Here is a 115,343-nt window from a genome sequence, read left to right as displayed (position 1 = left end):
GGGTTCAGCTCAGTCCCTGCGGAAAGCGCCCCCTTGAAGCGAAGTGAACCGGTTGTAGAGCTTGAGACACTTTTGTCCCAGGCTCTTTTTTTATGGAAAGGAGTGACCATGGCTCATTGAATAGCAGCTGAACCTGCTGTATAATGAAGAACGCTAAAGAGGTGAGAAAATGTTACAATCTAAAACACGATGGAATATTCATCCCATTAATAATGAACATGTCCAAACATTACAAGAAGCTCTCGACATTCCAGCTGTTGTAGCTCAATTGCTTGTTCAGCGTGGAATTACGGATGTTGAAGAAGCAAAATCTTTTTTATATGTTGAAAGCCAGTCTTTTTATGATCCCTTTTTGCTATTGGGAATGAAAGAGGCTGTGGAACGAATTAAACGCGCTGTTAACGACCAGGAGCTTATCATGGTCTATGGTGATTATGATGCCGATGGTGTTACGAGTACTTCGGTTATGCTAAGCGTATTGCAGGAACTAGGGGCGAATGTTGAATTCTACATACCAAACCGTTTTACAGAGGGATACGGGCCGAATGAGGACGCATTTCGATTTGCAGCCGAGCAGGGAGTATCTTTGCTGATCACAGTAGATAATGGTATCTCAGGGATTAAGGAAGCGCAGGTTTTAAAAGAGCTTGGAGTTGATTTAATTATCACTGATCACCATGAACCGGGTCCGGAGCTTCCTGAAGCGCTTGCCATTATTCATCCTAATCATCCGAATGGAAACTATCCTTTTAAAGAACTGGCAGGGGTCGGAGTAGCATTTAAAGTGGCGCATGCCCTTCTGGAAAAACCGCCTGTTCATCTCCTTGACCTTGCTGCCATTGGAACGATTGCAGATTTAGTTGCGCTGCGGGATGAGAACAGGCTTCTGGTGAAAAAAGGTTTGCACGAGCTGCGCCAGACCCGTCGTAAAGGGATTCAGGTTCTATGCAAAATTGCAGGTGCTGCTTTGGCAGAGCTGAATGAAGAGTCCGTTGGTTTCGTTATTGGACCGAGATTAAACGCAGTTGGAAGATTAGCAGATGCTGACCCTGCCGTCGAACTGCTTATGACAGAAGAAATGGAAGAAGCAGAAGCACTCGCACAAGAGATTGATCTAATTAATAAAGAGCGTCAGACCATTGTCAGTGATATTACAAAAGAAGCAATTGAACAAGTTGAAAGTTTATATCCCCTAGAAGAAAATCGGGTGCTTGTGATTGCCAAAGAGGGCTGGAATCCAGGGGTTGTGGGTATTGTAGCTTCAAGATTAGTAGATCGCTATTATCGTCCTGTTATCATGCTGTGCCTGGATCCTGATGGAAAAAAAGCAAAAGGGTCAGCAAGAAGCATCGAAGGGTTTAATATGTTTGAGGAATTATCCCTTAATCGGGATATTCTCCCGCATTTTGGCGGGCACCCTATGGCAGCCGGGATGACACTGCCAATTGACCAAGTAGACGAACTGAGAGAACGACTTAACAACCAGGCGGAAAAACTCTCAGATGAAGACTTTATTCCAATTACAGCGATTGATACGGTTGCTTCCCTGGAAGAAATTGATTTACATTCAATTTCACAGGTTCAGCTGCTTGCACCGTTCGGAATGAAAAATCCAAAACCGAAAGTTCTGATTGAACAATCATCAGTGTCTTCGCTGAGGAAAATAGGAGCAAGCCACAATCATTTAAAACTTACGCTGCAAAAGGATCAGTCCACACTTGACGGTATTGCTTTTGGTCTGGGAGAAATCGCCGATCATATTTCACCGCTGGCCAAAGTGGATGTAATAGGTGAACTTTCAATTAATGAATGGAATAACAGCAGAAAGCCTCAGCTTTTTGTTCAGGACATTCAGGTCAATGAGTGGCAGCTGTTTGATGTAAGAGGTATTTCCCAGCCCCAGAGATGGCTTCCGACTCTGCCTGAAGAACGGCAGTTTATTGCATTTGATACAAAAACGAAAAAAGAGTTTCTTCAATATATAGACGAGAGTCATATAACGGTGATAGAAAACCGGGAACAAGCGGCAGAACACTCAATAGATCACAAGCAGATTATACTTCTTGACCTGCCGCAGGAAGAAGAACAAATTTTGTCTTTAATTCGCAACGGGATCCCGACGCGTATTTATGTCCATTTTTATCAGGAAGATCCTCAGTTTTTTACAGGTATGCCTAAAAGAGATCAATTTGCCTGGTATTATGCTTTTCTTAAAAAAAGGCAGTCCTTCGACCTTCATAAAAATGGAGATGCACTGGCGGGTCATAAAGGATGGACAAGAGAAACGATTAATTTTATGACAAAGGTGTTTTTTGAACTGGAATTTGTTACAATGAGTGATGGAATCATTACGGTGAACAATTCTGTTCAAAAACGTGATTTATCCCATTCGCCTGCCTACCAGTCAAAAGAAAGAATGGTTGGGCTGGAGCAGGAGTTGTTATATTCGTCTTTTCAACAGTTGAAAAACTGGTTTGAACAGCACTTAGACGGGGCGAAGAGACCTGAGGAGGAAGAAAAGGTATGGACTTAAAGCAGTATGTAACAATTGTGGAAAACTGGCCTAAAGAGGGTATCCGATTTAAAGATATTACAACTCTTATGGACAATGGAGATGCGTATCGTTATGCGACGGATCAAATTGTAGAATATGCAAATGATAAAGACATTGATATAGTAGTAGGCCCGGAAGCAAGAGGCTTTATAATTGGCTGTCCTGTTGCTTACGCTCTTGGGATAGGCTTTGCTCCTGTCCGTAAAGAAGGCAAGCTTCCGCGTGAAACAGTTAAAGTGGATTACGGACTTGAATACGGAAAAGATGTTTTGACGATTCACCGTGATGCAATCAAGCCCGGGCAGCGGGTTTTGATTACAGATGATCTTCTTGCTACTGGCGGAACCATTGAGGCAACCATCAAGCTCGTTGAAGAACTTGGCGGAGTTGTAGCAGGAATTGCTTTCTTAATTGAGCTTACTTACCTTGATGGGCGTGACAAATTAGAAGGATATGATATGCTTACACTAATGCAATACTAATAATTGATGAGAGTCCCACAATCGGGGCTCTTTTTATATACAGTTTGTGTCGAAATAAGCCGTTTTTACTCCATTCGTCATGAAAAAAAGTCATAATCGCTTTACAGACGAACAATTTTTTTTAATAATAGGTACAATACACAAAAAATTTATTTCAAACGATAAAGGTGATATAGCGTATGGCGAACGAACGAGTACTTACCGCGGATGAAGTGTTCGTGATTGCATCAACTTACATGAACAATAGTCAGGTGGATATAGTGAAAAAAGCATATGCCCTGGCAGCTGAAGCTCATAAGGAACAGTTTCGCAAATCCGGGGAGCCATATATCATTCATCCGATTCAGGTGGCGGGTATCCTGGCAAATTTACAAATGGATCCGTCTACTGTTGCTGCCGGTTTTTTACATGATGTAGTGGAGGATACAGATTACTCCTATAAAGATTTGGCCGAGCAGTTTAGTGAAGAAGTGGCGATGCTGGTTGATGGTGTGACCAAGCTTGGAAAAATAAAATACAAGTCAAAAGAAGAGCAGCAGGCAGAAAATCACCGAAAGATGTTCATTGCAATGGCGCAGGATATCCGGGTGATTTTAATAAAGCTGGCTGACCGTCTTCATAATATGAGAACGTTAAAGCATATGCCGGTCGAAAAGCAGATTCGCATTTCAAATGAAACACTTGAAATTTTTGCCCCTTTAGCGCACCGGCTTGGAATTTCAACGATTAAGTGGGAGCTTGAGGATACTTCTCTTCGCTATTTAAATCCGCAGCAATACTACCGAATCGTTAATCTAATGAAGAAAAAACGCAATGAGCGAGAAGAATATGTAGAAACGGTCATACGGGAAATTAAGGACCAGGTGACCGATGTTAATATTGATGCAGATATTTACGGACGCCCGAAGCATATTTATTCCATTTATAAAAAAATGGCCATGCAAAATAAGCAATTTAATGAAATCTATGATCTGCTTGCAGTCAGGGTGATTGTAAGCAGCATTAAGGACTGCTATGCAGTTCTCGGTATCATCCATACTTGCTGGAAGCCAATGCCTGGCAGATTTAAAGACTATATTGCCATGCCGAAGCCTAATATGTATCAATCTCTTCATACGACCGTCATCGGCCCTAAAGGAGATCCCCTTGAAGTACAAATCAGAACATCGGATATGCACCGCATTGCAGAGTTTGGGGTTGCGGCTCACTGGGCTTATAAAGAGGGAACGATTGTAAGTGAAGACAATAAGGCATCAGTTGAAAATAAATTGACATGGTTCCGCGAAATTCTTGAATTCCAGCAGGATTCTTCCGATGCAGAAGAATTTATGGATGCTCTTAAATTTGATCTTTTTTCTGATATGGTCTATGTGTTTACGCCAAAAGGAGATGTGATGGAACTGCCGGCCGGTTCTGTTCCAATTGATTTTGCTTACCGGGTCCATTCAGAAATCGGCAATAAGACCATTGGTGCAAAGGTGAACGGCAAGATGGTTCCGCTGGATGCCACATTGAAAACGGGAGACATCATTGAAATCATGACGTCGAAGCATTCATACGGACCAAGTCAGGACTGGCTGAAAATTGCTCAAACCTCCCAGGCAAAGCATAAAATTAAAGCATTCTTCAAAAAGCAGCGCAGAGACGAAAATATGGATAAGGGCCGGGATATTGTCGAACGGGAAATCCGGTCACTTGAATTTAATCCTAAAGAAGTCCTTACAGAAGAAAATATCAAAAGAGTTTCAGAGAAATTTAACTTTACAAATGTGGAAGATATGTATTCTGCTGTAGGATACGGCGGGATAACGGGTGTTCAGATTGCCAACCGTTTAACCGAAAAGCTCAGAAAGCTCCGTGATGAAGAAGATACCCTTGAAAAAGCAATGGCGGATATTAAGCCTCCTTCTCATCGAAAAAAACGCGAGGCTGGAGTAACGGTAAAAGGAATTGATAATCTGCTGGTACGTTTATCCAAATGCTGCAGCCCGGTGCCGGGTGATGATATTATTGGATTTATTACAAGGGGCAGGGGAGTTTCTGTTCACCGGACAGATTGCCCAAATATACAGGATGATTCAAATGCCCGGCTCATTCCAGTTGAATGGGAAGGCACACCGCAGGACAAAAAAGAATATAACGTTGATATTGAAATATCCGGCTATGACAGACGCGGCCTTTTAAATGAGGTCCTGCAGGCAGTCAATGAAACGAAAACAAATATTTCAGCTGTCAGCGGGCGTACTGACCGCAATAAAATAGCAACAATTAATATGTCTATTATGATTAAAAATGTAAACCATTTACAGCGGGTTGTTGAACGAATTAAGCAAATTTCAGATATTTACTCCGTTCAGCGGGTAGTGAACTAACGACCGGAGGGAGATGCACAGATTATGAGAGTCGTTCTTCAAAGAAGTAAACAGGCTTCGGTTTCTGTAGATGGAAATGTTACAGGCCGTATTGATAAAGGTCTCGTCCTTTTAGTAGGAATTACACATGATGACGGGGAAAAGGAAGCTGCCTATATGGCAGAAAAAATAGTGAATCTTCGAATTTTTGAAGATGAAAGCGGCAAAATGAATGAGTCCCTGCTTGATCTCCAAGGGCAGATTTTGTCCATTTCCCAGTTTACTCTATATGGAGAAACGAAGAAGGGAAGAAGACCCAATTTTATGGACGCTGCAAAGCCTGAGCAGGCTGAAAAAGTATATAATTTGTTCAATACTTTACTTGAGCAAAAAGGTGTAAATGTGGAAAAAGGCGTATTTGGGGCCATGATGGACGTATCTCTAGTGAACGATGGTCCAGTTACATTGATCGTGGAAACTCCATAAAACGTGAGTAAAAAGGAACCGCCGGCACTCCCAAGAGGGGGGCCGGCGGTTCCTTTTTTCATTCAAAATAATCTACAACACCATTATAGATACCTGTTGCTGCAATTTCTCTGAACTGATCATTATTTATGACCGCTTCTTCTGAAGGGTTGCTTAAATAGCCTAATTCAAGCAGAATGGCCGGAATGGAGTTTTCCCTCAGCACTAAGTAGTTGCCGAAATGAACCCCGCGGTCACGTAAATTTAATTGGTCCTGAAGACCAGCATGAACAGACTGGGCAAAAGGATGATCCATATCGCCATAATAATACGTTGTAAATCCCCGAATGCTCCTGTCATCTATTGCGTCATAATGAATGGATATAAATAAATCTGCGTCGTTTTGCTGAGATGAAGCAACCCGGGTGTGCAGATCGATGTATCTGTCATCCTGCCTGGTCATGATGACATTGGCACCGGTGCTTGAAAGTTTATGGTACAGGATTTCAGCGGTTCTGAGCGTCAGTGATTTTTCATACGACCCGCTTGCCCCAACTGCTCCGCTGTCCCGTCCCCCATGACCGGCATCAATGATGATCGTAGCTTCTTCTATAGAGGCTGCAGGGGGATCCGGCACATCTTCCTGTGTATCCTCTTCAACTACTTCTTCTGGTTTTTCTTCAGCCGTGTTTTCTGCTGAAGCTTCTTCTGATGAAACAATCCAATTGGCTATAAACCCTGCAGTGCCGTCATCGAGTTCTATTTCAAACCAGTCCTCGTTTTGAGATACAGCTTTAAATTGTTCACCTGAGTTGACTCGTGCAACAACCTCAGATTGAACAGACGGCATGCTTCGAACATTTGATCCGTTGTATAAAACCGTTAACGGACTTCCCTCTTCCGTGGAAGCATCCATGGAGGTGATTGTACCGCCGGGTTCTGTATACCAGCTGGCAATCCAGCCTTCTTCTCCGGAGGGCAAAGTAATTTTAAACCAGTCCCCGGATCGCTCTTCAATCATATAGGCTTCTCCATAGTTTACTGTTGATAAAGGCTTTCCTGCATGACTTGGTTCGTCTCTTACAGTTAATGCATCCACCATAATAGTGATGACCGCATCATCGTTGCCTGCATCTGAACTTAAGTCCTGCTGTTCAGCCTGTGCTGATGGTGTATTTGTCTGCACATAAGCAGAACTGACCCAGCCATTTAATCCATTGCCTTCAACATGGTACCACCCATATTGTTCTTCTATAATTTTGACGGTGTCTCCTTGATTCAACGACCCAATGACCGCTCCTGCAGATGAAAAATCATCTCGAACATTTAACCGGTCTACTGAAATGGTCGCTGTTGAGACGCTGTCTGCAGCTTCCTGCCCCGACGCATCCTCTTTCAAAGTGACTTGTGATAAATAGTCTGTATTCACCCAGCCGGTAATGCCATCCTGTGTAATGATCTCAGACCAGCCATTTTCCTGTGAAGCGATGTCCACCTCATCCCCGCTGTGGAGAGAATGTATGACTTCTTCATCTGTACCGGGTCCGCTGCGAACTCTTAATTGATCGGCGGTGACTGTACTACTTTGTGAAACCGCGGCTTCAGACTGAGCTGATTCCTGCTGTACCGTAAGCCACTCAGCGACCCAGCCTTCTTTACCACCGGAAAGTCTAAGTTTAAGCCACCCATACTCTTCGTCCAGAATTTCATATGTATCCCCATCATTTGCTGTTGCAATGGTAGCATAAGCAAGTCCTGGGCCTTCTCTCATATTCACATGATCCGAGGCAATTACAGCACTGTTGCTTGTTGCAAGAACCGTTTCAGCCGGGAGCGAAAAAGAAGAAATAAGCAGAACGCCGGCCAAAATGGAACCGATCAGTTTCATTCACAACACCTCTCAGGTTTGTCTTTCCTCTATCTTATACCGACGAAAGGTATCCGTCATTAGAAAATTCAAATAAAAAGTCTTTTCATTTAAGCTTGACAATCATGTGGCGGCTTATTATGATTGATTACATTATAAAAAACGTAAAACAACCAATGATGGGGAACAGTAAATAAGAATATGCATGAACAGAGAAAAACCGCCTAGGCTGCAAGCGGTTTTGCATGACGACTTATTGAATGAACACCCCGTAGGTTCAGTTCTGAAAAGGTCTCTTAGTAGGAATTGACGTATGCAGGCGTTAACTGCCTTGAGTGGAAGCTTTTTATGCTTCAATTAGGGTGGCACCACGGGAATAAAACTCCCGTCCCTTGTTTTAGGACAAGGGACGGGAGTTTTTTGTGTTCACATTTTCCGGTCTTTGTCGATCGTTAATTATGAATTGATAGTTGGAGGAGGAAGTTTCATGTCTATTCAAATTCCTAGAGGCACCCAGGATATTCTTCCTGGAACCGTTGAAAAATGGCAATACATTGAGAAAGTAGCTAAAGAACTTTGTGAACAGTATCAGTACAAAGAAATTCGCACGCCTCTGTTTGAGCATACAGAATTGTTTGAACGGGGTGTAGGGGATACAACAGACATTGTACAAAAGGAAATGTACACCTTTAAGGACCGGGGAGAAAGAAGCTTGACGCTTCGTCCGGAGGGAACAGCAGGAGTCGTTCGTTCATTTGTTCAGCACAAAATGTTCGGCCAGGTCAATCAGCCGGTCAAATTATTTTATACCGGTCCAATGTTCCGTTACGAACGCCCCCAGGCCGGCCGCTTCAGACAATTTGTTCAATTTGGTGTTGAAGCAATTGGAAGCGACGATCCAAGTATTGATGCAGAGGTGATCTCGCTTGCTATGGAACTGTATACACGTCTTGGGTTGAAAAAGCTGAAGCTCGTGATTAACAGTTTGGGTGACACTGAAAGCCGAATCGCCCACAAAGAAGCATTAATCAATCACTTTAAACCGAGAATCAACGAGTTTTGTCACGATTGTCAGATGCGTCTTGAAAAGAACCCTCTTCGGATATTGGATTGCAAAAAAGACAGGGATCACGAATTAATGGCGACAGCGCCTTCTCTTGCTGATTACCTGAATGCAGAATCCTCAGCTTACTTTAAAAAACTTCAGCACTATTTAACCTTAATGGGGATTGAATTTGAAGTAGATTCAAATCTTGTAAGGGGGCTGGATTACTACAACCACACTGCATTTGAAATTATGAGCAGTGCAGAGGGCTTTGGCGCCATTACTACACTATGCGGCGGAGGCAGATATAATGGTTTATCAGAAGACCTCGGAGGCCCGAGTGCACCAGGTATTGGATTTGCATTAAGCATCGAGCGTCTGCTGTCGGCTCTGGATGCAGAAAGCATCGAGCTTCCTGCTGAAGCTGTCCTGGACTGTTACTTTGTCACAATGGGTGAACAGGCAAAAGATAAAGCCGTTGAACTGACATATAAAGCAAGAAAGCATAATCTGAGTGCTGAGATGGATACATTAAATCGCAAAATGAAAGCACAACTTAAGAGTGCCGACCGTTTAAAGGCAAAATTTGTTGCGATCATTGGAGAAAATGAACTCAGTGAAGGAACGAGTGTCGTCAAGAATTTGGAGAGCGGCACGCAGGAAAACGTTACATTTGAAAAACTATTCGATTATTTAAAGCAGTCTTAAGGAGGAAAAACGATGTTTGGACGATCATTTTATTGCGGGGAAGTACCCGCCTCAGCAATTGGCGAAAAATTAATTTTAAAAGGATGGGTTCAAAAACGTCGTGACCTTGGAGGTCTGATTTTTATTGACCTGCGTGACAGAACGGGCATTATTCAAGTTGTATTTAACCCTGCTATTTCAGAAGAGGCCTTAAAAAAAGCGGAAGCAATCCGCAGCGAATATGTGCTAAGCATAGAAGGAACCATTCAGGCAAGAGAAGCAGGTACAATAAACACCAATATCGCTACAGGCACCATTGAAATTCATGCTTCAGAGGTGACTGTCATCAGTGAAGCGAAAACACCTCCTTTTGCCATTGAAGATAAAACAGAAGTAGCAGAAGATATTCGCTTAAAATACCGCTACCTGGACCTTCGCCGTCCTGTAATGACCGAAACCTTCAAAGTGCGTCACAGCATTACGAAGTCGATTCGCCGCTTTCTTGACGATGATCAGTTTATCGAAGTGGAAACGCCGGTATTGACGAAAAGTACACCTGAAGGCGCACGTGACTATCTGGTTCCAAGCAGAGTACATGAAGGAGAATTTTATGCTCTGCCTCAGTCGCCCCAATTGTTTAAGCAGCTGTTGATGGTCGGTGGATTTGATAAATATTATCAAATTGCCCGCTGTTTCAGAGACGAGGATCTGCGTGCTGACCGCCAGCCGGAATTTACGCAAATTGATATCGAAACAAGCTTTATGAGCCAGGAAGAAATTATGAAGATGAATGAACGCATGCTTTCAGCCATGATGAAGGATGTTAAAGGTCTGGACATTGCGCTTCCTTTACCACAAATCACCTACAGCGAAGCGATGGAGCGATACGGTTCTGATAAGCCAGACACGCGCTTTAAAATGGAACTAATTAATTTGTCCGAGTCAATGAAGACTTCAGGATTCAAGGTCTTCAGCAGTGCAGTTGAAAATGGTGGCCAGGTTAAGGCAATTAATGTAAAAGGTGCAGCAGACAACTTCTCAAGAAAAGATATAGATGCGTTGGGCGAATTCGTTTCCCGTTATGGAGCCAAAGGACTTGCCTGGCTTAAAACGTCCTCAGAAGGATTTGCCGGACCGATTGCTAAATTTTTTGGAGAAGATGAGCAAGCCCGTCTTGCGGCTGAAACAGATGCAGCAGAAGGCGATTTGCTCCTATTTGTAGCAGATAAAAAATCGGTGGTCGCTGATGCTTTAGGTGCGCTTCGCTTGAAACTTGGTAAAGAACTGGGCCTGATCGATCACACCTTATACAATTTCCTATGGGTAACAGACTGGCCGCTGCTGGAATATGCAGAAGATGAAGGCCGTTATTATGCTGCTCATCATCCTTTTACGATGCCTGTAAGGGAGGATCTTCCGCTTCTTGAAACGGATCCTGCAGCTGTAAGAGCACAGGCATATGATATTGTGTTGAACGGGTATGAATTAGGTGGAGGTTCCCTTCGGATTTTTGAGCGTGAAATTCAGGAAAAAATGTTTAAAGTTCTTGGGTTTTCAGAAGAAGAAGCTAAAGAGCAATTTGGGTTTTTGCTTGAAGCCTTTGAGTACGGTACACCGCCGCATGGGGGAATTGCACTCGGTCTTGACAGACTTGTAATGCTTCTGTCTGGAAGCACCAACTTGCGAGACACCATTGCATTTCCTAAAACAGCAAGTGCAAGCTGTGTATTAACAGACGCACCAGGAGAAGTAAGTGAAGCTCAGCTGGATGAATTAAAGATATCTTTGAATCTTCAGAATAATAAATAAATTACCGGCGCTAAAGATTGATCTTTAAGAAAAGGTATGCTATTATTTACAAACAAGGCAAGTCCTGATGTGTACGTTATCTGCTCAATTCGTTTTGACCGAACACTTCTATTATTGGGAGCCTGCGTTTTTCTGCACCGTGCATGCCTTTTGCGAGGACGCATTAAGCAGAAAACAGGGCACCCACCTGCTGAGAGCGGGTTCAAAACAATAGATCTTTAATGAGACGGCACGATTGGGATTTGCCAGCACTTACATACTTCTAAAACCGCCTGATCAACCAGGCGGTTTTTTTATGCTTTATTGAGGAGCGTTAAAGGCTCATTGATTTAACAAGGAAAATAAGCTATCCTTAGTTCCGTTATCCTAAACTGATTTGGAGTTGATTAACATGCTTCACCAATTTTCAAGAAACGAACTGGCGATCGGATCAGAAGGAATTGATCTTCTGAAAGGAAAAACAGTCGCAGTGCTCGGCATTGGCGGTGTAGGTTCATTTGCCGCTGAGGCGCTTGCGCGGAGCGGAGTCGGCCGCTTAATTCTCGTAGACAAAGATGATGTAGATATCACAAATGTTAACCGTCAAGTGATCGCACTGCTTTCTACTGTCGGACAGCCAAAAGCAGACTTGATGAAAACCAGAATCGAAGACATTAATCCTGATTGTGAAGTTATTTCACTGAAAATGTTCTATACAGAAGAAACGTATGAAGAGTTTTTCAGCCACGGCCTTGATTTTGTAGTGGATGCCTCTGATACGATTTCCTACAAAATTCATTTAATGAAAGAATGCCTGAAAAGAGAGATTCCGATCATATCAAGTATGGGGGCAGCAAATAAAATGGATCCAACCCGTTTTCAAATTGCCGACATTTCAAAAACCCATACAGATCCAATTGCAAAAGTAATCCGAAAGCAGCTGCGTAAAGAAGGGATTCCAAAAGGCATCCCCGTCGTTTTCTCGGATGAAAGTCCGATCATTATTCGTGAAGAAGTCAGAAAAACGGTCGGCAACGATGAAGCTGCAATAAGAAAGGCCAAAATGCCTCCGTCCTCTAATGCTTTTGTTCCCTCAGTAGCAGGATTGATCGCGGCAAGCTATGTAATAAATACATTGTTAAAAGACATCATGATTAAACGAGTTCAATAATCTGCAAACCAGTCCTTAATACAAAAGGGACTGGTTTTTTTCGTATACTATTTTCGATTAACAGGTGAAAATTGAAACAACTTTTCTACTGAATTTGTTATTTTAAGTGAAACTTTCTTCCAATTCACTCGTAAATTACATGACAACCTAAATTTAATGAGAAAAAAACAGGAGGGAAGGCATGACTAAAAAATCGATCGTAGAGTTGAAAAATGTCACGAAGGTAATCAAGGGGAAAACCATCATTGATAAAGTTTCGTTTGACGTTTACGGAGGAGAAGTGTTTGGTTTTCTCGGGCCTAACGGAGCAGGAAAAACAACCACCATCCGAATGATTGTAGGATTAATGAAATTAACAGATGGGGACGTCCTCATTGAAGGAAAAAGCATTAAAACTGATTTCGAAGGAGCCGTGCGGCATGTAGGAGCCATAGTAGAAAACCCCGAAATGTATAAATTTTTATCCGGCTATAAGAATTTAGTTCACTACGCACGGATGTACAAAGGAATTTCTAAAGAGAAAATTAATGAAGTAGTCAAACTGGTAGGACTTGAAAAAAGGATTCATGAAAAGGTGAAAACCTATTCACTTGGAATGCGCCAGCGGCTGGGGATCGCTCAAAGTCTTTTGCACGATCCAAAAGTGCTGATATTGGATGAGCCCACCAACGGACTAGACCCTGCAGGCATTCGTGAAATCCGCGATTACATAAGACGCTTAGCAAGAGAACGGAACATGGCCGTGATTGTGTCCAGTCATTTGCTTTCAGAAATGGAGATGATGTGTGACCGTATCGGCATCATTCAAAACGGCAAGCTGATTGATGTTCAGTCTATGGACGATTTTGTTTCTACTGAGGGCAAGCTGTTCAAACTTGAGGTAAAAGAGCCTCATGAGGTGAAAAAGAAAGTACTTACACATCATGCTGAATGGACGGTAGAGGTAGTAGAACAATCGCTGGTAATTGATATGACAAAAGATCAAATACCGGAGCTTATCCGTTTTTGTGTGGCAGAGAATATAGATGTGTACGGTATTTCTCCGGCAGCTAAAACACTGGAAGACAGGTTCCTTGAAGTAACGTCAGAGGGAGGACTGGTAAAGCATGGGTAATTTAATCCGCAATGAATGGATGAAAATTCTGCATCGCCCAGGTACATATGTGATGGCTGGACTGCTGATTTTAGCGGTCATCGCTTCAGCTGTTATTACACTCTTTATAAATTCCAACTTTAATTCGTCTAATGAAGACTGGCGGCAAGCTTTAGAAGCGGAAAATGAACAAATTCAAATGACGATAGAGTCTGGGGAAGAAGGCTTTTACACGCCAAGTCCAGAAGGAGCTCTAGCCTTAAACGAATATCGCTTAGAAAACGATATCGCACCTAACAACGCAGAGTCCATGTGGCAATACCTTGAAAATAACTCATTCATGATTTCATTAGTAGGGTTGTTTTCCATTATCGTAGCTTCCGGAATTGTTGCGGGTGAGTTTTCATGGGGAACAGTTAAGTTGTTAATGATTCGGCCAATCGCCCGCTGGAAAATTCTTTTATCTAAATTTCTCACGGTTGCGACTTTCGGTCTATCATTGATTGGGATCTTAACGGTACTGTCTCTGATCCTGGGGGCTATCTTCTTTGATTCCGGATCAGCCGTTCAATTAACCTACTCAGATGGAGAAGTAAGGGAAAGCAATATGATTTTCTATCTTATGAAAGTTTATCTGTATAACTCAATCGATGTCATTCTCCTTACCACAATGGCATTTATGATTTCAGCTGTTTTTCGCAGCAGCTCCCTAGCAATCGGAATCAGTTTGTTCCTTTACTTTGTCGGCGGAACTGCTACAGGCTTTATTGCGATGTATTACGACTGGGCTAAATACAGCCTGTTTGCCAATACGAACCTGACGATGTATGAAATGGGAGTGCCGCTTGTAGAAGGCATGACGATGACGTTTTCCATTATCATGATTTTGATTTACTTCACAATTTTTGTGGCACTAGCGTTTACGGTCTTTACTAAACGGGATATCGCCGCTTAGACACATCCTTTCTTTTGAAAAAATAAAAAGAGCATGAGACAATATGTCTCATGCTTTTTTTGATCGGTTCACTGCTCTTCAGGTGGACGCTTTCCGCAGGGACGGCGCTGAGCCTTTTCAGGGCCTTGCGCCGTAAAGTCTCAGCTTGCCGTCATCTCCTGCAGGAGTCGCCACCTTCCGCTCCCCCCACCTCTTACTACTTATAAATACACCCAAATTTTTAAAACTTTTTTTTTCTATCTCACCCTCTTTTAACTTGGCATACCCAGCGATATAGACTATTTCATTTTTTCATAAATTTGCTTCAATGCCTGTTCAAATTTACCCGTAGTTTTGGGCTGATAGTAAGCTGCGTTTTTTAACGAGTTAGGAAGATACTGCTGCTTGACCCATCCATTTGGATAACTGTGAGGATACAAATACTCCACGCCTCTTCCCATTTCTTTTGCTCCTTTGTAATGAGCATCTTTTAAATGGTCCGGCACTGAGCCGCTTTTTCCGGCCCGAATGTCTCCGAGAGCCGCATCAATCGCACTGATGGCAGAATTTGATTTTGGAGAAAGACAAAGCTCAATCACTGCATTAGCAAGGGGGATGCGCGCTTCAGGAAAGCCAAGTCTTTCAGCAGATTCAATTGCTGCAAGCGTTCTTGGGCCAGCCTGAGGACTCGCAAGCCCAATGTCTTCATAGGCAATAACCAAAAGTCTTCTGGCGATAGTCGGCAGATCTCCGGCTTCAATCAGCCTTCCCAGATAATGAAGGGATGCGTCCACGTCGCTGCCCCTGATTGATTTTTGAAATCCGCTCATAACATCATAATGGGCGTCCCCGTCTTTGTCGTGAGAAAAACTTTTTTTCTGTAGACACTCCTCTGCAATTTCTGCCGTTATTCTTATACTGTCATCCTCAGCTTGAGTTGATTTCACGGCAAGTTCGAGCGCGTTAAGAGAGCTTCTTACGTCTCCATTGCTTCCATGGGCTAATAGCTCCAATGCTTCATCCTCAAGGATCACCTTTTGTTTTCCAAGGCCCCGCTCTTCATCTTCCAATGCTCTTAAAATCGCTGTTTTCATATCGTCAGAAGATAATGGATGAAGCTCGAAAATTTGACACCGGCTTCGAATGGCGGGATTAATCGCATGATACGGATTGCTTGTCGTCGCGCCAATAAGGGTGATCATGCCGTTTTCAAGGTAGGGAAGAAGAAAATCCTGCTTGGTTTTATCAAGTCGATGAACTTCATCGAGAAGCAAAATAACTTTGCCAGACATTTTTGCTTCCTGCGCAACGATTTCCATATCCTTTTTATTATTTGTAACGGCATTCAACGTCCGGAAAGCATACTGCGTACTGCCTGCTATAGCTGATGCAATAGAGGTTTTGCCAATTCCGGGAGGGCCGTAAAGGATCATGGAGGATAATTGCATTGCTAATACCATTCTGCGAATAATTTTGCCTTCACCGACCAAATGGGTCTGTCCAATCATCTCATCTATCGTTCTTGGTCTCATACGAAAAGCCAGTGGTTTGATGCTCATATGATCACTCCATACTATTAGTCTCTCTTATTGCTAATCATAGTAGTAAAACAGTTGAAATGCCAACGATTGCAGTTCTATGCTATAATATCAAAAGTTAAACATCGAGGGGCAGAGGTGGATTTTGTAATGAAAATATCAACAAAAGGCCGTTATGGCCTGACCATTATGATCGAGCTTGCAAAACGCTATGGAGAGGGTCCTACCTCTTTAAAAGCAATCGCTAAAACGCATGACTTATCAGAGCATTATCTTGAACAACTAATCGCGCCTTTGCGGAATGCAGGTTATGTGAAAAGCATTCGCGGGGCTTATGGCGGATATATCGTAGCAAAAGAACCGAATGAAATAACGGCAGGAGACATTATACGGGTGCTTGAAGGGCCGATTTCCCCGGTAGAAGGAATTGAAAACGAAGCGCCTCCTCAGCGGGAATTATGGATGAGAATCCGGGATGCCGTAAAAGATGTTCTTGATCACACGACAATAGAAGATCTGGCAAACTACACGGATGAAGGCCAATCGGATGCTTACATGTTCTACATTTAAAACGGGAGGGAAATCACGTGATTCAAATTTATGCAGACCATGCAGCGACAACACCAATGCATCCTGAGGCTGTAAAAGTGATGACAGAAACGTTATCTGAGCATTACGGAAACGCCTCAAGCATTCATTCTGTCGGCCGCAGGTCCCGACACCTTCTGGATGAAGCACGAAGTCAATTAGCATCCAGTATTGGGGCGCATTTTAATGAAATTATCTTTACCAGCGGAGGTACAGAAGCAAATAATCTTGCAATCGTTGGAACAGCAAATGCCCTTAAGGACAAGGGCCGTCATATCATTACAACGAAAATTGAGCATCATGCTGTCCTTCATCCATGTGAAGCACTTGTTAATCAGGGATTTCAAGTCACATTTCTTGATGTGGATGAAGAAGGTCAGATTTCGATCAGTGAATTAAAAAAAGCTTTGCGAGAAGATACGATCCTTGTGACAGTTATGTTTGGTAATAACGAGGTAGGCGCCATTCAGCCCATCCGGGAAATAGGGGAGCTGCTGAAGGACCATCAGGCATCTTTTCATACGGATGCTGTACAAGCCTATGGACTTGAGGATTTAAATGTTCGAGATCTAAACGTTGACATGCTCTCCGTTTCGGCTCACAAAATTAACGGACCTAAAGGGGTCGGTTTTCTTTATGTGAAAAACGGTACATCTCTTTCTCCAGGACTTCTTGGAGGGGAGCAGGAACGGAAAAGAAGAGCAGGCACTGAAAATATACCAGCTCTTGCTTCTTTTGCCAAAGCGGTCGAAATTGCAAGTAAAGAAAGAGTAGAGAAAACAGCTCAATTAAAGTCAGTAAAAAATCATTTGCTGCAAAAGCTCAGAGAAAAAGAAGTTGCTTATGAAGTGAACGGATCTCTTGAGCGCTCGCTTCCCCATGTGATAAACTTAAGCATCGCAGAAACCGATGTAGAAGCAATGCTTGTAAATCTTGACCTGGCCGGTATTGCAGTATCCAGTGGTTCTGCATGTACTGCCGGATCTCTTGAGCCCTCTCATGTGCTTTCTGCCATGTACGGCAAAAATGATGAGCGCTTAAAAAATTCTGTCCGCTTCAGCTTTGGACTTGGAAGTACTGAAGAAGATGCTGACATAATAGCCGATCAGGTCGCTTTAATCGTAAATCGTTTTAAAAAATAACTATCAGCTGATGAAATAATAGATAAAGTGGTGAGGAAAATGAAGAAATCACCGAAAGATACCCGTGTAGTGGTAGGAATGTCAGGAGGAGTCGATTCTTCTGTCGCTGCTCTTTTGCTCAAAGAGCAGGGCTATGATGTGATCGGAATCTTCATGAAAAATTGGGATGACACAGATGATGCAGGTGTATGTACAGCAACAGAGGACTATAATGACGTTATTCGTGTATGCAACCAAATCGGCATCCCCTATTATGCGGTTAATTTCGAGAAACAGTATTGGGATAAAGTGTTCACGTATTTTCTTGAAGAGTACAAAGCAGGACGCACCCCAAATCCGGACGTCATGTGCAACAAGGAAATTAAATTTAATGCCTTTTTAGATCACGCTTTAAAGCTTGGTGCAGATTACCTGGCTACAGGCCATTACGCACAGGTTGAAGAGCGGGATGGAGAAGTTAAAATGCTCCGTGGTCTGGACGAAAATAAAGATCAAACGTACTTTTTAAACCAGCTTACCCAGCAGCAGCTGGCGAAGGTAATGTTCCCGATCGGCGGGATCAATAAAAAAGAAGTCCGCAGGATTGCCGAGGAAGCAGGACTTGCTACAGCTTCAAAAAAGGACAGCACGGGCATCTGTTTTATTGGAGAAAGAAATTTTAAAGAGTTTTTAGGTCAATACCTGCCTGCCCAGCCGGGGGATATGGTAACGATGGAAAGCAAGAAAGTCGGCTCGCATGATGGCTTAATGTATTATACGATTGGCCAGAGACACGGGCTTGGCATTGGCGGGTCCGGCGAGCCGTGGTTCGTGCTTGGAAAAGATTTAGAGAAAAACCAGCTTTTTGTGGGTCAGGGTTTTGATCACGAAGCGTTATACTCCCACTCTTTAATCGCAGCTGATCTCAGCTGGACATCAAGTAAAGAGCCGGAAGGAACTTTCCGTTGTACAGCAAAATTCCGTTACCGCCAGTCTGATCATGGAGTTACGGTTCATATTAAAGACGGGGGACTGGCAGAGGTGGTTTTTGACGAACCTTCAAGAGCTGTTACCCCGGGACAGGCAGTCGTTTTTTATAATGGTGATGAATGTCTTGGCGGAGGAACGATTGATAAAATTTATAAGGAACAAAAGCAGCTTGAATATGTAGGATGAGGACAGGAATGCTCGGGAACTTTTTCACTCTCGCTCTGATACGGAGAAGGAGAGTAAAGATTTTCCTGAAGCATTCTTTTTTCGTTTCGGTTCATATGAGTACCTATGTTATACTTTTTGCAGTATCCTGTTGCTAAAAACAGGCTTTAGCAAAGAGTTTTGTACGATTAAAGCTGGAAATTGAATCAACCACAGCAGGGAGATGAATCTTACATGAATTTAAATGAACTAGCCATAAAAAAATTGCAAGAAGGCGAATATCAGGAAGCCATAGAACTTTTAAATCAGGCGATTGAAGAGAAACCTGAAGATGAAACAGCTTATATAAATTTCGGCAATGTACTGGCGCAAATGAATGAAACGGAAAAAGCAGAACGCTTTTTTCAAAAAGCGATTATTTTAAACGAAGATGCAGGTCTGGCGTATTATTCTCTGGCAAATTTGTATTATAACGAAGAACGGTTTTCAGAGAGTGCCCGTCTCTATGAGAAAACACTTGAAAAAGGAGTAGAGGATTCCGACGTTTATTTTATGCTCGGAATGTCTCTTAAAAACGAGGAAAAAGTTAAGCTTTCGCTCCCTTATTTACAGCGTGCTGCAGAGCTTTCATCGGAGGATGCTGAGGCGCATTTCCAGTTTGGACTCGCACTCGCCCAGCTTGAACTTGGAGATGAAGCAATGAAGCAGCTACAGCATGCAGTAAAGCTTAATCCGCAGCATGCAGATGCTTTATACAATCTGGGAGTAGCGTATGCGGGCTTCAAGGAAGATGCAATAGAAGCCTTAAACTGTTTTGAGCAGGCGATAGCTGTTCAGCCGGATCATTATTTAGCTTTAAATGGCCGGGAAATTATGAGACAGGCTTTGGAGTCAAAAGGGTAAGAGCAGGGGGAACACCTGATGAGCAATGAGTCCATGGATTTATTTAATGAAGAAGAGCCGTATATCAAAGGCAGGCATATCGTGACCATATTTCATAATGAAGACAATATGTATTCTGTCGTACGCGTTCGAGTCGAAGAAACCAACACGTCAAATCAGGAAAAAGAAGCGGTTGTTACAGGTCATTTTCCTAAAATGCAGGAAGAGGACACCTATATTTTTCACGGTAAGTTTAAAGAACATCCCCGGTTTGGCCTGCAGTTTCTTGCGGATCGGTTTAAAAAGGATCTGCCTCAGACTAAACAGGGGATAGTCCATTATTTATCAAGCGATCTTTTCTCAGGCGTTGGAAAAAGAACAGCTGAAAAGATTGTGGATACACTGGGCGAAAAAGCCATTTCAAGAATTATGAATGATGAATCGGTGCTTCAGGAAGTCCCAAAGCTTTCTCAGGAAAAGGCAAAGCATATTTACGATGTCTTAATCGAGCACCAGGGTTTAGAGCGGATCATGGTTCACTTAAATGACTGGGGGTTTGGCCCTCAGCTGTCTATGAAGATTTATCAGCATTACCAGGAAGCTACTTTGGAAATTCTGCAAAAGAACCCCTATGAGCTTGTTTACCATATTGAGGGCGTAGGGTTTGGCAAGGCGGATGAACTGGGCAGACATTTAGGTTTATCCGGAAGCCATCCGGATCGAATAAAAGCAGCCTGTCTCTTTTGTCTTCAGCAGCTTTCAATGCAGGAAGGCCATGTTTATGCTCAATCAAAAGATCTGCTGATCAGAGTAAAGGAGCTCCTGCAGAAGCATCAGCCTGAACAAATAGAATACACGGATATTTCAAATCAGCTGATTGAATTGCATGAAGAAGGAAAGGTTATTGGGGAAGAGAAACGGATTTATCTACCTTCTCTTTATTTTTCTGAAAAAGGACTTGTTACCAATATAAACCGGCTTCTTTCTCATAAGGAATATGAAGATCAATTTCCGGAGTCTGAGTTTCTACTGGCGCTTGGCAGTCTGGAAGAACGGCTCGGGGTTTCGTATGCTGCTTCTCAAAAAGAAGCCATTCAAACCGCTCTGACTTCCTCCCTCATGATTTTAACAGGGGGGCCGGGGACGGGGAAAACGACCGTTATTAAGGGAATTGTTGAACTGTATTCAGAACTGCATGGCGTGTCTTTGGATGTGGATGCGTATGGGAGCGAAGAACCGTTTCCGATCGTTTTAGCTGCTCCTACCGGCCGCGCAGCTAAAAGAATGTCTGAATCAACCGGACTCAAGGCAATGACCATTCACCGGCTTTTAGGCTTTACAGGACAGGAAGATATGGAGGATGACGAAGAACGTCTGGTGCAGGGAAAGCTTCTTATTGTGGATGAGATGTCGATGGTGGATACTTGGCTAGCAAATCAGCTTTTACAGGCTGTTCCGGATACCATGCAGGTTATTATTGTAGGGGACCAGGATCAGCTGCCGTCTGTTGGCCCCGGCCAGGTTCTTCAGGACCTTATTCATTCAAAGCTTGTTCCTACTGTGCAATTGACTGATATATACAGGCAGGAAGAAGGGTCTTCCATAATAGAATTGGCTCATCAAATGAAAGAAGGAAAACTGCCGCAGGATTTAAGAAAGCAGCATGCTGATCGCTCATTCATTGCCTGCCACGCTTCTCAAATGGATGAGGTTGTGGGAAAAGTGGTGAAAAATGCCATTAAAAAGGGGTACACAGCTAAAGACATTCAGGTGCTTGCACCGATGTACAGAGGACCTGCCGGAATAGACAGGCTGAATAAAGTGCTCCAGGAATTAATGAACCCCAACCCTGACAAAACAAGAAAAGAACTGCAGTGGGGAGATATTGCATATCGAATCGGCGACAAAGTTCTTCAGCTTGTAAATCAGCCTGAAAGCCATGTCTTTAATGGAGACATGGGTGAAGTTATTTCTATTTTTTATGCGAAGGAAAATACTGAAAAGCAGGATATGGTGCTGGTTTCTTTTGATGGGGTGGAGGTCACGTACACCCGCCAGGATTTAAACCAGATCACCCATGCTTTTTGCTGCTCTATACATAAATCACAGGGCAGCGAGTTTCCTATTGTGATTCTGCCTGTGGTAAAAAGCTATTATCGTATGCTTCGAAGGAATTTGCTTTACACTGCCATTACGAGAAGCAAGAGATTTTTAATTATGTGCGGCGAAGAAGAAGCATTTCGTTTTGGAGTAGAGAGAAAAGATGACGCTGTCCGACTTACCACACTTCGCTCCAAACTGGCCGATGGAACACAAGATGCTCCTGCTGAAAAACCTCCGGGGCAAGGGATTGAAGAAGCGGATCCTATGGTCGGAATGCAAGGACTCTCCCCGTACGATTTTATGGAGGCTTAAGATTGCTTGGGGGAAAATGCAGATTAATTTACCAAATATTGAAAACAGTACAGAACTCAGCTTAATTAAGACAACTCAGCATAGGGAAAATGAATAAAAAAAACATATAAGGGCAACGATGGGGAGAAAAGATCCTAAAATTGGAGGCTTCTCATGAATTGTCCTTGCTGTAACCATCGTGACATTGGAAAAATTGGAACAAAGCATTATTATTGCAGACAATGCTGTATTGAATTTTTAGTTTATAGAGGCAAGCTTGTATTATATGAAATATCAGAAGATGGGTCGATTGAAAGTTTAAATGACCTATTTAATGAAGCGGAACTAATGAGCGAACAAAAATGGATTCACTTATAAAAAAGTGGCTGCCGCGCCTTATCCTGATCCTGTTCCTGCTGCTGTGCGGGTGGATTTTTTCATACTTATGGAAATACATACAACCGGTTTTTGCAGGAATCTGGCTTGCGGTCGTTCCGCTCTTATTAAGTATACTGTTTGCTTATCTTCTGCTTCCTCTAGTTCATTTTTTAATGCGTGCAAAATGCTCAAACAGACTTGCTGTATCGATCGTATTTGTTGTGCTGACTGCTGTTGCAGGAGCTTTATTTCAATGGTGGATACCAGCATTTGCAAGAGAATGGAATCACTTTCTCACTCATCTTCCGGATCTGCTTGACAAGGTATCTGACTGGAATCATGCGATAGCAGATTGGCTTTCATCCATGCCTCAGCCTGTCAGCATAAGAATACAGGATTTTATACATTCTATCCAGATGGCGATCGAACAGCGTGCAGAAGAACTGCTGGCAGGCATAAATCACTCATTAAAGTGGATAATAGCGCTTTCTCTTGTGCCATTTATGACATTTTATTTAGTAAAAGACCGTATAGTGATCAGAGATTATATTATGAACCATATACCTCAAGATAGAAAAAAGCAGGTAGTATCATTGGCAGCGGATCTTGATCAAAAGCTGGGTTCTTATATAAGGGGACAGCTGTGGCTTAGCGCAGCTGTGGCAGTGTTTTCTTTTGCAGTCTTGTATGCAATTAAGCTTCCGTATGCTCTTCCTTTAGGACTGCTGCTCGGGATATTTAATGTAATCCCTTACTTAGGGCCAATCATCGGCGCACTTCCCGCTTTGCTTGTAGCCAGCACCATATCGGGAAGTATGGTTATCTGGGTAATTGCTGCTGCATTTGGCATTCAAATGGTAGAAAGTCATCTTCTTGCTCCCTGGATTATGGGGAAAACCATTCATATTCATCCAGTCATGATCATGCTGCTGTTATTAATAGGCGGAGAACTCGGCGGCATGGCAGGCTTAATCGCTGTTGTGCCAGTGTATATGATTATTGGAATGATCATTCACTCGTTTAAGCAAAGAGAAAAAGAAGTACCGATTGACAAATGACGGCTTCCTTATCTATACTTTCTGTAGGAAAATAAGAGCAACTCGAAGATGGAACCAGTACATTACAACTTGTTGGATGGAAATTTCAGAGAAAATTCCCCCTGGCTGAAAGGGAATTTGCACGCATTGTAATGGAAAGCTAATCCGGAGTGCAGATAAACTCTGCCGTTCGCCGCGTTAAGGCGCTCAAAGTGATAAATGGTGCTGGATTTAGCAGTACGGTTTATAACCAGGGTGGTACCGCGAGTTTGCTCTCGTCCCTGCAGGGGATGAGGGCCTTTTTGTGTTTTCTGAAAATATATACATAGTTAAAAGGAGGAATTTAGATGCAAAAATGGTCAGGTGCAGAAATCAGACAAATGTTTTTGGATTTTTTTATGGAAAAGGGCCACGATATAGAGCCAAGCGCTTCTCTAGTCCCTCATGAAGATCCATCGTTGCTTTGGATTAACAGCGGAGTTGCAACACTGAAAAAATATTTTGATGGGAGGGTCATCCCTCAAAACCCGAGAATTGTAAACGCGCAAAAATCGATTCGTACCAATGATATTGAAAACGTAGGGAAAACAGCGCGGCATCACACATTCTTTGAAATGCTCGGGAATTTTTCAATCGGAGAATATTTTAAAGAAGAAGCAATTGAGTGGGCATGGGAATTTCTTACTTCATCAAAATGGATCGGGTTCGATGCAGAAAAGCTTTCTGTCACTGTTCACCCTGAAGATCATGAAGCCTATGATTTGTGGAAACAGAAAATAGGATTGCCGGAAGAAAGAATTATCCGCCTCGAAGGGAATTTCTGGGATATTGGAGAAGGACCAAGTGGACCGAATACGGAAATTTTCTTTGACAGGGGAGAAGCATTTGGAAATGATTTAAACGATCCAGAGTTGTACCCAGGTGGAGAAAATGACCGCTACCTTGAGATCTGGAATCTTGTTTTTTCACAATTTAACCATAACCCTGATCACACCTATACGCCGCTCCCGAAAAAAAATATTGATACGGGAATGGGACTTGAGCGGATGGCATGTGTAGTACAGGATGTGCCAACCAACTTCGAAACAGATTTGTTTATGCCAATCATCAAAGCAACCGAAAAAATTTCAGGACAGACTTATCAGCAGACAGAAGAAAAAGATGTCTCGTTTAAGGTAATTGCTGACCATGTCAGAACCGTATCCTTCGCTATTGGCGACGGCGCGCTCCCATCCAATGAGGGCAGAGGGTATGTGCTAAGAAGACTTCTTCGCCGCGCAGTCAGATACGCTAAACAAATAGGCATCGACCGTCCGTTCATGTATGAGCTGGTGCCGGTCGTAGGCGATATTATGATTGATTTTTATCCTGAAGTAAAAAAGAAAGAAGATTTTATTCAAAAAGTGATTAAAACGGAGGAAGAGCGATTTCATGAGACATTAAACGAGGGCCTCTCCATTCTCTCAGGTCTTATGAACAAAGCCAAGGAAGATGGATCCGGTGAAATCAGCGGCAAAGATGTTTTCAGACTTTATGATACGTTTGGATTCCCAGTAGAACTTACCGAAGAATATGCTGAGGAAAACGGTTTGCGGGTAGATTCAGACGGATTTGAAGAAGAAATGAATGCTCAGCGTTCAAGAGCCCGTGCAGCTCGCCAGGAAGGCGGCTCCATGCAGGTTCAGGGCGGCGTTCTCGGAGATATTAAAGTATCCAGCGAATTTGTCGGCTACCAGCGTCTGCTTCACGAATCCACTGTTGAGGTTATCATCAGCAGCCAGGAGATGACTGAATCAGCGAATGAAGGGGAGGAAGTTCAGCTGATTTTGGCAGAAACACCTTTCTATGCAGAAAGCGGAGGCCAGATTGGAGACAAAGGAACGATATCCAATGATCAGGTGCTGCTGCGAATAAAAGACGTAAAAAAAGCACCAAATGGACAGCATCTTCACACGGCTATTATTGAAAAAGGATCGCTTGCAAAAGGGGATCAGGTCCTGGCAGCAGTGGATCCAGCGTCAAGAACGGAAATCACTAAAAATCACACAGCAACTCATCTTCTTCATCAGGCATTAAAAGACGTGCTGGGTGATCATGTTAATCAGGCAGGGTCGCTCGTTCAGGAAGACCGGCTCCGATTTGATTTTTCTCATTTTGGACAAGTTCAGGCAGATGAGCTTAAACGAATTGAAGAAATTGTAAATGACAAAGTGTGGGGCAGCTTCTCTGTGGAAACCGCTGTAAAGTCCCTGGAAGAAGCAAAATCCATGGGTGCTATGGCGTTGTTTGGCGAAAAGTACGGCTCAGAGGTCCGTGTTGTCTCAATTGGTGATTACAGTCTCGAGCTTTGCGGCGGCTGCCATGTCAGCAATACTTCCTCCATCGGTCTATTCCGTATTGTTTCAGAGGGCGGCATAGGTGCAGGAACACGCCGTATTGAAGCGGTGACAGGCGAAGCAGCATACCGTCATATGAATGACCAGATTCAGGTGCTTCAGCAATCAGCTGCACTTGTGAAATCTAACCCTGTTGATCTGCCTGCAAGAATTTTAAGCATGCAAACGGAGCTTAAGGAGCTGCAAAGAGAAAATGATTCGCTTCATGCTAAAATGTCAAATATTGAAGCTAAAAGCATAATGGATCAGGTTATTTCTGTAGAAGGTATAACAGTGCTGGCTCAAAAAGTACAGGCTTCGGATGTAAATAGTTTGCGGACGATGGCGGATGATGTTAAAAATAAATTGGGCTCAGGAATTTTAGTACTGATTGCAGTTCAGGGTGAAAAAGTTCAAATTATTGCAGGCGTAACAAAAGATTTAATTGATCAGGGCTATCATGCCGGCAAGCTGGTTAAAGAAGTCGCTGCAATTTGTGAAGGCGGAGGAGGCGGCCGTCCTGATATGGCTCAGGCCGGCGGAAAGAACCCGTCGAAAGTGGATGAGGCTCTTCAATTCGTTCCTAAGTGGGTAAAATCCGTTTGATTCTCTTCTAAACTGGTGTACAATAAATACATGTTGAACAAAAGGAATAATTAGATATTCCGGAGTGAGGTGCTGAAGATGAGCTCATTTGATAAAACGATGCGATTTAATTTTGGGGATGATTCTGCAGACAAAGAAGTTCAGCGCGTGCTGATACAGGTCTTTGAAGCTCTCGAAGAAAAAGGATATAATCCCATCAACCAAATTGTAGGGTACCTTTTATCCGGCGACCCGGCTTACATTCCAAGACATCATGATGCACGAAACATTATCCGCAAGCTTGAAAGAGATGAAATTATTGAGGAGCTTGTGAAATTTTATTTACACCAGCACAAAGAGGAAAAATAATATGCGAATAATGGGACTCGATGTCGGCACAAAGACCGTGGGTGTAGCGATCAGTGATTCTTTTGGCTGGACCGCTCAGGGAATCGAAACCATAAAAATTGATGAGCGCGGCGGTCAGCTTGGTTTTAAGCGGATTAAGGAGCTTGTTGATGAGCATGAGGTTTCTTCTATAATCGTCGGCTTGCCAAAAAATATGAATAACACGATCGGTCCCCGTGGAGAAGCCTGCCAGCAGTTTGCAGAAAAACTGCATAAAAAGCTGCAGATTGAAGTAAAACTATGGGATGAACGATTAAGCACAATGGCAGCTGAAAGAGTACTGCTTGAAGCAGATGTCAGTCGTGCGAAAAGAAAAAAGGTCATTGATAAAATGGCTGCAGTGATGATACTACAAGGCTATTTAAACAGCCGGAAATGAAGAGGTGCTTATAATGGAACATGGAGAAAAACACATTACAGTAGTAGACGAACAAGGAAATGAAGTACTTTGTGAAGTACTGTTTACATTTGATTCAGATGAGTTTAAAAAGTCATATGTACTATACTTTCCGGTAGGAGAATCAGAAGAAGAAGAGATTGAAATTCACGCTTCTTCATTTGAACAGGACGACCAAAATGCAGAAGGCGAATTAAAGCCGATCGAAACAGAAGAAGAATGGGATATGATTGAAGAGATGCTTAATACATTTCTTGATGAAGAGGAAGAAGAGTAACACTTCCCTAACCTTTTAGACGAGATTGGGATAATACTAAAAACGTTTAAATCCAAGGTTGTAATCATAACTAGTAAGAGGTTAGCGGAAGGCGGCAATTCCAGCAGGGTACGAGGGCAAGTTGAGACTTTACAGGACAACGTACTGATAAAGCTCAAGCCCCGTTCCTGGAAAAAGCGTCCGGCTGAAGCGAAGAGAACCGGTCAACGAGGCTGAGACACTATTGTCCCAGCCTCGTTTTTTTTTATGCTCACAGGCAATTGTTGCCTGTGTATATTTTTGTTGTATAATAGACCTATTGAACAATATCAGCTTCTGTTTGTTGCTGTCTTATGTGGAGGGAAAGCGTTTGAATGACAATCGGTCAAAATACCAACAATGGATTCAAAACTTACAAGAACGGAAGAAGGAAGCCAGGCATGTGAGAAAAATTGTTTTTTTCTCAATGATCGTCGTGATTCTGCTTATTTTAGGCGCTGGCATTGGAGGCTATTCTTATATCTCCTCTGCTTTAGAACCCATGAATCCGGATAATAATACTCCGGTAACGGTTGAAATACCGATCGGATCATCAGTTGATACGATAACGGCAGCACTTGAAGAAAATAACATTGTAAAAGATGCCAGAGTGTATAAATACTATTTAAAATTTAATAATGAGTCTGAATTCCAGGCAGGTACTTATGAACTGACCCCTTCCATGACACTGTCAGAAATAACGGAAAGTCTCAAGACAGGAAAAGTTTATCATGAACCTCTTTTTTCCGTAACCGTGCCTGAAGGTCTCAGACTGGAGGAAATAGCATCAATTATAGAAGAAAATACGGATTATTCAGCAGATGAATTCATGGAAACAGCGACTGATTCCGAATTTATTGCTTCCCTTCAGGAGCAGTTCCCTGAATTAATTACGGATGAAGTGACTGCAGATTCTATCAGATATTCACTTGAAGGCTATCTTTATCCCGCTACTTATCCATTTTATGAAGACAATCCTGAATTAGAAGTCATCATTACACAAATGGTAGAGGGAACAAATGCTGCTTTTGCTCCTTATCTGGAATCGATTAATGATTTTTCTGCAGGTAATTTTACATCTGAAGGAGAAGACCCGAACGTCATGACGGTTCATAAAGCCCTGACTTTTGCTTCCCTGCTTGAAGAAGAAGCAACGGCTTCCACTGACAGGGAGATAATCGCGGGTATATTTTATAATCGTCTGGAAGACGGAATGCCGCTGCAGACAGATCCTACCGTTTTATATGCGCTCGGTGAGTGGAAAGATCAGGTTCTTTATGAGGATCTTGAAATAGATCACCCTTATAATACGTATCAGAATGCAGGACTTCCGCCAGGTCCGATTGCTGCACCGGGCATAGAATCCATTGAAGCAGCAATGAACCCTGAAAGTACAAATTATTACTATTTTCTGGCTGCTGCTGAAGATGGTGTGGTTTATTATTCAGAAACGCTTGAAGAGCATGAGGAAAAGGCGGAACAATATATTTACAGCGTAAATGAGGAAGAAGCTGACGAAACAGAAGAGTAGAAGTCTGCAGGAGGAAAGGTTATTCACTTTCCTCCTGTATTTGTGTTAAAATGGAACAAGTATTTTGAGGCGTACTTCAAATGTCGGCAAAAGTGGAAAGCATGCATAGGCTTTCTTCTTTTTATGTAGAGCGGCTGTTTTAAAAAGAACGCTTTTTTTTTGGGTATGGATGTATGTAAAGGCGGGGTTTAGTTGAATAAAAAAGTATATGAGTATATAGAAAAGTTCTACAAGGATCGCCCGGCATTTTTTACTAATATGGAAGAATACGCAGACGATCATGACGTGCCCATAATGGAACTGGACGGGATGGAAACCCTGCTTCAATGGCTCAGGTTTCAACAGCCGTTAAAAATTCTTGAAGTAGGTACAGCCATAGGCTATTCAGCTTTACGTATGGCGGATGCACTGCCGAATGTACACATCATTTCGATTGAGCGGGATAAAGAACGTCTGGATCAGGCAAATCAATTTATTAAGAAATTTGGTAAGGAACAGCAAATTACCACCTTGTACGGAGATGCACTGGAAATAAGAGAAGACGTTGCTTCATACGGACCATTTGATGCCATTTTTATAGATGCCGCAAAAAGCCAGTATGGACGTTTTTTTGAGCTATATACTCCGCTTCTAACTCAAAATGGAGCCGTTTATACAGATAATGTTTTGTTTAAAGGGTTGGTTGCAGAGGCTGAGCCTGAAGTAAGCAGAAATGTAAAACAGCTTCTTCGAAAAATTGACCGGTATAACCACTGGCTGATGGATAATAAAGATTTCGAAACAGTCATACTGCCTGTGGGCGACGGTCTGGCTATAAGTAAAAAGAGGTGAAAAAATGAAGAAACCGGAATTGCTTGTGACGCCTTTTTCAGTAAACCATCTGAAAGAGTTGTGCGAAGCTGGAGCGGACGCATTTGTAATCGGCGAGCAGCGATATGGACTGCGCCTCGCGGGTGAATTTTCAAGAGATGAATGCAGGCAGGGGATCTCCATTGCACACTCATATGGTAAAAAAGTGTATATAGCTGTCAACGCCATTTTTCATAATGATAAAGTGGATGAATTAAATGATTATTTAAGCTTCTGTCAAAAAGAGGGGGCAGACGCGGTTATATTTGGTGATCCCGCTGTCTTAATGGCAGCACGGGAATCCGCACCAAACCTTTCTCTGCACTGGAATACCGAAACAACGGCCACGAACTATTTCACCTGCAATTATTGGGGAGAAAAAGGGGCAAAGCGGGCAGTATTAGCCAGAGAGCTTTCTATGGATGCAATTGTTGAAATGAAAGAAAAATCAAAAGTTGAAATAGAAGTGCAGGTTCACGGGATGACCTGTATGTTTCAGTCCAAGCGGGCTTTGCTTGGCAATTACTTTCTTTATCAGGGCAAGTCTCTCGAAATTGAAAATCGTAAAGAAAGTAAAAATATGCTGCTTCATGATGTAGAACGAAGTAATAAGTATCCCATATTTGAAGATGAAAATGGCACACACATCATGAGCCCGAATGATATGTGCATCATTGATGAACTTTCTGAAATGATGGAAGCGGAAGTGGATTCATTTAAAATTGATGGTATTCTTCAAACGTCTGAATATGTAACATTGGTTACTTCGCTTTATCGAAAAGCCATCGATCTTTGTGCAGAAAATAATGAAATCTACGAAGAAAAAAAAGAGCAATGGCTTGAAGCAATTGAGCAAATTCAGCAGCCTCACCGTCCGCTTGACACGGGATTCTTCTTTAAAGAAACCGTTTATTAATATAGGAGGAAAAAAGATGGCGATCATGAAAAATGAAAAAATTTCAGCGATAAAGGATGGCAAACGCGTCATCGTAAAGAAACCTGAATTGCTTGCTCCTGCCGGAAATCTTGAAAAGCTTAAAATTGCTGTTCATTATGGTGCTGATGCTGTCTTTATAGGCGGGCAGGAATACGGCCTTCGTTCAAACGCTGGTAACTTTACGCTTGAAGAAATGACGGAAGGAGTCCAGTTTGCAAAACAGTACGGAGCAAAAATTTATGTAACAACCAATATTTTTGCCCATAATGAAAATGTAGACGGTTTGGAAGAGTATCTTCGCGGCATTGCTTCTGCTGGTGTAGCGGGTATTATTGTAGCCGATCCTTTAATTATTGAAACCTGCAAACGGGTCGCTCCAGGTGTGGAGGTTCATTTAAGCACTCAGCAATCCCTCTCAAACTGGAAAGCGGTTCAATTTTGGAAAGAAGAGGGCCTTCACCGGGTCGTTCTTGCAAGGGAAACAAGCGGCGATGAAATTCAGGAAATTAAAGAAAAAGTCGATATTGAGGTTGAAAGCTTTATTCACGGTGCGATGTGCATTGCTTACAGCGGCAGATGCGTATTGAGTAATCATATGACTGCCAGAGATTCTAATAGAGGCGGCTGCTGTCAATCCTGCCGTTGGGATTATGATCTATATGAAACGGAAGATGGACAGGAAAAAGCCCTTTATAACAACGATGATGCCTCGTTTGCAATGAGCCCGAAAGATCTTAAACTGATAGAATCCATTCCGAGAATGATTGAAATTGGAGTGGACAGTTTGAAAATTGAAGGCAGGATGAAATCTATTCACTATATTGCTACCGTAGCAAGTGTGTACCGTAAAGTGATTGATGCCTATTGTGAAGACCCGGAAAATTTCATAATTAAAAAAGAATGGCTGAATGAACTGGATAAATGTGCAAACCGTGAAACGGCTACAGCTTTCTTTGAAGGCGTACCAGGGCATGAAGAGCAGATGTTTGGTGAACACGGCAAGAAAACTAAATTTGACTTCGCCGGCTATGTCCTAGACTATAACGAAGAGTCTCAAACGGTTACGCTGCAGCAGAGAAACTATTTTAAACCAGGACAGGAAGTTGAATTTTTCGGACCGGATATGGAGAATTTTTCACAGAAAATCGATAAAATTTGGGATCTGAAGGGCAATGAACTTGAAGCAGCCCGTCACCCGCTGCAAATCATTCAATTTAAAGTTGAGCGACCTTTGCGTGCGCACAACATGATGCGAAAGGAGCTCGTTTAAGAACAATGAGAAATAAACCAGTTGTAATTGGTGTGGCCGGAGGATCTGGATCAGGTAAAACATCAGTAACTAAGTCAATATATGATTTCTTTCAAGGACATTCTATTGCGATGATTGAGCAGGATTACTATTATAAGGATCAAAGTGATATACCATATGAAGAACGTCTGGAAACAAATTATGATCATCCACTGGCATTTGATAACGACCTTTTAATTGAACATATTCAAACACTTCAGGAAAGGGAAGCGATTCAGAAGCCTGTGTACGACTACACGGTACACACAAGAGCCCACAGGACAATTCCAGTAGAGCCGAAAGATGTGATTATACTAGAAGGAATCCTTGTGCTGGAGGACGAAAGGCTTCGCAATCTGATGGATATAAAACTTTATGTTGATACAGACTCAGATCTACGTATCATCAGGAGGCTGCTGCGGGATATTAATGAAAGAGGCCGTACAATCGATTCTGTAGTTGACCAGTATATCAATGTTGTAAGACCTATGCACAATCAATTTATTGAACCAACGAAAAGATATGCTGATATTATCATACCGGAAGGCGGCCAAAATCATGTGGCCATCGATCTTATGGTAACGAAAATTCAAACGATTCTTGAACAAAAGTCAATTGTGTAATATGATAGCAAAGAATGTAAAGGGGATTCCACAATCATCCTCTTTTTTCACTTACTTCATAAAAGAGGTAATGAACACATAGCATGACAAAGAAGAAAAATTGGTTTTTATGCATTCAAAGGAGTGAAGGGTTTTGTCAAAAGAAAAAGTATTTCCTATGACCCAAGCTGGAAAAGAAAAGCTTGAACAGGAATTAGAGCAATTAAAGTCCGTAAAACGTAAAGAAGTAGTAGAGCGAATAAAAATCGCACGCAGCTTCGGGGACTTATCAGAGAACTCAGAATATGATTCAGCAAAAGAAGAGCAGGCATTCGTGGAAGGACGTATATCTACACTCGAAGCCATGATCCGCAATGCTAAAATTATTGAAGAAGACGGGTCAATGGATGGAGTGGTCACACTTGGCAAAACGGTTACCTTCGTTGAGATGCCAAACGGCGATGAAGAAGCGTATACCATTGTAGGAAGCGCAGAAGCGGACCCATTTGAAGGACGTATTTCAAACGACTCTCCAATTGCCAAGAGCCTTCTCGGCAAGGTTGTAGGAGATGAAGTGAAGGTTCAGACTCCAGGCGGAGATATGGACGTAAAAATTGTTTCAATTAAATAATTCCCCTTTCTTATACTCCGGATGAAGTACTTTACTTCTTCCGGAGTTTTTTTGAAACGTTTGACTTCACTAGTACGTCTAACTGGGTATACAGGTCTACTTTCCTGAATAGGGATCTATTTCACTTGCTTTTGTCATGTATAAGCATGATATGCTTGTCTAGATTCTTCTTTTTGGATAAACCATATACAGGAGTGATAAACAATGGCTAAGGGCAAAAATTCAAGATTACAATTTCAGGAGAAGAAGCGCAAAAGCAATCTTATCCTTAATTCTTCAATCGCAATCGTCGTGGGGTTGATTATTATAGTAGGTTCTTTTATATTCTTTAGCAGCGAGGATTCGAATCTTGCATCGGAAGAAGAAGAGCAGTCCATTGCAGAGCAGCATTTGCAGTCCGATCAATCGGATGAAGAACAAAGCGATTCTCAAGGTGAAAACCGTGATGAAGAAAATGAGGAAGACAGCTCATCTCAAAACGAAGATGGCGAACAATCGGATGAAGAAAGTGAAACAGCTTCAATAGAAGAAGCCGAAGAAAAGGCTGCGGAAGAAGAAAAAGCTGAGCAGGAAAAAGCAGAAGAAAAGGCTGAGCAAGAAGAAGCTAAGAAAGAAAAAAGAGAAGAAGAAGAGAAAGAAGAAAAACGTAAAGAAGAAGAACGAAAAGAAAAAGAAGAAGAGGCTGATTCAGATTCAGATGCAACTTCAACTGAGTCCAGTGATGATCCGCAGGTGGCAGAAGTCATAACAAACAAAAATTGGAAACCTATTGGAACTTCTCAGACAGGCGAACATGTTTCAGTCTATGAAGACGGAGTTGACTGGGATGAAAAAGTGGAAGCCATTTCGTATGCCACAGGAATTGGTGTCAATGATATGACCATCTGGCATATTGGCAACCATGAGGGGCACCCTCAAAAATCAGTAGGAACTGTTTCTGCTTCCGGCTCAGAAACTAAATACCGTGTTTACCTGGAATGGATCGATGGAAAAGGGTGGAAACCTGTGACAATGGAAAAGCTCGTTCCAGGAGCATGATAAAAAGCAGGGGAGTAAACCTACACTAGGCAGGGGATGTAGTAAAATTGTGCCTCCAGCCTTGCTAAAAGCGTACAATGAAAGCAAAGCAGACCGCTTAAAAAGCCTGAGACATAACATTGTCTCAGGCTCTGTTTTTGATTGCATGGTCTAAAAGCGTGGATAACCTCTATTTAGCTTTAAAATGCACGACGGCTGTATATATGATTCTCCCTTTGCCATCCAGCGCCACAGCGTGAGAAACAGAATGTACATGAAGCATAATGGCCTGATTCTGTTCAATTTTACCTTCGATTTTTCTTTCAAGCTCCTTCAAAACATACGCTTCAAAAAATTCTACTTTATCTTGAATAAGTTCGATTTGAAATGACATACACACTTTCCTCCCTGGAGCGATTCAATCTATTTATTTTATCACGTCCAGGGGACAATGGGTTTGAAAAATCGAGATTCCTATGGTAAAGTCAAGTCAGTTTTGATTATGATGTGAGATGAGGGAAAAAGATGAAAATCGGGATCATTGGTGCAATGGAAGAAGAGGTAGCTTTATTGCGTTCGAAAATACAGGAGCCTGAAACGGTTACCATTGCAAAAAGCGAATTTACCAGCGGAAAAATCAATAATACTGAAGTGGTACTGGTGAAAAGCGGAATTGGAAAAGTGAATGCTTCCATGACAACGACCATTTTACACGAACGGTATCAGCCTGACGTCATTATCAATACCGGTTCTGCCGGCGGTTTTGACCCTGCATTAAATGTTGGGGATATTGTCATCTCAACAGAAGTGCGCCATCATGATGTAGATGTTACTGCGTTTGGTTATGAGTATGGACAGGTTCCTAATCTTCCTGCTGCATTTAAAGCAAATCCATCACTTCAGGCACAAGCGGCAGAACATGCGGCATCGATAAACGGAATTCAAGTGGTAAAAGGATTAATCGCAACAGGCGATTCTTTTATGAATGATCCGGTAAAAGTCGAAGCACTTCGAAATAAGTTTTTTGATTTACAGGCTCTTGAAATGGAGGCAGCTTCCATTGCACAGGTAGCCTGCCAATATGAAACACCGTTTGTTATTATCCGTTCGCTTTCTGATATTGCCGGGAAAGAATCAGATCTATCGTTTGATCAATACCTGGAAAAAGCAGCCGTAAATTCTGCTAATCTCGTATTAGCAATAGTTGAGAACCTTTCACTTGAACATTTTCAAAAATAAATGATCAGGAATCATCAGTCAGCCGCTCTTCCTGAGAAAACTCGTGAAACAGTTTCATTAAGGCTCTTTTTTCAATTCTTGAAACGTAGCTTCTTGAAATGCCAAGTTCTTTGGCAATTTCACGCTGCGTTTTTTCTTCGAGTCCGTTTAACCCAAACCTTTGAGTAATGACATCTTTTTCTCTGGGATCTAAAGATTGAATAAACGTTCTCACTTTCTCCTGATTCATTTTATTGTGAATCAATTGATCCAGTTCATCATCTTCCCCTCGAAGGACATCTATAAGGCTTATGGCATTTCCGTCTTTATCTTCCCCGATCGGGTCATTCAAAGAAACATCTTTTTTTACTTTTTTTAACGATCTTAAAAACATAAGGATCTCATTTTCGATACATCTGGCAGCATACGTAGCCAGTTTTGTGCCTTTTTCAAAGGAATAGCTTTCAATCGCTTTTATGAGCCCGATTGTCCCGATTGAAATGAGATCTTCATTGGATTCTCCGGTGTTTTCAAATTTTTTCACGATATGGGCTACCAGACGGAGGTTATGCTCAATTAGTACTTTTCTTGCTTCATCATCGCCCTGCAGCGTTTTTTCGATCATTTGTTTTTCTTTTTCCTTAGAAAGAGGCTGTGGGAATGCATTTTGCTTAAAATAGCCCATGAGTGCGGTTCCGTCACCTATCGCCATTAGAAGTGCCAATAAGATACTGGACAAAATCTGACCCCCTTTCATGTCTTATAAAGACTATATGAAAGAAGGAGAAGAAACTTGCCAGTCCGAATGCAATCTGCAGTATGTCTTTTCCTATCGTGCACTTCTTATTCAAGTCCGTGACTTGCTTTTCTAAAATATTTTGCGGGTTTACACGAGAATATTAAAAAAAGCTTGGGACAAAAGTGTCCCAAGCTCTACGACCGGTTCTCTGCGCTTCAGGCGGACGCTTTCCGCATGGACGGGGGCTAGAGCCTTTCCAGGACGCTGCCCTGTAAAGTCTCAGCTTGCCGTCATCTCCTGCTGGAGTCGCCGCCTTCCGCTCCGCTCACTTCTTACTATTAATAATTACTGTCTCTTTTTTTATTTTTTTTGAGTTTTGTGCAAACCTCACTTACATTTTCTTAATTCGAAGAGGACTGACCATCAAAAGGGATAAAATAAAAATAATTGTGATAAGTGAAGCGGGACTGAGTAAAGGTGTCGCAAGAAAGCTTAATGCGAGAAGACACCCTGCTGCTGTGATTGGAAGCCCTTCAAAATACGGCGATGACTCTTTAGAATTGAATCTCGCCAGTCTGTACGCGCCGCATCCGATGTAAAAAACGGCTAGTACCATTCCGCTGACTCCATAATCGTATAAAAAAGAATGGTAAAGTAAGAGTGCTGGTGCTGCTCCAAACGACACAAGATCGCTCATCGAGTCAAGCTGTCGCCCCAATTCGGATTCAATTCCTAACCGTCTGGCTGCCATGCCGTCAAACCGGTCCATAAACGCAGCTATAAATATCAGAAGAGCTGCTAAAGAAAATTGACCGGAAGTGCTGTATAAAGCAGCGAATCCCCCCAGGACCAGATTAGAGAGAGTCAATGCATTTGCGGTCTGAGCTTTTGCTTTTTTAAAGGTGAAACCTATTACCTGCATTAATGACACGCGGGTCCTCCTCATAACCGTAATAATAGTAGTATTATTATTGTAACCTTTTTGTTAAGAATTGTTAAGACTATAATTAGTATGAAATGTGGAGGCAAAGGAGGTTGAGAAGGCTGATTTGCAGGAATTTTGTCCAAATAGCGAACAGAAAATATAAAATCTCTGAATTTTAATATCATATTTTCTTAAACATCAGAAAAAAGTTTACTTTATGAAATGCGAGGGACAGTGAGTGACAGGATTAGACATAAGCATTTTGTAGAGTTTCCACATTTCTGGAGAACCGTATTTGCCGACGTTTCAAGGGATAATCTTCTCTATATAATCTTCTCTTCTTTTCGTGGCAGATTCATGGTAAGATTCGACTGCACGCACTTCCAATCTATACTTGCTGCTCAACAATTCAAGTATAGTAGAATGGATGATGACGTGCATTTTGTGTGTTTGAATGTTATGAAAGAACAACTGACAGTTTTTGTGAAAAAAGAGTAGTCAATAAATGCTTGAAGCTTATGGGCGGGGAGTTATGCTGCCTGTAGTAAAGCCGGAACATGAGGTTTATTCACTAGTCCCAGACGAACAAATTCTTCGGAGAAAGCTTCTATATTCAGGAGAAAATAGTTATTGAGAAAAAAGCGGAAATACACGCGCGTAAAGTGTTCTCATGTGAAAAGAGGGCTGGGCTCGAATCGTCAATTTTTTTTTGTTAGAAGTGAAGGGAAATCAGGGCTTGAATAGTCTGGTTCTGCCAGAGTTGTTCTACAAAATATTTACCGTTAAATCAGGAAGCATCCGGCAGCAATGATTAAACAGGCGGGGGATCGCACGTTCCAATCAGCCCTGTGAGGGTTAAAGAGTTAATGTCATTGACCTTTTCTCAATTGCTTCCTGAATAAGTTTGATAAAGTCATCAGATAAATTAAGTCTTTTTGCTTCAGAAAGAGCTTCGATTAACAAATGCAATGGTAATTTATCCACAAGTATTACTCCTTTCAAATTAGCTGGTAATATTAGAGTAGCAGATCATTTTTGAAAGAACAAGCGTTCCTCTTATCCACAGCATACGGTGGATAAGCTGTGTAAAACATGTAGATATCTATGTTGTCTCCAATGGCTTCATAGGAATTTTAAGGAACAAGTTATCCACAATTTTTAAAACCGTCAGAATTTGTCGAACGATTCTTATCATTTCAACTAATTATGTGGGTTTTGATATCCTTATAAAGATACTGTATTATTAGTACTTAAAGCTAAAAGAGGTGAATCGAAATGATTAAATTATTTTTACCAAATGAATTTGTCGCAAGTGTGTTTGAAATTACTCCTCAAAAACTGAAAGAACAAGGTATAAAAGCAATCATTACAGATCTTGATAATACACTTGTCGAATGGGACAGAAAAAATGCGACACCAAAGCTTTTAGAATGGCTGGAGTCCATGCAGAAAAATGATATTCTCGTCACGATTGTTTCTAACAATAACCAGTTAAGAGTATCTGCATTTTCAGATCCAATCGGCGTTCCCTTTATTTATCATGCCAGAAAGCCAAGAGGCAAAGCTTTCAGACAGGCGATTAAGGATATGAATGTTAAGAAAGAAGAAACGGTTGTTATAGGGGATCAGCTTCTTACAGATGTGCTGGGCGGCAACAGAAATAAACTGTACACGATTTTAGTTGTACCCGTTGCGAAGACAGATGGTTTCTTCACCAGAATTAATAGAAGAGTTGAAAGAAGAATCCTGAAATTTTTTAAACGCAAGAATATGATTCAATGGGAGGACCCGAAGTGAGTGAATTAACGATTGACTGTATCGGCTGCGGCGTGGAGATACAAACAGAAAACAAAGAGGGCATAGGCTATGCTCCGCCTTCAAGTCTCGAAAAAGAACAGGTGATCTGCCAGCGCTGTTTCCGTTTAAAGCATTATAATGAAGTTCAGGATGTAGCTTTAACAGACGACGACTTTCTGAAAATATTAAACGGTCTCGGTCAGGTAGACGCACTTATCGTAAAAGTGGTAGATATTGTCGACTTTAACGGAAGCTTTTTACACGGACTCCATCGTTTTGTAGGGAAAAACCCGGTCCTGTTAATCGGAAATAAATCAGATATTCTTCCGCATTCGGCAAAACCGAATAAATTAATCAACTGGATGAAATATGAAGCAAAGCAGCATGGGTTAAAGCCGGTGGATGTATTGCTATGCAGTGCTGAAAAAGGCCACCATATAAAAGAGGCACTTGCCGCGATTGAACAGTACAGAAAAGGAAAAGATGTTTATATTGTTGGCTGCACCAATGTGGGCAAGTCTACATTTATAAACCGGATTATAAAGGAAGTTACAGGAGAAGAAGATGTTATTACGACTTCTCAATTTCCTGGGACGACTCTTGATATGATCGAAATTCCATTGGATGATGGACAGGCAATTATAGATACCCCGGGAATTATCAATAGAGATCAGATGGCTCATGTTATTAACAAGAAAGATCTTAAGCATGTTATGCCGCGAAAAGAAATGAAACCAAAAATCTTTCAATTAAATGAGGAGCAGACTCTTTTTGTAGGAGGACTGGCGAGGTTCGATTACCTCAGTGGAGGCAGAAAGTCGTTTACGTGCTATGTATCAAACGAACTGGAAATTCATCGAACAAAGCTGGAAAAAGCAGATGAACTCTATTCCAGGCATAGAGGAGAAATGCTCTCCCCGCCGCGTCCCGAAGATATTGAAAGCTTTCCGGAACTGGTGAGGCACGAATTCATGATTAAAGAAGAAAAAATGGACGTTGTTTTTTCTGGATTAGGCTGGATTACAATTAATGAAAAAGGGGCAAAAGTAGCTGCATACGCTCCTAAAGGAGTCAGCGTACTGGTTCGAAAATCACTTATTTAAAGTTAGGGGGAATAAAATGACGTCGCTGTATGGTGTGATCGGAAACCCGATCTCACATTCCAGATCACCACAAATGCATAATCGATGGTTTGCTGAGGCGGGCATCGATGGTCAATATTTCCCTTTTGATATCGAGCCGAGTCGTTTAGAAGAAGCAGTTAGAGGCATGAAAGCGCTGAATCTTGGGGGCTGGAATGTAACCATTCCTTTTAAAGAAGCCATTTTGCCGCTTCTTGACCAAGTTGATGATGATGCGATAAACATTGGCGCCGTCAATACGGTTCAGAACCGTAATGGCAAACTGATTGGCAGCAACACGGATGGCGCAGGTTTTGCAGCGTCCCTTTTAGAAAAAAGAACAGCAGAGGACATTAAACAATCCTCGATCCTGATTATTGGAGCCGGTGGAGCGGCAAAAGGGATCTATTATGCTCTCACCAAACTGAATCCGGCTAGTATTACAGTTTCTAATCGGACAGAAGAACGAGCTGTTTCTTTAATTCAGTCAATAAAAACCCCTGTAAAAGCTCAGGCTGTCTCAATTCAGGAGTGTGAGAAGTTACTTTCATCTTATGATATTGTGATTAATACGTCTTCAGTCGGCATGTTCCCACATACAGAAAGACTGCCTATTGAAATTTCGGGAATGAAAGATAATGCATTGGCGGCAGATATCATTTATAACCCGCTTGAAACAGCTTTTTTAAAGGAAGCAAGAAAACATAAGGCTGATACATTAAATGGTGTTGGGATGTTTGTTCAGCAGGGTGCCCTGGCGTTCAGTCAATGGACAGGTATAAAACCGGACACAGAAAAAGCGATCAGCAGGATAACAGAAGAATTAGGAGGAACATCATGTTAACTGGAAAACAAAAAAGATTTTTACGAGCAGAGGCGCACCATCTTTCCCCAATCTTTCAAGTTGGAAAAGGCGGCGTCAACGAAAATATGATTAAGCAAATAGGCGAAGCATTAGAAGCAAGAGAGCTGATTAAGGTAAGCATACTGCAAAATTGTGAGCAGGATAAAGACGAAGTCGCATCAGAGATTCATAAGGGAACAAAGGGTGAAATTGTTCAACAGATCGGCAATATTATTGTGGTCTACAAGGAATCCAAAGAAAATAAAAAATTGGAACTGCCAAAGGTGAAATAATGAAGCCGAAAAAAGTGGGACTGCTCGGAGGAACGTTTAACCCGCTGCATATCGGTCATATGATTATGGCAAATGAAGCCTATCATGAACTTGAACTGGATGAGGTCAGATTCATGCCAAGTGCTAAGCCTCCTCACAAACGCAGTGATCTGCAGGTGAAGGATACGCACAGAATCCGTATGATCGAGCTTGCTATTGAAAACATTGAGCATTTTAAATTGGAATTAATTGAATTCGAACGTTCAGGTTTATCCTATACGTATGATACAATAATACAGTTAAAGAAAGTAGAACCTGAAACTGAATTTACATTTTTGATTGGCGGGGATATGATCGACTACCTCCCCAAGTGGTACAGAATTGAAGATCTGCTTGATCTTGTCCGTTTTGCCGGTTTTATGCGCCCCGGTTATGCTGGAACTACAGACTATCCGGTGCTTATGCTTCAATCACCAATGATTGAACTTTCTTCTACACTGATCAGAAACAGGCTGAATCTTAATAAAGATGCTACTTTCTTACTTCCGCAAAAGGTTTATAACTATATAAACATGGAGGGATTATATGAATTGTAAAGAAGCGCTGGCTTATGTTAAAGAAATTCTGCCGGAAAGAAGATACGAACATACCCTGGGAGTCGTGGAAACAGCAAAATCTTTAGCTGAAAAACATGGAGAAGATGTTACTAAGGCAGAAATGGCTGCCATTTTGCATGATATTGCAAAACATCACAGCAGAGACGATATGAAGAAGATTATTGAGCAGGAAAATTTCGATTCGAGACTGCTGCTTTTTCATCATGAATTATGGCATGCGCCAGTTGGAGCTTACTTAGCTAAAGTAACGCTGAATATTGAATCGCAGGATGTATTAAATGCAATCCGCTATCATACGACCGGAAGAGCAAATATGAGTCTGCTTGAAAAAATCATCTATCTCGCTGATTATATTGAACCTGGAAGGAAATTCTCAGGGGTGGAAGAAGTGAGGGCACTCGCGCATGAAGATATGGAAAAAGCACTCAGAAAAGCAGTTAAACAATCCATCTTATTTTTATTACAAAAAAAACAGCGCATCTTTCCTGATACTTTAGAGTGTTACAACGACGTGATGTTACAAAAGGAGAAAGATAAATATGAACCAAACTGAACTATTAAAACTTGCTTATATAGCTGCTGATGACAAGCGGGCAGAAGATATTGTTGCATTAAACATGAAAGGGATCTCTCTTATTGCAGATTATTTCGTGATATGCCACGGTAATTCGGACAAGCAGGTTCAGGCAATTGCCAAAGAAGTAAAGGATCGCGCAGAGGAAGAAGGCTATGCGATCAAGCGGATGGAAGGCTATGACGAGGCAAGATGGGTGCTAGTGGATCTTGGTGATGTTGTGGTGCATGTTTTTCACAGAGAAGAGCGGGACTACTACAAACTTGAAAAGCTTTGGGGAGACGCTCCGTTAGAAGATCTGACGAGCAGCATAAACGGATGAGCTATGGCCGTTTTGCCCAAATCTACGATCAGTTAATGAGTGATATGCCCTATGATCAGTGGACGCGGTTCCTTTTGGAAAAGAAAGATCAGTTCAATATTCAAGGAAAACGATTGCTCGATGTGGGGTGTGGAACAGGGGAATGGACGCTTCAAATTGCTCAGCTTGGTTTTGAGGTTACCGGGATTGATCTTTCTGATTCCATGCTTGCTGTAGCTTCACATAAAGCACAGCAGTCCGGTGTTGAGATAGCACTTTATCAGCAGGATATGGCAGAAGCTGGAGGCTTTGAACCTTTTGATATAATTACGATTTTCTGCGATTCACTCAACTATCTTGAAACTGAAGAACAATTAAAAAAAACCATACAAAATATGACCAGCCTTTTAAATGATGGCGGTCTCCTGATTTTCGATGTTCATTCTCCCTATAAAATTCAGGAACTGTTTATTAATCAAACGTTTACGTACGACGACGGTGAAGTCGCTTATATTTGGAATTCTTTTGAAGGGGAACACCCTCTCAGTGTAGAACATGAATTATCTTTTTTTGTACTTGAAGATTCCAGCCAGGACAAGTATCTGCGCTTTGATGAATTTCATAAACAAAGGACTTATCCGGTTGACTACTATAAATCTTTGCTTGAAAATGCCGGCTTTAAGATTGAATCTGTAAATGCGGACTTTTCGACTTCACTCAGCCCTGCTGCTGCCAGTGAAAGGATATTTTTCACATGCAGAAAGCAGCGTTAAATTTGTCTTTCAATTCTTAAAGGGATTTTTCAGCTAGCTTACACAGCCATTTTTATTTAAAGAACCTGAAACATAAGTGTTTCAGGTTCTTTCGTCTGTTCAATGAGCTTCAATCGGACTCTTCTCAGCGACGGCCCAATGCAGGAGCTGGAGTCTTTGCATACATTACAATCACCTCATAGGGACGAAAAACACCTTATGCTCTAAAATTTTTAAAATTTATCCCTGACTAATATTATTTTATGCTGTTTTTTACAATTAATTATGAAATAATGGTCTTGCCCCTTTCTTTTTCTCCCTGCTACATTTCAGGGAGGTACTGTTAAATGCTCTGGCTTAAAAACAATATCCGCACGCTTCTTATCCTTATTCCAGTTTCACTTATTATCCTCATCTTAGTTAATCCTCTAAATCCTTCCTCAAACAATTCCGTACCCTCTCCACTACCTGCTAATGCCGATGCGCAGCCGTCTATGGTAAAAGACGAGACCGTACCAGCCGCAGAACCCTCATTAACCATAATCGTTGATGTTAAAGGTGCTGTTCATTCACCCGGCGTATATGAAGTGAAAGAAGGGGACAGGGTGACAGATGCATTAAAGCTTGCCGGCGGGGAAACCCGGGAAGCAGACATGAAGTTTGTTAATTTGTCTCAAAAGCTCCAGGATGAAATGGTTGTATACGTACCTGAAGCGGGAGAAGATGTCACTTCTGTTCCGGCTGCATCTGCTGCAGCAGTCACAGCAACGGGTGCAGGGGAGCAGCCGCAAAAAATTAATATAAACACAGCAGATGCTGCAGAACTGCAAACCATTACCGGAATCGGCCCTGCAAAAGCTGAAGCCATTCTCGCATACCGGGAAACAGAAGGAAACTTTGAATCCATAGAGGATATAAAAAACATTTCCGGCATCGGGGATAAAACATTTGATAAACTAAAAGAATCAATTGATGTAAAATAGGTATAAAAAATGTCATGGGAGATTAGAAAGGAGCATGTTAAATGGATCGAATATCGTGGGATCAATATTTTATGGCTCAAAGCCATTTGCTTGCACTCAGAAGCACGTGCACCAGGCTTGCAGTAGGTGCAACCATAGTCAGGCAGAAACGGATTATAGCGGGAGGTTATAACGGCTCAATTGCGGGAGGAACTCATTGTGCCGATGAGGGCTGTTATGTGATTGATGAGCACTGTGTAAGGACCATACATGCCGAAATGAATGCCCTGCTTCAATGTGCTAAATTCGGGGTTCCTACAGAAGGAGCTGAAATATATGTTACCCATTTTCCATGTCTGCAATGTTCTAAGGCCATTATCCAGTCAGGAATAAAGAAATTATATTACTCTGAAAATTACAAGAATCATCCATATGCGATTGAACTGTTTAATCAGGCAGATGTCGAAGTGAAGCAGGTAAAATTCAATGCTGAATCGCTTGAACCATTAGTTTCCCATACGGTTCCCGGATCGCAATAATGAAATGGACCATTCCGTGTGCGCTGATGGCTTTTCTGGGAGCTTCTCTAGCGCACTCTCCTCTTTTTGGAGCAATGCTCTTCCCCTTTTACATCCTCGCCTGGAAACGATATACGCCAGGACGCCTTCATCTTGCTGGATTTATAATTTGTGCTCTTCTATTTTTTTGTATCACCGCCGCCGAAATAAGGGGTCTCAAGACAACTTTAAGCGGTGAAGAAACTGACCTGCCGCTCCGTATCACAGAGCCGGTAATAGACAAAGGACAGACGGCAAGAGCACAGGCCATCACCTTGAACGGCGAACGACTGCAAATTAGCTTTATCCTTCCTTCCGAAATCACCCCTTCTGAACTTTCCGCACTTTCTCCAAGCTGGTGCACATGGAAAGGAACGTTAAAATCCCCTTCACCTGCAAGAAATCCCCATTTATTTAATTATCAAGCCTACTTAAAACAGCAAAATATTCACTGGACATTTCAAATTAAAGAGTTGAATCCTGCGGGACCATGCTATGAGGTCCTGCTGACGCCAAGAGAAAAAATCCGCTTTATGAGGCAAAGAGGCATCGAACATTTGCAAAAGATTTTCCCGCACGATTTGGCTCCTCTTGCAGAAGCGCTCATTTTTGGGTCAAGAGAAAATATGGATGAGGATTTGCTGGAAGCTTATCAGAAAATAGGAGTTATACATCTTTTGGCGATATCAGGCATGCATGTCGGCATGATGACAGCCATTATGTGGTGGTTATTGCTGCGTGCAGGGCTTACACGAGAAAAAGCAAGAGTCATTATTTTGATCGGTTTGCCGTTTTATGCACTTATAACAGGTGCTTCCCCACCAGTGATCAGAGCGGTCAGTATGGTTTTAATTGTCCTGCTGTTTTCTTTCTTTACTAGAAAAACGCCGCTGCTGCAAGCTTTGTCCGTCACATTTATTATTCAACTGGCCATTAATCCAATGAACCTGCTTCAGGTGGGATTTCAGTTAAGCTATGCCGTCAGTCTGACAATTCTTCTCAGTGCACCCCGGATTCTTGCAGCTGCTTCAAGTATGCTTTCCATCGTTAAAGTATCATTTGCAGCACAAATAGGCGCAATGCCAATTTTACTTTATCATTTTCATGAATTATCCATTGCTTCATTCATTGTAAATGTATTTTACATCCCCGTATTCACCGCCGTGTTATTGCCCATTCTCTTTTTTTTGTATTTGGTTTCTTTTGCAGTCCCTCAATTCGCATCCCTTGTGTTGCATTGGGCAGGGGAGGGTGTGGTTTTTCTGGATTTATTAACCCTTCATCTAGCTTCTCTGCCATTTGCTTCAATTGTTCTTGGGCAGCCTTCCCCGTATTTTATGTTTCTTTACATTTGCCTTACTCTTTTTTTCTTTTACAGAATAGAGATCAGTAATTCGGTCAAGCCTTTCATCTTTCTTATTCTGCTTTTAAGTATGGATTGGCTTTCAAGCCGTTTTAACCCAACAGGAACTGTTTTGTTTGTTGATGTTGGTCAGGGGGACAGTATATTGATCGATCTTCCTTGGGGACAGGGCACTTATTTAATTGATACGGGAGGAGCGGCACAGTTTGAAAATACAGATTTTTCTACAGGAAAAGACATTCTTTGGCCGGTTTTAAAAGGAAAAGGAATTACCTCGGTTGACACAATTATCCTTACACATGGAGACTGGGATCATATTGGAGGCACATCAGATTTGGCAGACTATATAGCAATTAATGAAGTGTGGATTACACCGGGCGCATATGAAAAAGATGAAGTGAAAGTATTGCTGGAAGATCTTCATAAACGGTCGATTGGAGTAGTAGAGAAAAAAGCCCATCAGTCATGGGAAAAAGGAGGAAATCAATTTGAAATTATCTATCCCGTCGATTCGGTCTATGAAGGCAACAACGATTCCCTTGTGCTATGGGCCTCGATTGGAGGATTAACCTGGTTTTTTGCAGGCGATCTGGAAACGCAGGGTGAATTAGACATCATCGACCTCTACTCTATACATGCAGATGTGTTAAAAGTGGGCCATCACGGAAGCAAAAGCTCAACAGCTGACGAATTTCTGGCGGAACTTGACCCTGAATTCGCAATTATTTCTGCAGGTGTAAATAATCGCTATAATCATCCGCACGATGAGGTCACTGAACGGCTGAAAGCCCGCCGTATAAAAGTGTTTGGCACCCACACTCACGGTGCAGTAGAATATCGATTCAGAGGAAAAAAGGGAACCTTTCAATGGGTTCTTCCATACGATGAAGAATAAAGACTATAACGATCCTGTATATTTTTTGCGCCTTTATTTTTAAAAAGGGACAATAAAAAAAGAGCCTGCAATAAGCCGGCCCTTTTTCACATAAAAATCAAGATCCTACAACTGAGATAATGGTTCCTACAGCGAATAGAACTGCAAAAAAGCCAAAAGATACAACGAACGCTACACCGGAGTCAATAAGATCGTTCCGTTTTGACTGGACATTATTTTCAAATTCGTTCATAAATACCCCTCCTATTTCTATTTTAGTATAGAGGATGCATAAAAAAAAATCCATACCCAGAAAAGTTTTTTCCTGTCCTGGTACCGTTTATCATAAATAGTTCATGTTTTTGAGGTGATAATAAGCTTAGGTGCTCCGCTTTAATCAGGATTTCCTAGGACCCTGAGGAAAGCGTTCAAATACCCGCTTACGCTGGTGGTCCAGCCTAAGCGGTTCCCTTTACATATGCTGCCTCTTGTCAAAAAGGCGAAAGTTTCTTACGATAGTAGCAGGCTGTTATGAAATGGAGCGTGCAGGATGATTGTAAAAGAATGGACCGCCATGAAGCAAAAAAGATTCGCTCCGGTTTATTTAGTATATGGAGATGAGCCTTTTTTAATAAAAGAAACGAAACAGGTACTGCTGAAACACTCCATTCTTGAAGAAGAAATGGATTTTAATTTTTCTTCCTATGATCTTGAGGACGGAGATACACTGAATCAGGCAATGGAAGACGCTGAAACATTTCCTTTTATGGGGGAAAGAAGGCTTGTTTTTATACATAACCCCTTGTTCTTAACTGCTGAAAAAAAGAAGGAAACAGCCGAGCACAATGTTGCTCCGCTTCAGTCCTATCTGAATTCTCCCGCCCCGTATACAATTTTAGTTTTTATTGCCCCCTACGATAAGTTGGACGAAAGGAAAAAAATCACCAAGCAGCTTAAAAAGGCTGCTACCGTCCTAGAAGCAAGAAAATTAAAAGAGGGCGATATTATTACCTGGGTCAAACAGCGGGCTGGCCAGGCAGGAGTGCAAATTGATGATCAGGCAGTAAGCAAGGTAATTGAGCTGGCGGGAACCAATTTATTTCTTCTTTCAGGTGAAATAGACAAACTCGCTTTATATGCGTATGAGTCAAGTCAAATTACGCTTGAAATGGTGGAAAAGCTGACGGCAAGATCGATTGAACAAAACGTATTCGAGCTTATTGATCGTGCGGTTCATAATAAAATTGACGAAGCACTCAGGCTTTATTGGGACTTATTGAAGCAAAAAGAAGAACCATTAAAAATTCTTGCCCTGCTGTCCGCACAATTCAGATTGATCTACCAGGTCAAATCATTGGGATCCAAAGGATATGGCCAGCAGCAGATTGCTTCACAGCTGAAAGTTCATCCCTTCAGAGTAAAGCTTGCCGCTAAGCATGCACAGGCATTTTCTGATGATCAGCTAACCGGGATTATGCTGTCACTTGCCCAATCAGATCTTGAAATGAAATCCTCAGGTCTAAACAAAGAAATGGTCATCGAGCTTTTTTTGACAAAAATTCAAACGCAGTAAAGTAACACAAAATAAAAAACCCTCATTTAAATTGAGGGTTTTTTGCTTGTAAAATTATGCGTTCGCTTTTTTCATTAGGCTCGCTTTTTTGCGGTCCGCGTTGTTTTTGTGGATCAAGCCTTTTTGTGCAGCTTTGTCCAGTTGTTTAACAGCGCTGGAAAGAAGTTCAGTTTTGTTCTCAGCGTTTTCGTTAGCAGCAGTTTCAAAACGTTTAACTGCTGTACGCATAGCTGATTTTTGCTGAATATTCTTTGCTTTACGTGCTTCACTTGTTTTCGTGCGCTTGATAGCAGATTTAATATTTGGCATTCATGTCACCTCCCAAATTGGATCGAGGTTCTATATGACTCGATTTAACAATTCAACACCCGCATTTGCGAGTACTAGTTCACTCGCTATGCGAATTACTAGTTTAGAACAATGTGTTACCTTTACATAAGAACAAGGGATATTTTATCAAATAGCAAGAAGAAATGCAATAGATGTAAAGAAAATTAGTCATGGGGGCAGCAAAAAGAGGAATAAAAAATAAATTGAAAATGCATGGATTGCTTTTACTCTGTGAATCCTATAAAAAAACGGAAGTAGGGATAACATGATTTCCATGCGTACAGATTTAGCGATAGAAGCCTTCGAAACCGCAGTTGAAGAACAGCTGGTTCAGGAGCCTTCAATTAAAGAAGGCATACAAATAACCGAAGACAAAATTGATCAGTTCACCGTCAGTAAAGTGATTATTGACAAGCATGCTGAAGAATTGCTTGGCAAAAAAGAAGGCCACTACTGGACACTTGAAGTTCCTCAGCTTAGAACCCAGGACGAAACACTTCAGCAGGCTGTGTCTGCTGCTTTTGAAAAAGTGATCCGCCAGTTTCTTCCGTTGTCGCAGATTTCTTCAGAAGCGCATATATTGATTGTTGGTCTTGGGAACTGGCAGGTGACCCCTGATTCACTCGGACCACTTGTGTGTGAGAATGTTTTTATTACAAATCATTTGTTTTTGCATGAACCTCACGCAGTTGAAAATGGCTTTCGAAAGGTATCCGCTATTGCACCTGGTGTAATGGGTTTAACCGGTATGGAAACGAGTGACATTATTCATGGAATTGTAGAAAAAATCAAACCGGAAGCGGTAATTGTTATTGATGCTTTAGCTGCCCGGGCAGTTGAGAGAATTCATGCCACGATTCAAATTTCTTCTACAGGTATTCAGCCAGGGGCGGGAGTAGGAAATAAGAGAAAAGAAATCAGTTTTCAAACACTTGGTATACCTGTAGTATCAATCGGAATTCCAACTGTAGTAGACGCCGTTACGATTACTCAGGATACCCTGAACTATTATCTGAAAACGCTTGGACAAAAAAGAAGACTGAAGGGAAATGCCTCAAATTCATTATCGGTTGGAGCTCTTCCCGGAACGAAAAAACTGACAGATGAGGACGAACCTTCAGAAGATGAAAAAAAATTCTATCTGGGGATGATGGGGGAATTGGAAGAAGAAGAAAAAAGACAGCTTCTCGAAGAAGTGCTGTCTCCACTTGGACATAACCTCATTGTTACACCTAAAGACACTGATCTGTTTATGGAACAGGCAGCAAATGTTATTGCCATGGCCATCAACAGCGCCCTTCATGAAAGTTTATCAAATGGCCATGGATCAACCTTTACGCATTAGAAGATAAAATTATAAATTTAAAGGGCTTTGGTACACTACAATACAAATTTAATCTGGAGTTTCTCACTCCAGGAGTTTAATTCCTTCATCGCATGGCATTATGGTATATAAAAATACATTGACATTTAAGCTTATGCGAAATTTAAAGGGTGCCACTAAAAGCTTAGTGGACCGGTCGAAGAGCCAGAGACTTTGTCTTAGGCTCTTTTCTTTATAAGCTCTCGTACCGTCCCTAATTCATCTTACAAAGCAGCTTTTCCCGGTTTCATAAAATTTTAAATTGACCTTAAATGTTGAGAATCTAAAAGATCGGTTCTTTCATTTCCCGACAGGCATAAAATTAAAAGAGTCTTTTATGCGAGGTGGGGAGAAACGATGAAAAAAACAAAAATGATCTTACTAGAACCCGTTTTATCTAAAACGGTCCATTCCATTGTCCGTACTACGTTGTTACTCTTGTCGCTGACGCTTACTGCAATCTCTATGCCTTATGTGCTGAATTGGTCTGATAATCATTCTAGCCAGTGGCAGGAAGGACTGCCGGAAAATTGGACAAAAGCGTTTGTTCAAATGGAAACCTCTTCTATAATAGAGGAAGGGCCAACAGAACTTGACATGTGGCTTAAAGATTTTTCTCTTGTGGTTTCTGATCCTTCAAGATGGCTAACCACAGAAGGAATGCTTATAAAAAATTCAACCGTTTCTGCTCAGTCGAGCCACGGTTCCAATTTCCCTGAGCCGTTTGAATCGGTTCCTCCTACGGATTGGTTTTTAAATGGCAAGGAAGAGGAGGCTCTTGAACCGGTGACAGAACTCCTGGAGAGTCCAGCAGCCTCTGTTATCGTTCCAAATAAAGTTCTTTTGTATTTCACACATTCAAGAGAGTCGTTTCTTCCCTATTTGCCGGATACAAAAGATCCTAACCTTGCTCACAACTCGAAGGTGAACATTACGCAAATGGGACCTTATTTAAAAACTGCCTTTGAAAAAAGAGGAGTAGGAACCGTTCTGGATCAAACTGATATTGTTGGAAATATAAAAAATAATGGGCTGGACTATTACGCCCATGCCTATGATGAATCCAGAAAAGTTGTGCAGACAGCAACTGCTTCGCTGCCCGGGTTAACTTATCTTATAGATGTGCATCGTGATTCTGCCCGTCATGATGTCACGGCACTTGAGCATGAAGGGAAAGTTTATGCGAGAGTCGCGTTTGTAGTGGGTGGAGAGCACGCAGAGAGTGATAAAAATTTAGCTTTGGCAAAAAAAGTTCATGCGAAAATGAACGAAATAATACCCGGAATTTCGAGGGATGTGTATTTAAAGGAAGGAGCAGGCACTAACGGCAAATTTAACCAGGACCTGTCTGCCAACTCCCTTTTACTTGAGCTTGGGGGTGTTGACAACACGTTCGAGGAAATGCAGCTCTCTGCAGATTTATTTGCTGAGGTTCTCTCAGGAATTGTTCTCGAAGCGGAAGCGGTCAGTCAGCCTTAGCTTTAACGAAAGCGTGCGTTGAAACGTTGCCATGAACCTGTTATACTGTATCCTAGCAGAATTGCGTCGAAAAAACAGGAGTGGACATGGAAATGAATCAAGAGCAACGATCAAACAGACAAAAGAACATCCGAAACTTTTCAATTATTGCCCATATAGATCATGGGAAATCAACTTTAGCAGACCGGATTTTAGAAAAAACAAAAGCCCTTACATCAAGAGAAATGAAGGCCCAGTTATTGGATTCAATGGACCTTGAACGTGAAAGGGGCATAACCATTAAGCTGAATGCTGTTCAGCTTAAGTATCAGGCAAAGGATGGACAGGAATATACATTCCATTTAATTGATACTCCGGGACATGTGGATTTTACCTATGAGGTTTCCCGGAGTCTTGCAGCATGCGAAGGAGCGATCCTCGTAGTGGATGCAGCCCAGGGAATAGAGGCTCAAACACTGGCCAACGTTTACCTGGCATTGGATAATGACCTGGAAATTCTGCCGGTTATAAATAAAATAGATCTTCCTGCAGCAGACCCTGAAAGAGTTCGCAAGGAAGTGGAAGATGTCATCGGTCTGGATGCGTCAGAGGCAGTCCTTGCTTCTGCCAAAGCAGGGATCGGCATCGAAGAAATTTTAGAACAGATTGTAGAAAAAGTGCCTGCTCCATCTGGAGATCCGGAAGCACCGCTAAAAGCACTGATATTCGACTCTTTATATGATCCTTACCGCGGAGTAGTTGCATACATAAGGATCGTTGAAGGAAAAGTTAAACCAGGTGACAAAATCCGCATGATGGCGACTGGAAAAGAATTTGAAGTCAACGATATCGGTGTGTTCACCCCAAAGGCTACTCCTCAGGAAGAACTGACGGTAGGCGATGTAGGCTATTTAACAGCAGCGATTAAAAATGTTGGAGATACACGGGTCGGTGATACAATCACTAGTGCAGTCAAACCTACTGCAGAGGCGCTTCCGGGCTACCGAAAGCTGAATCCGATGGTATATTGCGGTTTGTACCCAATCGACACTGCACGTTATGTAGATTTGCGCGAAGCACTTGAAAAGCTTGAATTAAATGACTCTGCTCTTCAATTTGAACCTGAAACCTCCCAGGCTCTGGGCTTTGGCTTTCGTTGCGGGTTTCTTGGTCTTCTTCACATGGAGATTATTCAGGAAAGAATTGAACGTGAGTTTAAAATTGATCTGATTACCACAGCTCCAAGCGTTATTTATGATGTTCATCTTGAAGATGGGACTCAGCTGATGGTGGATAATCCATCAATGATGCCTGAAGCCCAATCTGTTAACCATGTAGAAGAGCCTTATGTAAAAGCGACGATCATGGTTCCCAACGACTATGTTGGTGCAGTAATGGAGCTTTCTCAAGCAAAACGCGGAAATTTCATTGATATGCAGTATATGGACGATTCCCGCGTGAATGTCATTTATGAAATGCCGCTGGCTGAAATCGTGTATGACTTTTTCGATCAGCTGAAATCCGGTACAAAAGGCTACGCTTCTTTTGATTACGAGCTGATTGGCTATAAAGAATCTCAGCTTGTTAAAATGGATATCCTGTTAAATGCAGAAAAGGTCGATGCCCTAAGCTTCATCGTTCACAAAGATTTTGCATATGAACGGGGTAAAATAATCGTTGATAAATTAAAGGATTTAATTCCAAGACAGCAGTTTGAAGTTCCGATTCAAGCTGCGGTGGGTCAGAAAATTGTCGCGCGATCCACTATAAAAGCGATGAGAAAAAATGTACTTGCCAAGTGTTACGGCGGAGACATTTCCCGTAAACGAAAGCTTCTTGAAAAACAAAAAGCAGGTAAAAAACGAATGAAAATGGTAGGATCAGTTGAAGTGCCGCAGGAGGCATTTATGGCTGTTTTACAAATGGACGACTCAGAGAAATAAATGCAAGATAAATGAAACAAGCAAATGGGGAGAGTGCTTTGTAATGAAGCGATACTCATCCCCTTTTTGCATGAATAGAGGTGTAATCATGACAACAGCAGCTTATATTCATATCCCTTTTTGCCACCATATATGCCACTACTGTGATTTCAACAAGGTGTTTATGAAAAACCAGCCGGTGGATTTATACATTGAACGGCTTCTTGATGAAATGAGACTTCGTAAAGATGTGGACCAGCAGCCTCTTACAAGTATTTTTGTAGGCGGGGGGACTCCAACAGCGCTTGATCATATTCAGCTTGAACAGTTGTGCAAGGGAATTTCGGAAATTCTGCCTTTTAGTTCAACCATCGAATATACATTTGAAGCAAATCCTGGAGATCTATCGTTAGAAAAGATACAAGTGCTCCGGAAATATGGAGTAAACCGGTTAAGTTTTGGTGTACAATCTTATAATGATGAGTTGCTTCATAAGATCGGGCGCAATCATCGGGGCAAAGATGTGTACAGATCAATTACGGAAGCCCAGCAAGCCGGGTTTACAAATATCAGTATTGATTTAATATATGCACTGCCTACTCAAACACTTGATGATTTTGAAGAAACGCTTGATAAGGCGTTGGAGCTCGACCTTCCGCACTATTCAGGCTATTCATTAATTGTTGAACCTAAAACAGTCTTTTATAATCTCATGCGCAAAGGCAAGCTCCCTCTTCCTGGTGAAGAAACCGAAGCAGCCATGTATGAATTGCTTATGAAAAAAATGAGAGAAAAAGGATTGAATCAATACGAGATTTCCAACTTTTCTAAAGAGGGCTATGAAAGCCGGCACAATCTGGTCTATTGGAATAACGATGAATACTACGGATTTGGTGCGGGCGCCCACGGCTATGTTAATGGAACCAGGTACTCAAATATAGGTCCCGTATCAAAATATATGGAGGCGGTTAGCAGCAGAAGCCTTCCTACTTTAAATGAACAAAAAGTTCCCCTGCATGAAAAAATGGAAGAGGAAATGTTTCTGGGTTTGAGAAAAACAAACGGAGTATCAATCGCTAAATTTAGTGAAAGATATAATGAAGAGATACTGAATCGTTTTGACAAGGCAGTTGAGGATGCCCAAAATAAAGGTCTCCTGACAATTAAAAATGACCATTTAATGCTGACGCATAAGGGAAAGTTTTTAGGGAATGAAGTTTTTCAATCTTTTATAGGAATAATCGAAACGAACTAATTGACAGGTAAAGGCTGTTTTGATAAGTTAGTGTTAGATTTAGCACTCGTGTTAACAGAGTGCTAACAGGGGTGATGAACGATGCTAACGGATCGACAATTACTTATTTTGCAAGTGATCATTGATGACTTTATTCGTTCTGCTCAGCCTGTGGGCTCGAGAAGTCTATCGAAAAAGAATGAAATTCAATTCAGTTCGGCTACAGTTCGAAACGAGATGTCTGACTTGGAAGAAATGGGATTTATTGAAAAGACACATACTTCTTCAGGCAGAGTTCCTTCTGAGAAAGGATACCGTTTCTATGTTGACCATTTACTGTCGCCGCAAGCGCTGCAGCAGCAGGATATTTCGCAAATTCATTCGATTTTTGCGGAAAGAATATTTGAAATGGAAAATATTGTACAGCGGTCAGCAAAAATCCTATCCGAACTTACGAATTATACATCAATCGTATTAGGCCCCAACCAGCAGGAAAACAGGGTTAAGCAAATTCAAGTGGTTCCACTGTCTGAGGGCACTGCCATCGCAATCATTGTGACAGATACAGGCCATGTGGAAAGCCGTCGCTTTTCATTTCCAAAAGATTTGAAAGCGGAAGATATTGAGCAAATGGTGCGCCTGTTAAATGACCGTCTTGCCGGTACTCCTTTGATGGAGCTTCATGATCGTCTTTACAAAGAAATGGCCATCTTGCTTAAGCGTCACATTGCTAATTATGATTTAATGCTTCAGGCATTTGCGGAAATTATGAATGTTCCGGTTCATGACAAATTATTTTTCGGCGGCAAAATGAACATGATGAATCAGCCTGAATTCAGCGACATTGAAAAACTCAGACTGCTCATGGATATGATTGAACGAGAAGATAATTTATATAATTTAATCCGTCCGGCCGAGGGAATTGGCATACAAGTGAAGATAGGAAAAGAAAATGAAAATGCAGCAATGGAAAACTGCTCGTTAATCACGGCTACTTTTCCCATTGCGAGTGGTCAAAAAGGTTCTCTTGCTATATTAGGACCTACAAGAATGGAATATTCCAGAGTGATCAGCCTGCTGAATATGCTCAGTGGTGACTTATCAAAAGCTCTGTCCAATCTTTACGGCAAATCGCAGGAAAGGTAAGATCCTCTTGTTAAAAGAGGATAGGATATGATATAACGTGAGCGGAGCGGAAGGCAGCACTCCTGCAGGATATAGCGATTGCTTGAGCCTTTACAGGGTAAGGACATGAAAAGGCTCAGCGCCATCCCTGTGGAAAGTGTCCATCTGAAGCGAAGTGAACGGGTCTGAAGTTTAAGACACTTCTGACCCAGACTCCTAAAATCCGACGTTTAAAGCTCAAAGATAAGGGAATAGGTTGTTTGGCTAAGAAACACGAGTCATTTCAAGGAGGTGAAACAAATGTCAGAGAACGAACAAATCAAAAATCGCGAACACGCCGAAGATCAAACCCACGAAACAGAAGAGACGATTGAAACAGAAGTGTCTTCTGAGGAAGTGGTTGAAAGCGGAAGTGAAGAAGTTGAAATAGACTTCCAAGCTAAGGCTGAAGAAGCCGAAAACCGTTATTTACGTTTGCGTGCTGATTTTGACAATTACCGCCGCCGTATTCAAAAAGAAGAAGAAGCCAAGGAAAAGTATCGTGCACAAAGTCTGATCACGAATATTTTACCTGCTTTGGATAATTTTGAACGGGCGCTTACAATAGATTCATCCGATGATTCAACCGGTTCCCTGCTTAAGGGGATGCAAATGGTACATTCAAGTTTGCTTCAAGCATTAAAAGAAGAAGGACTTGAAGTCATTGAAGCGGTTGGACAGCCGTTTGACCCAAATCTCCATCAGGCTGTAATGCAGGTATCTGAAGAAGGTGTTGAGTCAAACACTGTAGTGGAAGAATTCCAAAAAGGATACCGGCTAAAAGACCGGGTAATCCGTCCATCAATGGTAAAAGTAAACGAATAATTTCGTTACATACTGATTAGGAGGTAATTTACGTTATGAGTAAAATTATTGGAATCGATTTAGGAACAACAAACTCTTGTGTCTCTATTTTAGAAGGCGGAGAGCCAAAAGTAATTGCAAATCCTGAGGGTAACCGCACTTCACCTTCTGTTGTGGCGTTTAAAAACGGCGAAAAGCAGGTAGGGGAAGTAGCCAAGCGCCAGGCTATTACGAATCCAAATACGATTATGTCAATTAAAAGACATATGGGTACAAATCACAAAGTAGAAGTTGAAGGAAAAGAATATTCTCCACAGGAAATTTCTGCAATGATCCTGCAATACATGAAATCATATGCTGAAAGCTATCTTGGAGAAGAAGTAACAAAAGCGGTTATCACAGTTCCTGCTTACTTCAACGATGCAGAACGTCAAGCTACAAAGGATGCAGGTAAAATTGCAGGCCTTGAAGTGGAGCGTATTATCAACGAGCCGACTGCAGCAGCACTTGCTTACGGGCTTGATAAAATGGACCAGGACCAGACGATCCTTGTTTACGATCTTGGCGGCGGAACATTTGACGTATCCCTGCTTGAACTTGGAGATGGTGTATTTGAAGTCCGTTCAACAGCTGGTGACAACCGTCTTGGAGGAGATGACTTTGATCAGGTCATCATCGATCACTTAGTTGCAGAATTCAAGAAAGATAACGGCATTGATCTTTCTAAAGATAAAATGGCTCTTCAGCGTTTGAAGGATGCAGCTGAAAAAGCAAAAAAAGACCTTTCAGGTGTTACATCTACTCAAATCTCACTGCCATTTATCACTGCCGGAGAAGCAGGACCACTTCACCTGGAACTGAATTTAACACGCGCTAAATTTGATGAACTTTCATCAAAACTAGTAGAACGTACAATGGGACCTACGCGTCAGGCAATTAAAGATGCTGGATTGTCTTCTTCTGAGATCGACAAAGTCATTCTTGTGGGCGGTTCAACACGAATTCCTGCAGTTCAGGAAGCAATTCGCAAAGAAACAGGAAAAGAGCCTTCTCAAGGTGTAAATCCTGATGAAGTTGTAGCGATGGGTGCTGCAATTCAGGGCGGAGTTCTTACAGGAGATGTAAAAGACGTTGTTCTTCTGGATGTAACCCCACTTTCTCTTGGAATTGAAACAATGGGCGGCGTTTCAACGAAGCTGATTGAACGGAATACAACGATTCCGACTTCTAAATCTCAAACATTCTCAACAGCTGCCGATAATCAAAACGCTGTAGATATTCACGTATTGCAGGGTGAACGCCCTATGGCAGCAGACAACAAAACGCTTGGACGTTTCCAGCTTGGGGACATTCCGCCAGCACCACGCGGCGTACCTCAAATCGAAGTAACATTTGACATTGATAAAAATGGTATTGTTAACGTAAGTGCTAAAGATCTTGGCACAGGTAAAGAACAAACCATCACGATTAAATCGTCAACCGGGTTATCTGATGAAGAGATCGAGCGTATGGTACAAGAAGCTGAAGAAAATGCCGATGCTGATAAGGCTCGCAAAGAAGAAGCTGAGGTACGAAACGAAGCTGATCAACTGGTCTTCCAAACAGATAAAACGCTTGCTGACCTTGGTGACAATGTTGACGAGGATGAGAAGAAAAAAGCAGAAGCAGCTCGCGACGAGTTGAAAGAAGCGATTGAGAAAAACGAATACGAAGAAATTAAAACGAAAAAAGAGTCTCTTCAGGAAATTATCCAGGCACTAACAATGAAAATGTATGAAGAAGCTGCAAAAAAAGCTGAAGCGGAGCAACAGGCTGCAGGCGGAGAAGCAGGATCTAAAGATGACGATGTTGTAGATGCAGATTTTGAAGAAGTAGACGAAGATAAAAAATAATTTATAGCCAGTATAGGGAAAAGTCAAAGCCGCAGTTTGCATGGCTTTGGCTTTTTTCTTGAAGCAAAAACCGAAGAATTGAAAAGGTGAATTATTAAAATATTCACACTTAAAGAGAAGCCATTGTACAGAAGAGCAGTGTAGTGATAAAATAACCTTCATGTAAAAGGACCCGGGAGTGTGCAGATGATGAGTAAACGAGATTTTTATGAAGTGCTTGGTGTTTCAGAAAGTGCTTCAAAAGAAGAAATTAAAAAAGCGTACAGACGCTTATCAAAAAAGTATCATCCGGACATTAATAAAGATGCAGATGCTGGTGATAAATTTAAAGAAATCAAAACAGCCTATGAAAACTTAAGTGATGATCAAAAGCGTGCTCACTATGATCAGTTTGGCCATACAGACCCTAATCAGGGCTTTGGCGGCGGTGGAGCAGGCTTTGAAGGCTTCGGTGGATTTGAGGACATTTTCAGTTCGTTTTTCGGCGGCGGTGGAAGACAGCGTGATCCAAATGCCCCAAGACAAGGGAATGATCTTCAGTATACAATGACGATTACTTTCAATGATGCAGTGTTTGGAAAAGAAACGGATATTGAAATCCCAAGGGAAGAAACCTGTGAGACATGTGATGGCAGCGGAGCAAAACCAGGCACAAAACCAGAAACATGCCAGCATTGTAAAGGAGCAGGTCAGCTTAACGTTGAACAGCAGACTCCGTTCGGAAGAATCGTGAATCGAAGAGTATGTCATTATTGTGAAGGTTCAGGAAAAATTGTTAAAGATAAATGTTCAACCTGCAGCGGCTCAGGTAAAGTGCAAAAACGCAAGAAAATACATGTTAAAATTCCTGCCGGCGTAGATGATGGCCAGCAAATGAGAGTAGGCGGACAGGGTGAACCGGGGATTAACGGTGGACCTGCAGGGGATTTATATGTGGTATTCAGAGTAAGAGCACATGAGATATTTGAACGTGAAGGCGACGATATTTACCTTGATATGCCCATTACATTTGCTCAAGCTGCATTAGGTGATGAACTTGAAGTCCCAACGATTCACGGCAAAGTGAAATGGAAACTGCCAGCAGGAACCCAGTCAGGCACAGCCTTCCGATTAAAAGGAAAAGGTGTAAAAAATGTACATGGATACGGTACAGGTGATCAGCATATACGCGTAAAAGTCATCACACCAAAAAAACTGACAGAAAAACAAAAGGATCTGCTGAGAGAATTTGCTGATATCAGTGGTGATGTTCCGGACGAACAGCATGATGGTTTTTTTGATAAAGTAAAGCGCGCATTCAAGGGTGAGTAAACTGGGAATGGAGTTGGTAGAATGAGATGGTCTGAAATAAGCATCCATACAACAAACGAAGCGATTGAGCCAATTTCGAATATTTTACATGAAGCTGGAGCCAGCGGAGTAGTGATTGAAGATCCGAGAGAACTTACAAAAGAACGAATGGACAGATTCGGTGAAATCTACCAGCTTGATCCCGAGGATTACCCCGACAAAGGCGTAGTTGTTAAAGCGTACGTATCCGTGAACAGTTTTCTGGCTGAAACGGTGGACGGTATTAAAACAGCAGTCAGCAATCTGGTTTCCTTTGATATTGACATTGGTGAAAATAAAGTGGAAATCAGTGAAGTAAACGAGGAAGAATGGGCTACTGCCTGGAAAAAATATTATAATCCGGTCAAGATCTCTTCCACTTTTACGATTGTCCCAACGTGGGAAGAGTATGAGCCGGTTTCAAGTGACGAATTAATTATAGAACTTGATCCGGGCATGGCTTTTGGCACCGGTACGCACCCTACGACGGTTATGTGTATCCAGGCGCTTGAACGGACAGTGAAAAAAGGCGACAGGGTTATTGATGTCGGCACAGGCTCCGGTGTCCTCTCAATTGCTTCAGCCCTTCTTGAAGCAGAACATATACGTGCACTGGATTTGGACGATGTAGCTGTTACTGCTGCAAGGCAGAATATTGAATTAAACAGTGTTTCCCACAAGGTGACTGTTACTCAGGGCAACCTGCTAAATGAACAAACTGAAGAAGCGGAAGTCATTGTGGCAAATATTTTAGCTGAAGTGATTCTCCTGTTTGCCGATGATGCTTTTAAACTTACAGCACCGGGTGGAACATTCATAACATCCGGTATTATCCAGGCTAAAAAACAGCTTGTAAAAGATAAACTTACCCAAGCAGGATTCATAATCGAGGAGGTCGTGACGATGGAGGACTGGGTAGCCATTATTGCTAAAAAACCATCTGAAATCGTGCGCGAAAACTGATTATGCAACGATATTTTGTCCAGGAGTTTCCCAATGAAGAAGGCCTGTTTACGATAAGTGGTGAGGATGCTCATCATATGGCCAATGTAATGAGAATGCAGGCGGACAGTGCATTTATTGCTGTATTTAAAAATAAAACGGCTGCTGCCTGCAGGATTGTCAAACTGGATAAATTGAAGGTGCTGTGTTGTGCAGAAAACTATTTAGAGCATTCACCGGAGCTGCCTGTCAATGTATCCATCGCTCACGGACTGCCAAAAGGCGATAAGTTTGAGCTGGTCATACAAAAGTCAACCGAACTTGGCGCCTATTCCTTGATTCCTTTTCTGGCAGCGCGTTCCATTGTAAAGTGGGATGAAAAAAAAGGCTCAAAAAAAGTAGATCGATGGAACAAAATTACGAAAGAGGCAGCTGAGCAGTCACATAGACTTCATTTGCCCCAGGTAGAAAAACCCCAACCCTTTAATGAATTGCTGAAAACTGCCGAGTCATTTGATTCAATCATTGTTGCTTACGAGGAACAGGCAAAGCAAGGGGATCTTTCTTCCTTTGCAAAAGCACTGGGTGCAGTTTCTCACGGACAGTCCATTTTAGTGGTAGTAGGTCCGGAAGGCGGGCTTTCTGAAAAGGAAGTGAACCAGCTTGAAGAAATTGGGGCTGTAAGCTGCGGGTTTGGACCGAGAATATTAAGAAGCGAGACGGCTCCGCTTTACGCGCTTGCGGCTATCTCGTATCAATTTGAGTTAATGAGGTGAAATAATGGCTACAGTTGCTTTTCATACACTAGGATGTAAAGTAAATCATTATGAAACAGAAGCCATCTGGCAGCTATTTAAATCCAATGGATATGATCGTGTGGAATATGATCATTCCTCGGATGTGTATGTAATTAATACATGTACTGTAACGAATACCGGCGATAAAAAGAGTCGTCAGGTGATTAGACGGGCCATCAGGAAAAACCCGGATGCGGTCATTTGTGTGACAGGTTGTTATGCACAGACCTCCCCTGCTGAAATTATGGCAATCCCAGGCGTAGATGTGGTAGTAGGTACGCAGGACCGTACGAAAATGCTCGAGTATATTGAGCAGTACAAAAATGAACGAAAGCCAATAAATGGTGTAACAAATATTATGAAAAACCGGGTTTACGAGGAGCTTGATGTTCCTGCTTTTACAGACCGGACGCGTGCTTCCCTGAAAATTCAGGAGGGCTGCAACAATTTCTGTACATTTTGCATTATCCCCTGGGCGCGGGGACTTATGCGGTCAAGAGATCCAAAAGAAGTTCTACACCAGGCTCAACAGCTAGTGGATGCAGGCTATAAAGAAATTGTTCTCACAGGCATTCACACAGGCGGGTACGGGGAAGACATGAAAGACTACAATCTTGCCATGCTGTTAACGGATCTTGAAAAGGAAGTTAAAGGGCTTAAAAGAATACGTATATCGTCGATTGAAGCAAGTCAGCTGACTGACGAAGTAATTGATGTGATTGATCGTTCCAATATGGTAGTCCGTCACCTTCATATTCCGCTTCAGTCCGGTTCCAACACAGTTTTAAAAAGAATGCGCCGAAAATATACAATGGAGTTTTTTGCAGAGAGACTGGAAAAGCTGAAAAAAGCGCTGCCGGGTCTGGCGGTTACTTCTGATGTCATTGTCGGTTTTCCTGGTGAAACGGAAGAAGAGTTTATGGAAACCTTTAATTTTATTAATGATCAGAAATTTTCAGAGCTGCATGTTTTTCCTTATTCCAAAAGAACAGGCACTCCTGCGGCGCGAATGGATGATCAGGTAGACGAAGAAGTAAAAAATGAGCGGGTTCACCGGTTGATTGAACTTTCAAATCAGCTTGCCAAAGAATATGCATCTCATTTTGAAAATGAAATCCTTGAAGTCATTCCGGAAGAACTATTTAAAGAAGCGTCAGAAGAAAATCTTTTTGTAGGATATACCGACAATTATCTGAAGGTTGTTTTTCCAGCAACGGAAGAGATGGTTGGCAAATTGGTTAAAGTTAAAATCAGTGAAGCAGGCTATCCTTACAATAAGGCTGAATTTGTACGTGTGATTGAGACAGATTCTCTGGTTATGAACTAGCTTGAAAATTGATTTGCTTTATAGGGAGGAGGCTCGAGCCTCCTCCCTGCAGTGCCGTTTCCTTGAAGTACGATGAATCGGTCAAAGAGCTTGAGACACATTTTCGTGTCCAGGCTCTTTTTTGTATTCAATCGATTCGTTCTGGCAATGTTTTCATTAATGGCTTATTCACATTTCAAATGGTATAATAGGTACGGACATCTAATCAAAGGAGACTGATTTTAATTATGAATATTGCAAAAATGATTGATCATACTTTGCTTAAACCGGAGGCAACGAAAGAACAGGTTACTGCACTTTGTGAAGAGGCAAGTGAATATGGATTTATGTCAGTTTGTGTAAATCCTTCATGGGTACGTTTATCAAGTGAAATTCTTCATAAAACAGATGTAAAAGTTTGTACAGTGATTGGTTTTCCACTAGGCGCTTCAGCAACAGAAACCAAAGCTTTTGAAACGAAGCAGGCAATAGAAGACGGAGCTTCTGAAGTTGACATGGTCATCAATATCGGTGCACTGAAAAGCGGCCAGTATGAAGCGGTACAGCAGGACATTCAAGCTGTGACAGCTGCTGCTAAAGGGAAAGCGCTGACTAAAGTAATTATAGAGACGTCTCTGCTTACAGACGAAGAAAAAGTTATCGCGTGTGAGCTTGCAGTCAAAGCTGGCGCCGATTTTGTTAAAACATCTACAGGGTTTTCAACAGGCGGCGCTACAATAGAAGACATTCAACTTATGAGAAAAACAGTGGGTCCTGATATTGGAGTCAAAGCTTCAGGCGGTGTGCGTTCAACGGAAGATGCCTCGAATATGGTCGAAGCCGGTGCAACACGGATCGGAGCAAGTTCAGGCGTTAAAATTCTCCAAGGATTAACGGCGGACAGCGATTACTAAAATTGTTACTGCTTCTGATATTTCTTAATTGGATTCCTTCGCTGTTTTGTATTAAATATGGTTGACCGAAACAACCCATTATATTATACTAGATAAGTACATGGGATATTGCCCGTGAATGCCAGTAAGTATCCCTATCTTACTGCATGCAATGAAGGATAGCTTTTGTTGTTCTCTTTGCTTGAACTTGTAAGTGTAGTGTGTTCGGAGGGAGGGAAAGAGAGATGTCAAGAACAGTTGTTCGCAAAAACGAATCGCTTGAAGATGCTCTTCGCCGCTTCAAAAAGACTACATCAAAGGCTGGTACTTTACAAGAGTTCAGAAAGCGTGAATTCTATGAAAAGCCAAGCGTGAAGCGTAAGAAAAAGTCTGAAGCAGCAAGAAAGCGTAAGTTCTAATTAAGAATAGAGGGTGCCGGTATTGAGTCTTCTTGAGCGTCTTAACAAGGACATGTTAACAGCGATGAAAAACAAAGAAAGAGATAATCTTTCCGTTATTCGTATGGTCAAAGCTTCTATGCAAAATGAGGGATATAAACTCGGACGGCAGGAACTGAGTGATGACGAAGCGTTAACTGTACTTTCTCGTGAATTAAAGCAGCGGAAAGACTCATACCAGGAGTTTAAAGCTGCAGGCCGAGAGGATCTCGCTGAAAAACTTGAATCCGAAATTGCATTAATTGAAACCTACATGCCGCAGCAGCTGACAGAAGAAGAGCTTGAGGCAGTCGTTCAGGAAACGATTACTGAAACAAACGCTTCTTCAAGAGCTGATATGGGCAAGGTTATGAGTGCCATTATGCCTAAAGTAAAAGGCAAGGCTGATGGAGGAAGAGTGAACGCTCTAGTCCTTAAACACTTATCATAAAAAAAGCTGATCACCTATTTGTGACATCAGTTTAACTAACAAGCCGTGATGGATAACCCATCACGGCTTGATTATTTTCCAGCTGTTGGTGCACAATGTAGGAGAGGCTTTTTTTATATTTTTTGAAACTTTTTATTGTCTCACTCGTATGTAAGATAAGCGACAGTATATTTAAGAAAGGAGGTTGAAAATGATTCGTAAAGGAACAGTCATTTTTCTTGCCGCTGCATTCTTTCTTTCACTATTTTTACCTTTTCAACCAGCTCAGGCAGCAGATGAGGTTGTGTACGTTGTCCCGCTGGAAAAAGAAGTGGAACGGGGGCTGGCCTCCTTTCTTGACCGTGCGATTACGGATGCTGAAGAAGCCGGTGCCGACGCTATTATATTTGACATAAATACACCAGGCGGAGCAGTCAATGCTGCTCAAGAAATTGCCAGAACGTTACGCGAGACAGAATTGAAGACGGTGGCATTTGTGAATGATGATGCCATTTCTGCAGGCGCTTTCATTGCGCTGTATGCCCAGGAAATCTACATGACTCCTGATGGAAAAATGGGGGCAGCAGCAGTCATTGATGCTGCAGGCAATATGGCAGATGAAAAAGCAAGAAGCTCATGGTTCTCTTCGATGACTAATGCAGCCCAATCAAAAGAAGGCCGGGATGTTCAAATTGCTCAGGCAATGGTGGATGAAACCATCGATCTGCCTGAATACAATGCTCCAGAAGGAAGACTGCTGACATTAACAGACGAGCAGGCGCTGGAGGCAGGCTATTCGAATGGAACTGTCAATGATCTTGAAGGCGTGCTTTCAAAAATTGGATTGGAAAATGCAGAGGTGCGCAGCATAGAGCCAAGTTTTCTGGAGAATGTGGCGCGCTTTATAACTAACCCGATTATTGTACCCATACTTCTTTCCATTGCAAGCATAGGATTAGTCGTTGAATTATATTCTCCTGGCTTCGGTGTAGCAGGTATAATGGGGTTGAGTGCCATGATGATGTTTTTCTTTGGCCACTTAGTAGCAGGTTTGGCAGGGTTTGAAGTGCTGATATTATTTTTAATTGGAATTGCATTAATCATTGCTGAATTTTTCGTCCCGGGCGGTATTCTGGGCATACTTGGATTAACTGCAATCGTTGCAAGTATCTTGCTATCCGGCGACAGCGTTGTGTATATGGGTATAGCCCTCTCCATTGCGTTGCTGGTGGCTGTAATCGGGATGGTGGTTATGGTGAAATTTCTCGGTAAAAATCTTCACGTATTAAAACGAATTATTTTAAGTGATTCAACGAATACCGAAAGCGGATATGTTTCCAATGTGAACAGACTTGAGCTTATTGGAAAAACAGGTGTAACAAGAACTCCACTTCGTCCTTCAGGGACGATTGTTATAGATGATGAACGTATCGACGCAGTGACCGAAGGCGGCTACATTGACAAAGAAAAGCAAGTCAAGGTAGTAAAAGTGGAAGGCTCGCGGATTGTTGTCCGGGAAGCAGAGTAAAAGGAGTGGATCAGTAAATGGGAACAGAAGCTATTATGTTGGTTGTCATTATCATTGCAGTTGTTATCGCGCTAAGCGTATTATTTACATTCGTGCCGGTAATGCTGTGGATTTCAGCCCTTGCGGCAGGAGTAAAGGTAAGCATCTTTACTTTAGTGGGGATGAGATTAAGACGGGTTATTCCGAATAGAGTCATTAATCCAATGATTAAAGCATCAAAAGCAGGTGTGGATGTCACGATTAATCAGCTTGAAAGCCATTACCTTGCGGGTGGTAACGTAGACCGGGTTGTAAACGCTCTGATCGCTGCTCAGCGTGCAAATATTGAGCTGGCGTTTGAACGTTGTGCTGCGATTGATCTTGCAGGCCGTGACGTGCTGCAGGCCGTACAGATGAGTGTAAATCCTAAAGTAATTGAAACGCCATTTATTGCCGGTGTGGCAATGGATGGAATTGAGGTAAAAGCCAAAGCCAGAATTACAGTTCGTGCAAACATTGAACGTCTGGTCGGGGGAGCTGGTGAAGACACTATTGTAGCCCGAGTTGGCGAGGGGATTGTCAGTACGATCGGTTCAAGCGATAATCACAAAAAAGTACTTGAGAATCCAGATTTGATTTCACAAACCGTTCTTGGAAAAGGTCTTGACTCGGGAACTGCGTTTGAAATTCTTTCGATTGATATTGCCGACGTTGACATCGGTAAAAATATCGGGGCAGAGCTTCAAACAGAGCAGGCAGAGGCTGATAAAAATATTGCTCAGGCAAAAGCAGAAGAACGCCGCGCGATGGCTGTTGCACAGGAACAGGAAATGCGAGCCCGCGTAGAAGAAATGAGAGCAAAAGTTGTGGAAGCAGAAGCAGAAGTTCCTTTAGCGATGGCTGAAGCACTGCGTGAAGGCAATATTGGTGTTATGGACTATATGAACATTAAAAATATTGATGCTGACACAGATATGCGTGACTCCATTGGCAAACTCTCAGGCGATAAAAAGGAAAAATAATCGAATGTCCGCATTATTCTGCTGACAAAAGATCCTATAGATCCTAAAAGGGAGGGTGCCTCCATGGAACTTATTATTATGGCAATTCTTGCTGGTATTGTCAGCTGGATCGGGAATCAAAAGAAAAAAGGAGAAGAGCAGCAAACGCAAACACAGCAGCGGCCTTCTTCTCAACAGCGTCAAAACCCGGCCGGACAGCAGACTGAATCACACCAAACTGCAGCTGAAGCGGAGCGTGAGCCCAGAAAAGACCGGGTTAAAAACGCCCGTGAAGCTTTTGATCGCAGGGCAAAAGATTTAGCTTCAGAATATCAGCGTCAAAGAAGTGATATCGAAGCAGCTAAACCTCAGCGAAATGAGAAAATTGAGACTCCTGCGGCTGATTTAACTGTCAGCATCGAACAGGCTCGACCCGGACGCGGCAGCAATCAAAAGAAGGCAGCTGCCACGGCTGCTGCACCAAAAGTTGAAGAACTGTCCATTAAAAATGGACTTAAAGAAAAAGATATTGTAAACGGTATTGTCCTGGCTGAAATTTTAGGACCGCCGAGAGCAAAAAATTCACATTCAAAGAGGCTGACTCGCTAAAATAGTTATGAGCCCCCTTTTCTTTTCATATAGATGAAAAGAGAGGGGGGCTTTTTTATGTCTAGGTGGCTGACACGTACGAAACATTGGATAGGCAGTACCCTTCAACTTCCTGATGATATACTGCTCGATCTGCCAAGAGTGACATGGATCGGTTCCTTTCTTCTGCATATTGAAAATCATAAAGGGTTATTGAAGGTAGAGCATCAGTGTATTGTTGTAAAAGTATTTGACGGACTTGTTGAAATCAATGGAGATTCTCTGCAAATACAATCTATGCTTCAAGATGAGATGACCATAAAAGGGAATGTGTCTGAAATTATTTATAACCGGCAGCAAGGTGGAGAAGGCGTATGAAACCAACATTACCTGGAACGATCGGTGTTACCGTAAAAGGAAAAGGATATCCAGTGGTGCTTCAAAGACTTCACCAGCAATCAGTTGTTCTTCATTCTATAACTTCATCTGGAGAAGAAGAAATTCATTTTTATATTTCCCTGCATGAGCTTTCTCATATCCGTAAAGCGGTCTTTAAAACAGGATGCAAGGTCAGCCTGAAAAAAGGAACGGGACTTGCTTATGAGCTTGAGAATGCATTTAAATTCCGTTCTTTTATTTTGTGGCTGTTGATTGCAATTGTGATTGTAATGGCAAGTACGAGATTTCTTTGGTCTGTTGAAATGCAGGGTGCCACTCCTGAAATAAGGCAGGAAGTCGAAATTGCTTTAAGAAAGCTGGGCTTTACACCTGGAACTTATAAACAGTCGCTCCCTCTGGAAAATCAACTATCACCCGTCCTGTACAAAGAGGTAGAACAACTTTCATGGATGGGGCTTGAGTGGCAGGGCACCAAGCTGATCGTTCATTTAAAAGAAAAAAAAGGAAGCACTCAAACTGAAAAATTTCCCCCTTCCCATATAGTTGCAGCAAAAAAAGGTACGATTCAATCGATGCAGATTGAGTCGGGACAAGCAGTTGAAAATGTAAATAGTGTAGTGAAAAAAGGACAGCTGATCGTATCAGGCCTTGTAGGAAGAGAAGAAGACAAGAAACCGGTTCCGTCCAAGGGAGTTGTCATGGCTGAAACATGGTATGAAGTAAATGTAACGGTTCCTGATAAGCTTGTAAGAGAAACGCTAACCGGTAATTATAAAAGAAAATGGTCGCTTCAATTGTTTAACTGGACAACCCCGCCTGTATCTTTTTCAAGAACCTCATTTGAGGAGGCAATTGAAGAAACAAAGATAGATGAAATCAAAGTAGCTGGTGTCCATCTCCCTGCCCAGAAAAAAACCATTCATATTTATGAAACGGAAAGGACGAATACAAAAGTTGACCGGGAGACTGCCAGAGAGGTAGCTCTGAAAGTGGCAAGAGAAGAAGTTTTATCGCTAATAGGAGGAAGTGGCAGTATTAAACAGGAAAAATTTTTGCATGAACAAATTGACAATGGTAAAGTAAAGTTAACCATCTATTTTCAAGCAATAGAGGACATAGCAAAAGTACAACCTTTTAGCGAGGAGACACGCGAATGACTGATGAACGTATCACGATCGATTTACCATTGGAAGACCCAAATGAAGCTGTTTCTTTGTTTGGCACATCCGATACACATTTAAAGACAATTGAAAATGAACTTGATGTTACTCTTCTTTCCCGTGGTGAAACCATACGAATAACCGGAGCGAAAGAGAAAACAGAACAAGCCCAGCAGGTGGTTAATCAATTATTGAGTGTGATCCGCAAAGGAATTCAAGTAAGTGAACGCGACGTGATTTATGCGACTCAAATGGCCTTAAGGGGTACAATAGAATATTTTGATGAAATTTATGATGAAGAAATCACTAAAAGTGTTAAAGGAAAATCCATTCGTGCAAAAACGATGGGGCAGCGGCAGTATGTAAAAGAAATTAAGAAAAACGATATGGTCTTCGGCATCGGACCAGCTGGTACAGGAAAAACGTATCTGGCTGTTGTTATGGCTGTAAATGCTTTAAAGAAAAATAATGTTCAGAGAATTATTCTCACAAGACCAGCGGTGGAAGCAGGTGAAAGTCTCGGTTTCCTTCCCGGAGATCTAAAAGAAAAAGTGGACCCGTACCTCAGACCTCTTTACGACGCGTTAAATGATGTATTGGGAGCGGACCATACTCAAAGGCTGATTGAAAGAGGAATAATTGAAATCGCACCTCTTGCTTATATGAGGGGGCGAACGCTGGATGATGCTTTTGTTATATTAGACGAAGCACAGAACACGACAAGAGCTCAAATGAAAATGTTTTTAACTCGACTTGGATTTGGTTCAAAAATGGTCATCACCGGTGACCAGAGTCAGGTGGATCTGCCAAAGGGTATGGAATCAGGCCTGGTAGCAGCACAAAAGATTTTAAAAAATGTTCAGGGCATATCTTTTAATTATCTTGAACAGGCCGATGTGGTCAGGCATCCACTTGTCGGAAAGATTATCGGAGCTTACGAGCAAAAAGAAGAGAAGTAAAAAGTCTGTCCTGCTTTTTTCCAAGCAGGACAGACTTTTCATTTTTATTGAAGATATTTCTGCTATACTTAATAAAGAATGGCATGATTTAGAAGTTTAAAAGGGTCCCTTAATTATACATAAAACGCTGTTAGAAGATTAAAACCGGGGAGCTTACTCGTTAAGAGGAGTGGGAAATATGGAATATTGGATCAGGAGAATACGCACTCTGCTAAGCTATCGATTGTTTAAGTGGCTTTTGCTTAGTATTGTAGCCTTGTTGACATTTGTTTTATTGTTCAGTCACGTCCGTATTGAAACGTACGATATCCGTTTATTTTCAGTTGCTGAGGAGACGATCCGATCACCGAAAACCATCGTTGATGTAAGACGTACAGAAATTGAACAGGAAAGGGCAGTTAACGAAATTTCAGAAGTTTACACATACCGGCCGGAAATACTTGATAACCGTACTTCTCTGATTTCCTCCATTTTTGATTTTGCAATGGAGTTTAATCCTTCAGGGGATGATGCTGAAGAACCTGAAAATACTGTTACGGTTACAAATGAAATGATGACAGACTTAAAGGAAGCGCTGTCTGAAGACGTATCCGAAAATGTAACAACGGCCATTGATGATTCAGTTTTTGAACAGCTCTTGTCCTCAAGTGACAGTGAACTGGAAAGGACTAAAGGCATTTTGGTATCTCAGCTTGAATCAACCATGTCGAATCCCATTACACAATCAGAAGTAAGCGGGACCAAAGATTCGCTTGAGGAGCGTCTTGCAGGACTGGCTATTCAAGATGATTTAAAAACAGCCTCCATTGAATTAGGCCGTTTTGCCGTAGTTGAAAACAATCTTTTTGATGAAGAGCAGACAGAAGCAAGGAAAGATCAGGCTAGGGAAGATGTGGAGCCGGTTCAAATACTGGAAGGGCAGGTAATCGTGCAGGAAGGGTATCTGATTGACAGAGATATTTACCGCCAGCTTGAAGCATTGGGGCTAACGACTAACGATGATACCATTGCTCCTTTTGCAGGCTTAATTCTGTTTTCGCTCCTGGTGTTTTTAGTTTTATACTTCCAGTTTTCCTCATGGAAGATTGAAGAAGAAAAAAAGCAAAACTATTTGACATTAGTCAGTATCATTTTTCTGCTGTCGCTTGGTTTAATGAAGGTGACAGAATTGGTCGGAGAACTGGATATTGCTCAAATTCAGTACCTATATCCCGCGGCTATGGCAGCGATGCTGATCAGGAGCATGATCAATACGAGGCTGGCTCTGGTCACCACTATACTGCTTGCAGCCTGTGGAAGCATAATTTTTAATGATAGCATTACCGGTTCAATCAATGTTGAAATTGCACTCTATTTTCTATTCAGCGGGCTTGCAGGGGTGTTATTTCTTTCTCATACAAAGCATCGTACGTATTTGCTTCGTGCAGGGATGTTTGTCGCCGTTGCCAATGTACTGGTGCTGCTGTCTATGGGTTTAATTGAAAACGCTCAGTACAGTTTGCTTGACTGGACACTTTACCTTATTTTTGCAACTGTGTCAGGAATACTGGCATCGATCCTGACCATTGGCCTGCTTCCATTATTTGAAGCTGGATTTGGCATCCTGTCGACGATGAAGCTGGTAGAGCTTTCAAATCCTAATCATCCGCTGCTGAAAAGAATTTTAACTGAGGCCCCAGGAACGTATCATCACAGTGTAATGGTAGCGAATCTTGCAGAGTCAGCCTGTGAAGCAATAGGAGCAAACGGCTTGCTTGCACGAGTAGGTTGTTACTATCATGATATTGGAAAAACTAAAAGGCCCCATTTCTTTATTGAGAACCAGATGAACATACAAAATCCTCATGACCGTTTGAGTCCTGAGGCCTCCAGAGATATCATTATTTCACATGCTTTGGATGGAGCTGAAATGCTTAGAAAGTGGAAGCTGCCAAAAGATTTTATAGACATAGCTGAGCAGCATCACGGCACGACGCTTTTAAAATATTTTTACTACAAGGCGAAAGAATCGGGTAATGAGGTTCGGGAAGAGGATTACCGCTACCCGGGACCAAAACCGCAAACGAGAGAGGCTGCCGTGATTTCTGTAGCTGATAGTGTTGAAGCTGCTGTGCGCTCGATGAAAGATCCTACTTCTGAAAAGATTAAAGGACTGGTACAATCGATCATCCAGGATCGTCTGCAGGACGGACAGTTTAACGAATGCGACCTGACTCTGAAAGAACTTGAAATCATTAAAACAGCTTTTTGTGAAACACTAAACGGGATCTTTCATTCAAGAATTGAATACCCTGAATTTGCAAAAAAACAGGAAAGGAAGAAGCAGGCATGACGTTGAATATTGATTTTTTTGATGAAACGGATTCTCTGGAAGAGAGAGATACTGCGTTAGTAGAAGATCTCCTTCTTTTTGCTTCTAAAAAAGAAGGAGTACAAAATGGTGAGTGTTCTGTTACTTTTGTCACCAATGATAAAATTCAGGAGATAAATAAAACTTACAGAGGAAAGGACAAACCTACTGATGTTATTTCCTTTGCAATGGAAGATGAAGCGGAAGGTGATCTGGCAGTAATTGGTGCAGATATTCCGCGAATGCTTGGAGATATCGTGATCTCTGTTCAAGTGGCAAAAGAACAGGCGGATGAATACGGGCATTCATTTTCACGTGAGCTGGGATTTTTGGCTTTACACGGTTTTTTGCATCTGCTCGGCTATGACCATATAAAAGAATCGGATGAAGCAGTTATGTTTGGCAGACAAAATGTTATTTTAGAGGAATTTGGCTTGGCGAGGTCTTAATATGAATCTTAAGCGGTTAGTATCCTCCTTTCGTTATGCCTGGGACGGAGTAAAAGATGTAGCAAAGCATGAGCAAAATTTCAAAATACATTTACTATCAGCTGGTGCAGTTGCTTTGGCTGGGTGGTACCTGCAGATTTCTGTCGTGGAATGGCTGTTTATTCTATTTGCTGTAACCGGTGTTTTAGCAATGGAATTAATGAACACTGCAGTTGAAAGAGCTGTGGATTTGATTACTTCAGATCCACACCCGCTCGCTAAAAAAGCAAAAGATGCTTCAGCAGCTGCAGTTTTTGTTTGTGCAGCTGGGGCAGGCGTTTCAGGTTCCATTATCTTTCTGCCGAAGATTTTCACCATTTTTTTTTAGTCCCTCTAATCGTTTCATAACTAAGAGCGCTTTTTTAGTTGAAAATATAGTACAATAAGAAATACTTCATGGGATCATTTGCATTCCACGCATGTAAGTGAAATGGAGAGAAAGTAGTTATCTTAAAGGAGAGCTGAAGAATGAACATAGAATTATTGGTGAATGAAGCAAAATCCGCCCGTGAAAAAGCGTATGTGCCATACTCGAAATTCAAGGTAGGAGCTGCGCTGCTTACTGAGGACGGAAAAATTCATCATGGATGCAACATTGAAAATGCCGCATACAGCATGTGCAATTGTGCAGAAAGAACAGCACTGTTTAAAGCGTATGCTGAAGGAGATCGTAAATTTAAAGCGATTGCGGTAGTAGCCGATACAAACCGGCCGGTTCCGCCTTGCGGTGCCTGCAGACAAGTTATTGCAGAATTATGCAGTCAGAATATGATGGTGTATTTAACAAATTTAAAAGGAGACGTTCAGGAACTGACGGTAGCAGAATTACTTCCTGGCGCTTTTTTACCGGAGGATTTAAATGGAGAAAGAAACTAAACACAAATCAGGATTTATATCCATTGTAGGACGCCCGAATGTTGGGAAATCTACATTTCTAAATCGAGTAATCGGGCAGAAGATTGCCATTATGAGTGATAAACCACAGACTACACGAAACAAGATACAAGGAGTTCTCACGACAAATGACAGCCAGATGATTTTTATAGATACTCCAGGTATACACAAACCCAAGCATAAGCTTGGTGACTTTATGATCAAAATGGCAACCAATACTTTTCGCGAAGTTGACCTGATTTTATTTATGGTGAATGTAGATGAAGGACTGGGCCGAGGTGACGAGTTCATCATGGATCTGTTAAAAGATGTAAAAACACCTGTCTTTCTTGTACTTAATAAAATAGATACCGTTCATCCCGATGAATTGCTGCCAATTATTGATCAGTACCGCTCCCGTCAAACCTTTCAGGAAGTGGTTCCCATCTCAGCTCTTGAAGGTCAGAATGTAGAAACGCTGCTTGAGCAAATTCAAGCGAATCTGCCGGAAGGACCGCAATATTATCCCGCAGACCAAATCACGGATCATCCCGAGCGATTTATCATTTCTGAATTAATTCGTGAAAAAGCTCTTCATTTAACTCGTGAAGAAGTTCCTCATTCCATTGCTGTTTCAATTGAAAAAATCAACAAGGAAGAAGGGAAAGAATTAATTAATGTAATGGCCACCATTATCGTTGAACGTGATTCTCAAAAGGGAATTGTCATCGGAAAACGGGGTGCGATGCTGAAGGAAATAGGACAGCGCGCACGGGAAGATATCGAAAATCTTCTTGGTTCAAAGGTTTATCTTGAACTTTGGGTGAAAGTTCAAAAAGACTGGAGAAATAAAGCCAGCAACTTAAGAGACTTTGGTTTTAAGGAAGATGATTATTAAAGCTGGATGCTGACTACAGGATTGGGAAATGTTACGAGCCATCAATCTATAGAATAAGTGGCAAACTAAAAACGTACTGACATTCATGGACAACATGAAAGGTGTGAAGCGTATGTTGGATTTTACGTGGGAAGTTTTTAGTCAAACCGGGAATGTAGAGCTTTATCTTTTGTTTAAAGAGATTGAAGGGCAAAATGATCGTCTGCCGGCAGAAGCCGCATCCCAGGTCGAATCAGAGTACTTATCCGGCACTCAGATCCAAATATAAAGTAATCATCGAACAGGAATAGCAGCAGGGAGGATTCTATATGCTCCAAAAATGTGAAGGTATTGTTGTTCGAACAAGTGATTATGGTGAATCTGATAAAATTGTGACCATTTATTCAAGAGAATTTGGCAAGTTCGCAGTGATGGCCAGAGGCGCAAAAAAAGCAAACAGCCGTCTTTCTTCTATTTCCCAGCTTTTCACTTATGCATATTTTTTATATCGCAAAGGAAATGGCATGGGAAGCCTGTCGCAAGGAGACCTTGTCGCTTCTCAAAGGGGAATAAAAGAAGATTTATTTAAATCGGCCTACGCTGCTTATATGGTGGAACTGCTGGATAAAGCAGTGGAAGACCGAAAGACAAATCCCTATTTATTTGAGCTGCTTGCGCAATCCTTATCTTTTCTTAATGAAGGATATGATGAAGAGGTAATTTGTTTAATTTTCGAAATGAAACTGCTGCCTGTTTTCGGTGTCCAGCCAGTGCTTGACAGATGTGCTCATTGCGGCGAAACGGAAGGTCATTTTTCCTTTTCCATAAGGGAAAATGGTTTGCTTTGTCATCGCTGCTGGTCTAATGATTCATATGCCTTGAAAATTACACCGCAAACAGTCCGTTTATTAAAGCTGTTTTATTTTCTTGACCTGAACCGTCTGGGATCCGTTTCTCTGCAGGACCAAACTAAGAAAGAACTTAGGCTTGTAATAAGAACTTATTATGATGAATACGTAGGCGTCTTTATAAAATCAAGATCATTTTTAGAGCAATTGGACCGAATGAAAACTGTTTTACATGGCGATAGCGAGGAAGAAGATAATAATAGCCAGACAAAATAAGTGATGAAATGAAAATAAATGAAGTAAAAACAGCCTGAGACATAATTTGTCTCAGGCTGTTTTAGTGGTACGCTGCACTTCACGAAGGCAATTATTGCGGGGGCTTGAAAAAGAGCCGATTTAGGCTTTTTTGAAGCACTCGCCTGCCTTTAAAATGCTGTAAATCAGTTAAAATTTAATTGCGTTTGCTAAATAGGCTTTAACTTCTGAGATCGGCATTCTGACCTGGTCCATTGTATCCCGATTTCTCACTGTTACTTGTTTGTCTTCTAGTGAATCAAAATCAAATGTAATGCAATATGGAGTGCCAATTTCGTCCTGACGGCGATATCGTTTGCCGATTGACTGAGACTCATCAAAATCCACCATAAAATCCTCAGCAAGTTCCTGCTGCACTTTGATTGCCTCAGAGCTTAGTTTTTTTGAAAGAGGCAATACAGCGGCTTTAAATGGCGCGAGAGCAGGATGAAAGCGGAGAACCGTCCGCTGATCATTGTTTTCAAGTTCTTCTGTTTCGTAGGCATCGCACAAAAAGGCAAGTGTCACCCTGTCAGCACCAAGAGAAGGTTCAATGCAATATGGAACATACCGCTCATTTGTCTGCTGGTCGAGGTATGTGAAATCTTCATTCGAATATTCCATGTGACGCTTTAAATCAAAGTCTGTCCGGTCAGCAATCCCCCATAATTCACCCCATCCAAACGGAAAGCGGTATTCGATATCGGTCGTTGCATTACTGTAATGAGACAGTTCATCTGAATCATGATCACGCAATCTCATGCTTTCTTCGTGCATGCCGAGGTTTAATAGCCAGTTTTTACAAAACTCCCGCCAGTATGCATGCCATTCAAGATCTTCACCAGGTTTACAGAAAAATTCGATTTCCATTTGTTCAAACTCACGGGTCCGGAAAGTGAAGTTTCCGGGAGTAATTTCATTTCGAAAGCTTTTACCAATTTGGCCGATGCCAAATGGCACACGCTTTCTCATGGTCCGTTGAACATTTTTAAAGTTGACAAAAATACCTTGAGCCGTTTCCGGGCGCAGAAAGATTTCATTGGTTGTTGCTTCTGTTACACCCTGGAAGGTTTTAAACATTAAATTAAATTGGCGGATCTCAGTGAAATCTTTACTCCCGCAATTTGGGCAGGATATGTCATGTTCTGTGATTAATTCCTCCATTTTTGAGAAAGGAAGTCCATCTACAATTAATTCCTCACCTTTTGCTTCAATCGCTTCTTCGATTAATTTATCAGCGCGGTGTCTGGCTTTGCAGCTTTTACAGTCGATCATAGGATCGTTAAAATTGCCAATATGACCGGAAGCTTCCCAGGTTTTTGGGTTCATTAGTATGGCGGCATCCAATCCTACATTGTAAGGAGATTCTTGTATAAACTTTTTCCACCAGGCTTTTTTAATATTATTTTTAAGCTCTACTCCAAGCGGCCCATAGTCCCATGTATTTGCAAGCCCTCCGTAAATTTCAGATCCCGGAAAAACAAATCCGCGATGTTTTGCTAATTGTACAATTTCGTCCATAGTAGACATTAACAGCACTCCTTTTATTTGATTTGCGAAAGTCCACATAAAAAATCCGTCCCTGGGCTAGTAAATAGCCCAGGGACGGATTTGACGTCCGCGGTTCCACCCTAGTTAATGCGATGTGCATTCACCTTCGTTTGATGCATTGCTCAGGATTGCCGCTTTCCCTGCTTTCCGGGCTCTCACCATCTCCGGTCGCTTCTTGTCAGCAGGTACTTATTGATCCTTCATCGCGCTAATATGTGTGTAATGTATATCTATCCTACCATGATTAATAACGATTCACAATATATTATATTCGCTCAAATCGAATCAGTTGCACTTCATTCTTATCCGTTTTAAAGTTGTAAAATAAATGCTTATTATATTATGGTGCAGTGATCGAAAAATAATCACTTATAGTATATAATATTAAGAATAAGTATGACTTAATGAACTGCTTTAAGGTGGTGACAATAATAGAACTTAATAAAAGACAGACAGAAATTCTGCAGATTGTTAAAGGAAACGGTCCGATAACAGGAGAACAAATAGCAGAAAGACTGCATTTAACCAGAGCAACTCTTCGTCCTGATTTAGCGATTTTAACAATGGCTGGGTTTCTGGATGCAAGACCCAGGGTAGGCTATTTTTATACTGGAAAATCAGGATCACAGCTGCTGACCGAAAATTTAAAAAAGCTGTATGTTAAAGATTATCAATCACTTCCGGTTGTCGTGCACGATAATCTATCGGTGTATGACGCTATATGCCATATGTTTTTAGAGGATGTCGGAACGTTATTCGTGGTCGATCAGCATGCATTGCTCGCAGGTGTACTTTCACGAAAAGATTTGCTTCGCGCAAGCATCGGCCAGCAGGATTTAACTAATTTGCCTGTAAATGTTATTATGACAAGGATGCCGAACGTGACATATTGTGAAAAAGACGACCTTTTGGTAAATGTGGCCACAAAGTTAATTGATAAGCAAATCGATTCTCTTCCGGTAGTCAGAAAAGTAGAGCAGGGATATGAAGTGTTTGGCAGGATTACAAAAACGAATATCACTAAAGCCTTTGTCAGTTTGTCAAAGGATGAGTCGTAGTCTATGGGTGGTGGAAAAATGAATGAAATTAATGTGTACGTGGTTTCTGATTCTGTAGGTGAAACAGCAGAGCTTGTCGCAAAGGCCTGTGTCAGTCAGTTCAGGCAATCAAGAAAATCAATAACAATAAAAAGATTTCCTTATGTAGAAGAAACCGCAAATGTGGATGAGGTCATTGCGCTTGCCAGGGATGATGAAGGCATTATCGTTTATACACTTGTTAGACCTGAGATACGCCATTATATTCAGGAGCAGATTCAGCTTTTTAATATAACCGCCCATGATGTAGTAGGGCCGATTATAACATCCCTTCAAACCGCAAGTGAAGAGATGCCTATTAACGAACCTGGAATGGTTCATGAACTCGATGAAGACTACTTTAAAAAAATCGAAGCGATTGAATTCGCAGTAAAGTACGACGACGGCAGGGACCCCAGGGGCATTTTAAAAGCGGATATTGTCCTTGTGGGAGTTTCAAGAACCTCCAAAACACCTTTGTCCCAATACCTTGCACATAAAAGACTGAAGGTGGCCAATGTTCCCTTAGTACCGGAAATTGAACCTCCTGCAGAGCTTTTTAAAGTCAATCCTTCCAAATGCTATGGATTGAAAATCCGCCCTGAGAAACTTAACTATATCAGGAAAGAAAGACTTATTGCATTGGGGTTAAATGATGACGCCACGTATGCCAAGATGGAAAGAATTCAGGAGGAAATGGATCATTTCGAAGCGATTGTAAAAAAAATTAATTGTCCTGTAATTGATGTGACAAATAAAGCAGTTGAAGAAACAGCTAATATTATCCTGAATGATATTTTTAATTAATGGGCTGTATGGTCTCAAGCTATTGAGGTCAATTGAAAAAAGACTTAATTGCCTAAGTTAAATGAGCAGAGCAGATACCGCCGCTTCAACAGGATTTCACAGCTTAAGCATCCGCCTGAAGCGCAGTGAATCGTTTAATGAGTCTGTGACATATATTGTCTCAGGCTTTTTCGTTTGGAGGGGACTGTTGAACCGGCTCCTCCGCATTTCATTCCTCTATATAAATACCTCCTCTGATTTAATTCAAAATAAAATGTTGGCGAAACTAAAGCAAATATACTATAATAAAAAATTGTGATAAAAATATTTTTTACTATTTATTTTTCTGAATAAAAGGAGTTCTATCTTTTATGTAGAATACCTTGTTCATGGAGATACAAAGAGATGATAGAATGGTTTTTATTGACGCCGATGCCTGCCCGAAAGAACTGAAAAAAATCATTGAAGAACAGGCACTTGCCTATGGTACAAGCTACCTTTTTGTAGCTTCTTTTCAGCACTTTAGCGCGGACGCAGATCAAAAAGTATGGACCTTCATTGATGAGGGAAAAGAAGCAGTGGATTTATATATTTTAAATCATGTTAAAAAAGGTGATCTGGTCATAACTCAGGACATTGGATTAGCTTCTTTAGTTCTTCCAAAGGGAGTTTATGCCTTATCAACCAGGGGAAAGCAGTATCAAGAAGACACAATTGATACAAGTTTGGCATTTCGCTATTTACATCAAATGGAACGCAAAAAAGGACGTTACGGGGGCGGTCCCAAAAAACTTTCAAGTGAAGATGTTAAAAATTTTTCAGACCGCCTCATAAATTATTTAGCGCGCCATGCAGGAAAAAATTGATTTATGGCGAAATGACTATTATCACACTAGACTAAATGGTGGTGTTTTTTGTGTCTGACAGAATTCCGGAAGAAATGGTCGAGGAGATACGAAAGAAAACGGATATTGTCGATGTGATCAGCGACTATGTACAGCTGAAGAAACAGGGGCGCAACTATTTTGGCCTATGTCCATTTCACGGCGAGAATTCACCCTCATTTTCTGTTTCTCCTGAAAAACAGATTTTTCACTGTTTCGGATGTGGTGCAGGAGGAAACGTCTACAGTTTTCTAATGGACCATGATGGTGTGTCATTTAAAGAAGCTGTGGCTGTAGCTGGATCTAAGATTGGTATGGACATCAGCTTGCAGCAGGATGAAACACCAAATGAAAAGGATGGTAATACAAAGCAGCTTTACAAGGACCAGCAAGATGCTCACGAGCTTCTCGCTAAATTTTATCACCATTTACTGATGAATACCGAAGAAGGTCAGCACGCATTAGAATACATGCTTCAACGAGGCTTCACAGAAGAGCAGCTTAAACAGTTTCGTATCGGCTGGGCTTTACCCAGCTGGGACTTTACTTCTGAACTGCTTAAAAAAAGAGGTTTTGACCTTTCTTCAATGGAGCAGGCAGGACTAATTATAAAGCGTGACAATGGATCTTACTTTGATCGATTCAGAGAGCGTATTATGTTTCCGGTAGAAAATGACCGTGGACAAATTGTAGCTTTTTCAGGAAGAATTATCAATTCTGATAAAAAAGATGAACCAAAATACTTGAATTCTCCGGAAACACCACTGTTTCAGAAAAATAAGATTTTGTTTAATTACCACAGGGCCAGAGGCGCCATCAGAAGAGAGCAGTCAGTTGTACTTTTTGAAGGATTTGCAGATGTAATTTCATCCAATGAATGGACCGCGAATGGTATCGCTACCATGGGTACTTCCCTTACAGTACAGCATATCGGACTGATCAAAAGACTGACTGGCCAGGTCATAATTTGCTATGATGGAGACAAAGCCGGGTACGAAGCAGCGTTTAAAGCAGCGAGGGAACTTGCCTCTTCAGGATTAAAAGTGAAAGTGGCACTGCTTCCAAACGGCATGGATCCGGATGATTATATTCAAAAAAAGGGCGGACAAGCTTTTAAACAGGAGATTATTGATTCAAGCGTTTCGGAAATGGCGTTTAAAATGCATTATTTTCGTTCAAAAAACAATTTATCTTCTGAAGACGGGCGTCTAACCTATATTAAGTCTGTTTTAAAGGAAATTGCTTCCTTGAAAGAGGCAATTGACAAAGAATTTTATATTAAGCAGCTGTCTGATGAATTTAATCTGTCGATTGAAGGCTTGTCGCAGCAAATGTTAAGCCTCATGCCGCAGGAGCAGACAGAAAAAGAGGTTCAACAGCCCAAGCCGTCCGGCGTCTTTCAGCGGAAATCAACACTTCTGCCTGCGTATCTTACAGCAGAAAGACATCTTATAGCTCATATGATGGCCAATGAAGATACAGCTTATACAGTTCAGAACCTTTTAAGCGGCAAAATGATGAATAAAGATGAGCATCAGGCGATCTTCACGTATCTGCTTGCTTATTACGAAAAAGGTCATCATTCTGATGCAGGAGCATTTGTTCATATGCTTCCTGACCGACATCTGCGGGCAATTGCCACAGAGATAAACATGATGGATGTTAACCCTGAAGTGGGAAGCGATGAATTGAATGATTATGTGGCAGAAGTGTTAAAATATCAAAAGTTGTTGAAGATAAAGGAAAAGCAAGTTGAAGAAAAAGAAGCAGAACGTAAAAATGATTTCAGAAAAGCTGCCGAAATCGGAATGGAAATTATTCAATTGCGGAAAGCTTTGAAAAGATAAAGTCGTGCAAGCTTGGAAGGAGGGGGACCAATGGCTGAAAAGTCAACACGTTCCAAACAATCAGAAACTGAAGTAATTACAATTGATGTCATAAAAGCCCAGCTGCTGGAAGCAGGTAAAAAAAATGGTGAAATTACCCTTGAGGATATCGCGGAGAAGTTAGCAAGTTTTGAACTTGACAGTGACCAGATGGATGAGTTTTATGAACAGCTGGGTGAACAGGGTGTAGAGGTTGTAAAAGAAGGCAACGAAGGTGACCCGAGTGTAACTGAACTGGGGAAAGAAGAAGAGGAAGAGTTTGACTTAAATGATTTAAGTGTTCCTCCCGGTGTTAAAATAAACGACCCGGTCCGTATGTATCTTAAAGAAATCGGCCGAGTGGATTTATTGTCAGCGCAGGAAGAGATTTCACTGGCAACCCGTATTGAACAAGGGGATGAAGAAGCCAAACGACGCCTGGCAGAAGCAAACCTAAGACTTGTTGTTAGTATTGCGAAACGATACGTCGGCCGTGGCATGCTCTTTTTGGATCTGATCCAGGAAGGCAATATGGGCCTGATTAAAGCCGTTGAAAAATTCGATCACAGTAAAGGGTTTAAATTCAGTACGTATGCTACCTGGTGGATCAGACAGGCGATCACACGTGCGATTGCAGACCAGGCCAGAACGATCCGGATTCCTGTTCACATGGTAGAAACGATTAATAAATTGATCCGTGTTCAGCGGCAGCTTTTGCAGGACCTAGGACGGGAGCCATCTCCAGAAGAAATTTCTGAAGAAATGGATCTCACACCTGAAAAAGTTAGAGAAATCCTTAAAATTGCCCAGGAGCCTGTATCACTTGAAACGCCAATAGGTGAAGAAGACGACTCCCATTTAGGGGACTTTATTGAAGATTCAGAAGCTCAATCTCCTTCTGAGCACGCTGCATATGAGCTCCTTAAAGAACAGCTGGAAGATGTACTGGATACATTAACAGACCGCGAGGAAAACGTACTCAGACTGCGATTTGGACTTGACGACGGCCGCACTCGCACTCTGGAGGAAGTTGGAAAGGTGTTTGGCGTAACACGCGAGCGTATTCGTCAAATCGAAGCAAAAGCGCTCAGAAAACTTCGTCATCCCAGCAGAAGCAAACGTCTTAAAGACTTTTTGGAATAGGCTAATCTGCCAATTCTCTTTGAAAAAAGAGGGTTGGCTTTTTTTATAAGATCTGACATAGGAGCGGTAATCATGAGAGAACAAAGAAAAGAAATCATCACAAATGAAATTTTGTACTGGAAAGCAAATAAGATGCTTCCTCCCCATTATTGTGATTATCTGCTCGCGTTGTACAATGAAGGGGAAGCGGTAAACGAGAACCCTCGCTCTTCAGAGCATCTTGCTGAACGGGCCTTTAATCGTTCTTCTTCAAATTTCTTTTCAATAATCATCATATGGCTGGCATTGATTTCTCTTGTTGTTTTCAATTTTACTGAGTTATCTATAATTTTGCAAACAGCGTTTTTATCGATTTTTGTCGTTTTTCTTCTCATTCAGGGATTGAAAAGGAAAACAAATAAGTGGGTAAGGCATATAGCTATTATTACGGCAGTTTTCATCCTTCTTCTTCAAAGCTTACAGACTTGGGAAAGTTATTTTTCAGACAACCTGCCCCTGCTGTTTTTTACTATTGGGATTCAATGTGTAGTCTGGATGGTTATGGGGTGGAAATATAAATTAAGCTATTTAAGTGCTGGAGGCTTTTTGGGAATGGCTGTACTAATGATTAGTATCTATCAATATAGTTAACTGTTTGAGATAAACTTGTAGAATAGGCTCATCTTCTCTTATAATAGAAATGAAAGCGGATACAACTAAGGGGGATGGATATGAATTTTGAACTTACTCAAGAACAGCAGATGATTCAGCGTACGATACGGGAATTTGCACAGGAAGTAGTAGCTCCCGGGGCACTGGAGCGGGACCGAACGAAGGCATTTCCAAAAGATGAGATGAAACAGCTTGGGGAACTGGGAATGATGGGGCTGCCGTTTTCAGAGGAGTACGGGGGTGCTGGAGCAGATACAACAAGCTTTGCAATCGTTACAGAAGAATTAAGCCGTGCTTGCGGATCAACAGGTATTACATATTCAGCTCATATCTCGCTGGGGGGAGCCCCTATCCATATGTTTGGCACCGACAAACAAAAAGAAGCCTATTTACCCCAGATTTGTTCTGGAGAATCACTTGGGGCATTTGGTTTAACAGAGCCTAATGCCGGATCAGACGCAGGAGGAACCCAGACGAGTGCTAAAGAAGACGGAACAGATTATATACTTAATGGAAATAAAAGCTATATTACAAATGCCAGCTGGGCAAAGTATCTCGCATTAACTGCCATTACCGGAACGAACAATGGACAAAAAGAAATCAGCGCCATTATTGTTCCAACGGATGCAGAAGGCTTTAAAGTAATTGATAATTATGAAAAAATGGGCTTGCATTCATCCAATACCACTGAACTTGTGTTAGAAGACGTTAAAGTTCCTCAGGAAAATCTTCTTGGAAAACGCGGTGAAGGTTTCAGACAGTTTTTAATAACATTGGATGGTGGAAGGATTGGAATTGCTGCTATGGCTGTAGGAATTGCACAGGCGGCATACGAGCGAGCGCTCAGTTACTCAAAAGAACGCCATCAATTTGGCCGTCCGATCTCGTCTTTTCAAGTAACACAATTTAAACTCGCTGATATGGCAATGAAAATCGAACTGGCAAGGACCATGACGTATAAAGCAGCGTGGCTTAAGGATCAGGGAAAGAAATTTACAAAAGAAGCTTCAATGGCGAAGCTGTATGCATCAGAAATTTGTATGGAGGTGTGTGACGAAGCTATACAAATTCATGGTGGCTACGGGTATATGAAAGAGTATCATGTAGAAAGATATTTAAGGGATGCAAAACTTCTTGAAATTGGAGAAGGAACATCTGAGGTCCAGAGAATGGTGATTTCAAGAGAAATCGGCTGTCAGTAAACGAGCTGGAAATAAACCCTTTTTTAAAAAAATGATTTTCTTTGTGTCTAAAATGCGACAAAAAGGGAAAAGTTGAGTATTGGGTCTTTCCGATTGTCGAATAGTAGAGTAAAATATGTAGTGTTCAAACTGCTTTCATATGAATGATTGCTACATAATTTTTTAAAAAAGGGAGGGTACTGTATGAATAAAAATCCTATTATACCATTTCTACTGATCATGGTACTTGGATTCGGCGTTGTGTTTTTTATGTCTATTCAAGGTCTGAATGAATCTGAAGAAGCAGCTGAAGAAGAAGGCGGCGGTGAAGAAGCAGGCGGGTCAGATTTTGATCCTGAAGCTCACTATCAATCCACCTGTATCGGCTGTCACGGTGAAAACTACGAAGGCGGAGCAGGTCCTGCTCTTGAAGGAGTCGGTGAGCGTCTGGAAGTAAGTGAAATTGCAGATATTATGCTGAACGGACAAGGTTCAATGCCTGGCGGCCAAGTGGATGAGGCAAATGCTGATGCTATGGCGGAATGGGTAGCTCAAATCGGTCTTGAAGAAGGCGGAGGAGAGGGCTCTGAAGAAGGCGGAGAAGAAGGCGCTGAAGAAGAAGGGTCTGAAGAAGAAGGATCTGAAGAAGAAGGCGGAGAAGAAGGTTCTGAGGAAGAAGGAGCTTAATCTCTCTTGACTTAAAAGATCTGATTTTCCAATTACGATTAAAGGGGCGGCCATAATAAATGGTGCGCCCTTTTATCTTTTTATACTGTGAAGAGGTGAAATAATGAATAGCAATCAGCTTTCTAAACGATTAACCGCAGTAGCATCTTTCGTCCCAAAAGGGTCTGTTACCGCAGACATTGGCTCTGATCATGCTTACCTGCCATGTTATTTAATACATAAAAAAATAGCGGTTTCCGCAATTGCAGGTGAAGTTGCTGAAGGTCCATTTCAGTCTGCCCTTAAACAAGTGGAGGACGATGGTCTAAAACAGGTAATCAATGTAAGAAAAGGAAGCGGTCTTTCTGTTTTAAACATTGGCGAAGTGGATGTCGTTACCATTGCAGGTATGGGCGGACCGCTAATTTCTCAAATACTGGAAGATGGAAAAAGTAAACTGCCCGGTGTACAGCGATTAATTCTTCAGCCCAATATTAGTGCTATTTCCATCAGGGACTGGCTGACCCGAAATCAATGGAAATTGATTGCCGAAGAAATTTTGGAGGAGGATGGCAAAGTATATGAGATTCTTGTGGCAGAACCATCGGAAAGGTTAATTGAGCTAACTTACGCAGACCGCCTCCTCGGCCCGTTTTTAGCAAAAGAAAATTCCGCTGTGTTTCAGCAAAAGTGGAATGAGGAATACAAGCAGTGGGAGCGGATCTTACGTCAGCTGACACAGGCGGAGCCATCCGAAATAATTGAAGCAAAGAAAGAAGAACTTAGAGAGAAAATGACGATTGTAAAGGAGGCATTGCGTTGAAAAAAGAAGCAAACGGATACCAGATAATTGAACTTTTTGAGCAGTTTTCACCTAAAAATCTTGCGATGGAAGGAGATCCTGGTGGTTTGCAGATCGGCAGACTGAATCAAAAGGTAAAAAAGGTGATGACAGCGCTTGATGTCCTGGAAGAAGTGGTGGACGAAGCAGTCAGAGAGGGTGTTAACCTGATTATCGCGCACCACCCAATCATTTACAGACCGCTTAAAACCATTCAAACTGATCTATCCTCAGGGCGGATCATCGCTAAGCTTATACAGCATGATATAGCGGTCTATGTGGCTCATACAAATCTGGATATAACAGATGGCGGTGTAAATGACTTGCTGGCTGAGCAGCTTAAGCTTTCAAATACTAAAGTTCTTGTCCCGACCACAGAAGATCGTTTGAAGAAAGTAGTTGTGTTTGCCCCGGAAAGCCACGCAGAACAAGTCAGGAAAGCAATGGCAGAGGCAGGAGCCGGTCAGGCGGGAGATTACTCTCACTGCAGTTTCACCTCTACTGGAACTGGACGCTTCATGCCGGCAGAAGGATCTGACCCCTTTATTGGATCAGTGAATGAACTGGAAGAAGTAAAAGAAACAAGAATTGAAACCATCCTGTTTGAATCAATAGAAAAAAAAGTTATACAGGCAATGCTGAAAGCCCACCCTTATGAAGAAGTGGCATATGATGTTTTTGAAGAATCAAGAAAAGGGCCTGAACGTGGGCTTGGCAGAGTTGGTACGCTGAATAAAAAGATGACGCTAAATGAGTTTACAGACTTTGTGAAAATCCAGTTTGATATCCCTGCCCTTAGATATGTAGGGGATCCTGCAACTTCTATTCAAAAGGTCGCTGTTCTTGGAGGAACCGGAAACAAATACATGAAAGCAGCAAAATTCAGCGGCGCCGATGTCTATGTTACGGGTGATGTGGATTATCATATTGCACATGATGCTGCCGCTCTGGGACTGTGTATTGTTGATCCTGGACATAATATAGAAAAAGTGATGAAAAATGGTACAGCAGAGGAAATGAAGAGACGATGTGAGGAAAAAGGATTCGATGTGGAATTTATCGCATCATCCATTCATACTGATCCTTTCTCTTTTAAATAAACAAATGAAATTGAAAAGGCTGCCAGATGGATAAGAAGTCCATCTGCCAGCCTGCTATATACTACTTTTTCATATCCTGCGTTTGTGCAGAATACGGCAATATTGTTATCGGTTTAGAAGGAGTCTTGATCCTAGGCAGTATCTTTGAAAGGGGCACTTTCTTTTCGTTCTGCCAGGTTGCTTTGTCATTTGGATCAAATTGATTAACGTAATTCATCACTTCTTTAACGATTGGGGTAGGTGTTGACGCACCTGCAGTAACCGCTACTGTTTGAGCACCCGTCAGCCATTCGGATTTTATCTCTGTGACATCAGCTACCCGGTAGGCTGGTGTACCTGCAATATCCTGTGAAACCTGTGCCAGCCGATTGGAGTTATTGCTCATAGGGTCGCCAACTACAATCAGAACATCTGCAGCCCCTGCCTGCTCAGCTACAGCTTCCTGTCTTACCTGTGTAGCCAGACAGATTTCTTTATGCTCCTCAGTCTGGGGGTACTTTTCCTTTACTTTTTCAATTACCTCAAGTACGTCCCATTGACTCATCGTCGTTTGATTCGTAACAATTATTTTTTCATTTGAAATGACGAGGGAGTCAACATCTGAAGGCGTTTCAATCAAATGGACAATGGATGGAGCCACGCCAACAGCACCTTCAGGCTCCGGGTGTCCTTTCTTGCCGATATAAACGACATCGTAGCCCTGCGATTCTTTTTCCCTGATCAAATCATGAGTCCTGGTCACATCGGGACAAGTTGCATCGATTGAAGTTAATCCTTTTTGTCTCGCGATCTCTCTTACTTCGGGAGAAACACCATGGGCAGTAAAAATAACGGTCCCTTTTTCTACTTTTTCCAGGATATCTTTCCTATTTTCACCGTCCAATGTAACGATGCCTTCTTCTTCAAATGCATCTGTAACATGCTTGTTATGCACGATCATTCCTAATATATAAATGGGTCTTGGCAGGGTTTTATCCATAGCGGCGTTTCTTGCGATCACCATAGCATCCACTACGCCGTAGCAGTAGCCTCGTGGTGTTATTTTAATTGTATTCATTAAAATCCTCCTACTTGAACGATCTGTATACGACCATTATAAAGGAGTTGCCCACTGCCTACAAATAATATTAGTCATTCTTACACATAGAGTTTGGGCACAGAGGTTTTCGGTTTTGCTGGCACCGGTTTATCCACGGCAGGCTCTAAAGATAGTTTCTCATCCTTTTCAATGAGCAGCAGACTGTCCTCTTTTTCAACGTCAGTTGAGAGATCTGTGTCATTTTCTTTATCTTCGCTATTGAGACTGCGATAGAGCTTCCACATAGCAGGAAAATTCCTAACAAGAGGTCCGTACTGCTGAATCATGGGAAGGGCCTGCTGCGCTGTTTGAATCATCTGCTGTGTACTGCCCACCCATTTTTGAATACTTGCCATCGAAAATGCACTTGTTGCTCCGCTGCCTGAACCAGATCCTCCAGACAGCAATGAAGCAATCCCCCTTGAAGAAGATTCTGGTGCATTTGAACCCGAATAAAAGGGGGTTATTGGGTTAGGAGAGGAGTTGCCTGCTCCCTGAAAAAGATTTCTCAGCCCCCCTTGGCTTTGCTGCTTTTGACGGCCGAAAGCTGAAAAAAGTCCTCTTTTTTGAGCAGGCTGCTGCCCTTGAGTAAAAGGAGATATTCCTCCGAAAGGAAAGCCGGATTGCCTGGAGTAATTTGAATTAAAAGGCTGATGCTGAGAGCGTAAACCAGCGGGCAGTTGAAACCCTGTATTTGAAATTTTTTGTCTCCGATTCATTATTTTCGCCTCGCTTTACATGGATGACTAATTCAGTATATGCAATTAGTAAGAAAGAGGAAGGGACGTCCATATATTCATTATCAAAAATCGTTTCTGGTGTTTTGGGATAAACTTGACTATAATAGAGTTTTGGACACATCCAAGATTCATTTGATCGAGGATAATGAAAAAGGAGTGATTGACAAATGTCACACGGTTTTACAAGATACGAATTTAACCCTTTTATAGATGATGCAATTAACGCTTTAGGTTTCCATGAACCAACACCTATTCAAGAGAAAATGATCCCTATGATTAAAAAGGGCCAAAGCGCAATTGGCCAATCACAGACTGGCACCGGAAAAACACATGCTTATCTGCTGCCCCTTCTTGATAAGATTGATCTTGAAAGAGAAGAAGTTCAGGTCGTTATTACTGCACCCACAAGAGAATTAGCTAAACAAATCCATCACGAAGCTGTAAAAATTACAGATCGCTTTAATCAATCGATTTCGAGCAAATGTTTTGTTGGTGGTACAGATAAACAACGCACCATCGATAAGCTTAAATCGCAGCCTCAGATAGTGGTAGGGACACCTGGAAGAATTAATGATCTTGTTAAGGAACAGGCTTTGTTTGTTCATACAGCTGGATCTATTGTCATTGATGAGGCAGATCTGATGCTTGAAATGGGATTTATCGAAGACGTAGACCAGATCGCGGCGAGAATGCCGGAAAATCTTCAAATACTTGTTTTCTCTGCGACGATCCCGGAGAAATTAAAACCTTTCCTGAAGAAATATATGGAAAACCCTCAATATGCCCATATTGAGCCGAAACAAATTCTTGCACAGAATATTGAATTTGTACTCGTTCCAAAAAAGAGTCGGAGTAAAATTGAAGTATTGCATGATGTGCTGCAATCGTTTAATCCATACTTGGCTATTGTGTTCACAAACACGAAAGCTAAGGCGGATGAAGTAGCAGATGCTTTACTTTCTAAAGGAATGAAGGTAGGAAGAGTCCACGGTGGACTGGCTGCCCGTGAACGGTCAAGAATGATGAAGCAGATCCGAGATCTTGAGTATCAATACATTATTGCGACTGATCTTGCAGCAAGAGGAATTGATATTCCAGGGGTCAGCCATGTGATTAATTTTGAACTGCCGACAGATCTGGACTTTTTTACACACCGCGTAGGGCGGACAGCTCGTGCAGGTCATTCTGGCGTTGCCGTTACACTGTATGAGCCGAGTGACGAGGATGCATTGAACCAGATTGAGAGAAAAGGAATCAGCTTCAAGCATCAGGAAGTGCGTAATGGCGAGTGGGTAGACCTGACGGAGCGTCATAAACGGACAAACCGTAAGAAAACAGAAAATGAAACAGATGCAAAAGCTAAATCACTTGTCAGAAAACCGAAAAAAGTAAAACCGGGATATAAAAAGAAAATGCAATTTAAGATGGACAAAATTAAAAAAAGAGAACGCCGCATTAAACGCCGCAACAACGATTAAATTATTTATCTGAAAGGAGATCGTCATGTTGAAAATCGGTTCCCACGTATCTATGGGCGGTAAAAAAATGCTGCTGGCTGCCAGCGAAGAAGCAGCATCTTACGGCTCTTCAACATTTATGATTTATACAGGCGCGCCTCAAAACACACGCCGGAAAGCCATTGAAGATCTAAATATTGAGGCAGGCGCAAAGCATATGAAAGAAAACGGCATCACTGATATTGTCGTTCACGCCCCTTACATTATTAATATCGGCAATACCTCAAAGCCTGAGACGTTTGAACTCGGAATCAACTTTCTTCGTTCTGAAACCGAGCGAACAGCCGCTCTGGGATCAAAACAAATTGTTCTCCATCCAGGTGCACATGTAGGAGCGGGGGAAGAAGCAGGCATTGCAAGAATTATTGAAGGCTTGAATGAAGTGATTACCAAAGACCAGGAAGTTCAGATTGCGCTTGAAACGATGGCGGGAAAAGGTTCTGAGTGCGGGAAGAGTTTTGAGGAAATTGCCAGAATCATTGATGGAGTAACTCATAATGAAAAGCTCTCCGTCTGTTTTGATACCTGCCATACCCATGATGCCGGCTACGATCTGGTTCATGATTTTGATGGAGTTTTAAATGAATTTGATAAAATGGTCGGTATTGACCGAATTAAGGTCGTCCATGTGAACGACAGTAAAAATGTCAGAGGCGCTGCCAAGGACCGCCATGAAAACATCGGCTTTGGGCATATCGGCTTTGACGCATTATCCTACATTGTTCATCATGAAGCCTTTAAAGATATTCCAAAGATCCTGGAAACTCCTTATGTCGGTGAAGATAAAAAAGATAAAAAACCTCCTTATAAATTCGAAATCAGCATGTTAAAAGAAAAAACGTTTAACCCTAAAGTACTCGAAGAAATTTTTAACCAATAAAAAATAAGCTGTGAGCTGAGACTCACAGCTTATTTTCATGCAGAAACGTTTGAACAATCGATTCCAACTTGCGTGAACGGGCAGTACCGAGTATCTCTTCGGTCCGTTTAAAAAGCATTGAGCGTTCTTTTTCATTGAAAAAATCAATTTTGTTCTGTTTTAAAAGACGTGCTAATATTTCACTTTCTCTATTTGTAAGTTTCAGATCAAAAGGAGCAGCATATCGTCTAAGCTCTTCAGCCGTGAGTTGATGCAGTTTTGTGTTTACAAATGTTTGCAGCCATTTCATATAATCGCCTCCTACCGTCACTGTATGCACAAGGCGCCTATAAGGTGAGAATAGAATCAAATCATTTACAAGCGGTGCGTTTTTGTGTATACTCAGTATTTGTAAATCGGAACGATTCTTGTTCGAAAGGGATGTTACTATGGAGTCATCCAATGTAATCGAGTTGAAAAATATACACTATCGCTATGATCGCGATCTGGTTCTGACAAATATTAATCTGGCTGTTCCTAAAGGTGCTTTTTTAGGAATTGTCGGACCCAATGGATCAGGGAAATCGACGATGCTAAAAATAATACTTGGTCTTCAAAAGCCAAGAAAAGGTTCTGTCGTGCTATTTGGACAGCAGCAATCTAAGTTTCGTGAGTGGGAAAGAATCGGCTACGTATCCCAAAAAGCGAATGCCTTTAATACAGGATTTCCTGCAACTGTTTATGAGGTGGTTGCAAGCGGGCTGACAAAAAAAGCGGGTTTATTCAGAATGATCGGGAACAAAAGAAGACCTCAAATTGAAAAAGCGATCCAGGCTGTCAGTATGGAGGAATTCATGGATCGCAATATTGGTGAATTATCCGGAGGACAGCAGCAAAGGGTGTTTATTGCACGTGCCATTGTAAGTGAACCCGATGTATTAATTCTGGATGAACCGACAGTTGGAGTAGATTCGAAAAATGTGCAGACATTTTATGATATGCTCGAGCGGCTGAATAAAGAGTTGTCTATTACATTAATGCTGGTTACACATGATATAGGCACGATTACAAACAAGGTTACGCACGTTGCCTGCTTGAACAATACGATGCATTTTCATGGAAGTACGGAGGATTTTGAACAGGTAAAAGACAATGAACTGTCACAGTTTTACGGACATGACGTTCAGCGTCTCCATCATGACCATGATCACTCCAATGAGGCACCGACCCTATGATTCAGGCGATATTTGAGTATGAGTTTTTACAGAATGCTTTTTTGACAGGTTTAATTATTGGTGTGATCGCCCCCTTGTTAGGCGCGTTTATTGTAGTAAGAAGACTGTCTTTGATCGCAGATGCCCTAAGTCATGTAACATTATCTGGCATTGCGGCAAGTTTATTTTTAAGTAAAACGTTTGTTGTTTTTAACGGTCTGAACCCGTTGTGGCTCGGAATGGGATTCTCTGTAGCAGGGTCTTTATTTATAGAGAGGCTCAGAACGGTTTATAAACATTACCAGGAGCTTGCCATACCGATCATTCTGTCCGGGGGAATTGGGATAGGTGTGATTTTTATTTCTCTGGCTGACGGATTTAATACGGACTTATTCAGCTATTTATTCGGAAGTGTCAGTGCAGTCAGCAGGAGTGATCTTTGGCTGATTCTTGCAATTGCTGTCACTGTAATTTCAGTCGTTATTTTATTATATAAAGAATTATTTTTGCTATCCTTTGATGAAGAGTACGGAAAAGCTTCCGGTTTATCCACCCGATTCCTTCATCTTGTCTTTATGATCATGGTGGCGCTTGTTATTGCGGCATCAATGAGGATTGTAGGCATTCTGCTTGTGTCCTCTTTAATGACACTTCCGGTAGCAGCTGCCATGAGGGTAGCCAGAGGCTTTAAGCAGACGATTTTCTTTTCCATAGCTTTTGGAGAAACAGCGGTTATCTTCGGGTTGTTCAGTGCTTTTTATCTTGATCTGGCGCCTGGTGGAACCATCGTTTTGTCCTCAATCCTGATTTTGTTGACAGCCATTGCTTTTAAAAAACTTCAGGCCATGAGAAAATAAGACAGGGGTGATCCACAAATGAATGTAACCTATGCAATGCAGCTTTTAAAAGATAAAGGTTATAAGCATACCGGCAAGCGGGAATTTATGCTTGAATATTTTGCTAAGCATGACAGATACATGACAGCTAGAGAAGTACTCGAAGCGATGAATCATGATTATAAAGGGTTGAGCTTTGACACGATCTACAGAAATCTTTCGCTGTTTGAAGAGCTCGGCATTTTGGAAGAAACAGAATTGTCCGGAGAGCGTCACTTTCGCTTTACATGCAAAAGCCACGAACATCATCATCACTTTATTTGCATGGACTGCGGAAAGACAAAGGAAATTCATACCTGTCCCATGATTGATTTAAGCGAAAATTTGAATGGTTATAATGTTTCGGGACATAAATTTGAAATTTATGGTACTTGTCCGGAATGTCAACAATAAAAAGAGCTTGGGACAAAAGTGTCTCAAGCTCTACGACCGGTTCACTTCGCTTCAGGCGGACGCTTTCCGCAGGGACGGCGCTGAGCCTTTTCAGGGCCTTGCCCTGTAAAGTCTCAGCTTGCCGTCACATCCTGGAGGAGTCGCCACCTTACGCTACGCTCACCTACTACTAATAATATATCCTCATTTTATAAACTTTTTTGAGTTTAGTCCCAGGCTTATTTATTTTTACGTTGTTTTAAGAAGCCAGTCGTTCACCCAGTTTTTTGCATCCAGCCAGTTATTTACCCGGATCACTCCCTGAGGTATAGGCTCCCGGTTATAAGGGGTATCAAACAGAATCACCGGAATATCGCATTCTTCATGAATCATGACCGCATTATCATGCTTGTCCTCAAAGAAAATATCCACGTTGAACTTCTGCGCAGTTTTTACTTTATCATGCGATCCAATCAACTCTATATGGTCGTATCGAATATTTTTTTCCAGAAACCAATTCATCGTTAAATCAATATGCTTATAACTTCTTGCGCTGATAAAAAATAATTCATGATCGTCCTTCCACTGCTCTAAAATTTCATCTGCATGCTGGACAACAGGAGACGAAGAATAAATGGCAGGCTCCGCTTTCAAAAACCATTTCGAAAAAGCATCCGGCGAAATATCAGGAAGCGCTTTGGTTAAATCATATTCTGTCAAATCATCCAGCGACAATGATTTGTCAAATGCTTCGTTAATATGCGGTATAAGGGAAGTAGGGCATGTTACAGTTCCGTCAATATCTATTCCAAATCGTTTAGTCATTCAACAAAACTCCTTTGCATTCATTCATTTATTGTAGCATAAATACTCCTGAAAAAATTCATCAATAGGAGAGACGACATTTGCTCATACTAAGACTGCCGAATGGGCAGGAATGGAGGTGACGTAAATGTATGAAGAAGAAAAAAATCAGACGGGTTTGGAAAAAGTTCATGAAAGAACTTCCTACAACCAGGAGATGGCCAGTGAACTGGCTCAAGTAAACGTTGGGCGAGAGCAGTCCTATGCGAATAACAATGAACCCTCTCGTGATGGAAAAATAGAAAATACAAACAAAGGAACATGGCTCGGGTTATCTTCCCTCATCGCTGGGATCATTGCTTTCTTTACCTCACCGGTGATATTTGGTTTAATTGCGATTGTCCTTGGTTTCATTGCACGAAAAGCGGGAAGCACCAAAGCGTCGGGCTGGGGTATTGGTCTTGGAACAGCAGCCGTGTTTTTCGGATTTTTAATTGCCCCTTTTTTCTAATAAAAATCGGACCGACAGCACACCGTCGAGTCCGATTGTTTAATCTATTCAAAATTCAGATGTAGGCTTTTTACGCATTTTAAGACAAAGCGGCAGCTTCAGCTTCTTCCCGCTGCTTTTTATAATGCTCTTCGGCCAATTTGTCAATTTCAATCTTTAATTCTTCAACCATCGTTTCTTCAGGTACTTTGCGAACCGTTTTTCCTTTCATGAAAAGGAGTCCCTCGCCGCGAGCACCAGCAATTCCTATATCTGCTTCCCGGGCTTCACCGGGTCCATTCACAGCGCAGCCTAGAACGGCAACTTTAATAGGGGCTTTTATAGTTGAAATATACTCTTCCACTTCATTCGCAATGGAAATTAAGTCGATTTCAATACGCCCGCATGTAGGACATGAAATGAGTGTGGCGGCATTTGACGCTAATCCAAAGGATTTAAGCAATTCGCGTGCTACTTTAACTTCTTCAACCGGGTCCGCACTGAGCGAGATCCGCAGTGTATTCCCGATACCTTTACTCAGTATAGCGCCAAGACCGGCAGCACTTTTAACTGTTCCTGCAAAGAGTGTACCTGATTCTGTGATGCCAAGGTGAAGTGGATAGTCAAATGCACGTGACGCTTTTTCATAGGCTTCTATTGCCAGATTGACGTCTGATGCTTTCATGGAAACTATAATATCATAAAAATCAAGATCTTCAAGAATTTTTATGTGATGCAGGGCGCTTTCCACCATGCCGTCTGCTGTTGGATAGCCATATTTCTCGACAATCTTCCGCTCCAGGCTTCCTGCGTTCACCCCAATCCGGATAGGGATGTTTTTAGCTTTGGCGGCCTTCACAACAGCTTCCACTTTTTCTCTTCTTCCTATATTGCCGGGATTAATCCGAATCTTGTCTGCTCCGCCTTCAATTGCTTTAAGGGCCAGCTTATAGTCAAAATGTATATCTACAACAAGAGGGATATTAATTTGTCTTTTAATATCAGCAATGGCATCTGCTGCACGTTCATCAGGACATGCGACTCTGACTACCTGGCAGCCTGCTTCTTCTAAACGATGTATTTCAGCTACTGTTGCTTCAACATCATGTGTTTTGGTTGTTGTCATACTTTGAATAAATAGTTCGTTGCTTCCGCCAATGGTCAGATCACCGACTTTGACTGGTCTTGTTTTTGAACGATGTATGATGTCACTCAAGTGTCATTCGCTCCCTTTTTGTATACTTGCTTTCCTATTGTAGCTGATTCTCTATTATTTTAACAGTCTTCAATTACGGATGACAAGAAATAGAGTGCAGACAGTTTCACTTTGCAATAGGAAGCAAATATTGTTCTCCAGCCACGATTTTATGTGGAGGCAATCCTCCGTTCAGCATTGTGAATTCCTGAGAGAGTGTGTCAATGTTAAAAGTCACCGGCAATATATCATGACGTTTCATCATACTGATAAGGGTATCCCCTGGCTTAGCCTCCGCCTCAATGCTTGTCATATCAATAGTTTCACTATCCAATTCATGAATAATTGTCCCTTGTGTAAAATCCGCATATCCAATATACATAATGAGCATGATCAACAAAGCGAAAATCATTTTTTTCATTTTATCACCCCATATCTTTCTACTGAAAGATATGGCTGAATGAATTTTATAGACCTTCTTTACAGCAAATTAATATTTATGCCATCAAAACTTTAAAAACTAATGAGAAAATAGACCCATATCATTTAGGGGGTTATTTGTATCATGAAGTTTAAACGAAACGGAAGAAAAGCAGCTGAACTTATTAAGAAAATTCCATTACCTAAAAGACGCGGCTTTTCTCTTAAAACCAGGCTCCTGGTCCCTTTGCTGGCAATTGTATTTACCTCTACGTCTATTATCGGTTATCAGAGCTATTCAGCATCTGTAGAGAGAACAACTGAGTTAGTCGAACAAAGACTGATGAGAGAAGTTACTTTATCTAATGAAATTATTCGCAATTCTATGCTTATGCATGTTGGAAATGAGGAGGCATTTATAAAGCAGGTTAATCAGGCAGCAGAGCAACAAAAAGCGAACCTCGGTCAGGACGAGTTATTTGCAGAAATTTTTCTCCTGCAGGAAGGGGAATCTTCCGGCTTGGGCCGAAAAGCTGCCAACTTTACGCTCTCTGCTGAGACAATACATGAAATTAAAGAAAAAAAGAAAGGAATTATTCACAAAAATGAAAATGGAAGGGATTATACATTTGCATTTTTTAATGTGCAGGAATTAAAAGGAGAGTATGTTATAGCAATTCCTCAGGAAAATTATCTGAGTCAGCAGCAGGAACTTGCAAAATCTATTCTTTTCCTGCTTCTGATTGCAATGATTATTACCTTTTTGCTGACCACCTGGATTGTTCACTCAATATCAAAGCCTATTCAGCTGCTTCAAAAAGATATGAAGGCAGTTAGAGAAGGATTTATCCAAAAGGATAGAGGTGAATTGAAAACATCAATACCAGAGATCATTTCTCTTAATGTAAGCTTTTCAGTTATGATGGATCATATTTCCCTGCTAATTAGTAATTTAAAAAGAACAAGCACGAATCTGTCATCAGTAGGAGGAGAACTAAAAAGCGCATCAGAAGAACTTGTGTTAAATAATGTTCCCATGAAGAAAAACGTCTCCCAGATGAAAAACGGGGCTGAATTAACATTTGAGCAATCAGGTTTAAGCCTGGATCATTTTAACCAGATGAATATCCATTTAACGAATATGATGAACCAAATGGAACAGTTGATTATTAATACGGAAAAAATGAAGAACTCGAGAAAAACTGGAGAACAGAGCATTGATCTTATAACAGGATCGATGACAGAATTCGTACAGAAACTGACTCCGTTTTCAGAAGTGATCCATGATATAGAACAGCAGTCCGAAGAAGTAAGTAAAGTTGTTGCGTTTATTAATGACATTGCTGAGAACACAAAGCTGCTGGCATTAAATGCTGCTATTGAAGCTGCAAGAGCAGGTGAAGCAGGATCAGGATTTGCTGTAGTAGCCAAAGAAGTAAGAACGCTTGCAGAAAAAGCAGCTGAGGCTACAGATTCTATTTCGGGTTCATTATTTAAAATGAAAAAAATGACTAGTCATGCTGTCGAACAATTCCATGAAATAGAAGAATTATCAATTTTAAAAGTCCGTGATGCTCATACGAAAAGAAAAGCATTTGATAAAATGATGGAGGAGATGAGCCTTGCTGAATCCGGACTGAATGAATTAAAAGAACATACTCAAACGGTTCAAAAAACAATGCCTGCAGTTAAAGAGGCAACAGAATCCGTTTCTGCAATTGCAAAATCGGCAAACTATAATGCAGAGCTGGTGGATGCTGAATTTGCCGCTCAGGAAACCAGAATGCTCGAAGCAGCAGAGCTGGGAAACCGGTTAGCTCAAATCTCTTCAGAACTTGATGAGTTAAGCAATTCTAATTTACTGCAGGAGGAAGGTCCTTCACGAGAGAATCCAAAGAAACGATTTAAATGGAACCGGCTAAAAAAAGCATCCTGAACGATACAGGATGCTTTCTTTTTTTTATGAGACGTTCTTTTTAACCGGTATTTCTTTAATGGAAAGGTAAATCATAATGGATGTTACTAACCAGTTAATTAAGCTGCCTGCCGGTATTGTGGAACCAATAAGTGAGAAAATGGTAAAAAACACAGTTGGCAAAGTGAGGCTATAAGCGGTAATGCGAAAGCTGTGGCGGTAGGATAATTTTCTCTCAAGAATTCTTGCGATAAACAAGCCTAATGCCGAAAATAGCAGAACTTTGATAAATAAGAAACCTGTAGAAATTACGTACATAACAAAAAAGATAAAAAAGTAAAGGATCCCCTTCGCTCCATCAAGAGACGATAGTAAATCCGTTAATCCATCTGTGCTGAAATTAATGCCCGTAAACATGGAATAAGGATACTGCTGAATTTGAGGACCGAAAGAAAAAACAGCTTCCTCCTGAAGAAGTGCTAACGTATTTGCTTCTCCAATTAAATCGTTCGCTTCAATCGTACCTGAGTCATCTACAATTACTGTTAAATCCGATCGAGTAACAGTAACTGGTTCTTCATTGGACGCATTAAGGCTGCCATCCTGAACCTCAAAAGAAGGAAGTTCATTTTGAAGTAATTGTTCCCCTTCATCAAATAACGTGCTGCCAAGCTGGGTTACTTGAATGATAACGGGAATTAAAGAAATAATAGCAAGGAAAAACAAAAAGAGAATCGTTTTGCCGATCCCCTGAAATCGAAATCTTGCAATATCCTTGGGAGAGTAAAGGCTTTTCCAGAATTGCTTAAACAAATTCATAACAGGATGTCCTCCTATATCTATTCTAAGTCCATTCTATATTTTAATCGTTCAACGCACGAATTCAAACATAAAAAGTTTGTGAACAATTTATAATTTTCAACTTTTTGTAACATAAATGTAATATTAGTCGGTCTTTATTAACCGATTGTAAATTTTATCGAAAAAGTGTTTACTTAAAGCATAAAAAGAATTAATAATTGTAGAGGGTTTTCAAGAAATTTGTCTAAATATGTTTAACAGGGGTTGAAATGATGGAAGTGAATTGGCAGGAAGTATTCTTTCAATTTATTGGAGGATTGGGTATCTTTCTCTTTGGTCTTAAATATATGGGAGATGGTTTGCAGAGATCTGCTGGGGACCGGCTAAGAGAAATTTTAGATCGATTTACGACAAATCCCTTTATGGGCGTACTTGCAGGTATTTTCGTAACAATCCTTCTGCAAACAAGTACTGGAACAACCGTTATTACGATTGGTCTTGTAAGTGCAGGATTTATGACCTTAAGACAAGCTATCGGTGTTATTATGGGTGCAAACATTGGTACAACCGTTACGGCTTTTATTATCGGAATTGATATTGGAGAATATGCACTGCCGATCGCGGCACTTGGTGCACTGCTCCTGTTTTTTATAAAAAATAATAAAGTAAATAATGCAGGCCAGGTTATTTTTGGTTTTGGTCTGCTATTTTACGGTCTTGAATTAATGAGCGGCGGGATGAAGCCGCTTCGTGAACTTCAAGCGTTTATTGATTTAACACAAAGTATGAGTGAAATACCGGTTCTTGGCGTTATAGTCGGTACGGTCTTTACAATGATTGTACAAAGTTCAAGTGCCACGATTGGCGTACTTCAAGGACTATATGCAGAGAATTTAATTTCTCTTGATGCAGCTATTCCGGTTCTTTTTGGGGATAATATCGGAACTACAATCACAGCAGTACTGGCTGCTATTGGAGCTTCTGTTGCTGCTAAGCGTGCAGCAGCAGTTCATGTACTTTTTAATATTATTGGTACAATTATCTTTATGCTCCTGCTGGCGCCTTTTACCTGGTTCATAACGTGGATCGATCAGTTCCTGCAATTGGAACCAGCGATGCAGATTGCATTTGCGCATGGTACCTTCAATGTAACCAATACAATAGTTCAATTTCCGTTTATCGCTTTACTGGCTGTTATAGTGACTAAGATTATTCCAGGAAAAGATGTTGTGGTTGAATTTAAACCAAAACACCTTGACCCTCACTTTATTGAACAGTCACCATCTATTGCGCTCGGTCAGGCAAAAGAAGAAGTACTGCGAATGGGATCATTTGCTGTACAAGGATTAAATGAATCGTTTGAATACCTGAAAACGAAGAACACGAAACATGCGGAGCTTGGCTACCAGATTGAGGACGCGATCAATAACTTAGATAATAAGATTACGGATTATCTGGTTCAGCTTTCAAGCGCTTCTTTATCTGCTGCTGAATCTGAAAGACATTCCAACTTAATGGACTCTGTTCGGGATATTGAACGAATAGGCGACCATTTTGAAAATATTATCGAATTAGTGGATTACCAGCAGTCTAATAAAGTTAAGATGACTGAAGAAGCCATGGAAGATTTAAGAGAAATGTTTACGCTGACCATTGACGCAGTATCAAGTTCCATTGAGGCACTCGATCAAAATGATCAGGCAATTGCACGAGATGTTGCTGAAAAAGAAGATCTTATTGATAAAATGGAACGCAAATTCAGAAAGAAACATATTTTACGACTGAATGAAGGTCAATGTTCAGGGCAGTCAGGAATTGTTTTTGTGGATATTGTTTCAAATCTTGAGAGAATCGGCGATCACGCTGTTAATATTGCTGAAGCTGTTTTAGGGCTAAGAAAATAAAAGTGTAGAGAGGGGAGCGGTTCAGCTCTTCTCTTTTTTTTATTCTTCGCTGAACTGAAGGCTACAGTAAGACAGTTAACATGCAGCTTTCAACTTGCTTCTGGTATATTAAATTGTAGAGAGGGGGAAACGCGTTGGAAATTATGTACTGGGTGTTGATTAGTCTGGTGTTCCTGATTGCGTTCATAGGATTAATTTATCCCATCATACCAAGTGTTATTTTTATCTTAGCAGGATTTCTTTTATATGGACTCTTTTTTTCGTTTGATCCGTTTAACTGGCTGTTTTGGACCATCCAGATTTTATTAGTCATTTTGCTTTTTGGTGCAGATTATGTTTCAAACTTATTTGGGGTTAAAAGATTTGGAGGTTCTTCTGCAGGTATTTGGGGAAGCACGATCGGTCTTTTAGTCGGTCCATTTGTTCTGCCACTGATCGGAATTATTGCTGGTCCATTTATAGGCGCTGTAGCCGGCGAATTGCTGGTGAATAGAACACCTTTTAAACAAGCAGTAAAAATTGGATTTGGATCTTTAATAGGATTCGTCACATCGGTTGTGACAAAAGGGGCTGTTCAATTATTTATGATCGTATATTTTTTATTTGCCGTCCTTTAATGATTAATCTTAGTTGTCTTGGGTAATTTAAAAGGGAAGGGCAAAAAGCAAAGCAAAAAAATTGAAGAATGATTCAGGATTTGATACGCTAAGTTCTGAAGTTAACGAATCATTTGATGATTCGACTAATTTACATAAGGAGGAATTTAATCATGGGTTATACATTACCAGAATTACCGTATTCGTATGATGCACTTGAACCACATTTCGACAAGGAAACCATGAATATTCACCACACGAAGCACCATAACACATATGTAACGAAATTAAACGATGCACTTGAAGGGCACAGTGACCTTCAGTCTAAAACAATTGACGAGCTGATGGCAGACTTGAACACCGTTCCGGACTCTGTACAAACAGCAGTTAGAAACAATGGCGGCGGACACGCCAACCACTCATTCTTCTGGAAGATTCTTTCTCCTAACGGTGGCGGAGAGCCTTCTGGGGAACTTGCAGCTGCAATTAACGAAAAGTTTGGCAGCTTTGAAAAATTTAAAGAAGAGTTCGCAGCAGCAGGAGCTGGACGCTTCGGATCTGGATGGGCTTGGCTAGTTGTAAATAATGGCCAGCTTGAAATTACAAGCACTCCTAATCAGGACTCTCCACTTACAGAAGGTAAAACACCTGTAGTAGGTCTTGATGTATGGGAGCACGCTTATTATTTGAAATATCAAAACAAGCGTCCTGACTACATTAACGCTTTCTGGAATGTAGTGGACTGGAACGCAGTTGAAAAACTATATGTAGCAGCAAGATAAAGAATAAAAAAACCCGCACATTTTTGTGCGGGTTTTTTGTCGTTTTAATGAAAAAAGTGCTAAACTGTAGAAGATGGTAAACAGATTCTATAAAATGAATATAATCAGGTTTATATATAGAAAGGAAGTATGCGGTTGAAAAAGGAAACAGCACGAACCAGAGAAAAAAAGCAAAAAAAGAATCACGTTTCATCACGGATGAACGTTCTTTTCTTTGCGGTTTTCTTAATGTTTTCCCTCTTGATTCTCCGGCTCGGCGTTCTGCAGATTGTTAATGGTGAAAATTACGTCAGGGAGCTTGAAAGAACGGAAGAGGTAGAAGTAAATACGAGTGTGCCACGGGGGAAAATCTTTGACCGGAATGGAAACATAGTAGTGGACAATCAGCCTGTGAATGCCATTACATACACAAAAAATCAGCAGACTTCTCAAGAAGAAATGACGATGGTGGCAAAAAGGCTAGCTGAACTAATCACCGTTGAGACAAAAAAGGTAACAACACGTGATAAACAGGATTATTGGGTGCGCGAAAACCCTGAGGCAGCAAAAGAAAAAATCACTGAAGAAGAACAAGTGTTGTTTGAGGGTGGCGAATTAAGTCAGGCTGAATATGATGAGTTGATAAGAGAGAGAATTACAGAAGATGAGCTGAATGCACTAACAGACTCAGAATTAGAAGTTCTGGCTATTTACCGCGAAATGCAGTCCGGATACAATCTTTCTCCTCAAATCATTAAAAATGAGGACGTAACAGATGAAGAGTTTGCTACTGTAAGTGAACATCTAAATACTCTGCCGGGCGTAAATACCACAGTGGATTGGAATCGTCAGTATGCATATGGCGATGTTTTCAGATCTGCTCTTGGAAGTGTGAAATCCATTCCTGAAGATAAGATAGATTACTATCTTGCAAGAGATTATACACGCAACGACAGAGTCGGAACGAGCTATTTGGAGCTTCAGTATGAAGATATTCTGCAGGGGCAGAAATCCAAGGTTAAAACGATAACCGACAAAGCCGGCAATGTCATTGACAGTCAGACAGTTCATGAAGGAGAACGTGGAAAAGATCTTGTGCTCTCAATAGATATGGAACTCCAAAAGGAAGTTGAAAAAATCGTAGGCGATTACGTTGAAAACCTCAAACGAGGAGGAGGCCGTCCAATTTTTGACCGTGCCTTTGTAGTGATGATGGAGCCTGATACGGGCGAAGTGCTTGCTATGGTCGGCCAGCAATTTGATGAAGAAGAAGACGAAATCATAGATTACAATATCGGCGCATTTACAAGTGCCTATGAAGCTGGTTCAAGTGTTAAGGGAGCTACGATCCTTTCTGGCTATCAGGATGAAGTGTCCTTTCCTTATAAAGGGTATGTGGATGAAGTTATCAATATAAAAGGATCTCCTCTGAAAGGCTCCTACTATGGCAATCGCGAGGCCTATCGTCAAATGACTGATTTGGAAGCGCTGGAAGTTTCTTCGAATGGATATATGTTCAAAGTGGCCATTGATATGGCTGGTGCCACGTATACTCCAAAGCAGCCTATTGATATTGGTAAATCATCGTTCACAAAATTCAGAAATTATTTTGGACAGTTTGGACTAGGTGTGGAAACTGGCATTGATATGCCTGGAGAAAATACCGGATTTCAAGCTAACAATGACTTTTTGCCAGGTAAGTACCTTGATTTGGCTATTGGACAGTTTGACACGTATACTGCGATGCAAATGGCTCAATACGTTTCTACTATTGCAAATGGCGGAAACCGTATTGCACCAAAAATTGTGAAACAAATCAGGGAGCCCAGCAAGGAAAATGATACACTAGGACCGCTGCTTCAGGAAATGAAACCGGACGTGCTGAATAAGCTCAATAATACACAGGAAGAAATCGATCACGTGAAGCGGGGCTTCTTCGCAAGTTTCAATGGAGCGAACGGTACAGGACAGGATTTAAAAGGAAACGGCTATGTCGCTGCAGGAAAAACCGGTACAGCAGAAGTTGTTTATTTTGGACCTAAGTATGTGGACAACTACCTGGGTGATCCTCCTTTAACTATCAACTCAACTCTAGTCGGCTATGCGCCTGCAGATAAACCGGAAGTTGCTTTTTCCGTTATGGTTCCTTGGCTGTACCCTAATGATGGAACAGAACGGCTGCGAGTAGACGCCAATGAAGATCTGGGAACCGCTATTCTCGAAAAATATTTTGAACTGAGAGAAAAACGGATGGAAGAAGGCGGAGCAGATGAAGCAGTTGAAATAGAACTTGCTGAAGAAGAAGCGAATGCCGGAAACTAATTATGTAAGAGTTCAAAAAGCCAGATCCTGTATGGGATCTGGCTTTTTGTAACCTTTTTTTCAGAAGATAAACCTAAAACTAATGTTAATTTACAAAAGCTTTACATTTGATTTATATCTACTTAATAGTCTCCTAGTATTGTATTACATGTAGGACAAACCAACCAACACTTTAGGAGGAATTACAGTATGAAAAGTTTTAAGTACTTGGCAATGACCACTATGCTGGGATCAGCAATATTCTTGGCTGCTTGCGGTGGAGAAGAAGATGAAGCGGCAAACGGTACAGACGGAGATGCTACTGACGCAGAAACTTCTGAAAATGAAGAATCTGCTTCTGATACTTCCGGTGAAGAGGGAGAACTTGAAGGTCAAGTACAAGGAGACGGATCCTCTACAGTAGCCCCGATCATGGAGGCAATTGTTGAAGAATATGCAGCAGCACAGCCTGGCGTTCAGGTTTCATCCGGAGTATCTGGAACTGGCGGAGGATTTGAAAAATTCATCGCTGGTGAAACTGCATTTTCAAATGCTTCTCGTCCAATTAAAGAAGAAGAAGCTTCTGCATTAGAAGAAGCAGGAATTGAGTATACAGAGGTAGAACTTGGATTTGACGGACTCTCTGTAGTTGTCAGCCAGGAAAACGACTGGGTAGATCACCTGACAGTTGAAGAATTAAAAGCTATGTGGGTAGAAGATGGTGAAGAAAAAACTTGGGCTGATATCCGTGAAGGATGGCCTGAAGAGCCAATCGAATACTACTCACCAGGTACAGACTCTGGAACGTATGACTATTGGAATGAAGTTATTTTAGAAGAGGACGACATTGTACGTTCAGCTACTCTTTCTGAGGATGATAACGTACTTGTACAAGGTGTACTAGGTTCTCCGAATGCAATTGGTTACTTTGGCTATGCGTACTATCTAGAAAATCAAGATACATTAAAAGTTGTTCCAATTGACAATGGTGAGGGACCTGTTGAACCAACGAATGAAACGATCGAATCTGGTGAATATGCACCATTATCACGTCCATTGTTTACTTATGTAAGCAACTCATCAATCAGTGAGAATCCTGCTGCCGCAGATTTTATCACTTTCGCAATTGAAAATGCTGGAGACCTTGCAGAAGCTGTAGGATATGTAAGAGCTCCACAAGAACTGTATGACGAAGATATGGAAACAATTGAATCTTTAAAATAAAATCAGGTTTGAGAAGAGGAGCGTGATATTCGCGCTTCTCATCTCATTGTGTCTTTTGGATATAGGAGGGTTTTCACATGTCGATGAAGGAATCAAATTCAACTTTGAATGTACAGGAATTGATTGCAAAAAATAGCAATCGGGGTCTCTTGTCATTTGTTGAAAAATTAATGCCCAAATTGTTATTAGCCATCGCCGTGGTTTCTGTCTTAACAACAGTAGGAATCCTGGCAACATTATTATTTGAAACCTATACTTTCTTTACCCGTGTGTCATTTTGGGAATTTATCACTGGGACCGAGTGGTATCCTTTTGCTAACTCGACTCCGACATATGGTATTCTCCCATTAATAGTAGGAACATTAAAAATTACGGGAATTGCTGTTTTAGTTGCAGTGCCAATCGGTATTGCCACTGCCATTTATTTGAGTGAATATGCGAGCTTTCGGGCAAGGAAAATTATCAAGCCGATTTTAGAAGTGCTTGCTGGTGTTCCAACCATCGTGTATGGCTTTTTCGCTTTAACATTCGTTACTCCGATTTTACGATCCATTTCCCCTGAGGTGAGCATTTTTAATGCGATTAGTCCTGGTATCGTAGTCGGAATTATGATCATTCCAATGATTGCCTCTCTTTCTGAAGATGCAATGAATTCAGTTCCTAATTCTATGAGGGACGGTGCGTATGCCCTCGGCTCCACAAAGCTTGAAGTAGCAATTAAGATTGTTCTTCCTGCAGCGATATCCGGTATCGTCGCTTCAACCGTTCTGGCAATTTCAAGAGCAATTGGCGAAACGATGATTGTAGCGGTGGCGGCAGGATCAACTCCAAGGTTTGATGGTGACCTCACAGGATCCATTCAGACTATGACCGCTTATATTGTTCAGGTATCTACAGGTGATGTAGGCTATGGGACAACTATTTACTACAGTATTTATGCTGTCGGATTTACGTTGTTCATTTTCACCCTCATCATGAATATGCTTGCACAATATATTTCCAAGCGCTTTAGAGAGGAGTATTAAGAATGAATTATATTGATCATGAATCCGTAGCGAATAAAACGAATAGCCGTTTATTAAAAAATAAAGTGTTAAAAGCTATATTTTTAGCAGCAACGATGTTTGGATTGATTGTACTGGCAATCCTGCTTTATCGCATTGTCACTCAAGGAAGTGAGTATCTCAGTCTCGAATTTTTCACTAGTTTCGCTTCTCGAATTCCGGAAAATTCAGGAATAAAGGCAGCTATTCTGGGATCGATTTATCTGATGCTTTTAGTAGCTCCAATTTCAATGTTTTTAGGTGTAGGAACGGCGGTTTACCTTGAAGAATACGCAAAGAAGAATAAATTTACAGATTTTATTCGGATCAATATATCCAATCTGGCTGGTGTTCCATCTGTAGTCTTTGGACTTCTTGGACTCACAATCTTTGCTCGTTTCTTTGGATTAGGTATATCCCTTATGGCAGCTGCTCTGACCATGAGCTTGTTGATTTTACCAATAATAATAGTGGCTTCCCAGGAAGCTGTACGATCAGTTCCCAAAGAACTTAGAGATGCATCATACGCGATGGGTGCTACAAAATGGCAAACAATTTTAAGAATAGTATTGCCAGCAGCGATTCCGGGGATATTAACAGGAAGCATTCTTGCTTTATCAAGAGCTATTGGCGAAACAGCACCGCTAGTAGTATTGGGAATCCCGACGATTTTAATGTTTACCCCAGATAGCATTATGAGTACGTTTACCGCATTGCCAATGCAAATCTTCGACTGGACGAAACGTCCACAGGTTGCATTCCATGATGTAGCGGCCGCGGGGATCATCGTATTGATGACGCTGCTTATCATTATGAATTCAATTGCTGTATTTATTCGTAATAAGTATCAGAAGAGATATTAATTATTAAAGAGGATGAAGGGAGCTTTTCCTATGACAACGACAGTGAAACCTAAAATTCAAGTTCCAGAAAAAGAAAAAGAATCTGCAAGCAGAGGTTCTGTTTACCAATCAAATCAACTTAACTTGTGGTATGACACTAATCATGCATTGAAAAATATTGATTTAGATATTAAAGAAAACGAAGTTACAGCTATTATCGGGCCTTCAGGATGTGGTAAATCCACATATATTAAAACACTCAACCGTATGACAGAAACGATTCCTTCCGTAAAAACATCAGGTGAAATCATTTATCGCGGCAAGAATATTCTCGAAAAAGGCTATAGGGTCGAGGAATTGCGGACCAAGGTTGGAATGGTCTTTCAAAAGCCTAACCCTTTTCCTAAGTCAATCTATGAGAATATTGCATATGGTCCGCGTATCCACGGAATAAAAAACAAAAAAATACTGGATCAAATTGTTGAAAAGAGCCTTCGAGGTGCAGCAATTTGGGATGAAGTAAAGGATCGTTTAAACGAAAATGCATACAGTCTTTCCGGCGGTCAGCAGCAAAGGATCTGTATCGCACGCTGTCTTGCAATTGAACCAGATGTAATTTTAATGGATGAGCCTACTTCAGCTCTCGATCCTATTTCAACTTTGAAGGTAGAAGAGCTTGTTCAAGAGCTTAAAAAAGAATACAGTATTATTATTGTTACTCATAATATGCAGCAAGCTGCCCGTATTTCAGATAAAACTGCATTCTTCTTAAATGGGGAAGTAATTGAATTTGATCAAACAGATAAAATCTTCTCCAACCCTTCTGATAAGCGGACGGAAGATTACATTTCTGGTCGTTTTGGATAATACAATCGGGTATTAAAAGAATTGGGGAGGAATTTAGATGTCTGTTAGAGAAAGATATGAAGCGGATCTTGAAGAATTGAACCGAAAGATCGTAGAATTGGGGACGTTTGCTCAAAAAGCATTGGACCGGTCATTAATAGCCCTTGAAAATCATGATATTGAAGATTCTCTGCTTATTATGGATGAAGATATTAAAGCAAACAGAATTGAAGAGGAGATTAATGACCAGGCTATTTTATTAATTGCAAAACAGCAGCCGGTAGCAACTGATTTAAGAAGAGTCATTGTAGCGATTAAAATTGCTGCTGACCTGGAAAGAATCGCTGACTTTGCAGTGAATATTGCTAAATCAACTATTCGAATCGGTGACGATCCTTTTGTTAAGCCGATTGAACATATCCATGAAATGCATCTTGAGACATCAAAAATGATTGCTCTTGTTCTCGAGGCCTTTATAGATGAGGATATCGTAAAAGCAAAGAAAATTGCCGACATGGATGATAAAGTCGATTCATTATATGGTCAGACGATTCAGGATCTGTTAAGCATTAGCGCCAACAAACCTGAAAAACTGTCTCAAATTACTCAGCTTTCATTTATTTGCAGGTATCTTGAAAGAGCAGCAGATCACGTAACGAATATATCAGAAAATATTTTTTACCTTGTTAAAGGTACGAGATATGAGCTGAATAAATAATAATAGCTTCATAATGAGTATTAACCCCTGACAGGCACCATTATCGTCAGGGGTTAACTTTTATTTATTGAGAATAATGCACCGCTCAATATGATCAAGTTTAAGACTTGTTTAACTGTGAACAACGAGGCTTAATTTTGTGTGATCAGTTACTGATAGGTGAGGCTTGGGTTCTATCGGCAAGGAAATATTTAGAATAAATCCTCCAAAAGGGAAGTAGACCTATCAAAGGTATTGGATTATTACTGAAAAGTTTAGAAATGAGGCAAAATATTTTAGCAAGAGTTGAGCGAAGCGAAACTGTTGATCAGGCTGGGACATAACTAAAAGAAGTATAAAAATGTTGCAGTATTTATTAATAGTATGAGGTGAGCGGAGCGGAAGGAGGCGACTCCAGCAGGATTTGACGGAGGCTTGAGGCTTCGCAGGGCAGGGCCCTAGAAGGCTCAAGCCTCCGTCCCTGCGGAAAGCGTCCGCCTGATGCGCAGGGAACCGGACAAGGAGCCTGAGACGCTATTGTCCCAGGCTCATATTAATAATATGAACTATACTATCTTGTAATTAAATCAGCAATTTCTTCTATTGAAAGAGACGAGTTGACATCATACTTACCGATTTGAATGTTTTCTGTTAATTCCTGATTGTTCAGGTACTCATCCAGTTTTGAAGCATCTTCGATAATATCAAATTCTTCAAGTTCCTGGCTAATCTCAGGAGAGGTCATCCCGGGCTCAATGGTTAAGATGAATCGTGTAGTGGCAGGTGGTGCATTGGATTCTCCAGAAGCTTCTTTTGATTTGCTAAGTTCAATCACTCTGTTTTCCCACTCTTTTATTTGAGCATTAAGAGAATCATGTTCCTCTTTAGTTAGCGTTACAGTATTTGCCGAATCTGCGTTGGAGGAAGCTGAAGTCTGCTGATCTTCATCAGCCAAGTATAGGCTCGCAGCAAACATGATAAAACCTCCTGTGAGCATTCCTGCAGCCAAAGCCCGTATGGTGCTTCGATCCATTTGTATTTCCTCACTTTCTTGATTGAATAATGGTTTGTACTTCTTCTTTTGGAAGAGAAGACAAGGTTACGATCTGATCAGTGGATACGCCTTGCTTATGTAAAGAAAGTACCTGATTGACAATGATTTCATTGATCGGTTTTTTTTGAACTGTTTTTGGAGATGACGGAGCTTTTTTTGATGGAACAAACTTTGTGTCGACCATCAGTTCCTCTTCAAGCACTTTAATTCTTTTTTTAAGCTGAGATATTTCCTGATAAAGGTTCATGGATAAATCTTCAAGTTCCTGTTCGTTTGATTTTGAACGGTCTTTCATAAAAAATGACAGTACAAGTAACAAAATGACAATACCCGCAACGATTAAAGCGGCTGTATGCATAGTTTCACCCCCATTAGAATACGTACAATATTGTAACATGAGGCTATTCATTCGTGTGATCAGTTTTAAAATATATATCATTATTTATCAACAATTAATTTTATGAATCGTGTTCTTCAGTATAGATTTTTTATTTCAATAGTGGTATTATTGAAAAGTCGTATGAAATCGAATAGCTAAAATAGCATTTGAATGTTTGGAGGGATAAGACATGCGTGTAAACATTACACTTGCTTGCACTGAGACTGGTGATCGTAATTACATCACTACGAAGAACAAGCGTAACAACCCAGATCGTATTGAACTTAAAAAATATAGTCCACGTTTGAAGAAAGTGACTCTTCACCGCGAGACTAAATAATGTTTTACAGCTGCCAGAAATGTTGTGTTCAACGTTTCTGGCATTTTTTAATTGTTTTGATGCATCTGGAAAAGGAGGAAGTTGATGAACAAGCATGAACTAAGAAAACAAATGAGTTTGATTTTGAAAAAAAATAGCGATGAATCCATACAAAGCCGTTCAAAAGGCATTCAAGAAAAACTTTATCAAACGAATGTGTGGAAACAATCAAAAAGCATTGGCATTACAATTTCTAGATTTCCTGAAGTCGATACCTATTCCATTATCAGACGTGCGTGGGAGGAAGGGAAAATGGTTTCTGTCCCAAAGTGTCAGCGTGTTGACAGAAGTATGAGTTTTTATAGAATTCAAAGCTTTACTGAAGTGGAACCTTCGTTTTTTGGACTGCTCGAACCGGTGAATTCACTTGAAAGCATCGCCTCGAGTCAAATCGATCTCATGATCGTACCTGGACTCGCTTATACTAAAAAAGGATATAGACTGGGTTACGGCGGCGGGTATTATGACCGGTATTTACAGAACTACAAAGGAGCAACCGTTTCTTTATGTTTTGATGAACAGCTAATTGAAAATGTACCGGTTGAACCGCATGATCAGCCTATTGAACTTGTCATCGGAGAGTCCTATGCTGCAGGGGAAGATCCCGGGTACAAGAATTGATCAGGAATTCTTTCTTTGCATCGCTTCCAGTCATTCGATATAGTTATAAGACCAATGGTTGCAGCGGAAAGAAGTGAGCTAATTGATTGAAAAAACATATAAAGAGTTTTGGCATGCAGCTTATTACTTGCTTATTGTTCAACAATACCGCCTCATCAGCCTTTCTCCGGACCACAATGAATTATGGTTTGAGAGTGGGGAAAGGAAAGACTCTGTAATAGTCAGGCTTTACTATTCCACCTCAATTCTTGCAACTAAAGAAAGTCTGGATGAATTTATTCAAGAAGATAAGTCTTCCTTGTTTGCTAAGTCAGAGGAGATAAGAAAACACGTAAAAAAACGAAAAATTACAATTGAAAACTGTTTATTTCTTCATTTCCCTGAGATTGAGAATGAAGAAAGGAATGCAGTAGAAAATATAGAGGAAACGAATGAACGGGTCACTGTTCGCACGACAACCGTAACTCTATTTACTGATAGTGTTTCGACATTTGATAATCGCCTGCAGTTTAAATCCAGCCCTGAAGAAGCTGATCTTGAGCAAGATATTATTGAACACGCTCACATGTACAAGAAAGCGGTTCAGGAGTATGTGGAAGAGCAGAAAAAAGAGGAGCAGGAGCTATTTAATGCCTCAAAGCCCTTTTGGAGCTATTTGTTTATAGCTGTTCATTTAATTGTCTTTTATCTATTGGAAAGAAACGGTGGAAGCACTAATACCCGGACGTTAATTGATTTTGGGGCTAAATATAACCCGCTGATTAACGAGGGGGAATGGTTTAGGCTCATCACACCGATGTTTCTTCATATTGGATTCCTGCATTTATTTATGAATACACTTGCTCTTTTTTACTTGGGACCGCTGATTGAAAGAATTTTTGGCGGGCGCCGCTTTCTTATAATATACATGACCGCCGGATTTACAGGTTCACTTATGAGCTATGTATTTTCCTTTACGATATCCGCAGGGGCAAGCGGAGCAATATTTGGGTGTTTTGGAGCGCTTCTTTACTTTGGACTGCGGCATACCAAGATTTTCTTCAGGACAATGGGAACGAACGTTTTAGTTGTTATCGGAATTAATCTTGCCTTTGGTTTCACCATTCCTGGTATAGATAATGCTGCTCACATAGGTGGATTAGCTGGAGGATTTCTCGCTGCCGGTTTTGTTGCACTTCCGAATGAAAAGAATTCAGCAAAAAAAGTTCTGTATTTTTTGACTGTCCTCATATGGGTTTCTCTTTCAGTTTATGCAGGGTTAAATGGATCATTTGTTCAAAAAGATCCAATGTCAGTTAATGCTCTTGCTCAGGAAAGTATAAAAAACGGAGAACTCGAGATGGCCTATAGTCATTTGTCCGCATTGGAGAAAAACGGAGAAGCTACACCCGAAACCTATTTCCTGCTGGCATTTATTCAATTACAAGAAGAGAACTATGAAGATGGGAGAGTCAATCTTGAAAAAGCAATAGATGACCGCGGCCATTTTCATGAGGCACACTACAATCTTGCACTGGTGTATTTGGAACTGGGTGACAGTGAAAAAGCATTAACTCATGCAGAGACAGCCTTATCCATTGAACCAGACCACGGACCCTATGAGGAGTTGGTTACTAGGTTAAAAGATGAACGCTGATCTCTTATAGCACCCTTTCGTGCATTGGTATTGAGGTTGTGGTTTTAATCGATTATACTTGTTGATGAGATCTTTGAACGGGGGACAGTTTTAAAATGGACCTGGCTACAATTTGGGATGTGCAGCAGCTATTAAAACGTTTTGGCATATTTGTTTACATAGGAGACCGTAAAACGAATTTAGAAATGATGGAAGTGGAAATAAAGGAGCTTTACCATTCCCAGCTCATTGACATTCAGGATTTCCAAAAAGCAGTCCTGCTTTTAAGAAATGAAATTCAACTTGAAAATAAATCTGGACGGACAGGTGATCGATAAAGATGGAAAAATTGATTATAGGTGTGGATATAGGCGGTACAACCGTAAAAATGGCATTAATACACGAAAGCGGAGAGATAATGGAAAAGTGGGTCATTTCCACCAATACTAAAAATAGA

Annotated in this window: 116 protein-coding genes, 1 other RNA gene and 1 other annotated feature (1 of these 118 only partly in view); of the genes, 99 read left to right on the top strand and 18 right to left on the bottom strand. The window is 41.4% G+C overall.

The features are described from left to right. Positions 1-169: 169 nt before the first annotated feature. The 4 genes from recJ (at position 170) to dtd (ending at position 5,873) form a co-directional block, all read left to right on the top strand. Positions 170-2,533, top strand: a complete 2,364-nt coding sequence (recJ, locus tag P6709_RS04100; RefSeq protein ID WP_278239605.1) for a single-stranded-DNA-specific exonuclease RecJ — start codon at positions 170-172, stop codon at positions 2,531-2,533. After that, a complete protein-coding gene (locus P6709_RS04095) occupies positions 2,524-3,036 on the top strand; it encodes an adenine phosphoribosyltransferase (RefSeq protein WP_278239604.1) in 513 nt (170 codons plus the stop codon). The genes recJ and P6709_RS04095 overlap by 10 nt, the downstream gene beginning before the upstream one ends. A gap of 179 nt (positions 3,037-3,215) precedes the next feature. Next, positions 3,216-5,408: a RelA/SpoT family protein gene (locus tag P6709_RS04090; RefSeq protein WP_278239603.1), complete on the top strand. Its 2,193-nt coding sequence runs from the start codon at positions 3,216-3,218 to the stop codon at positions 5,406-5,408. A 24-nt stretch (positions 5,409-5,432) separates the two neighbouring features. Beyond that, complete coding sequence (dtd, locus tag P6709_RS04085) at positions 5,433-5,873, top strand: D-aminoacyl-tRNA deacylase (RefSeq protein ID WP_278239602.1); 441 nt, start codon at positions 5,433-5,435, stop codon at positions 5,871-5,873. 58 nt (positions 5,874-5,931) lie between these two features. On the opposite strand, the gene P6709_RS04080 is transcribed toward dtd, so the two are convergent. Then, positions 5,932-7,740, bottom strand: a complete 1,809-nt coding sequence (locus P6709_RS04080) for an SH3 domain-containing protein (protein WP_278239601.1) — start codon at positions 7,738-7,740, stop codon at positions 5,932-5,934. A gap of 146 nt (positions 7,741-7,886) precedes the next feature. Continuing rightward, positions 7,887-8,115, top strand: a binding site (T-box leader). Positions 8,116-8,206: 91 nt separating this feature from the next. Between P6709_RS04080 and hisS the strand changes: the two genes are divergently transcribed. From hisS to P6709_RS04050, 6 genes are all read left to right on the top strand, one after another. Then, entirely contained in the window at positions 8,207-9,472 is a 1,266-nt protein-coding gene (gene hisS, locus P6709_RS04075; protein WP_278239600.1) for a histidine--tRNA ligase, read from the top strand. Positions 9,473-9,484: 12 nt separating this feature from the next. Then, positions 9,485-11,260 carry an aspartate--tRNA ligase gene (aspS, locus tag P6709_RS04070; protein WP_278239599.1) on the top strand — a complete coding sequence of 592 codons (1,776 nt, stop codon included), beginning with the start codon at positions 9,485-9,487 and terminating at the stop codon, positions 11,258-11,260. Between the two features lie 58 nt (positions 11,261-11,318). Further along, positions 11,319-11,506, top strand: a non-coding RNA gene (gene ssrS / locus P6709_RS04065) — 6S RNA. Between the two features lie 145 nt (positions 11,507-11,651). After that, positions 11,652-12,410, top strand: coding sequence for a tRNA threonylcarbamoyladenosine dehydratase (locus P6709_RS04060; RefSeq protein WP_278239598.1), 759 nt, complete (start codon positions 11,652-11,654; stop codon positions 12,408-12,410). A 181-nt stretch (positions 12,411-12,591) separates the two neighbouring features. Continuing rightward, on the top strand, positions 12,592-13,524 hold the full coding sequence (locus P6709_RS04055) for an ABC transporter ATP-binding protein (RefSeq protein ID WP_278239597.1): 933 nt from the start codon (positions 12,592-12,594) through the stop codon (positions 13,522-13,524). Next, on the top strand, positions 13,517-14,458 hold the full coding sequence (locus P6709_RS04050; RefSeq protein ID WP_278239596.1) for an ABC transporter permease: 942 nt from the start codon (positions 13,517-13,519) through the stop codon (positions 14,456-14,458). The genes P6709_RS04055 and P6709_RS04050 overlap by 8 nt, the downstream gene beginning before the upstream one ends. A gap of 278 nt (positions 14,459-14,736) precedes the next feature. Here the strand turns inward: P6709_RS04050 and P6709_RS04045 are convergent, their stop codons facing one another. After that, positions 14,737-15,996, bottom strand: coding sequence for a replication-associated recombination protein A (locus tag P6709_RS04045; RefSeq protein ID WP_278239595.1), 1,260 nt, complete (start codon positions 15,994-15,996; stop codon positions 14,737-14,739). A 129-nt stretch (positions 15,997-16,125) separates the two neighbouring features. Here P6709_RS04045 and cymR point away from each other — a divergent pair, with 129 nt between their 5' ends. The 18 genes from cymR (at position 16,126) to P6709_RS03955 (ending at position 34,466) form a co-directional block, all read left to right on the top strand. Beyond that, positions 16,126-16,545: a cysteine metabolism transcriptional regulator CymR gene (gene cymR / locus P6709_RS04040; RefSeq protein WP_278239594.1), complete on the top strand. Its 420-nt coding sequence runs from the start codon at positions 16,126-16,128 to the stop codon at positions 16,543-16,545. 17 nt (positions 16,546-16,562) lie between these two features. After that, entirely contained in the window at positions 16,563-17,705 is a 1,143-nt protein-coding gene (locus P6709_RS04035; protein ID WP_278239593.1) for a cysteine desulfurase family protein, read from the top strand. Between the two features lie 27 nt (positions 17,706-17,732). After that, positions 17,733-18,860 (top strand): tRNA 2-thiouridine(34) synthase MnmA, encoded by a 1,128-nt coding sequence (mnmA, locus tag P6709_RS04030; RefSeq protein WP_278239592.1) that lies wholly within the window; start codon positions 17,733-17,735, stop codon positions 18,858-18,860. Between the two features lie 213 nt (positions 18,861-19,073). After that, positions 19,074-19,742, top strand: coding sequence for a tetratricopeptide repeat protein (locus tag P6709_RS04025; protein ID WP_278239591.1), 669 nt, complete (start codon positions 19,074-19,076; stop codon positions 19,740-19,742). A gap of 18 nt (positions 19,743-19,760) precedes the next feature. Beyond that, complete coding sequence (gene recD2 / locus P6709_RS04020; protein ID WP_278239590.1) at positions 19,761-22,136, top strand: SF1B family DNA helicase RecD2; 2,376 nt, start codon at positions 19,761-19,763, stop codon at positions 22,134-22,136. 153 nt (positions 22,137-22,289) lie between these two features. Next, entirely contained in the window at positions 22,290-22,493 is a 204-nt protein-coding gene (locus P6709_RS04015; RefSeq protein ID WP_278239589.1) for a hypothetical protein, read from the top strand. Beyond that, positions 22,478-23,551, top strand: a complete 1,074-nt coding sequence (locus P6709_RS04010; RefSeq protein ID WP_278239588.1) for an AI-2E family transporter — start codon at positions 22,478-22,480, stop codon at positions 23,549-23,551. Before P6709_RS04015 ends, P6709_RS04010 begins: the two co-directional genes overlap by 16 nt. Positions 23,552-23,877: 326 nt before the next feature. Then, positions 23,878-26,511, top strand: coding sequence for an alanine--tRNA ligase (gene alaS, locus P6709_RS04005; protein ID WP_278239587.1), 2,634 nt, complete (start codon positions 23,878-23,880; stop codon positions 26,509-26,511). 78 nt (positions 26,512-26,589) lie between these two features. Next, positions 26,590-26,859: an IreB family regulatory phosphoprotein gene (locus P6709_RS04000; RefSeq protein ID WP_278239586.1), complete on the top strand. Its 270-nt coding sequence runs from the start codon at positions 26,590-26,592 to the stop codon at positions 26,857-26,859. Position 26,860: 1 nt separating this feature from the next. Then, positions 26,861-27,277 (top strand): Holliday junction resolvase RuvX, encoded by a 417-nt coding sequence (ruvX, locus tag P6709_RS03995; RefSeq protein WP_278239585.1) that lies wholly within the window; start codon positions 26,861-26,863, stop codon positions 27,275-27,277. Between the two features lie 13 nt (positions 27,278-27,290). Beyond that, on the top strand, positions 27,291-27,572 hold the full coding sequence (locus tag P6709_RS03990; RefSeq protein WP_278239584.1) for a DUF1292 domain-containing protein: 282 nt from the start codon (positions 27,291-27,293) through the stop codon (positions 27,570-27,572). A 421-nt stretch (positions 27,573-27,993) separates the two neighbouring features. Further along, positions 27,994-29,121, top strand: a complete 1,128-nt coding sequence (gene mltG / locus P6709_RS03985; RefSeq protein ID WP_278239583.1) for an endolytic transglycosylase MltG — start codon at positions 27,994-27,996, stop codon at positions 29,119-29,121. A 192-nt stretch (positions 29,122-29,313) separates the two neighbouring features. After that, positions 29,314-29,952: an O-methyltransferase gene (locus P6709_RS03980; protein ID WP_278239582.1), complete on the top strand. Its 639-nt coding sequence runs from the start codon at positions 29,314-29,316 to the stop codon at positions 29,950-29,952. Between the two features lie 4 nt (positions 29,953-29,956). Further along, positions 29,957-30,886 (top strand): peptidase U32 family protein, encoded by a 930-nt coding sequence (locus tag P6709_RS03975; RefSeq protein WP_278239581.1) that lies wholly within the window; start codon positions 29,957-29,959, stop codon positions 30,884-30,886. Positions 30,887-30,911: 25 nt separating this feature from the next. Beyond that, the gene (locus P6709_RS03970; RefSeq protein WP_442905300.1) at positions 30,912-32,177 is read left to right on the top strand and encodes a peptidase U32 family protein; all 1,266 of its coding nucleotides are present in this window, start codon (positions 30,912-30,914) and stop codon (positions 32,175-32,177) included. A 5-nt stretch (positions 32,178-32,182) separates the two neighbouring features. Continuing rightward, complete coding sequence (gene udk / locus P6709_RS03965) at positions 32,183-32,818, top strand: uridine kinase (RefSeq protein ID WP_278239579.1); 636 nt, start codon at positions 32,183-32,185, stop codon at positions 32,816-32,818. A gap of 133 nt (positions 32,819-32,951) precedes the next feature. Next, the gene (gene greA / locus P6709_RS03960; RefSeq protein ID WP_278239578.1) at positions 32,952-33,428 is read left to right on the top strand and encodes a transcription elongation factor GreA; all 477 of its coding nucleotides are present in this window, start codon (positions 32,952-32,954) and stop codon (positions 33,426-33,428) included. Positions 33,429-33,632: 204 nt separating this feature from the next. Continuing rightward, on the top strand, positions 33,633-34,466 hold the full coding sequence (locus tag P6709_RS03955) for a DUF1510 family protein (RefSeq protein WP_278239577.1): 834 nt from the start codon (positions 33,633-33,635) through the stop codon (positions 34,464-34,466). 169 nt (positions 34,467-34,635) lie between these two features. On the opposite strand, the gene P6709_RS03950 is transcribed toward P6709_RS03955, so the two are convergent. Next, on the bottom strand, positions 34,636-34,839 hold the full coding sequence (locus P6709_RS03950; protein ID WP_278239576.1) for a DUF2536 family protein: 204 nt from the start codon (positions 34,837-34,839) through the stop codon (positions 34,636-34,638). 131 nt (positions 34,840-34,970) lie between these two features. On the opposite strand from P6709_RS03950, the gene mtnN reads away from it, so the two are divergent. Next, positions 34,971-35,684 carry a 5'-methylthioadenosine/S-adenosylhomocysteine nucleosidase gene (gene mtnN, locus P6709_RS03945; protein WP_278239575.1) on the top strand — a complete coding sequence of 238 codons (714 nt, stop codon included), beginning with the start codon at positions 34,971-34,973 and terminating at the stop codon, positions 35,682-35,684. Positions 35,685-35,688: 4 nt separating this feature from the next. Here mtnN and sigK read toward each other — a convergent pair whose 3' ends face one another. The 3 genes from sigK to sda form a co-directional block, all read right to left on the bottom strand. After that, positions 35,689-36,402 (bottom strand): RNA polymerase sporulation sigma factor SigK, encoded by a 714-nt coding sequence (gene sigK, locus P6709_RS03940; protein ID WP_278239574.1) that lies wholly within the window; start codon positions 36,400-36,402, stop codon positions 35,689-35,691. Between the two features lie 391 nt (positions 36,403-36,793). Further along, positions 36,794-37,333, bottom strand: a complete 540-nt coding sequence (gene pssA / locus P6709_RS03935) for a CDP-diacylglycerol--serine O-phosphatidyltransferase (protein ID WP_278239573.1) — start codon at positions 37,331-37,333, stop codon at positions 36,794-36,796. Between the two features lie 849 nt (positions 37,334-38,182). Beyond that, positions 38,183-38,311 carry a sporulation histidine kinase inhibitor Sda gene (sda, locus tag P6709_RS03930; protein WP_278239572.1) on the bottom strand — a complete coding sequence of 43 codons (129 nt, stop codon included), beginning with the start codon at positions 38,309-38,311 and terminating at the stop codon, positions 38,183-38,185. Positions 38,312-38,602: 291 nt separating this feature from the next. On the opposite strand from sda, the gene P6709_RS03925 reads away from it, so the two are divergent. The 11 genes from P6709_RS03925 to P6709_RS03875 all read left to right on the top strand — a co-directional run bounded on the left by P6709_RS03925 (position 38,603) and on the right by P6709_RS03875 (position 47,382). Beyond that, positions 38,603-39,124, top strand: coding sequence for a YqeG family HAD IIIA-type phosphatase (locus P6709_RS03925; protein ID WP_278239571.1), 522 nt, complete (start codon positions 38,603-38,605; stop codon positions 39,122-39,124). Next, positions 39,106-40,227, top strand: coding sequence for a ribosome biogenesis GTPase YqeH (gene yqeH, locus P6709_RS03920; protein ID WP_442905290.1), 1,122 nt, complete (start codon positions 39,106-39,108; stop codon positions 40,225-40,227). The genes P6709_RS03925 and yqeH overlap by 19 nt, the downstream gene beginning before the upstream one ends. Positions 40,228-40,243: 16 nt before the next feature. Next, on the top strand, positions 40,244-41,089 hold the full coding sequence (gene aroE / locus P6709_RS03915) for a shikimate dehydrogenase (RefSeq protein ID WP_278239569.1): 846 nt from the start codon (positions 40,244-40,246) through the stop codon (positions 41,087-41,089). Beyond that, on the top strand, positions 41,083-41,382 hold the full coding sequence (yhbY, locus tag P6709_RS03910; protein WP_278239568.1) for a ribosome assembly RNA-binding protein YhbY: 300 nt from the start codon (positions 41,083-41,085) through the stop codon (positions 41,380-41,382). The genes aroE and yhbY overlap by 7 nt, the downstream gene beginning before the upstream one ends. After that, complete coding sequence (locus P6709_RS03905; protein WP_278239567.1) at positions 41,382-41,957, top strand: nicotinate-nucleotide adenylyltransferase; 576 nt, start codon at positions 41,382-41,384, stop codon at positions 41,955-41,957. Before yhbY ends, P6709_RS03905 begins: the two co-directional genes overlap by 1 nt. Beyond that, the gene (gene yqeK, locus P6709_RS03900; RefSeq protein ID WP_278239566.1) at positions 41,947-42,531 is read left to right on the top strand and encodes a bis(5'-nucleosyl)-tetraphosphatase (symmetrical) YqeK; all 585 of its coding nucleotides are present in this window, start codon (positions 41,947-41,949) and stop codon (positions 42,529-42,531) included. The genes P6709_RS03905 and yqeK overlap by 11 nt, the downstream gene beginning before the upstream one ends. Continuing rightward, on the top strand, positions 42,518-42,874 hold the full coding sequence (rsfS, locus tag P6709_RS03895) for a ribosome silencing factor (RefSeq protein ID WP_278239565.1): 357 nt from the start codon (positions 42,518-42,520) through the stop codon (positions 42,872-42,874). Before yqeK ends, rsfS begins: the two co-directional genes overlap by 14 nt. Beyond that, positions 42,871-43,626, top strand: coding sequence for a class I SAM-dependent DNA methyltransferase (locus tag P6709_RS03890; RefSeq protein ID WP_278239564.1), 756 nt, complete (start codon positions 42,871-42,873; stop codon positions 43,624-43,626). Before rsfS ends, P6709_RS03890 begins: the two co-directional genes overlap by 4 nt. Before the next feature lie 326 nt (positions 43,627-43,952). Continuing rightward, positions 43,953-44,588, top strand: a complete 636-nt coding sequence (locus P6709_RS03885) for a helix-hairpin-helix domain-containing protein (RefSeq protein WP_278239563.1) — start codon at positions 43,953-43,955, stop codon at positions 44,586-44,588. A gap of 41 nt (positions 44,589-44,629) precedes the next feature. Continuing rightward, the gene (locus P6709_RS03880) at positions 44,630-45,106 is read left to right on the top strand and encodes a ComE operon protein 2 (RefSeq protein ID WP_278239562.1); all 477 of its coding nucleotides are present in this window, start codon (positions 44,630-44,632) and stop codon (positions 45,104-45,106) included. Then, complete coding sequence (locus P6709_RS03875; protein ID WP_278239561.1) at positions 45,106-47,382, top strand: DNA internalization-related competence protein ComEC/Rec2; 2,277 nt, start codon at positions 45,106-45,108, stop codon at positions 47,380-47,382. The genes P6709_RS03880 and P6709_RS03875 overlap by 1 nt, the downstream gene beginning before the upstream one ends. 97 nt (positions 47,383-47,479) lie before the next feature. Here the strand turns inward: P6709_RS03875 and P6709_RS03870 are convergent, their stop codons facing one another. Continuing rightward, on the bottom strand, positions 47,480-47,614 hold the full coding sequence (locus P6709_RS03870; RefSeq protein ID WP_278239560.1) for a YqzM family protein: 135 nt from the start codon (positions 47,612-47,614) through the stop codon (positions 47,480-47,482). A 297-nt stretch (positions 47,615-47,911) separates the two neighbouring features. Between P6709_RS03870 and holA the strand changes: the two genes are divergently transcribed. Then, positions 47,912-48,934, top strand: coding sequence for a DNA polymerase III subunit delta (gene holA / locus P6709_RS03865; RefSeq protein ID WP_278239559.1), 1,023 nt, complete (start codon positions 47,912-47,914; stop codon positions 48,932-48,934). Between the two features lie 54 nt (positions 48,935-48,988). On the opposite strand, the gene rpsT is transcribed toward holA, so the two are convergent. Then, positions 48,989-49,243: a 30S ribosomal protein S20 gene (rpsT, locus tag P6709_RS03860; protein WP_278239558.1), complete on the bottom strand. Its 255-nt coding sequence runs from the start codon at positions 49,241-49,243 to the stop codon at positions 48,989-48,991. A gap of 286 nt (positions 49,244-49,529) precedes the next feature. Here rpsT and gpr point away from each other — a divergent pair, with 286 nt between their 5' ends. The 27 genes from gpr (at position 49,530) to recO (ending at position 76,561) form a co-directional block, all read left to right on the top strand. Then, positions 49,530-50,609 carry a GPR endopeptidase gene (gene gpr / locus P6709_RS03855; protein ID WP_278239557.1) on the top strand — a complete coding sequence of 360 codons (1,080 nt, stop codon included), beginning with the start codon at positions 49,530-49,532 and terminating at the stop codon, positions 50,607-50,609. A gap of 375 nt (positions 50,610-50,984) precedes the next feature. Beyond that, positions 50,985-52,106 carry a stage II sporulation protein P gene (gene spoIIP / locus P6709_RS03850; protein WP_278239556.1) on the top strand — a complete coding sequence of 374 codons (1,122 nt, stop codon included), beginning with the start codon at positions 50,985-50,987 and terminating at the stop codon, positions 52,104-52,106. Between the two features lie 92 nt (positions 52,107-52,198). Then, positions 52,199-54,028: a translation elongation factor 4 gene (gene lepA, locus P6709_RS03845; protein WP_278239555.1), complete on the top strand. Its 1,830-nt coding sequence runs from the start codon at positions 52,199-52,201 to the stop codon at positions 54,026-54,028. A gap of 88 nt (positions 54,029-54,116) precedes the next feature. Further along, positions 54,117-55,262, top strand: coding sequence for a radical SAM family heme chaperone HemW (gene hemW, locus P6709_RS03840; RefSeq protein ID WP_278239554.1), 1,146 nt, complete (start codon positions 54,117-54,119; stop codon positions 55,260-55,262). 81 nt (positions 55,263-55,343) lie between these two features. After that, positions 55,344-56,387: a heat-inducible transcriptional repressor HrcA gene (gene hrcA / locus P6709_RS03835; protein WP_278239553.1), complete on the top strand. Its 1,044-nt coding sequence runs from the start codon at positions 55,344-55,346 to the stop codon at positions 56,385-56,387. Between the two features lie 279 nt (positions 56,388-56,666). Further along, a complete protein-coding gene (gene grpE / locus P6709_RS03830; RefSeq protein ID WP_278239552.1) occupies positions 56,667-57,230 on the top strand; it encodes a nucleotide exchange factor GrpE in 564 nt (187 codons plus the stop codon). Between the two features lie 35 nt (positions 57,231-57,265). Then, a complete protein-coding gene (dnaK, locus tag P6709_RS03825) occupies positions 57,266-59,101 on the top strand; it encodes a molecular chaperone DnaK (protein ID WP_278239551.1) in 1,836 nt (611 codons plus the stop codon). Positions 59,102-59,290: 189 nt separating this feature from the next. Continuing rightward, positions 59,291-60,412, top strand: a complete 1,122-nt coding sequence (dnaJ, locus tag P6709_RS03820; RefSeq protein ID WP_278239550.1) for a molecular chaperone DnaJ — start codon at positions 59,291-59,293, stop codon at positions 60,410-60,412. A gap of 21 nt (positions 60,413-60,433) precedes the next feature. Continuing rightward, complete coding sequence (gene prmA / locus P6709_RS03815; RefSeq protein WP_278239549.1) at positions 60,434-61,393, top strand: 50S ribosomal protein L11 methyltransferase; 960 nt, start codon at positions 60,434-60,436, stop codon at positions 61,391-61,393. Positions 61,394-61,395: 2 nt separating this feature from the next. Next, entirely contained in the window at positions 61,396-62,148 is a 753-nt protein-coding gene (locus tag P6709_RS03810) for a 16S rRNA (uracil(1498)-N(3))-methyltransferase (RefSeq protein ID WP_278239548.1), read from the top strand. Between the two features lie 4 nt (positions 62,149-62,152). Then, the gene (gene mtaB, locus P6709_RS03805; protein ID WP_278239547.1) at positions 62,153-63,496 is read left to right on the top strand and encodes a tRNA (N(6)-L-threonylcarbamoyladenosine(37)-C(2))-methylthiotransferase MtaB; all 1,344 of its coding nucleotides are present in this window, start codon (positions 62,153-62,155) and stop codon (positions 63,494-63,496) included. A 227-nt stretch (positions 63,497-63,723) separates the two neighbouring features. Beyond that, on the top strand, positions 63,724-64,389 hold the full coding sequence (gene deoC / locus P6709_RS03800; RefSeq protein ID WP_278239546.1) for a deoxyribose-phosphate aldolase: 666 nt from the start codon (positions 63,724-63,726) through the stop codon (positions 64,387-64,389). 224 nt (positions 64,390-64,613) lie between these two features. Continuing rightward, positions 64,614-64,787, top strand: a complete 174-nt coding sequence (gene rpsU, locus P6709_RS03795; RefSeq protein ID WP_041059446.1) for a 30S ribosomal protein S21 — start codon at positions 64,614-64,616, stop codon at positions 64,785-64,787. A gap of 22 nt (positions 64,788-64,809) precedes the next feature. Next, a complete protein-coding gene (locus P6709_RS03790) occupies positions 64,810-65,256 on the top strand; it encodes a GatB/YqeY domain-containing protein (protein ID WP_278239545.1) in 447 nt (148 codons plus the stop codon). A 190-nt stretch (positions 65,257-65,446) separates the two neighbouring features. Next, positions 65,447-66,763, top strand: a complete 1,317-nt coding sequence (locus tag P6709_RS03785) for an NfeD family protein (protein WP_278239544.1) — start codon at positions 65,447-65,449, stop codon at positions 66,761-66,763. 17 nt (positions 66,764-66,780) lie between these two features. Beyond that, complete coding sequence (gene floA, locus P6709_RS03780; protein ID WP_041059438.1) at positions 66,781-67,764, top strand: flotillin-like protein FloA; 984 nt, start codon at positions 66,781-66,783, stop codon at positions 67,762-67,764. 63 nt (positions 67,765-67,827) lie between these two features. Then, positions 67,828-68,352 (top strand): hypothetical protein, encoded by a 525-nt coding sequence (locus P6709_RS03775; protein WP_278239543.1) that lies wholly within the window; start codon positions 67,828-67,830, stop codon positions 68,350-68,352. 57 nt (positions 68,353-68,409) lie between these two features. Next, entirely contained in the window at positions 68,410-68,709 is a 300-nt protein-coding gene (gene yqfC, locus P6709_RS03770; RefSeq protein WP_278239542.1) for a sporulation protein YqfC, read from the top strand. After that, complete coding sequence (locus tag P6709_RS03765) at positions 68,706-69,887, top strand: sporulation protein YqfD (protein ID WP_278239541.1); 1,182 nt, start codon at positions 68,706-68,708, stop codon at positions 69,885-69,887. The genes yqfC and P6709_RS03765 overlap by 4 nt, the downstream gene beginning before the upstream one ends. Further along, the gene (locus P6709_RS03760; RefSeq protein WP_278239540.1) at positions 69,884-70,849 is read left to right on the top strand and encodes a PhoH family protein; all 966 of its coding nucleotides are present in this window, start codon (positions 69,884-69,886) and stop codon (positions 70,847-70,849) included. The genes P6709_RS03765 and P6709_RS03760 overlap by 4 nt, the downstream gene beginning before the upstream one ends. 178 nt (positions 70,850-71,027) lie before the next feature. After that, the gene (locus P6709_RS03755) at positions 71,028-73,181 is read left to right on the top strand and encodes an HD family phosphohydrolase (protein ID WP_278239539.1); all 2,154 of its coding nucleotides are present in this window, start codon (positions 71,028-71,030) and stop codon (positions 73,179-73,181) included. Beyond that, positions 73,178-73,648: an rRNA maturation RNase YbeY gene (gene ybeY / locus P6709_RS03750; protein ID WP_278239538.1), complete on the top strand. Its 471-nt coding sequence runs from the start codon at positions 73,178-73,180 to the stop codon at positions 73,646-73,648. Before P6709_RS03755 ends, ybeY begins: the two co-directional genes overlap by 4 nt. Before the next feature lies 1 nt (position 73,649). Then, a complete protein-coding gene (locus P6709_RS03745; RefSeq protein WP_278239537.1) occupies positions 73,650-74,015 on the top strand; it encodes a diacylglycerol kinase in 366 nt (121 codons plus the stop codon). A gap of 140 nt (positions 74,016-74,155) precedes the next feature. Beyond that, a complete protein-coding gene (locus P6709_RS03740) occupies positions 74,156-74,563 on the top strand; it encodes a cytidine deaminase (RefSeq protein WP_278239536.1) in 408 nt (135 codons plus the stop codon). Beyond that, positions 74,547-75,458 (top strand): GTPase Era, encoded by a 912-nt coding sequence (gene era / locus P6709_RS03735; protein ID WP_278239535.1) that lies wholly within the window; start codon positions 74,547-74,549, stop codon positions 75,456-75,458. Before P6709_RS03740 ends, era begins: the two co-directional genes overlap by 17 nt. Positions 75,459-75,570: 112 nt before the next feature. Then, a complete protein-coding gene (locus P6709_RS03730) occupies positions 75,571-75,726 on the top strand; it encodes a YqzL family protein (RefSeq protein ID WP_278239534.1) in 156 nt (51 codons plus the stop codon). Positions 75,727-75,766: 40 nt separating this feature from the next. Further along, positions 75,767-76,561 carry a DNA repair protein RecO gene (gene recO, locus P6709_RS03725; RefSeq protein ID WP_278239533.1) on the top strand — a complete coding sequence of 265 codons (795 nt, stop codon included), beginning with the start codon at positions 75,767-75,769 and terminating at the stop codon, positions 76,559-76,561. 168 nt (positions 76,562-76,729) lie between these two features. Here recO and P6709_RS03720 read toward each other — a convergent pair whose 3' ends face one another. Next, the gene (locus tag P6709_RS03720) at positions 76,730-78,100 is read right to left on the bottom strand and encodes a glycine--tRNA ligase (protein ID WP_442905298.1); all 1,371 of its coding nucleotides are present in this window, start codon (positions 78,098-78,100) and stop codon (positions 76,730-76,732) included. A 434-nt stretch (positions 78,101-78,534) separates the two neighbouring features. Between P6709_RS03720 and P6709_RS03715 the strand changes: the two genes are divergently transcribed. From P6709_RS03715 to P6709_RS03670, 10 genes are all read left to right on the top strand, one after another. Continuing rightward, complete coding sequence (locus P6709_RS03715; RefSeq protein ID WP_278239531.1) at positions 78,535-79,188, top strand: helix-turn-helix transcriptional regulator; 654 nt, start codon at positions 78,535-78,537, stop codon at positions 79,186-79,188. 18 nt (positions 79,189-79,206) lie between these two features. Beyond that, positions 79,207-80,013 carry a pyruvate, water dikinase regulatory protein gene (locus P6709_RS03710; protein ID WP_278239530.1) on the top strand — a complete coding sequence of 269 codons (807 nt, stop codon included), beginning with the start codon at positions 79,207-79,209 and terminating at the stop codon, positions 80,011-80,013. 392 nt (positions 80,014-80,405) lie between these two features. After that, positions 80,406-80,858, top strand: coding sequence for a YaiI/YqxD family protein (locus P6709_RS03705; RefSeq protein ID WP_278239529.1), 453 nt, complete (start codon positions 80,406-80,408; stop codon positions 80,856-80,858). Positions 80,859-80,908: 50 nt separating this feature from the next. After that, on the top strand, positions 80,909-82,723 hold the full coding sequence (gene dnaG / locus P6709_RS03700; RefSeq protein ID WP_278239528.1) for a DNA primase: 1,815 nt from the start codon (positions 80,909-80,911) through the stop codon (positions 82,721-82,723). A 30-nt stretch (positions 82,724-82,753) separates the two neighbouring features. Further along, on the top strand, positions 82,754-83,884 hold the full coding sequence (gene rpoD / locus P6709_RS03695) for an RNA polymerase sigma factor RpoD (protein WP_278239527.1): 1,131 nt from the start codon (positions 82,754-82,756) through the stop codon (positions 83,882-83,884). A gap of 72 nt (positions 83,885-83,956) precedes the next feature. Next, entirely contained in the window at positions 83,957-84,514 is a 558-nt protein-coding gene (locus tag P6709_RS03690; RefSeq protein WP_278239526.1) for a hypothetical protein, read from the top strand. A gap of 80 nt (positions 84,515-84,594) precedes the next feature. Beyond that, a complete protein-coding gene (locus P6709_RS03685; RefSeq protein WP_278239525.1) occupies positions 84,595-85,737 on the top strand; it encodes an acyl-CoA dehydrogenase family protein in 1,143 nt (380 codons plus the stop codon). A gap of 183 nt (positions 85,738-85,920) precedes the next feature. Continuing rightward, entirely contained in the window at positions 85,921-86,403 is a 483-nt protein-coding gene (gene cccA / locus P6709_RS03680; protein ID WP_336618979.1) for a cytochrome c550, read from the top strand. Between the two features lie 103 nt (positions 86,404-86,506). Next, entirely contained in the window at positions 86,507-87,205 is a 699-nt protein-coding gene (locus P6709_RS03675) for a tRNA (adenine(22)-N(1))-methyltransferase (RefSeq protein ID WP_278239524.1), read from the top strand. Next, on the top strand, positions 87,202-88,323 hold the full coding sequence (locus P6709_RS03670) for a Nif3-like dinuclear metal center hexameric protein (RefSeq protein ID WP_278239523.1): 1,122 nt from the start codon (positions 87,202-87,204) through the stop codon (positions 88,321-88,323). Before P6709_RS03675 ends, P6709_RS03670 begins: the two co-directional genes overlap by 4 nt. Before the next feature lie 61 nt (positions 88,324-88,384). On the opposite strand, the gene P6709_RS03665 is transcribed toward P6709_RS03670, so the two are convergent. After that, positions 88,385-89,380 carry a 4-hydroxy-3-methylbut-2-enyl diphosphate reductase gene (locus tag P6709_RS03665; RefSeq protein WP_278239522.1) on the bottom strand — a complete coding sequence of 332 codons (996 nt, stop codon included), beginning with the start codon at positions 89,378-89,380 and terminating at the stop codon, positions 88,385-88,387. An 80-nt stretch (positions 89,381-89,460) separates the two neighbouring features. Then, a complete protein-coding gene (gene vrrA, locus P6709_RS03660) occupies positions 89,461-90,120 on the bottom strand; it encodes a VrrA/YqfQ family protein (RefSeq protein ID WP_278239521.1) in 660 nt (219 codons plus the stop codon). A gap of 188 nt (positions 90,121-90,308) precedes the next feature. Between vrrA and P6709_RS03655 the strand changes: the two genes are divergently transcribed. Further along, the gene (locus tag P6709_RS03655) at positions 90,309-91,619 is read left to right on the top strand and encodes a DEAD/DEAH box helicase (protein WP_278239520.1); all 1,311 of its coding nucleotides are present in this window, start codon (positions 90,309-90,311) and stop codon (positions 91,617-91,619) included. 25 nt (positions 91,620-91,644) lie between these two features. After that, on the top strand, positions 91,645-92,538 hold the full coding sequence (locus tag P6709_RS03650) for a deoxyribonuclease IV (protein ID WP_278239519.1): 894 nt from the start codon (positions 91,645-91,647) through the stop codon (positions 92,536-92,538). Between the two features lie 22 nt (positions 92,539-92,560). Here P6709_RS03650 and P6709_RS03645 read toward each other — a convergent pair whose 3' ends face one another. Further along, positions 92,561-92,827 carry a DUF2624 family protein gene (locus P6709_RS03645; RefSeq protein WP_278239518.1) on the bottom strand — a complete coding sequence of 89 codons (267 nt, stop codon included), beginning with the start codon at positions 92,825-92,827 and terminating at the stop codon, positions 92,561-92,563. A 139-nt stretch (positions 92,828-92,966) separates the two neighbouring features. On the opposite strand from P6709_RS03645, the gene P6709_RS03640 reads away from it, so the two are divergent. From P6709_RS03640 to P6709_RS03630, 3 genes are read left to right on the top strand one after another with little or no spacing between them, the layout of a single operon-like run. Next, a complete protein-coding gene (locus P6709_RS03640) occupies positions 92,967-93,752 on the top strand; it encodes a metal ABC transporter ATP-binding protein (protein WP_278239517.1) in 786 nt (261 codons plus the stop codon). Continuing rightward, positions 93,749-94,588: a metal ABC transporter permease gene (locus P6709_RS03635; protein ID WP_278239516.1), complete on the top strand. Its 840-nt coding sequence runs from the start codon at positions 93,749-93,751 to the stop codon at positions 94,586-94,588. Before P6709_RS03640 ends, P6709_RS03635 begins: the two co-directional genes overlap by 4 nt. A gap of 18 nt (positions 94,589-94,606) precedes the next feature. Next, positions 94,607-95,020 carry a Fur family transcriptional regulator gene (locus tag P6709_RS03630; RefSeq protein WP_278239515.1) on the top strand — a complete coding sequence of 138 codons (414 nt, stop codon included), beginning with the start codon at positions 94,607-94,609 and terminating at the stop codon, positions 95,018-95,020. A gap of 228 nt (positions 95,021-95,248) precedes the next feature. Here P6709_RS03630 and P6709_RS03625 read toward each other — a convergent pair whose 3' ends face one another. After that, positions 95,249-95,824: a hypothetical protein gene (locus P6709_RS03625; protein WP_278239514.1), complete on the bottom strand. Its 576-nt coding sequence runs from the start codon at positions 95,822-95,824 to the stop codon at positions 95,249-95,251. Positions 95,825-95,951: 127 nt separating this feature from the next. On the opposite strand from P6709_RS03625, the gene P6709_RS03620 reads away from it, so the two are divergent. Beyond that, on the top strand, positions 95,952-96,314 hold the full coding sequence (locus P6709_RS03620; protein WP_278239513.1) for a DUF4190 domain-containing protein: 363 nt from the start codon (positions 95,952-95,954) through the stop codon (positions 96,312-96,314). Positions 96,315-96,393: 79 nt separating this feature from the next. Here the strand turns inward: P6709_RS03620 and ispG are convergent, their stop codons facing one another. Both ispG and P6709_RS03610 read right to left on the bottom strand, forming a co-directional pair. Beyond that, entirely contained in the window at positions 96,394-97,509 is a 1,116-nt protein-coding gene (gene ispG, locus P6709_RS03615) for a flavodoxin-dependent (E)-4-hydroxy-3-methylbut-2-enyl-diphosphate synthase (RefSeq protein ID WP_442905289.1), read from the bottom strand. 106 nt (positions 97,510-97,615) lie between these two features. Further along, on the bottom strand, positions 97,616-97,909 hold the full coding sequence (locus P6709_RS03610; RefSeq protein WP_278239512.1) for a hypothetical protein: 294 nt from the start codon (positions 97,907-97,909) through the stop codon (positions 97,616-97,618). A 144-nt stretch (positions 97,910-98,053) separates the two neighbouring features. Here P6709_RS03610 and P6709_RS03605 point away from each other — a divergent pair, with 144 nt between their 5' ends. Beyond that, entirely contained in the window at positions 98,054-99,844 is a 1,791-nt protein-coding gene (locus P6709_RS03605) for a methyl-accepting chemotaxis protein (RefSeq protein WP_278239511.1), read from the top strand. Positions 99,845-99,868: 24 nt separating this feature from the next. Here P6709_RS03605 and P6709_RS03600 read toward each other — a convergent pair whose 3' ends face one another. Continuing rightward, positions 99,869-100,642: a DUF1189 domain-containing protein gene (locus P6709_RS03600; RefSeq protein ID WP_278239510.1), complete on the bottom strand. Its 774-nt coding sequence runs from the start codon at positions 100,640-100,642 to the stop codon at positions 99,869-99,871. 254 nt (positions 100,643-100,896) lie between these two features. On the opposite strand from P6709_RS03600, the gene P6709_RS03595 reads away from it, so the two are divergent. The 9 genes from P6709_RS03595 (at position 100,897) to phoU (ending at position 110,859) form a co-directional block, all read left to right on the top strand. Next, on the top strand, positions 100,897-102,528 hold the full coding sequence (locus P6709_RS03595) for a Na/Pi cotransporter family protein (RefSeq protein ID WP_278239509.1): 1,632 nt from the start codon (positions 100,897-100,899) through the stop codon (positions 102,526-102,528). Positions 102,529-102,662: 134 nt separating this feature from the next. Next, positions 102,663-103,145: a DUF456 domain-containing protein gene (locus P6709_RS03590; RefSeq protein WP_278239508.1), complete on the top strand. Its 483-nt coding sequence runs from the start codon at positions 102,663-102,665 to the stop codon at positions 103,143-103,145. Positions 103,146-103,297: 152 nt separating this feature from the next. Continuing rightward, complete coding sequence (locus P6709_RS03585) at positions 103,298-103,906, top strand: superoxide dismutase (RefSeq protein WP_278239507.1); 609 nt, start codon at positions 103,298-103,300, stop codon at positions 103,904-103,906. Positions 103,907-104,035: 129 nt separating this feature from the next. Further along, positions 104,036-106,207, top strand: a complete 2,172-nt coding sequence (locus P6709_RS03580; protein ID WP_442905288.1) for a peptidoglycan D,D-transpeptidase FtsI family protein — start codon at positions 104,036-104,038, stop codon at positions 106,205-106,207. A gap of 189 nt (positions 106,208-106,396) precedes the next feature. Further along, a complete protein-coding gene (locus P6709_RS03575; protein ID WP_278239505.1) occupies positions 106,397-107,410 on the top strand; it encodes a PstS family phosphate ABC transporter substrate-binding protein in 1,014 nt (337 codons plus the stop codon). 77 nt (positions 107,411-107,487) lie between these two features. Continuing rightward, the gene (pstC, locus tag P6709_RS03570) at positions 107,488-108,435 is read left to right on the top strand and encodes a phosphate ABC transporter permease subunit PstC (protein WP_278239504.1); all 948 of its coding nucleotides are present in this window, start codon (positions 107,488-107,490) and stop codon (positions 108,433-108,435) included. A gap of 2 nt (positions 108,436-108,437) precedes the next feature. Then, a complete protein-coding gene (gene pstA / locus P6709_RS03565; protein WP_278239503.1) occupies positions 108,438-109,316 on the top strand; it encodes a phosphate ABC transporter permease PstA in 879 nt (292 codons plus the stop codon). Positions 109,317-109,346: 30 nt separating this feature from the next. Next, a complete protein-coding gene (gene pstB, locus P6709_RS03560) occupies positions 109,347-110,162 on the top strand; it encodes a phosphate ABC transporter ATP-binding protein PstB (RefSeq protein WP_278239502.1) in 816 nt (271 codons plus the stop codon). Positions 110,163-110,199: 37 nt separating this feature from the next. Beyond that, positions 110,200-110,859 carry a phosphate signaling complex protein PhoU gene (phoU, locus tag P6709_RS03555; protein WP_278239501.1) on the top strand — a complete coding sequence of 220 codons (660 nt, stop codon included), beginning with the start codon at positions 110,200-110,202 and terminating at the stop codon, positions 110,857-110,859. A gap of 550 nt (positions 110,860-111,409) precedes the next feature. Here phoU and P6709_RS03550 read toward each other — a convergent pair. Together P6709_RS03550 and P6709_RS03545 are read right to left on the bottom strand one after the other, a co-directional pair. After that, on the bottom strand, positions 111,410-111,814 hold the full coding sequence (locus P6709_RS03550) for a hypothetical protein (protein ID WP_278239500.1): 405 nt from the start codon (positions 111,812-111,814) through the stop codon (positions 111,410-111,412). Between the two features lie 67 nt (positions 111,815-111,881). Continuing rightward, positions 111,882-112,250: a hypothetical protein gene (locus tag P6709_RS03545; protein WP_278239499.1), complete on the bottom strand. Its 369-nt coding sequence runs from the start codon at positions 112,248-112,250 to the stop codon at positions 111,882-111,884. A 211-nt stretch (positions 112,251-112,461) separates the two neighbouring features. Between P6709_RS03545 and rpmG the strand changes: the two genes are divergently transcribed. The 5 genes from rpmG to P6709_RS03520 form a co-directional block, all read left to right on the top strand. Continuing rightward, positions 112,462-112,611, top strand: coding sequence for a 50S ribosomal protein L33 (rpmG, locus tag P6709_RS03540; RefSeq protein WP_039809691.1), 150 nt, complete (start codon positions 112,462-112,464; stop codon positions 112,609-112,611). An 84-nt stretch (positions 112,612-112,695) separates the two neighbouring features. Next, complete coding sequence (locus P6709_RS03535; protein ID WP_278239498.1) at positions 112,696-113,271, top strand: 5-formyltetrahydrofolate cyclo-ligase; 576 nt, start codon at positions 112,696-112,698, stop codon at positions 113,269-113,271. An 82-nt stretch (positions 113,272-113,353) separates the two neighbouring features. Further along, a complete protein-coding gene (locus P6709_RS03530) occupies positions 113,354-114,907 on the top strand; it encodes a rhomboid family intramembrane serine protease (RefSeq protein ID WP_278239497.1) in 1,554 nt (517 codons plus the stop codon). A 101-nt stretch (positions 114,908-115,008) separates the two neighbouring features. Continuing rightward, positions 115,009-115,224 (top strand): YqgQ family protein, encoded by a 216-nt coding sequence (locus tag P6709_RS03525; RefSeq protein ID WP_278239795.1) that lies wholly within the window; start codon positions 115,009-115,011, stop codon positions 115,222-115,224. Positions 115,225-115,226: 2 nt separating this feature from the next. After that, positions 115,227-115,343, top strand: partial view of an ROK family glucokinase gene (locus tag P6709_RS03520; RefSeq protein ID WP_278239496.1) — the 5' portion only. It continues 849 nt past the right edge of the window; the window shows 117 of its 966 coding nt (coding positions 1-117); it begins with the start codon at positions 115,227-115,229; its stop codon lies off the right edge, out of view.

The organism is Jeotgalibacillus sp. ET6, assembly GCF_029667115.1.
Classification (GTDB): domain Bacteria; phylum Bacillota; class Bacilli; order Bacillales; family Jeotgalibacillaceae; genus Jeotgalibacillus.
The sequence above is the reverse complement of the archived record's forward strand: the minus strand, read 5'-3'. Positions and strand labels throughout refer to the sequence as shown.

What these genes read in the sequence shown, in the direction of transcription:
- recJ (WP_278239605.1), top strand. Translation starts at nt 170, where the DNA reads ATGTTACAATCTAAAACACGATGGAATATTCATCCCATTAATAATGAA.
- P6709_RS04095 (WP_278239604.1), top strand. Translation starts at nt 2,524, where the DNA reads ATGGACTTAAAGCAGTATGTAACAATTGTGGAAAACTGGCCTAAAGAG.
- P6709_RS04090 (WP_278239603.1), top strand. Translation starts at nt 3,216, where the DNA reads ATGGCGAACGAACGAGTACTTACCGCGGATGAAGTGTTCGTGATTGCA.
- dtd (WP_278239602.1), top strand. Translation starts at nt 5,433, where the DNA reads ATGAGAGTCGTTCTTCAAAGAAGTAAACAGGCTTCGGTTTCTGTAGAT.
- P6709_RS04080 (WP_278239601.1), bottom strand. Translation starts at nt 7,740, where the DNA reads ATGAAACTGATCGGTTCCATTTTGGCCGGCGTTCTGCTTATTTCTTCT.
- hisS (WP_278239600.1), top strand. Translation starts at nt 8,207, where the DNA reads ATGTCTATTCAAATTCCTAGAGGCACCCAGGATATTCTTCCTGGAACC.
- aspS (WP_278239599.1), top strand. Translation starts at nt 9,485, where the DNA reads ATGTTTGGACGATCATTTTATTGCGGGGAAGTACCCGCCTCAGCAATT.
- P6709_RS04060 (WP_278239598.1), top strand. Translation starts at nt 11,652, where the DNA reads ATGCTTCACCAATTTTCAAGAAACGAACTGGCGATCGGATCAGAAGGA.
- P6709_RS04055 (WP_278239597.1), top strand. Translation starts at nt 12,592, where the DNA reads ATGACTAAAAAATCGATCGTAGAGTTGAAAAATGTCACGAAGGTAATC.
- P6709_RS04050 (WP_278239596.1), top strand. Translation starts at nt 13,517, where the DNA reads ATGGGTAATTTAATCCGCAATGAATGGATGAAAATTCTGCATCGCCCA.
- P6709_RS04045 (WP_278239595.1), bottom strand. Translation starts at nt 15,996, where the DNA reads ATGAGCATCAAACCACTGGCTTTTCGTATGAGACCAAGAACGATAGAT.
- cymR (WP_278239594.1), top strand. Translation starts at nt 16,126, where the DNA reads ATGAAAATATCAACAAAAGGCCGTTATGGCCTGACCATTATGATCGAG.
- P6709_RS04025 (WP_278239591.1), top strand. Translation starts at nt 19,074, where the DNA reads ATGAATTTAAATGAACTAGCCATAAAAAAATTGCAAGAAGGCGAATAT.
- recD2 (WP_278239590.1), top strand. Translation starts at nt 19,761, where the DNA reads ATGAGCAATGAGTCCATGGATTTATTTAATGAAGAAGAGCCGTATATC.
- P6709_RS04015 (WP_278239589.1), top strand. Translation starts at nt 22,290, where the DNA reads ATGAATTGTCCTTGCTGTAACCATCGTGACATTGGAAAAATTGGAACA.
- P6709_RS04010 (WP_278239588.1), top strand. Translation starts at nt 22,478, where the DNA reads ATGGATTCACTTATAAAAAAGTGGCTGCCGCGCCTTATCCTGATCCTG.
- alaS (WP_278239587.1), top strand. Translation starts at nt 23,878, where the DNA reads ATGCAAAAATGGTCAGGTGCAGAAATCAGACAAATGTTTTTGGATTTT.
- P6709_RS04000 (WP_278239586.1), top strand. Translation starts at nt 26,590, where the DNA reads ATGAGCTCATTTGATAAAACGATGCGATTTAATTTTGGGGATGATTCT.
- ruvX (WP_278239585.1), top strand. Translation starts at nt 26,861, where the DNA reads ATGCGAATAATGGGACTCGATGTCGGCACAAAGACCGTGGGTGTAGCG.
- P6709_RS03990 (WP_278239584.1), top strand. Translation starts at nt 27,291, where the DNA reads ATGGAACATGGAGAAAAACACATTACAGTAGTAGACGAACAAGGAAAT.
- P6709_RS03975 (WP_278239581.1), top strand. Translation starts at nt 29,957, where the DNA reads ATGAAGAAACCGGAATTGCTTGTGACGCCTTTTTCAGTAAACCATCTG.
- P6709_RS03970 (WP_442905300.1), top strand. Translation starts at nt 30,912, where the DNA reads ATGAAAAATGAAAAAATTTCAGCGATAAAGGATGGCAAACGCGTCATC.
- udk (WP_278239579.1), top strand. Translation starts at nt 32,183, where the DNA reads ATGAGAAATAAACCAGTTGTAATTGGTGTGGCCGGAGGATCTGGATCA.
- P6709_RS03955 (WP_278239577.1), top strand. Translation starts at nt 33,633, where the DNA reads ATGGCTAAGGGCAAAAATTCAAGATTACAATTTCAGGAGAAGAAGCGC.
- P6709_RS03950 (WP_278239576.1), bottom strand. Translation starts at nt 34,839, where the DNA reads ATGTCATTTCAAATCGAACTTATTCAAGATAAAGTAGAATTTTTTGAA.
- mtnN (WP_278239575.1), top strand. Translation starts at nt 34,971, where the DNA reads ATGAAAATCGGGATCATTGGTGCAATGGAAGAAGAGGTAGCTTTATTG.
- P6709_RS03925 (WP_278239571.1), top strand. Translation starts at nt 38,603, where the DNA reads ATGATTAAATTATTTTTACCAAATGAATTTGTCGCAAGTGTGTTTGAA.
- yqeH (WP_442905290.1), top strand. Translation starts at nt 39,106, where the DNA reads ATGGGAGGACCCGAAGTGAGTGAATTAACGATTGACTGTATCGGCTGC.
- aroE (WP_278239569.1), top strand. Translation starts at nt 40,244, where the DNA reads ATGACGTCGCTGTATGGTGTGATCGGAAACCCGATCTCACATTCCAGA.
- yhbY (WP_278239568.1), top strand. Translation starts at nt 41,083, where the DNA reads ATGTTAACTGGAAAACAAAAAAGATTTTTACGAGCAGAGGCGCACCAT.
- P6709_RS03905 (WP_278239567.1), top strand. Translation starts at nt 41,382, where the DNA reads ATGAAGCCGAAAAAAGTGGGACTGCTCGGAGGAACGTTTAACCCGCTG.
- yqeK (WP_278239566.1), top strand. Translation starts at nt 41,947, where the DNA reads ATGAATTGTAAAGAAGCGCTGGCTTATGTTAAAGAAATTCTGCCGGAA.
- rsfS (WP_278239565.1), top strand. Translation starts at nt 42,518, where the DNA reads ATGAACCAAACTGAACTATTAAAACTTGCTTATATAGCTGCTGATGAC.
- P6709_RS03890 (WP_278239564.1), top strand. Translation starts at nt 42,871, where the DNA reads ATGAGCTATGGCCGTTTTGCCCAAATCTACGATCAGTTAATGAGTGAT.
- P6709_RS03885 (WP_278239563.1), top strand. Translation starts at nt 43,953, where the DNA reads ATGCTCTGGCTTAAAAACAATATCCGCACGCTTCTTATCCTTATTCCA.
- P6709_RS03880 (WP_278239562.1), top strand. Translation starts at nt 44,630, where the DNA reads ATGGATCGAATATCGTGGGATCAATATTTTATGGCTCAAAGCCATTTG.
- P6709_RS03875 (WP_278239561.1), top strand. Translation starts at nt 45,106, where the DNA reads ATGAAATGGACCATTCCGTGTGCGCTGATGGCTTTTCTGGGAGCTTCT.
- P6709_RS03870 (WP_278239560.1), bottom strand. Translation starts at nt 47,614, where the DNA reads ATGAACGAATTTGAAAATAATGTCCAGTCAAAACGGAACGATCTTATT.
- holA (WP_278239559.1), top strand. Translation starts at nt 47,912, where the DNA reads ATGATTGTAAAAGAATGGACCGCCATGAAGCAAAAAAGATTCGCTCCG.
- rpsT (WP_278239558.1), bottom strand. Translation starts at nt 49,243, where the DNA reads ATGCCAAATATTAAATCTGCTATCAAGCGCACGAAAACAAGTGAAGCA.
- gpr (WP_278239557.1), top strand. Translation starts at nt 49,530, where the DNA reads ATGATTTCCATGCGTACAGATTTAGCGATAGAAGCCTTCGAAACCGCA.
- spoIIP (WP_278239556.1), top strand. Translation starts at nt 50,985, where the DNA reads ATGAAAAAAACAAAAATGATCTTACTAGAACCCGTTTTATCTAAAACG.
- lepA (WP_278239555.1), top strand. Translation starts at nt 52,199, where the DNA reads ATGAATCAAGAGCAACGATCAAACAGACAAAAGAACATCCGAAACTTT.
- hemW (WP_278239554.1), top strand. Translation starts at nt 54,117, where the DNA reads ATGACAACAGCAGCTTATATTCATATCCCTTTTTGCCACCATATATGC.
- hrcA (WP_278239553.1), top strand. Translation starts at nt 55,344, where the DNA reads ATGCTAACGGATCGACAATTACTTATTTTGCAAGTGATCATTGATGAC.
- grpE (WP_278239552.1), top strand. Translation starts at nt 56,667, where the DNA reads ATGTCAGAGAACGAACAAATCAAAAATCGCGAACACGCCGAAGATCAA.
- dnaK (WP_278239551.1), top strand. Translation starts at nt 57,266, where the DNA reads ATGAGTAAAATTATTGGAATCGATTTAGGAACAACAAACTCTTGTGTC.
- dnaJ (WP_278239550.1), top strand. Translation starts at nt 59,291, where the DNA reads ATGAGTAAACGAGATTTTTATGAAGTGCTTGGTGTTTCAGAAAGTGCT.
- prmA (WP_278239549.1), top strand. Translation starts at nt 60,434, where the DNA reads ATGAGATGGTCTGAAATAAGCATCCATACAACAAACGAAGCGATTGAG.
- P6709_RS03810 (WP_278239548.1), top strand. Translation starts at nt 61,396, where the DNA reads ATGCAACGATATTTTGTCCAGGAGTTTCCCAATGAAGAAGGCCTGTTT.
- mtaB (WP_278239547.1), top strand. Translation starts at nt 62,153, where the DNA reads ATGGCTACAGTTGCTTTTCATACACTAGGATGTAAAGTAAATCATTAT.
- deoC (WP_278239546.1), top strand. Translation starts at nt 63,724, where the DNA reads ATGAATATTGCAAAAATGATTGATCATACTTTGCTTAAACCGGAGGCA.
- rpsU (WP_041059446.1), top strand. Translation starts at nt 64,614, where the DNA reads ATGTCAAGAACAGTTGTTCGCAAAAACGAATCGCTTGAAGATGCTCTT.
- P6709_RS03785 (WP_278239544.1), top strand. Translation starts at nt 65,447, where the DNA reads ATGATTCGTAAAGGAACAGTCATTTTTCTTGCCGCTGCATTCTTTCTT.
- floA (WP_041059438.1), top strand. Translation starts at nt 66,781, where the DNA reads ATGGGAACAGAAGCTATTATGTTGGTTGTCATTATCATTGCAGTTGTT.
- P6709_RS03775 (WP_278239543.1), top strand. Translation starts at nt 67,828, where the DNA reads ATGGAACTTATTATTATGGCAATTCTTGCTGGTATTGTCAGCTGGATC.
- yqfC (WP_278239542.1), top strand. Translation starts at nt 68,410, where the DNA reads ATGTCTAGGTGGCTGACACGTACGAAACATTGGATAGGCAGTACCCTT.
- P6709_RS03765 (WP_278239541.1), top strand. Translation starts at nt 68,706, where the DNA reads ATGAAACCAACATTACCTGGAACGATCGGTGTTACCGTAAAAGGAAAA.
- P6709_RS03760 (WP_278239540.1), top strand. Translation starts at nt 69,884, where the DNA reads ATGACTGATGAACGTATCACGATCGATTTACCATTGGAAGACCCAAAT.
- P6709_RS03755 (WP_278239539.1), top strand. Translation starts at nt 71,028, where the DNA reads ATGGAATATTGGATCAGGAGAATACGCACTCTGCTAAGCTATCGATTG.
- ybeY (WP_278239538.1), top strand. Translation starts at nt 73,178, where the DNA reads ATGACGTTGAATATTGATTTTTTTGATGAAACGGATTCTCTGGAAGAG.
- P6709_RS03745 (WP_278239537.1), top strand. Translation starts at nt 73,650, where the DNA reads ATGAATCTTAAGCGGTTAGTATCCTCCTTTCGTTATGCCTGGGACGGA.
- P6709_RS03740 (WP_278239536.1), top strand. Translation starts at nt 74,156, where the DNA reads ATGAACATAGAATTATTGGTGAATGAAGCAAAATCCGCCCGTGAAAAA.
- era (WP_278239535.1), top strand. Translation starts at nt 74,547, where the DNA reads ATGGAGAAAGAAACTAAACACAAATCAGGATTTATATCCATTGTAGGA.
- P6709_RS03730 (WP_278239534.1), top strand. Translation starts at nt 75,571, where the DNA reads ATGTTGGATTTTACGTGGGAAGTTTTTAGTCAAACCGGGAATGTAGAG.
- recO (WP_278239533.1), top strand. Translation starts at nt 75,767, where the DNA reads ATGCTCCAAAAATGTGAAGGTATTGTTGTTCGAACAAGTGATTATGGT.
- P6709_RS03720 (WP_442905298.1), bottom strand. Translation starts at nt 78,100, where the DNA reads ATGGACGAAATTGTACAATTAGCAAAACATCGCGGATTTGTTTTTCCG.
- P6709_RS03715 (WP_278239531.1), top strand. Translation starts at nt 78,535, where the DNA reads ATGAACTGCTTTAAGGTGGTGACAATAATAGAACTTAATAAAAGACAG.
- P6709_RS03710 (WP_278239530.1), top strand. Translation starts at nt 79,207, where the DNA reads ATGAATGAAATTAATGTGTACGTGGTTTCTGATTCTGTAGGTGAAACA.
- P6709_RS03705 (WP_278239529.1), top strand. Translation starts at nt 80,406, where the DNA reads ATGGTTTTTATTGACGCCGATGCCTGCCCGAAAGAACTGAAAAAAATC.
- rpoD (WP_278239527.1), top strand. Translation starts at nt 82,754, where the DNA reads ATGGCTGAAAAGTCAACACGTTCCAAACAATCAGAAACTGAAGTAATT.
- P6709_RS03690 (WP_278239526.1), top strand. Translation starts at nt 83,957, where the DNA reads ATGAGAGAACAAAGAAAAGAAATCATCACAAATGAAATTTTGTACTGG.
- P6709_RS03685 (WP_278239525.1), top strand. Translation starts at nt 84,595, where the DNA reads ATGAATTTTGAACTTACTCAAGAACAGCAGATGATTCAGCGTACGATA.
- cccA (WP_336618979.1), top strand. Translation starts at nt 85,921, where the DNA reads ATGAATAAAAATCCTATTATACCATTTCTACTGATCATGGTACTTGGA.
- P6709_RS03675 (WP_278239524.1), top strand. Translation starts at nt 86,507, where the DNA reads ATGAATAGCAATCAGCTTTCTAAACGATTAACCGCAGTAGCATCTTTC.
- P6709_RS03665 (WP_278239522.1), bottom strand. Translation starts at nt 89,380, where the DNA reads ATGAATACAATTAAAATAACACCACGAGGCTACTGCTACGGCGTAGTG.
- vrrA (WP_278239521.1), bottom strand. Translation starts at nt 90,120, where the DNA reads ATGAATCGGAGACAAAAAATTTCAAATACAGGGTTTCAACTGCCCGCT.
- P6709_RS03655 (WP_278239520.1), top strand. Translation starts at nt 90,309, where the DNA reads ATGTCACACGGTTTTACAAGATACGAATTTAACCCTTTTATAGATGAT.
- P6709_RS03650 (WP_278239519.1), top strand. Translation starts at nt 91,645, where the DNA reads ATGTTGAAAATCGGTTCCCACGTATCTATGGGCGGTAAAAAAATGCTG.
- P6709_RS03645 (WP_278239518.1), bottom strand. Translation starts at nt 92,827, where the DNA reads ATGAAATGGCTGCAAACATTTGTAAACACAAAACTGCATCAACTCACG.
- P6709_RS03640 (WP_278239517.1), top strand. Translation starts at nt 92,967, where the DNA reads ATGGAGTCATCCAATGTAATCGAGTTGAAAAATATACACTATCGCTAT.
- P6709_RS03635 (WP_278239516.1), top strand. Translation starts at nt 93,749, where the DNA reads ATGATTCAGGCGATATTTGAGTATGAGTTTTTACAGAATGCTTTTTTG.
- P6709_RS03630 (WP_278239515.1), top strand. Translation starts at nt 94,607, where the DNA reads ATGAATGTAACCTATGCAATGCAGCTTTTAAAAGATAAAGGTTATAAG.
- P6709_RS03625 (WP_278239514.1), bottom strand. Translation starts at nt 95,824, where the DNA reads ATGACTAAACGATTTGGAATAGATATTGACGGAACTGTAACATGCCCT.
- P6709_RS03620 (WP_278239513.1), top strand. Translation starts at nt 95,952, where the DNA reads ATGTATGAAGAAGAAAAAAATCAGACGGGTTTGGAAAAAGTTCATGAA.
- P6709_RS03610 (WP_278239512.1), bottom strand. Translation starts at nt 97,909, where the DNA reads ATGAAAAAAATGATTTTCGCTTTGTTGATCATGCTCATTATGTATATT.
- P6709_RS03605 (WP_278239511.1), top strand. Translation starts at nt 98,054, where the DNA reads ATGAAGTTTAAACGAAACGGAAGAAAAGCAGCTGAACTTATTAAGAAA.
- P6709_RS03600 (WP_278239510.1), bottom strand. Translation starts at nt 100,642, where the DNA reads ATGAATTTGTTTAAGCAATTCTGGAAAAGCCTTTACTCTCCCAAGGAT.
- P6709_RS03595 (WP_278239509.1), top strand. Translation starts at nt 100,897, where the DNA reads ATGGAAGTGAATTGGCAGGAAGTATTCTTTCAATTTATTGGAGGATTG.
- P6709_RS03585 (WP_278239507.1), top strand. Translation starts at nt 103,298, where the DNA reads ATGGGTTATACATTACCAGAATTACCGTATTCGTATGATGCACTTGAA.
- P6709_RS03580 (WP_442905288.1), top strand. Translation starts at nt 104,036, where the DNA reads ATGCGGTTGAAAAAGGAAACAGCACGAACCAGAGAAAAAAAGCAAAAA.
- P6709_RS03575 (WP_278239505.1), top strand. Translation starts at nt 106,397, where the DNA reads ATGAAAAGTTTTAAGTACTTGGCAATGACCACTATGCTGGGATCAGCA.
- pstC (WP_278239504.1), top strand. Translation starts at nt 107,488, where the DNA reads ATGTCGATGAAGGAATCAAATTCAACTTTGAATGTACAGGAATTGATT.
- pstA (WP_278239503.1), top strand. Translation starts at nt 108,438, where the DNA reads ATGAATTATATTGATCATGAATCCGTAGCGAATAAAACGAATAGCCGT.
- pstB (WP_278239502.1), top strand. Translation starts at nt 109,347, where the DNA reads ATGACAACGACAGTGAAACCTAAAATTCAAGTTCCAGAAAAAGAAAAA.
- phoU (WP_278239501.1), top strand. Translation starts at nt 110,200, where the DNA reads ATGTCTGTTAGAGAAAGATATGAAGCGGATCTTGAAGAATTGAACCGA.
- P6709_RS03550 (WP_278239500.1), bottom strand. Translation starts at nt 111,814, where the DNA reads ATGTTTGCTGCGAGCCTATACTTGGCTGATGAAGATCAGCAGACTTCA.
- P6709_RS03545 (WP_278239499.1), bottom strand. Translation starts at nt 112,250, where the DNA reads ATGCATACAGCCGCTTTAATCGTTGCGGGTATTGTCATTTTGTTACTT.
- rpmG (WP_039809691.1), top strand. Translation starts at nt 112,462, where the DNA reads ATGCGTGTAAACATTACACTTGCTTGCACTGAGACTGGTGATCGTAAT.
- P6709_RS03535 (WP_278239498.1), top strand. Translation starts at nt 112,696, where the DNA reads ATGAACAAGCATGAACTAAGAAAACAAATGAGTTTGATTTTGAAAAAA.